The sequence below is a fragment of the Microbacterium sp. 70-16 genome (genome assembly GCF_001898315.1).
GTDB lineage: Bacteria > Actinomycetota > Actinomycetes > Actinomycetales > Microbacteriaceae > Microbacterium.
The window spans coordinates 44,508-139,112 of record NZ_MKTQ01000009.1; the positions used below are offsets into that span (position 1 = coordinate 44,508).

Sequence of the window (94,605 nt, forward strand, 5' to 3'; positions counted from 1 at the left end):
CTCACGCGGCCTCCCGCGGGTTCACGCACGTGCAGCGCTGCGGCGACCAGTCGCCGCGCGCGAGCGCGAGGTCGCCGATCGGGTTGACGCCGGGCCCTGCGGCCAGGGCGTGACCGGCGAGGGCGTGCAGGCACTTCACGCGCGTCGGCATGCCGCCCGCCGAGATGCCCGCGATCTCTTCGACCTCGCCGTACACGGCACGGTCGGACAAATACGCTTGGTGGGCGGCACGATAGGCATCCGCCACGTCGTCGTCCTCGCCGAGCAGGTCGCTGAACTCGCGCATGACCTGCGTGGCCTCCAGCGCCGACATAGCTGCGGTCGCGCCCGGGTGGGTCAGGTAGTAGAACGTCGGAAACGGCGTGCCGTCGGGCAGGCGCGGCTCGGTCGCGACGACCGTCGGGTTGCCGCACACGCAGCGTGCCGCGATGCCGACGACACCGCGCATGGGCCGGCCGAGCTGCTCGCGCATGACGTCGAGATCAGCTTCGGTCGCTGCGGTGAGGGTGGGGTGCGGCACCCTCACAGGCTACCGGCCGCACCTGACGGAGTGCTGGACCGCGCGCGCCTACGGCGTCGGGGTGGCCGGGTCGGTGGCATCCGTCGGACCGGTCGCCGTCTCGGCGAGACCGGCGGCGGCAACCGAGCGCACGAGCTGCGCCATCCAGTCGGAGCGAGTCTGCTCGACCTCGTCGCTCACGGGCTGCTGGTCGAGCGGGATCGACGCGGGCGGCAGGTCGTCGTCGACGAGGTAGACGACCTCACCGGGCCGCACGTAGTACAGCCGCGCCCGCGCCTGCGATGTGACGTAGGCGGGGTCAGACCACCGGTCCTTCTGCAGTTGCAGGTCGGCGACCTCGTCGGCGGTCAGTTGCACCGATGCGGTGAGCGCGGCGATCTCCTGCCGCTGCGACAGGTAGGTGCCGACCGTCGGTACAAGCACGAAGACGGCGAGGACGACGAGCCCGAGCATGATCCCGGTGAACGCCGAGAAGCGGATGCCCCCGGCCCACTCCCGCACGTCGACACGGCCGCGCGTACGAGAACGGGGAGCCGTCGTGTTGCTCACGGCTCCCCCTCTCGTCAATGCGTCAGTGCGCGTCAGCCCTTGAAACGGGGGAAGGCCGCACGGCCGGCGAAGGTCGCCGCGTCGCCCAGTTCTTCCTCGATGCGCAGAAGCTGATTGTACTTCGCGACACGCTCGCTGCGAGCGGGCGCGCCGGTCTTGATCTGGCCCGCGTTGGTCGCGACGACGAGGTCGGCGATCGTGGTGTCCTCGGTCTCACCCGAACGGTGCGACCACATCGAGCGGTAGCCGTTGGAGGTGGCCAGGGCCACGGCATCCAGCGTCTCCGACAGCGAGCCGATCTGGTTGAACTTCACCAGCAGCGCGTTGGCGACACCGAGGTCGATGCCCTGCTGCAGGCGCGACGGGTTCGTGACGAACAGGTCGTCGCCGACGAGCTGCACCTTCGAGCCGATCGCGTCGGTGAGGGCCTTCCAGGCATCCCAGTCGTCTTCGGCGAGGGCATCCTCGATCGTGACGATCGGGAACGAGTCGACCAGGTCGGTGTAGAACGCGATGAGGTCATCGGCGGTCTGCGCCTTGCCGTCGAGCGTGTAGACGCCGTCCTTGAAGAACTCGGTGGCGGCGACGTCGAGGCCGACCGCGACGTCCTTGCCGGGCGTGAAGCCGGCCTTCTCGATCGCGCGGATCAGGAACTCGAGGCCCTCGCGGTTGCTCGGCAGGTCGGGGGCGAAGCCGCCCTCGTCACCGAGGCCCGTCGCGAAGCCGGCGGCCTTCAGCTCGCCCTTGAGGACGTGGTAGACCTCGGTGCCCCAGCGCAGCGACTCGGAGTAGGTCTCGGCGCCGATCGGCGCGAGGAAGAACTCCTGGAAGTCGATGCCGTTGTCGGCGTGCTCGCCACCGTTGATGACGTTGAACAGCGGCACGGGCAGGACGTGCGCGTTCGGGCCGCCGACGTAGCGGAACAGCGGCAGGTCGGCGCTGTCCGCGGCGGCCTTGGCGACCGCGAGGCTCACGCCGAGAATCGCGTTCGCGCCCGTGCGCGACTTGTTCTCGGTGCCGTCTGTCTCGATGAGGATCTCGTCGATGACGCGCTGCTCGCTGGCATCCACACCCTCGATGGCGGGGCCGAGCTCGTCGATGACGGCGGCGACGGCCTTCAGGACGCCCTTTCCGCCGTAACGGCTCTTGTCGCCGTCGCGAAGCTCGTACGCCTCGAATGCGCCGGTCGACGCGCCGGAGGGGACGGCCGCGCGCTGGACGATCCCGTCGTCGAGCAACACCTCCACCTCGACGGTCGGGTTGCCACGCGAATCCAGGATCTCGCGTGCGCCTACAGCCTCGATCAGTGCCACAGGGGACTCCTTGCTTGTGGAGGATGAATCTCGGAGCGTCGTCGGTCCGTCTTCGAGCATAGTGAAGCGGATGCCGAGGTCACAGTGCGCCTGCCGGGTTTATGGGGTTGGGTTTCGTGTGCGTTCGTGATGTGTTCGGCTGTGGGGGTTGGTGGCGCGGGGTCAGGCGAGGACGGCGAGCGCGATGCCGTCCCACCCCTTGGCATCCAGCGTCTGCAGCGCCGTCGCGTCGAAGCGGGGGTCATCGCGCAGCATCGCCAGGCCCGCGCGGACCCCTGCGACCTGCGCGCTGTCGTCGGCCGGGTCGGCGACGCGGCCCGAGCGCACGACGTTGTCGACGATGACGAGCGCACCGGGGCGGCCCAGGCGGACCGCCCAGTCGAGGTAGATCGTGTTGGACTCCTTGTCGGCGTCGATGAAGACGAGGTCGAACGGTGGGGCGCCCTCGAGGGTCGGCAGCACGTCCGCGCCTCGGCCGACGCGGATCTCGACCTTCTCCCCCACGCCGGCCCGATCGATGCTCGCCTGCGCGACGGCGGCGTGCGCGGGCTCTGCCTCGATCGTCGTGACCGATCCCCCGTCGGGCAGTGCCCGCGCAAGCCAGATCGTCGAATACCCGCCGAGGGTGCCGATCTCGAGCACCCGGCGCGCCCCGATCGCCCGCGCAAGCAGGTGCAGCAGCTTGCCGCCGGTCGGGGCGACTTCGATGTCGGGCATCCCCGCTGCACGTTGATCCGCGACGGCAGCGGCGAGCGCCGGGTCTTCGCCGACGAGTGTCGCGACGAGGTAGCGGTCGACGGCGTGCGCGGCATCCGCACTCAGCGGCAGGGGTTCGCTCATGCCGCCAGCCAACCCGCCACGACAGCCGGCGTCAACCGTCACCTCGCCTGCGCGGTCGACTCGCGGACGACGAGGGTCGGGGTCGCGACCTCGTGCCGGGCGGGGTTACCCGCGAGCAGGTCGGTCAGCTGCCGCAACGCGAGAGCGCCCATGTCGCGGCGCGGCTGGTCGACGCTCGTGAGTGTGGGGCGCAGCTTCGACGCGAGGTCGATGTCGTCGTAACCGGCGATGCTCAACGCGTCGGGAACCCGGATGCCCGCGTCGAACGCCCGCCCGACGAGATCGACGGCGAGGCGGTCGTTCGCGCAGCACACCGCCGTCGGTGCCTCACCACCGCCGCCCGCAACAGTGGCAATGAGCACCGCCGGGTCCGCCTCCACGACGGTCGCGTCCTCGAGTCCGAGTTCGCGCATCATCGCGAGATACGAATCGCGCCGCGCGACGGCGGCTGGTCGCATCGATCCCGACAGGTGCGCGACGCGCCGGTGCCCGAGCGCGATCAGGTGGTGCATCGCGAGGCGCATCCCGGACCGGTCGTCGTTCGACACCTGACCCACGCCAAGCGGCAGATCGACCGGCCGCCCGACCACCACGAGCGGTACGCGCCGCGCGAAGTCGCCGATCGTCGCGGCATCCGCCTGCCCCGACACGATCACGATGCCGTCGACCCCGAGGGCCAGCATGCGCTCCAGGCGCGCCCGCAGCACCTCGCGATCACGCCGCCCGTCGGCGATCACGACCGCCATGCCGCCCGCTTCGGCGGCATCCTCCACACCGTGCACGACGTCGGTGTGATACCCGCTGCGCAGATCGTCCACCAGGACACCGATCGTCTGGCTGCGCCCGCGCACGAGCGAGCGCGCCCAGGGGTTCGACCGGTACCCGAGCCGGTCGGCGGCATCCAAGATGCGCGCCCGGGTCTCGGCGCGCACGCCGGCATCCCCGCGCACCGCGAGCGACACGAGCGACTTCGACACGCCCGCCGCCGCGGCGACGTCGTGGATGGTGGGCGGGCGGTCCCGCGGCTCTCTCACTCTGCTGGTCTACCAGCGGCTGGAGCGTTCCAGAAGATTCCAACTGGAGCGTTCCACGAGCGTTCACGCGCTGGTGTCTGGACGTATACGCCCGCTTCGTACGGTCGATGGCAACCACGAACGAGAAGAGCCTCTGTGTCCGATCCCCACTCCCCCCTGCATCACGCGCCCCGCGCCCTCCTGCTCGACTTCGGCGGCGTCGTCTTCCAGACGGCCAAGCGCCCGTCCGGTCGCGACGAACTCGCCGCGTCGCTCGTCGAGCGCGCCGCCCGGGCCGGACACGTGATCGATCAGGGCTCGGTGCGCGCATCACTGGATGCCGGGATCACGGCCCTCGGCCACTGGAAGCACGCCTCGAGCCGCCGCCTCGAACCGCGCGAGATGACCCACCGCGAAGTCGTCGGAGACTTCCTCGTCGCCGATCTGCCGACGCCCGTGCGCACCCTCCTGGTCGCCGAAGCCGGCGAGGTGCTCGAAGAGCTCAACACCACACTCTCCGAGCACGAGGTACGCCCGGGCATCCGCGACCTCATCGCCGAAGCGCAGCGCCGCGGCATCCCGCTCGGCATCGTCAGCAACGCGCACTCGGGTCGCAGCCACCGGCGACTGCTCGCCGCACACGGCCTCGCGGACGCCTTCGCCGTGCAGGTGTACAGCGACGAAGTCGGCATGCGCAAGCCGCACCCGCGCATGATCGAGCTCGCCGCGACGGCGCTGGGCGTCTCGCCCGCCGACGCCTGGTACGTCGGCGACACGCAGGACCGTGACGTCGTCGCGGGCCGCCGCGCGGGCGTCGGCGCGGTCGTCCTCACCGCGAGCAAGCACACCGACAACCCGCCGTTCGGCATCGCCGACAGCGCCGACGCCGTCTTCGAGACCCCCGAGGGGCTCTTCGAGGCGCTGCGGGATGCCGCGCAGCCGCGCCCCGCCGTGAACGTCACCCCGTCGTCCACGCCCGTGTCCACCCCGGCGTCCCCCTCGACCGGGGGTGCGGCGCTGCTCATCGACCACGGCGGGGTCATCTCGATCTCGGTGCCCGACGATGCCCTGCTCGACGCGTTCGGCGAGCGCCTCGCCGCACTTCTCGATGGGCCCGACGAGCGCGTCGACGCGGCACGCGCCCGCGCGCTCATCGCGGCCGGCCGCGCCCGGCACCGCGCCTTCAAGGCCGAGCAGCGCGCCGCCGTCGAGGCCGGTGGCACGCATGACATCCGCGAACTCGACGCGACGACGTTCTGGCGCGACTACGTCGGCGCGGGCCTCTCGCCGCGCGCGCAGGCCCTGCTCGAAGCCGAGGCACACGACCTGATGTACCGGTACGGGCGGGCCAAGAGCCGCCGCAGCCTCCGCAGCGGCATCCGCGACCTTCTCGAGCAGACGCGCGCCGCGGGCATCCCCGTCGTCGTCGTGTCGAACACCATCAGCGGACGCGCCGTGCGCGCCGAGTGCGCCGCGCACGGCATCGACCACCTGATCGCGGCGTACGTGTGCTCGGACGAGAACGGGTTCCGCAAGCCCGACACCCGCATCGTCACCGAAGCCCTCGTCATCGCGGCCGCCGACGGCGCCCACACGTGGTTCCTCGGCGACAAGCCGCACAACGATGCGGCCGTCGCCCTCGCCGCCGGCATCGCCCACCGCGTGCTCGTGCGCGGCGGCACGACCGACGACGTCGAACTCGACACCGCCCTGGCATCCGGCCTCGCGACCGACGTCGTCGACTCCGCGAGCGAGCTCGCCGGCCTCATGACCTCCCCTGTCCGCACATCCCGTGACGCAGCCCGCGTTCCGGCTCCGTGAATCCCGAACCGCAAGGAGAACGACCGTGACCGAGACCGACCTCACCTACCGACGCGAAGGCGCGCTGCGCGGCATCGGTGCCCCCGGGGGCGACCTCACGACCCCGCAGAAACTCATGATCTTCGTGCTGTCGATGGCCCTGTTCGGGCTGTCGAACATCATCCTCGAGGTCATCCCCGACGTCTCGATCGGCCCGATCGACGTCTCCGTCAGCTACTTCGTCTTCGTCCCGCTCACGATGGTGGCGCTGTTCAGCCCGTTCTGGGCAGCCCTGGGCGCGCCCCTCGGCGAGATCATCTTCACCGACCTGCTGATGGGCGACTTCTCGGGCCTGGCCGAGGTCGAGGGCTTCATCCAGATGTTCCTCGCCCTGTACATCGCGGGCACGCTCATCCGGAACCCCCGCTCACGCACCCAGATCTGGATCGGCGCGATCACGGTCGTGCTGATCGACAAGGCGCTGTCGGCGATCGTCGACCTGTCGAAGGTGTGGATCGGCCTCGAAGACCCCGAGTTCGTCGAAGGCCTGCCGCAGTCGATCCTCGCGATCGAGGGCATCGGCCTCGGCGTCGACATCCTCATCAGCGGCATCCTGTTCGGTGCGATCCCCGCGATGTGGCTGATCCCGGCGCTGCACGGCAAGATCGAGCCGCTGCTGGGCGTGCGCCCGCGCGTTCCCGGTGAGCCGATCCCCGGTGCGGCTCCCAAGGCCGGCTGGTTCGTCGCCGTCGCCGTACTGCTGGCGATCGCGTCGTTCTTCTTCGCCTTCCTCGAGGCGTGGGACATCTCGATCGGCGCGGTCGAGACCGAGCTGCTCGACCAGTACGGCGACGGATTCCTGTGGGTGAGCGTCGGCGCGATCGTCGTGACCCTCGGCATCGCCCTGGTGCTGTTCCGCCTCTACCGCAAGAACCAGGAGCGCTGATCGTGAGCGACCCCGTCGTCGTCATCGAGAACCTGTCCTTCCGATACCCGGGAGCGGATGCCGATGTGCTCCGCAACGTCAACCTCACGATCGAGCGCGGCGACTTCGTCGCGGTCGTCGGAGGCAACGGGGCGGCCAAGACCACGCTCTGCAAGAGCATCAACGGTCTGATCCCGCACTACTGGGCCGGAGAGTTCGCAGGTTCCGTGACGGTCGACGGGGTCGACACGTACACCTCCAGCGTCGCCGAGCTGTCGACGAAGGTCGGGTACGTCTACCAGGACTTCCAGAACCAGCTCGTGCGCCCCACCGTCCGCGACGACGTCGCGTTCGGCCCCATCAACTTCGGTCGCGACTCGCATGCCGCAGACACGGATGCCGCGCTGGATGCCCTCGGCATCGCCGGGATCGAGGGCCGCTACATCTGGCAGCTGTCGGGCGGTCAGGCGCACCTGACGGCGCTTGCCGGGGCGCTTGCGCTGAAGCCCGCCGTCATCATCGTCGACGAGCCCGTCGCCGAGCTCGACCCCGCCCGCGCCGAGGAGATCTACGAGCGCCTCGCCGAGCTCAATCGCCAGGGCGTCACGATCATCACGATCGAGCACCACGCCGAATTCGTCGCCCGCTACGCCCGCTCGGTCGTGCTGATGGCCCACGGGTCGCCGGTGTGGCACCTGCCGATCGACGAGGCGCTCGCGCGCACCGCCGAGCTCGAAGAGCACGGCATCCCCGCTCCGCAGGCCGTGCAGGCTGTGCGGGCATTGGGAGTGGATGCCGCGCCCCGCACCCCCGCAGAGGCGGCCGCGCTGCTCGGTGGGCGCGTTGCAGTGGGTCGCGAGCGGGCGGCTTTCGTGGACGACGAGGCGGACCCCTCGGCATCCCCCGGACGCATCGTCGCCGAGATGACGAACGTGACCCACGGCTACAAGGCCGTCGGCGGCTCGATCACGCGCGTGCTCGACGGGCTCGACACGACGCTGCACGCGGGCGAGCGGATCGCGCTGGTCGGCGGCAACGGTGCCGGCAAGTCGACGCTGCTGAAGCTGCTGGCCGGCATCATCGTCGCGCGCGAGGGCGAGGTCACGATCGACGGCCGCAGCACCCGGTCGGTGTCGGCGCGCGAGATGGCGACGACGGCGGCCTACCTCGCGCAGCATCCGCAGCTCATGTTCTTGAAGGGCACCGTCCGCGACGACATCGCCCTCTTCCCCCGCTCGCACCGGATGCCCGACACCGACGCGATCGTGCAGCGTGTGCTCGACCGCGTGGGGCTCGTGCCGCTCGCCGAGCGCGACGGACGCACGCTGTCGGGCGGCCAGCAGCGCCGCGCGACGCTCGCCATCGGGCTCGCGATGCGTCCGAAGCTGCTGCTGCTGGACGAGCCGACCTCGAGCCTCGACACGCAGAGTCGCGACGACGTGACGACGATGCTCGCCGAGCTCGCCGATTCGATCGAGTGCACCGTCGTCGCGACGCACGACATGCAGCTCGTCGCCGAATGGGCCAGTCGCGTGCTCGTGCTCGACGGCGGCAAGGTGCTCGCCGACGTCACGCCGCGCGAGCTGTTCGCGGACGCCGCGCTGCTCGAGCGGGTGCGCCTGCGCCCGCCGCAGATCGCCGTAGTCGGGCGGGAGTTGGGGCTCGATTCGGTGCCGCTGTCGGTGGCGGAGTTGGTGGATGCCGTGCGGTCGGCGGAGTTAGTCGGGGTGTCGGCGGAGGCGGTGGTTGGGGCGTCAGCGGCTGTGACCGGCCCGGCCCGACCGGAACTGGAGGTGGTGTGATGGCCCGCGTGCATCACGACGTGCTGTCGGTCGAGTGGATCAAGCTGGAGCTCATCCGCACGGCGTATGCGACCCGCGGCGGCCTGTTCGCGGCGATGGACCCGCGCGCGGTCGTCGTCTGGTACATCGTGCTGGCGATCGTGCCGTGGTTCACGCACAACATCACCGTGCTCGCAGGCCTGTTCGCGATCGGTGTCGTGTCGATCTTCCTCGCGCGGGTCGGGCCCCTGATCCTCGGCCTGTTCGTGCTCGGGATGGGCATGGAAGTCGTCTACATGTCGATTGCGGCATGGCTTTTCGGTGGCAACATCGATACCGTCATCGCGCTGGCCGCGCTCAACCTCAAGCTCGGCGTGGTGGCGCTTGCGAGCATGGCGGCGTTCGTGTCGCTCGACCCCGAGAAGCTCTCCGATGCGCTGCTCGCGTTCCGCGCGCCGCAGATGCTGGCGTTCGGCGTGAGCTACGGATATCGCATGCTGCCGATCCTCATCGAGGAGTTCAGCACCGTCTTCGAGGGCTACCGCCTGCGCACCGCGCCGCCGGCGAAGAAGGGCCTGCTGGGATGGCGCGTCGGCGTGCAGTGGGCGCAGCTCGCGGTGCTGTCGTTCTACCCGATCTTCCTCAACACGGCGAAGTCGGTGCGCACGACGGTCGAGGCGCTCGAGACCCGCGGATTCACGCACGGCGCCGCGAACGCCAACGGCCGCCGCATCCGCATGGCGAAGCTGCACATCCGCCCGCTCGATGTCATCGTCCTCGTCGTGACGCTCTTCGCGATCGCCGTCGCCTTCGCCGCCGGCGCCGCCTGGCCGGTCTACCGATAGCGGTCGGCGGCGCGGTCAGGCCTTCGCGCGGGCGGCGAGGACGCCGAGCAGGGCGGCGCCGGTCGCGGCATCCTCGACCGTGACGGTGATGACCTTGCCGTTCGTCCGGTGCACGCGGATGCCGGGGCCCGAGCGCAACACGATGCCGAAACCTCCGCCGGGAGCCCAGCGCATGCCCCAGCCGCCGAACTCCCCCATCGGGTTGACGTCGACTGCCTCGGCCGATGCGATGTCGCGCAGCGGCACGTGCAGACGCGGCAGACCCACGATCGAGTTGACGGTCAGACCCGCCGCGTCCACGCGCACGTGGAAGGCGAGCGTCGAGACGACAGCGGCGGCACACACGACGGTCACGACGACGAGGATCACGACCGTGCCCGCCGGCGCATCCGCGAAGGCGGTCACGAGAGTGACCACGACCAGCAGCACGAACGCCGCGACGAGCGCGATCGCGGCGCCGCGTGCAAGCTGCACGCGCTGCAGCCAGACGGCGCGTTCGTCGCCGTCGAGCTCGATGGGCGCCTCCGGCGCGAGCAGTGTCGGGCGGTAGGGTTCGTCGGGCTGAATCAGCCACCCGACCACCCCCGTGACGACCGCGACGGCGAACGCGACGACGAGCGGGACGACGACCGATGGGGCATCCTGCCACGACGCGAGATCGGCCTGCGCGACGAAGGTCCACGCGCCGAGCACGCCCATGAGCACCGAGGTCGCGAGAGCGACCGCACCGAGCAGGCGATAGGTCGCGCCGCGGTCGCCGCGCCGCAGCCCGGCGTGCGCCGAGAGTGCGATGAGCAGCGGCACGCCGAGTCCGACGACGAGCGTCAAGACGATCAGCAGCCACGCGGGGCCCGAGCCGTTCGGCCCACCGCCTGAGCCCCAGTGGATCGCAATCGGATCGGGCACGCGCGGCAACACGATCAGCTGGATCGCGACCGCGATCGCCGTCACGATGAGCGGCAGCATGAGGGCCACGAGAGTGAAACGGCGGACGGCGAGCGGGGCACGGCCGGTCATGCGGATTCCTCCAGGGTCAGAGCGGCGTGGCGGGCCAGCGCGGCGAACGCGTCGGCGGAGACACCGAGCTCACACGCCCGGCGGGCGACCTCGGTGAGGTCGGCGTGCAGCGCGGCCGACTGCGCCGCGGCGGCGGTCACGACGGCACCGCGGCCGCGGTGCATCTGCACGAGTCCTTCGTCGCGCAACTGCTGGTACGCGTGCAGCACGGTGTGCAGGTTCACCTCGAGCGCGGCGGCCAGTTCGCGCGCCGACGGCAGGCGCTCCCCCGCCCGTACCCGGCCGGCGACGACCTCGGCGCGCACGGCGTCGGCGAGCTGCGTGAACAGCGGCGTCGTCGCCTGCGGATCGATGCGGAGGAGCATGTGCCTATTCTAGTACAACTAGAACAGTTGTGAAAGGCGGACAATCGATGTGCCCGGCATCCACCCCCTCGGCACACTGGCGGAATGCGAATCACTCCCCGCCGCCTCGCGATCGGTATGAGCCTGTGGGCACCGAACCTGTTCAGCGGCATCCGCGTGAAGAAGTTCTCGGATGACTGGACGCGTGCGACCGTCGAACTGCACGTCAACGTGATCACCCGCAACTACGTCAAGACCGCGTTCGGCGGGTCGCTGTCGGCGATGACCGACCCGTACTTCTTCATGCTCGTGTTGCACCAGCTCGGCCGCGACTACGTCGTGTGGGACACCCGCGGCGAGATCGAGATGCTCAAGCCCGGGCGCGGCGTGCTGACGGCGCACTTCCATGTGCCGAGTGAGCAGGCCGCCGCTCTGCGCGAGCGTGCCAAGGGCGGCGCGAAGGTGCTCGAGTGGTTCGAGACCGACATCACGGATGCCTCGGGCGACGTCGTCGCGCACGTGCGCCGCGAGGTGTACGTCCGCGAGAAGCGGCGCGTGACCGACGCTGCGGCGGGGTGACGCCTCAGGCGCTCGGCGCGAGTGTGGGCTGTGCGGCGGCTTTCACGTCGGCCTTCGCAGATCTCGCGTCGGCCTTCGCTGCAGCTTTCGCCTCGGCGAGCGCGGCGCGCACGGCGGGCAGTAGCGCCTCGGCCGTGCGACGGTAGCCGAGGGCGCTCGGGTGGAACCGGTCGAGGCTGAACATCTCCTCGGGCTGTGTCACGAAGAACGGGCCGACCGCGCGGCGCAGCGACACCGCGCGGGCACCGCGGCGGGCGACGACCTCGGCCTGCGCGTCGGCGAGCTGACGTGACAGTCGCGCGCCGAGCGCGCGCAAGGGCTGCGGGACGGGTCGTAGCGACCCGAGATCGGGGCACGTGCCCACCACGACGGCGGCGCCGAGATCCTGCAGACGCCCGACCGCCTCGTCGAGGTGTCCGACCGAGGTCGAGACCGACACGCGGTGCGTGACGTCATTGCCGCCCACGACGATCACGGCGACATCGGGACGGTAATCGTCGGGCAGACCGTCGATCTGCGCCGCAAGCATCGACGACTCGGCGCCGACGACGGCGGCCGTCCGCAGCCGCACCCGGCGCCGCTGTGCGCGAGCGAGCCCTTTCGCGAGCCGAGCCCCGAGGGTGTCTTTGCGCCGCTCGGCGCCGAGCCCCGCCGCGATCGAGTCGCCCAGGACCACGAGCTCGAGCGGGCGCCCCTCGAAGCGCGCACCCCACACGCGGTCAGAGTCCACGGCATCGTCGCCGTCGAACGGCTTGCCGATGCGCCGCCGCGCGACGGCGGCCTGGCGCACGAGCATCGCACGCGCACCGAGGAACACGAGTCCAGCCGCCGCCACGGTGCCGACCGCCGCGACGACAGCGGGCCGCGGCGCGGCGGCGCGCGATGCAGTCATGCGCCCATGCCAGCCCATCGCGGTGAACAGATGCCATCACGCGAGTGACCGCGCGGTGACGCGCCGTGCCGGCGTGCGCCTTACTCGCGCTATGGCGGGCCGAACTACTGATCGCTGGTGCAGGAGTGCGCTCAGGGGCAGGTTTGAGTGCTCACCTGCCCCACACAGCAGGTTTTCGGCACGCCGAGCCGAGCACGCGCGCCGTCAAGAGAGCGGCTTGAGCTCCAGATCGCCGCGGGTGGCGCCGGCCGACACCGTCGCGAACGCGGTGTAGCCGTCGGCGGCCGCGCGCTCGAGCAGCGCCTTCAGGTTCTTGGTGCGCTGCTCGAGCCGCACCCGCGAGCCCTCGGCAATGAGCGCCGCCTTCAGCGCGACGAGCTCAGCGACGGGCACGTCGCGATCGTGCACGAGCACGACGGCGGATGCCGCGGCATCCGCACCTGCCTCGAGCAGGTCGACGATCCGCTCGAAGCCGATCGAGAAGCCGACGGCGGGCACGTCCTGGCCGAGGAACCGGCCGATCATGCCGTCGTAGCGGCCGCCGCCGCCCAGCGAGTAGTCGACGCTCGGGTGCGCGAGCTCGAAGATCGTGCCGGTGTAGTAGCCCATGCCGCGCACCAGGAACGGATCGAAGTGCAGCGGGACGCCGCCGGCCGCTCCCCCGCCCGTCGAGCCGCCGGGCGAGGGGCTGGTCGAGGCGCGCGCCGCGCCGACGGCCTCGCCGATCGCGACGAGGTCGGCGACGATCTCGTCGGGCACACCCTCGGGCAGCGCCTTGCGGATCTGACCCGCACCGTAAGGGCGGAACTCGAGCGTCTGCGGACGGCGCAGGAACGCCTCGAACGCGTCGACGGCGCTCGCCGATGCGCCGCGCTCGCGCAGCTCGGCGACCACACCCTGATCGCCCAGCTTGTCGAGCTTGTCGATCGTGATGAGCACGCCGGGCCGCTCGTCAGGGGTGAAGCCGAAGTGCTCGAGCATCCAGTCGAGAGCGCGGCGGTCGTTGATGCGGATCGAGCCACCCTCCAGTCCCAGTGCGTCGAGCGTGTCGAGGCTCGCGGCGAGCAGCTCGGCCTCGGCGCGCCCGGTGGCATCGCCGATGATGTCGATGTCACACTGCACGAACTGGCGGTAGCGCCCCTTCTGCGGACGCTCGGCCCGCCACACCGGCGCCATCTGGATCGACCGGAACACCGTCGGCAGTTGCGCCCGGTTCGTCGCGTAGAAGCGGGCCAGCGGCACGGTCAGGTCGTACCGCAGTCCGAGGTCGCTCAGCGCGGCGGGGTCGTCAGCGGCGGCGCGGATCGCCTCAGCATCCAGCCCCCGCTTGAGCACGTTGAACGCGAGCTTCTCGTTATCGCCGCCGATCCCGGCGTGGAGGCGGTCGTAGTCCTCGACGACGGGAGTCTCGATCTCGTCGAAGCCGTGCGCGCGATAACGCTCGCGGATGACGGCGAGCACGCGCTCGCGGCGGGCCTTGTCGGCGGGGAGGAAGTCGCGCATGCCGCGCGGCGGGTTCACGGATGCCACGGTGCCATTCTTCCAGGTCGGCGCAGTGGGCCGTGCGGACGCACCCCGGCTCAGCCGCGTTCGGCCGCGCGGATCTCGTCCTCGAGGCGCCGGATCGCCCCTCGGAGTGCCCGATCGGCATCCCATCCCTGCTGCCGCGCCCGCCCGACGAGCCCCAGCAGCGTGTCCCCCAGTTCCTCCTCCGTCGCCGGCCCCTGACCGCGGGACTGCAGTCGTGCATCGAGACGGCGGTCGGCGGGTGCTGTTTCGATGCGCCGCTGCTGGTTCGCGGGCGGCGCGGCGATTCCGAGCGGCGCGGCACGGCCGAGGAGCTTCTGTGCGAGAGCGAGCGAGGGCATGTGCGGCGACACCCCATCGAGCACCGAGCGGCGCTCGCGCTTCTCGGCGGCCTTCGCTGCGTTCCAGTGCACGAGGACTTCCTCGGGCGTCGTCGCGACAGCGTCCGCGAATACGTGCGGATGCCGCCGCACCATCTTCTCGACCAGGCCGGATGCCACGTCGTCGATGTCGAACGGATCGTCAGGGTCCTGCGCGGCGATCGCCGCGTGGAACAGCACCTGCCACAGCAGGTCGCCGAGTTCCTCGCGCAGGTCGGCGCGCGTGCCGGTCTCGACGGCGTCGACGAGTTCGGCCGACTCCTCGACGAGGTACGGTACCAGGTCGTCGTGCGTGATGCGCTGCGACCACACACACCGCTCGCGCACGGCGCGCATCGTCTCGGCCGCCTCCCGCAGCGGGTCGGCGGGAGCTTCTCCATCGCGAGACGGCGTCTGCGCGACGAGGCTGCGTGCCACGTCCGCCGTCTCGTCGCCAGAACGCAGTCTCGTAGACGGAGGACGGGTCGCGGCCGGGCCGGCAGCCGGGGCGGGCGCGGTCGCGGCCGGGCCGGTCACGCCGGCGCCGGCGCCGTCGCGCTGGGGGTCACTCGTCGGTGATGCCATGCCCGCCACGATACGAGGATCCCGGCAAGAATGAGCGAGATCACCGACCCGGCGAGCACGCCCAGCGTCGCCTCGTCTCGGATCACCGGCTGCGATTCGAACGCCAACTCGCTCAGCAGCAGCGACACCGTGAACCCGATGCCGCCCAGGGCCCCGGCCGCGACCAGGTCGCCGAAGGCGAGTCGTTCACCGGACGGATGCCGCAGCATCCGTTGCGCGGCTGCGCCCGCGAGCGATATCCCGACGATCTTTCCGACCGGCAGCGCGACCAGGACGCCCCAGAACGCGGGCGAGAGCTCGCCCACCGACACGGCGGGGATCGTCACGAGGGCGGCAGATAGCGCGAACAGCGGCAGCACGACGCCGTTCACCCACGGCTCGATCGCATGCCGCGTGCGCAGCGCAGGCTGCTGCGCCATCACGAGACCCAGCACGACACCCGCGATCGTCGCGTGCACCCCCGACTCGTGCACAGCAAACCAGGTCCCGAGGCCCGAGACGACAAGTCCCGCGATCGCGAACGGCCGACCGCGCGTGTCGAGCGCACGACTGCAGAATCCGAACACGACGACGAACCCGAGAGCGAGCAGCAGCATCGCGAAGTCGACGCCGGAGGTGAACAGCACCGCGATGAACACGATCCCGACGATGTCGTCGAGGATCGCCAGCGCCAGCAGGAACACCCGCACTCCCGACGGCAGCCCGCGCCCGAACACCGCCAATACGCCGAGCGCGAACGCGATGTCGGTCGCCGTCGGAATCGGCCAGCCCGCCGCACCATCGGCAGAGCCTGCCGTCACGGCGAGGTAGATCGCGATCGGCACAAGCACGCCGCCTGCCGCCGCGATCGCGGGCATCACCGCACGACGACGCGACGCGAGCTGCCCGGTCGTCAGCTCGTACTGCAGCTCGACCGCCGCCGCGAAGAAGAAGATCGCCAGCAGGCCGTCCTGAATCCAGTGACCGACCGACATCTCAAAGATGCCGAGGATGCCGATCGAGGCATCCTTCACCCCGAACGCGGCATCGGCCGCGGGCGAGTTGGCCAGTACGAGTCCCGCCGCGGCGGCGACCAGCAGAAGCATCGCGGGAAAGCGCTCAGATCGGAGCAGGTGCATCAGAAATCCTCCAGGGTCGGGTCTTACACCGTCGACCAGGCTTCCCGACACACCGACTCCAGCGTAACCCGTGACAAAACCGAAACACCGGCCCGTTAGCGTGGAGGGATGCCTGAGATGCCCCGCACCGATGCCATCGACCTCGTCGGCCGTGGCGAAGCCGAGCAGGAACTGCCCGAGCGCATGCGCGCCGACGTGCGCATGCTCGGCGCTCTGCTCGGCCGTGTGCTGCGCGAGAGCGGCACGCCCGGTCTCTACGAGGACGTCGAACGCCTGCGCCAGGCGACGATAGCCGCCTACACCGACGAGTCCCCCGAGGCGTTCGAGCGCGCCGCGGCGATCGCCGAGTCGTTCTCGCTCGAGCGCGCCGATGAGGTCGCCCGTGCTTTCACGGTGTACTTCCACCTCGTCAACCTCGCCGAGGAGCACCAGCGCGTGCGCGTACTGCGCGAGCGCGACGGCCGCCCCGAGAAAGAGAACGCCGCCGATTCGGTGGCCGCCGCCTTCGTGCGCCTCGCTGCCGAGGTCGGCGACGACACGGCGCTGCGCCGCCTGCAACAGCTGCGCTTCCACCCGGTGTTCACGGCCCACCCCACCGAGGCCCGGCGTCGTGCCGTCTCCACCAGCATCCGTCGCCTCGTCGCACTGCTGACCGAGTACGACGTTTCGCTGCGCGGCGGGGCCGACGAGCGCCGCACCGAGCGCCGCATGCTCGAAGAGATCGACACACTGTGGCGCACCGCTCCGCTGCGCGCCGAGAAGCCGACACCTGTCGACGAGGTGCGCGCCATCATGTCCGTCTTCGACGAGACGCTCTACACCGCCGTCCCGCACGTGTACCGCCGCGTCGACGACGCGCTGCAGGGGCCGGCTGCAGGCAGTCGCGCGCCCATCGTGCGCCCCTTCGTTCGGCTCGGAACCTGGGTCGGCGGTGACCGCGACGGCAACCCGTTCGTCACGGCATCGGTCACCAAGAAGGCGGCCGGCATCGCGGCCGAGCACATCCTGCTGGGGCTGGAGAGCTCGGCCGACCGCATTGCGAAGACCCTCACGCTGTCAGCGGGGACGACGCCGCCCAGCCCGGCCCTGACGGCGCTGTTGCAACGCCTCGGCGCCGCCGACGAAGAAGGGGCTGCGGATGCCGCGAAGCGGGCCAAGGTCGAGCCGCACAAGCGCGTGATGCTGCTGCTCGGGCGCCGCATCGCCGCGACGCGCCGTCGCGACGCCGACCTGGCGTACCGCGACCCGGCGCACCTGCTGGACGACCTGCGCGTCGTGCAGGACTCGCTCGTCGCCGCGGGCGCTCCGCGACAGGCGTACGGGCACCTGCAGCAGCTGCTGTGGCAGGTCGAGACGTTCGGATTCCACCTGGCCGAGCTCGAGGTGCGCCAGCACTCCGCCGTCCATGCGAAGGTCCTCGCCGAGTGCGATGCCGCGGCCACGGGCGGCCAGCTCACGGGCACGCTCAGCACGCAGGCTGAGGAGGTGCTCGAGGTCTTCCGCACGATCGCGCAGATCCAGCGCCGCTACGGGCCGGGCGCCGCGGGCCGCTACATCGTGTCGTTCACGCAGTCGGCGACCGACCTCGCGAACGTGCACCGCCTCGCCCGCTACGCGGTCGGCGCGGGCGGCACTCCCCCTGTGCTCGACGTGATCCCGCTGTTCGAAACCTTCGCCGATCTGCAGGCCGCGCCCGCGATCATGGCCGAGATCGTCAGCGACCCCGACTTCGCCGCGCGTCTGGACGCAACCGACCGCCACCTCGAGGTCATGCTCGGCTACTCCGACTCGTCGAAGGACGTCGGCCCGGTCGCCGCGAACCTGGCGTTGTACGAAGCGCAGGCGAAGATTGCGGCGTGGGCGCAGGATGCCGGCATCCACCTCACCCTCTTCCACGGACGCGGCGGTGCCCTCGGCCGCGGCGGCGGCCCCGCCAACTCGGCGATCTTGGCGCAGCCGCCGCACTCGGTCGACGGACGGTTCAAGCTGACCGAACAGGGCGAGGTCATCTTCGCCCGCTACGGCGACCCGAACATCGCGATGCGCCACATCGACCAGGTCGCGGCGGCGGTGCTGTTGGCATCCGCCCCCTCGAACGAGCAGCGCAACAGCGCGGCGGCCGAGCGCTACGCCGACATCGCCGCGACGATGGACCGTGCCTCGCGAGAGCGCTTCTTCGCGCTCGTGAAGGCCGACGGGTTCGCGCCGTGGTTCGCGACCGTCACGCCGATGGAAGAGATAGGGCTGCTCGCGCTCGGCTCACGCCCGGCGCGCCGCGGGCTCTCGGTCGAGTCGCTCGAAGACCTGCGGGCGATTCCGTGGGTGTTCGCGTGGTCGCAGGCTCGCATCAATCTGGCCGGCTGGTTCGGACTCGGCACGGCCCTCGAGGCCGTCGGTGACGAAGAGGCACTGCGCCGCGCGTACGCCGAGTGGCCGCTGTTGCGCACGGTGATCGACAATGTCGGCATGAGCCTGGCGAAGGCCGACGACCGCATCGCGCAGCGCTACCTCGATCTCGGCGATCAGCCCGAACTCGCCGCGCTGGTCCTGGACGAGATGCGCCTCACGCGCCGCTGGGTCATCGCGATCACCGGCGGCGACGAGCTGCTCGCCAACAAGCCCGTGCTGCAGCGCGCCGTCAAGATGCGCAGCCCGTACGTCGACGCGCTGTCGCTGCTGCAGCTGCGCGCGCTGCGCACGCTGCGGGCGGGCGACGTGTCGGATGCCGACCTGCCGGGCTGGCAGCGGCTGCTGCTACTCAGCGTCTCGGGCGTCTCGGCGGGGCTGCAGAACACGGGGTGATCCCGAGCGTCGTCGCGCCGGTCGCGCGGGGCTGACCGCAACAACTCAGGAACGCCGATGGCGACGCGCGGGGCGACCCGCGGAATCACGCGGAGACAGCCCGCGCGTGGGCGCGCGACTCCTGTGTTATTGCGGCACGCCGGATGTTGCGGCACACCGGATGTTGCGGCACGCCGGATGTTGCGGCACGCCAGCGCCTGCGGCGCGCCAGCGCCTGCGCCGATCAGTCGACGCGGCGATCGTCGCGGTGGCGGGCGAGGGCGGCGCCGTAGCGCTCGGTCAGCTGGATCATGAGGTCGGGCGTGTCGCGGTCGAGGCCGAACACGTAACCCGGGAAGTCGAGGTCCTTCTGCAACGCCCAGATCTCCTCGTGCCGGTCAGGTGACAGCACCTGGGCGGGGTCACCGACGGCGACCCACCCGATCGGCACGACCGAGTCCGGCGGCAACACCGTGCGCAAGTGCACGACGGCGCCGATGCGCACCTCGCTGCGCGTGCCGATGCGCGCGCCGTTGAACACGCGCGTCCCGGTCGCGAGGAACACCTCGTCGGCGACCGTCGCCCCAGACAGACTCGCGGTCGGGCCGACCAGCACGTGCGAGCCGATGTGCACGGGGTTGGCCGCGCTCGCGCGGATCAGCGCGTTCTCCATCACGATGACGTTCTCGGCGAGGGTGATCGCGCCGCCCTCGGCAGTAATGACGGCGCCGTGCAGCACCTGGCATCCTGCCCCGATCGTGACCTCTCCCGAGACGACGGCGGTCGGCGCGACAACGGCGTCGGGGTGGATGCGGGGCCGCGCCCCGAGGTGCTCGAACTGCATGTCTGCCACCCTGCCGCTAGTGTGGGCAGGTCGCAACATCCTCATCGGTGCGGACCCGTGCGGCATTTCCCGATCGAGAGCTCCACCATGCCCCAACCGCTGCCCGACTCTGTCCAGTCCGTCTTCGAGGAAGTCATCCGCCGCAATCCCGGCGAGACCGAGTTCCACCAGGCCGTGCGCGAAGTCCTCGAGAGCCTGGGCCCGGTCATCGCGAAGCACCCGCAGTACACCGACGGCGAGATCATTCGACGCCTGTGCGAGCCCGAGCGGCAGATCATCTTCCGGGTGCCGTGGACCGATGACGCCGGCCGCGTGCAGCTCAACCGTGGGTTCCGCGTCGAGTTCAACTCGGCTCTCGGCCCATTCAAGGGCGGGCTGCGCTTCCACCCGAGCGTCTACCTCGGCATCGTCAAGTTCCTCGGCTTCGAGCAGATCTTCAAGAACTCGCTCACGGGTCTGCCGATCGGCGGAGGCAAGGGCGGCTCGGACTTCGATCCGAAGGGCCGGTCGGATGCCGAGATCATGCGCTTCAGCCAGTCGTTCATGACCGAGCTGTACCGCCACATCGGCGAGTACACCGACGTCCCCGCCGGCGACATCGGCGTCGGCACGCGCGAGATCGGCTACATGTTCGGTCAGTACAAGCGCATCACGAACCGCTATGAGTCGGGTGTCCTCACCGGAAAGGGCCTGACCTGGGGCGGTTCCCGCGTGCGCACCGAGGCGACCGGATACGGCGCCGTCTTCTTCGTCGACGAGATGCTGCGCGCGACGGGCGACTCGTTCGAGGGCAAGCGCGTGGTCGTGTCGGGCTCGGGCAACGTCGCGATCTACGCGATCGAGAAGATCCACCAGCTGGGCGGCACGGTCGTCGCGTGCTCGGACTCGAACGGCTACATCGTCGACGAGCAGGGCATCGACCTCGACCTCCTCAAGGAGATCAAAAACGGCCACCGCGGACGCGTCGCCGACTACGCCGCCGCGCGCGGCGCTCACGTCGCCTACGTCGAGGGCGGCTCGATCTGGGACGTCCCGTGTGATGTCGCGCTACCCTGCGCGACGCAGAACGAACTGCCCGAGGATGCCGCGCGCGCGCTCGTCCGCAACGGCTGCACGATCGTCGCCGAGGGCGCCAACATGCCCACGACGCCGACCGCGATCCGGGTGCTGCGCGAGGCCGGCGTGCGCTTCGCCCCCGGCAAGGCGGCCAACGCGGGTGGTGTGGCGACGAGTGCCCTCGAGATGCAGCAGAACGCCTCGCGCGATTCGTGGAGCTTCGAGCACACCGAGGAGCGCCTGCAGACGATCATGCGCCAGATCCACGACCGGTGCCTGACGACCGCCGATGAGTACGGCGCCCCCGGAGACTACGTCGCCGGCGCCAACATCGCCGGCTTCACGCGCGTCGCCGACGCGATGCTCGCACTCGGCCTCATCTGAGGTTGCGCCCGCCCGGCGACGCGTGGTGGCGCCGGGGCGGGCGATCTTGTTGGCGCGAATGTGCCCCTGGGCATCCTTGAGATGCGCATTTGCGCCAGCCTTCTGGGTGCGCGGGGAACCAGGTGGCACGTAGGAACAGCTCAGCAGCCCCGAGCTGGTCGCCAGCGCCACCCGGTTTGGCACGCGCAGATTCGGGCGGCGCGGAGGAACAGCTCAGCAGCCCCGAGGTGGTCGCCAGCATCACCTGGTTGGGGGCGGGGAACCAGGTGGCACGTAGGAACAGCTCAGCGGCCCCGAGGTGGTCCCCAGCACCACCTGGTTTGGCATGCGCGGACTCAGGTGGCGCGGAGGAACAGCTCAGCCGCCACGAGGTGGTCGCCAGTGCCACCTGGATACGCGAGGCCGCGGGTCCCATCTGAGGGCTACGCCGCGCGGGCGCGCGAATAGTTGGCGCAGATGTGCCCCTGGGCGTCGTTGAGGTGCGCATTTGCGCCAACTCTTTGGCGGCGAGGGGTGGATGCCTGGACGCTGGATGCCCCGAGGCCCGCCGCGCCGGCCCCAGCGCCCGCGCCGAGTCAGGCCTCGGCTGCGGTGGGCAGCGGGTAGAGCTGGTCGAGCAGCTGCGCGACCCAGGCGATGAGGTCGGCGTCGGCGAGCGGCTCGCCTCCGGCTGAGGGCAGCGGGACGATCATCGCCTCTCCCCCGGCGAGCACCTTCGACTTGGGGTACAGACGCTGCAGCCGCACCCGCATCGAGTCCGCCGCGGGCGCCGGGGCGACGCGCAGGTTCGGACCCATCGCGACGACGTCGGTCAGTTGCGCCTGCGCGGCGCGGCGCCGCAGGCGCGCGACGCGGAACAGCCCGTCGACTTCGGCGGGCGCCTGGCCGTAGCGGTCCTCGAGCTCTTCGCGCACGAGGTCGATCGCGTCGGTGCTCGCACCGGAGGCATCCGCACCCGCGCCCCCGCCAGAACCAGCACCCGACCCAGCACCCGCACCCGACCCAGCACCAGAAACCGAACCCGCCGCAGCCGACAGCTTCTGGTACGCCTCGAGGCGCAGCCGCTCGCTGTCGATGTAGGACTCGGGGATGCGCGCCTCGACGGGCAGCTCGAGACGCAGCTCGGCCGGCCCCTCGACCTCGTCGCCGCGGAAGGTCGACACGGCCTCGCCGATCATCCGCAGGTACAGGTCGAAGCCGACGCCGGCGATGTGTCCGGCCTGCTCGGCTCCGAGGAGGTTGCCGGCGCCGCGGATCTCGAGGTCCTTCAGCGCGACCTGCATGCCGCTGCCGAGGTCGTTGTTGACGGCGATCGTCTCGAGCCGGTCGGCCGCCGTCTCAGACAGCGGCTTGAGCTCGTCGTACAGGAAGTACGCGTACGCCCGTTCGCGCCCACGCCCGACGCGCCCGCGCAGCTGGTGCAGCTGGGAGAGCCCGTACTTGTCGGCACGGTCGATGATGATCGTGTTCGCGTTCGAGATGTCGAGCCCGGTCTCGATGATCGTCGTCGAGACGAGCACGTCGAACCGCCGCTCCCAGAACCCGTCGACGACCTCTTCGAGCGCGTGCTCACCCATCTGCCCGTGCGCGACGGCGATGCGCGCCTCGGGAACGAGTTCGGCCAGCTGCGCCGCGACACGCTGGATCGACTGCACGCGGTTGTGCACGTAGAACACCTGGCCTTCGCGCAGCAGCTCGCGCCGGATCGCCGCGGCGATCTGCTTGTCGCTGCGGGCGCCGACGTAGGAGAGGATCGGATGCCTGTCCTCCGGTGGCGTCTGCAACGTCGACATCTCACGGATGCCCGTGACGGCCATCTCGAGCGTACGCGGGATCGGGGTCGCGCTCATCGCGAGGATGTCGACGCCGGTCTTGAGCTTCTTCAGGGCATCCTTGTGCTCGACGCCGAACCGCTGCTCCTCGTCGATGATCATGAGGCCGAGGTCTTTGAAGATCACCTTCTCGGTGAGGATGCGGTGCGTGCCGATCACCATGTCGACGGTGCCGTCGGTGAGTCCCGCGAGCGTGTCGCGCGCCTCTTTGTCGGTCTGGAACCGCGACAGCGGCCGCACCTTCACGGGGAAGCCCGCGAAGCGCTCGGTGAAGGTCTCGAGGTGCTGCTTGACGAGCAGCGTCGTGGGCACGAGCATCGCGACCTGCTTGCCGTCCTGGATCGCCTTGAACGCCGCGCGCACGGCGACCTCGGTCTTGCCGAAGCCGACGTCGCCCGACAGCAGCCGGTCCATCGGGATCGGTCGCTCCATGTCGGCCTTGATCTCGTCGATCGTCTGCAGCTGGTCGGGCGTCTCGGCGAACGGGAACGCCTCTTCGAGCTCGCGCTGCCAGGGCGTGTCGGGGCCAAACGCGTGCCCCTTGGCGGCCATGCGCGCCGAGTAGAGCTTGACGAGCTCGACCGCGATGTCGCGGACGGCCTTGCGCGCCTTGCCCTTCGCCGCGGCCCAGTCGCTGCCGCCCATCTTCGACAGCGCCGGGGCGTCGCCGCCGACGTAACGGCTCAGCAGATCGAGCTGGTCGGTGGGCACGAACAGCTTGTCACCGGGATGCCCGCGCTTGGACGGCGCGTACTCGAGCACGAGGTACTCGCGCGTCGTCTTGACCGCGTTGCGCCCGCCGCTGGAGACCTCGCGCTGCACGAGTTCGACGAACTTGCCGATGCCGTGCGTCGAGTGCACGACGACGTCGCCGGGCTTGAGCTGCAGTGGGTCGACGACGTTGCGGCGCCGCGACGCGAGCTTCTTGACGACCTGGCCGTCGGCGCCGATCGTGCGGCCGTAGAACTCCGACTCGGTGAGCACGGCGAGCTTCGCGTCGGGCAGTTCGAATCCGCTCTCCAGCGCTCCGAGCACGGCCGTCGCGACGCCGGAGTCGGGGGCATCCGCGAGGTCGTCGACGGCACGCGCCGCGATGCCGCGTTCGGCGAGCACGTCACGGGCGCGGTCGACGAGGCCGGGGCCGGATGCCGCGACGACGACCGCCCAGCCGTCGGCGACGAGCTCGCCGACGTGCGCCGTGGCACCGTCGACGTTGCCCTGGAACGAGGGCACGGGCCGGGCCGGCACGCGCACGACATCGCTGTCGCCGAGGCCTTCGTCGGCGGCATCCGCTTCGCCCGAATCGAAGCCGCTGAACGCCCACCAGGCGCCGCGGCGCTCGGCGGCGGCCCGCCGCAGATCGGGGAGGGTCAGGAAGTCGCCCGCCTCGAGGTCGACGGGGCTGTCGGCGCCGGCGGTCGCGGCACTCCACGCCGCCTCGAGGAACTCGCGGTTGGTCTCGCTGAGCGTCATGGCCCGCGCGACGGCACGCTCGGGGTCGATGAGCGCCGCGGCCGAACCGCGCGGCAGATAGTCCACGAGCGGGAGGACCGCGTCGGCGACGCTCGTCAGCAGCGACTCCATGCCTTCGACGGGGATGCCTTCGCTCATCTTCTCGAGCATCGCGCGCAGGCCGGGGAACCGGTCGTGCAGCGCAGCTGCGCGCGCCCGCACGTCGGGCGTGAGCAGCAGTTCGCGCCCGGGCAGCAGGGTGACGCCCGCGACGTCGCCCGGCAGCGACCGCTGGTCGGCCACCGAGAACGCCCGGATCTGCTCGACCTCGTCGCCGAAGAACTCGACGCGATACGGGTGGTCGGCGTTCGGCGGGAAGACATCGAGGATGCCACCGCGCACGGCGAACTCGCCGCGACGCGACACCATGTCGACGCGCACGTAGGCCAGTTCGACGAGGCGTCGCACGACCGCTTCCAGGTCGTGACCGCGCGCGCCCGCCGACAGCTCGAGCACACCGGCGTCGGTGAGTCCGGCGGCGATCGGCTGCAGTGCGGCGCGGACGGATGCCGTGACGATGAGCGGACCACTGTCGGTCTCACTCCACGCGGCGGCGTCGCGCAGCACCGACAGCCGGCGCCCGACGGTTTCGGCAGACGGGCTGAGCCGCTCGTGCGGAAGGGTCTCCCACGCCGGGAAGTGCCGCACCACCGCATCGGGCACGAGGCTCTGCAGCGCCGCCCCGATACTCTCGGCGCGCCGACCCGTGGGGGTGATCACGAGCACCGACCGCGGCGCGTCGGTGCCGCGGCGGGCGTCGAGCAGTGCCGCCAGCACGGGGGCATCCAGCCCCGGAAGCATCGAGAAGTCGGTGTCGATACGGGCCGCTTCGGCGGCTGCCTGCACGGACGGAGCCTGCGTCAGGGCGCGCGCGATCCCGGAAACTGTCACCGAACGAGTCTATTCCGCCCCGCCGACACGCAGACTGCGGCTGTCTCTAGGATGGGCGGGTGAGCGACTACCCGCAGATTCCCCCGTCCTACCCGCTCGCGCAGCCCTACCCGCCGCCCGTACGCACCGACTCGCCTGCGCTCGGTACGATCGCGCTGCTTCTGGCGATCGCCGGAGCGGTCGGTGCGACGATCATCGCCGTGTTCGCGGGCGTCGCCGCCGGTCCCGACGTCCTGCGCGCACTCGAGAGCACGACGCCCGACGGGTCGATCGACCTGAGCCTGCTCTCCCCCGTGCGCGGGTGGGTGCTCACCGGCGAGGTCGCGTTCTGGGCCGGCACGGTGCTGGGGATCTGGGCGATCGTGCAGGGTGGCATCGCCCTGGCATCCCGTCGTGGCTTCGGCGCCGGACTCGCCGCGATCATCGTCGCGGCGGTCGGCCCCGTCGTCTTCGTCGTCGCGCTCACGCTCGCACTCGGCGTCGGCGCCGGTCTCGAAGGACTCTGAGCCGCCGCGACTCGCGGTCAGGCGCGCGGCGCGTGGTGCTTCTGCTGCGCCGCGAGCAGGCCCTCGTCGATGAGCTGCTCGACGGCGTCGGCGGCGTCCCCGAGCAGCAGCGGCAGCTGCGTGCGCTGCGCCGCCGAGAACGGGTCTAGCACCCAGTCGGCCGGGTCCTGGCGCCCCGGCGGGCGGCCGATGCCGACGCGCACGCGCGGGAACTCCGCGGTGCCGAGTGCCTTGGCGACATCACGGATGCCGTTGTGTCCGCCGTGCCCGCCGCCGACCTTGAGCTTGATGGTGTCGAACGGGATGTCGAGCTCGTCGTGGATCAGCACGACACGCTCGGCCGGCACGTCGTAGAAACGCGCGAGCTGCGAGACGGGCCCGCCCGACACGTTCATGAACGAGTTCGGCGCGGCGAGCACGAGCTTCGCGGCGCCCGGTCGCAACCAGGTCTCGGCGACGCGCGCGTTCGCCTTGTGCGCGCGCAGGGTCTCGCCGCGACGCGCGGCGAGTTCACCGACGACCATCTGGCCGACGTTGTGCCGCGTCTGCTCGTACTTGGCACCCGGGTTACCCAGGCCCACCACCAGCCACGTGTCAGCCATCTGCTCCCTTTCGACGACGAAGCCCGTCCCCACCAGTATCGGTGGCGACGGGCTCCGTGCTGTGCGTGCTGATTACTCGGCGGCCTCGGGCGCGGCGGCCTCGTCCTCAGCGGCGACCTCGTCCTCGACGGCGGCCGCGGCGGCGGGCACCGAGATGGCGACGATCAGGGTCTCGGGCTCGGTGACGAGCGCGGCGCCCTTCGGGAGCTTCAGGTCGGCAGCGGTGATGTGCGTGCCGTCCTCGAGGCCCTCGACGTCGACCTCGACGTGCTCCGGGATGTGCGTGGCCTCGACCTCGAGCAGGACCGTCGTGTTGTCGAGGTTCGCGATCGTGCCGGCGAAGGGCTCGCCCACGACGAGAACGGGCACGTCGACCTGAATCTTCTCGCCCTTCTTCACGACGAGCAGGTCGATGTGCTCGATGATCTGGTGCACGGGGTCCTTCTGCACGTCCTTGACGAGCGCGAGCTGCTGCTTGCCGGCGACCTCGAGCTCGAGCACCGCGTTGGCGCGGCGGATGAGCAGCGAGACCTGGTGGCCCGGCAGCGCGACGTGCACGGGGTCGGTGCCGTGGCCGTAGATGACGGCGGGGATGCTGCCGGCGGCGCGCAGACGGCGGGCGAAGCCCTTGCCGAAGTTCTCGCGGACCTCGGCGACGACAGTGGAGTCGTTCTCGGTGGCCATGGTGTTCTCCTTGAAGTACGACCCGCCGTGCGGGTCTGGGTCTGGGTCTCGACTCGAACGCTCGCGCGTGAGGAGAGCCTGCCGGAGTACCGAGTGGCTCGCATCACCGCGTCGATCACGGATGGGTCCTTGTGGACGGCATCCCTCGCCGAAGTGCAGTGACGAGTCTACCAGCCCGGTACAGTGGGAACATCACGACCGCTTGCACGAGGAGGCACCATGGACTACGGCTGGATCACGCACGCGTTCCTCTGGCTCATCGGCCTCATGTCGGTCGTCGCCGTCATCGGCACCGCGGGCGCCCTGTGGTCGATGGGACGCTCGGGCTACCGCAAGGACTGACCCCGCCGCAGCCCCCGTCTGTGGCGCTCAGCGTGCGCCGCTGAGCAGACTCGCGATGCGGTCCACGACCGACTCGAGGTCGGCGTCGTCGGCGACGCGCACGCCCGGCTCGTCTGCCGTCAGCGGATCGACCTGTGCCGCTGGAGCAGGTACGCGCGACCTGCCGAACCAGCGGCGGCGCGCGACGGGTGCCTCGTCATTCGCGACGATCTCGGCGAAGACGATCCCCGGGATCCGCTCACGGACGCGGTCGCGCCACGCGCGCGACAGCGATCCGCTCGCCACGACGAGCGTGTTCTCGCGCGAGAACGACAGCGCGAGGGCATCCAGCCACAACTCCCTCGGATCGCCCGCCGCTTTCGCCCGCGACCCGGTCGGGTAGAGCTCGGCACCATCGACGAAGCGCACCCGCAGCCGCGCCGCGAGGGCGGCCGCGACGAGCGTCGTGCCCGATCCGGGCGGCCCGGTCACGATGATGCGGCTCATGCTCCGATGCTAACGGCGAGCAGGCGCGCGGCAGCGCAGCCGCGCCCGTCGCGGCGCGACCGTCAGACGACCGAGGTCATGCCGCCGTCGATGACGAGATTCTGCCCCGAGACGAAGCTCGACGCGTCGGAGGCGAGGAACAGCAGCGCGCCGTCGAGCTCGGCGAAGTCGCCCCAGCGCCCGGCGGGCGTGCGGGCTTCGAGCCAGGCCGTGAACTCAGGGTTGCCGGTGAGGTCGCGGTTCATCTCGGTCGCGAAGTATCCGGGCGAGAGCGTATTGACCTGGATGCCATGACGCGCGAGGTCTGCCGCCATGCCGCGGCTGAGCTGCGCGATGCCGGCCTTCGACGCCGAGTACGGGGCGATCGTCTGCCGGGCGAGAACCGACTGCACCGAGCCGATGTTGACGATCTTGCCCGAGCCGCGCGCGACGAACCCCGGCGCGAAGGCGCGGGCGACGTAGAACGGGCCGGACAGGTTCGCCGCGATCAGCTGATCCCAGTCTGAGACGGAGAACTCCTGGAACGGCGCGCGCCGCTGCACCCCCGCGTTGTTGACGAGGATGTCGGGCAGCCCGTGCTCATCGACCATCGCGGCGATCGCGGCGGCGACGGCGTCGGCATCGGTCACGTCGAACGAGACCGATGCCGCCTCGCGGCCGGACAGCTCGGTCATCTCGACGCGCGACTGCTCGAGTGCCTCGGGGTCGCGGCCGTGCACGATCAGGCGCGCACCGCCCCGGGCCAGCGCCCGCGCGAGCGAGCGCCCGAGGCCGCGGGAAGAGCCCGTGACGAAGGCGAGGCGGTCGGTCACACTGAACAGATCGGTCATGTCGGGTTCTCCTGTCGGTCGCCGTCGAGGCGGGAGCGGATGCGGGCGGCGACTTCGAGGACGCGTCCCGCGTTCAGTTCGGCGAACCCGGGCTCGTCGGGTGCGAGATGCTCGAGCGCCGCCATCTGCGAGTCGAGCAGCGCGGGCGGCATGAAGTGCTCGCGCGTGCGCATGCGCCGGTCGAGCTCGTCACGGTCGACGGTGAGCTCGACGAAGACGGCGTCGGGTGCTGTCTGCAGGATCCGGTCGCGGTAGCGGCGCGCGAGCGCCGAGCACGCGATGACGCCGCCTCCGGGCATGTCGCGCAGCGTCTGGGCGACGATGTCGAGCCACGGCCAGCGGTCATCGTCGTCGAGCGGCGTGCCCTGCGACATCTTCGCGACGTTGGCGGCGGGGTGCAGGTCGTCGGCGTCGATGAAGTCGACGGCGAGGTCGACCGCGAGCGCCGCGCCGACGGCGGTCTTGCCCGAGCCGGACGGGCCCATCACGACGATGCGGTACGGCGTGGTGGTCATGACGCCACCGCCGCAGCAGCCGCGCCAGCTGAGCCGGATGCCCCCGCAAAAGCGAGCAGGACCTTCGCCGACACCGAGGCATCCCCCGCCGTGGCGAAGGCATCCAGCGCTTCAGCGGCGGTGAACGTGTGGGTCACGACTGGGTCGACGGCGAGTGAGCCGTCGGCGAGGGCGGCGATCACGTCGGCGAACTCGGCGCCGAAGCGGAACGACCCGACGAGGGTCAGCTCTCGCGTGATCGCGGTCGCCACAGGTGCCGGAACGTCGCCCGAGCGCTGCAGCCCGACGAGCACGACGGTGCCCCCGCGCTGCGCGGCCGAGACGGCGGCGGCCAGACCCGGGACGGTGCCACTGGATTCGATCACGACATCGGCGTGCAGTGCAGCGATCGCCTCGCCCTCACGCGCGTCGAGCGTACGCGCACCCAGCTGCTCGGCGATCTCGCGCGGGCGGGAGTGCAGATCGGTCGCGATGACCTCGGCCGCGCCGTGGTGCAGCGCAACGGCCGCCGCGAGCAGGCCGATCGGCCCCGACCCGATGACGACGACCCGCAGTCCTGTGACCGATCCGGCACGCTCGACGGCGTGCCATGCGACGGCGGCGGGCTCGGCGAGCGCTCCGCGGCGCAGGTCGAGGGTCTCGGGCAGCGGGTACAGCATGCGCGCGGGCAGCGCGACGCGATCGGCGAATCCGCCCTGCGTGTGCGGCAGGTGCATCGCCGAGCCGAGATAGGTGGATGCCGGGGCGAGGTTCGGGCGGTCTTCAGGGTAGGGCGTCACCCCATCGCCGTGCGGCGTCAGCGGGTGCACCGCGACGCGCGTGCCGACAGCTGGGCCCGTCCCGTCGGCGGCTGCCACCACGACCGTGCCGGACAGCTCGTGCCCGAGCACCATCGGCTCGCGCAGGATCGATGCTCCGGCGGCGCCGTGGCGCCAGTAGTGCAGGTCCGAGCCGCAGACGCCGCCGTAGGCGACCTCGACGATGGCTTCGTCTGCGGCGGGCGCCGGCTCGCCGACGTCTTCGATGCGCAGATCGTCGGCGGCGTGCGCGACGACGGCGGTGTTGCTCATGCTCGTGTCCCCTTCTCGGTCTGCGACTACCCGTGCTGCCGCGGGCTCAGCGCGTCGGTGTGCTGAGCCGGACGGCGCCGACGGTCACGTCGATGCGCTGGCCCGGCTGTACCGGGCTCTGGCTGTGCGGCGCCCCGGTCATGATGACGTCGCCCGGTCCCAGTGTCGTCCATCGTGCGACGTACGCAAGGCACTGCGCGATCGACATCGGCAGCGCCGTGGCATCCGTCACCGCGACCTGCTCGCCGTCAAGCGACAGCGTCAGCGTGACGGTGTCGAGGGGTGCCTCGGTGTCGATCCACACAGCCAGCGGCGTGTAGCCCTCCCCCGTCTTTCCCTCGAAGTTGCGCGGGTCGAAGACCATGCGGTCGGGGCTGGACAAGTCGTTCACGGCCGTGAACCCCAGGACGTACGACGCGGCGTTCGCCTCGGTCAGCCCCGTCGTGTCGCGACCGATCACGACAGCGATCTCGCCTTCGGCGACCGTCTGCCCGGCATCCCGCCGCAGTGTGACCGTCTGTCCACTCGCGACGACCGTGCGCGGACTCTTCAGCCACGCCTGCACGGGCGACTCATGCGCAGGTCCGTTCTGGGCGATTCCGACGACGACGAGAGGGGCAGATGCCGCGAGCGGCTCACCGTCGACGGCGGATGCCACATCGACGGGCCGCCGCCCCGCCGCGAAGGCGGCGTACGGGTCTTCGATCTGGACGAGGCGTTCGCCGTCCGCACGCACGTGGACGATCTCGCCCGACGGCGTCTGCACGCGTCCGATCAGCATGTCTGCACCCTCTCGCGTCGCCGGCCGGTCACCAGCGGACCGTGCGGATCGTGACCGTCGTCGACGAGACGCCTTCGCCCGACTCTTCACGCGACACCTTGACGGCGTCATCGGTGCGGGTCAGGTCGCGGCGCAGAGTCTCGGGCACGAGGTACGTCGACGCGGTCGTGATGAGGGCGAGCGTGGCCATGTAGATGCCCAGCAGCACCCAGTTGCCGCCGCTGACGGCGATCAGGTACGCACCCAGCACACCGGCCAGGCCTCCCGCGAGCACTGCCGAGATCTCGCGCGCCATCGCGACGCCGAGGTAGCGGTGCCGGTTGCCGAACATCTCGGGCAGCATGGCGCACTGGGGGCCGAGCATGACGTTGACACCGAAGCCGATGCCGACGGCGATGACGGCGATGGCGATCGCGTGGTTCTGCAGCGTCAGCAGCCACCAGGCGGGGAACGAGTACACCAGCAGGAACACGGATCCGATGCGGTAGACCGTGCGGCGGCCGAGTCGGTCAGACAGCGCGCCCGTGAGCGGAACCGTGAAGATGCCGATGAGCGATCCGAGGGTGACACCCCACGTCAGCAGGCTCTTGTCGGCGTTCTGACCGGCGACGGCCACGAAGAACGTGAGCGCGAGCGTGTTGAACATGTACGAGCCGCCGTTCTCGGCCATGCGCAGGCCGATGCCGACGATGACGCCCGGCAGTCCGTGGCCGAAGATCTCGCGGATCGGACGGTCAGAGATCTGCTCGCTCTTCTCGAGCTCGATGAAGGTCGGCGTCTCACGCAGCCGCATGCGGATGAACACGGCGACGAGGATCAGCAGGAACGAGGCGAGGAACGGCACGCGCCAGCCCCACGACAGCAGCTGGTCTTCGGGCAGCAGCGTGATGAGGCCGAAGACGACCGCGGCCAGCAGGGTGCCTGCCTGGATGCCGATGAACGGCAGCGCCGCGAAGAAGCCACGACGGCGAACCGGGGCGTACTCGGCCATCAGCACCGTCGCGCCGGCCTGCTCGGCACCCGCACCGAAGCCCTGCAGAAGGCGCATCAGCACGAGCAGCGCGGGGGCCCACAGGCCGATCTGCTCGTAGGTGGGCAGCAGGCCGATCGCCGTCGAAGCCCCGCCCATCAGCAGGATCGTGATGACGAGCACCCACTTGCGCCCGAGCTTGTCGCCGAGCGTTCCGAAGAACAGACCGCCGAACGGGCGGGCGACGAAGCCGACGCCGAAGGTCGCGAAGGCGGCGACCGTCGCCATGGCGGGGTCATCCTGCGAGAAGAACAGGACGTTGAAGATGAGTGCCGTCGACAACCCGTACAGGGCGAAGTCGAAATACTCAAGTGCGCTGCCGACGCTCGACGCGAGCGTCGCACGGCGCAGATTGGCGGCGTACTCCGGATCTTCCGTCGGCGCCTGCGGCTTCGTAAGCGATTCGTCTGTCACTGCCATCTCCCTTGATCGGCACGGCTTCATTGCGTGTGTCAGGCCACCATACCAACCCGCTGAACAATGTTCAATATCTTGGACAGCGATTTTCGGGACGAGCTTCTCAGACCCGACGAACCGCCGCGCTGAACGGGTTGGTGAGCTCGCGTGCGGCGCTCTGCAGCGCCGCGGCGACCGTCGCGATGCGCTCGTCACTGGCATCCGCCGTCGGGATGCCGACACCGATCGCCAACTGCGGGTCACCCGGCGCCCACCCCTCGAGCGGCACGGCGACACCCACGATGCCGACGAAGGACTCCTCGGCATCCAGCGCCCAGCCGCGCGCCCGCGCGGCGGCGAGCCGCTCCAGGAGTCCGGGCAGATCGCGCGTCGAGTTCTCCGTCACGGCGGGGAAGGTCGCGTCGGCGCCCAGCAGATCGGTGATCTCGGCGTCGCTCAGCGTCGACAGCATCGCACGCCCGGTCGCGCTGAGCGCGGCGGGTAGGCGTGAGCCCAGCGGCGTGCCGATGCGCAGCGACCGCGAGCCCTCGTGGCGCGCGATGTACAGCGCGTCCGGACCGTCCAGGATCGCGACCTGCACGAGCTCGGAGGCGAGCACAGGCGACGCGTCGCACACGCCGTAGAACTCGCGCACCTGATTGAACTGCGCGGCGAAGGCACCGCCGAGCTCAGCCGTCCGCAGACCCAGCCGGTAGCCGCGCGCGCCGCGCTCGACCATCCGCGACGCTTCCAGCGCGAGACAGAGGTTGGCCGTCGACGATTTCGCGAGGCCGAGAGCTGCAGCGAGCTCGGTGAGATTCATCGGCTCGCCAGCCTCGGCCAGCAACTCAAGCAGGCGGATGCTGCGTGTGACGGCGGGTGCCGGATCGCGGCTCGTGCGGTCGTCGGCGACGTCGGTCATGGCTCTCCTCCCCGTCGCGCCTGCCACGGCGCGCGGACGTCAGTAGAACTCGACCGTATCGACAACCGCGCGCATCGGCGCGCCATCGAGCAGTCGCGTCGCGTCGTCCGCGAAGCGGCGCGCGATGCGCTCCTCCTCGCGCGAGCTCAGCGCAGCAGTGTGCGGGCTGATGAGCACCTGTGGGTGATTCCACAGCGGCGAGTCCTGCGCGAGCGGCTCGACCTCGAACACGTCGAGCGCAGCGAAGGCGACCGTCCCGTCGTCAAGCGCCTTCAGCAGCGCGACCTCGTCGATCACGGTGCCGCGTCCGACGCTCGCAACAATAAGACCTGGGCGGGCCGCCGCGAAGACGCGTTCGCCGATGAGGTGGTAGGTCTGGTCGGTGCCGGGAAGGGTCACCACGATGGCATCCACTTCGGCCACTGCCGCTTCGAGCTCGTCGAGCGGAATGAGCCGGTCGACGCCGGCGACGGCCTCGCCGGACCGCGTCGTGCCCCAGACCCGCGCTCCGAGCGCGTGGAAGCGCGCGGCGCACTCCGCGCCGATGCCGCCGAGGCCGACGACCAAGACGGTCATCTCGTCGATCTGGCGCATCTCCCAGCGATCGGGCCAGACCCGCTCGCTCTTGTCCTGGGCGAGTCGAGGCAGATTCTTCGCGCCCGCCATCACGCCGAACACGGCGAACTCGGCGAGCGGACCGCCGTGGACCCCTGCGCTCGTCGTGAAGACGATGCGGTCGAGGTCGGCGCGGTCCAGGCCCGCGGCGCGCACCTGGGCACCGCCGCCGGCCGCCGTCGTCATGACCCAGCGCAGCTTCGGGTTGGCACTGACCGTGCGGGCGAGTGCGGCCGGGTTCACATCGGGGATGCCGAACAGCGCGTCGGCGGAATCGACCATGCGGTCGAACGCCTCCTGCTGCGCCGGCGTGCGCCGGAACGCCGGATCACCGGACCAATCGGCGGGCCCACGCATCGGCGGTGTGAGATCGTGGTCACGGATGACCTGCACGCGCGGTTCGAGCGTCTCGATGAGCTGGCACAGGTCCTCACGCAGCGGCACGGCCGCGACGACGCGCAGGTCCGAAGACTTCTCCGACATCCGATTCCCTTCCTTGGGTGGATATGACGTTCTTTCACTGTAGCGTACGTCCAGCATATTGAACAGTGTTCGAATGGCTGAACTGCGCTAGGGTGTCGGCATGAGTTCACTTCTCAATGACGAGACCCTCCCCCGACTCGGCATCCTCGGCCTCGGCGCCATGGGCGAACCGATGGCCCAGCGCTTGCTCGCGGCACACGGATCGGTCGTCGTGCACGCCCGCTCACCCCGTCCTACTCTTGTCGCGGCCGGAGCAACCTGGGCCGCGACACCGCGCGAACTGGCAGCCACCAGCGACGCCGTGCTCGTGATGCTGCCCGACCTGCCCGAGCTGCGCGCGGCGCTCGACGGCCCCGATGGGCTGCTCGCCGGCGCCGGCGACCTGCTGCTGATGATCGGCTCGACCTCCTCCCCCGTCGGCGTGCGCGATCTCGCGATCGAACTGGCCCAGGCGACCGACGGACGTGTGCACGTCGTGGACTGCCCCGTCTCAGGCGGCGTCGACGGCGCGACCGACGGCACCCTGTCGATCATGCTGGGCGGCACGGATGCCGATGCCGCGCGCGCCGCCGCGCTGCTCGCGCCGTGCGGCACGCCCGTGCACCTGGGCCCCCTCGGGGCCGGTGAAGTCGCGAAGGCGTGCAACCAGCTCGTCGTGGCCGCCACCATCACCGCGCTCGGCGAGGCGACCGAGCTCGCCGCCCGCTCGGGGCTCGACCTCGAGGCGCTGTGGACGCTGCTGGCCGGCGGCTACGCCGGATCGCGCCTGCTCGAGACGCGCAAGAGCCGGCTCGTCGCGGGCGACGACTCACCCTCCGGAGCGGCGAAGTACATGGTGAAGGACCTCGGCTTCGCCGCAGACATCGCGGATGCCACGGGCATCCACGCCGCACTCTTGCCCGCCCTGCGCTGCATCTTCGACGAGATCGTCACGGCCGGCCTCGGCGACCGCGACATCTCGGTCACCCGCCGCCTCACCGCCCAGCGCTGAGGACGGCCAGCGCCGCGGCCACGCGGGCGACGATCTCGTCGACGGGAGCGGCGACGTCGGCGACGACGCCGACCTCGTCGGGGTCGAGTCGCTCGAGGGTGTCGAGTTGCGAGGTCAGCAGGCTCGCGGGCATGAAGTGGTCGGTGCGCGCCGTCGCGCGGGCGGCGAACAGCTCGCGGGTGCCGTCGAGGTGCACGAACACGACCTCGGGCGCGTGCGCGCGGATGCGGTCACGGTAGACGCGGCGCAGCGCACTGCACGCCATCACGAGCCCGTCGCCGGATGCCGCGAAGCACGCTCCGACGGCATCCAGCCACGGCCAGCGATCGTCGTCGGTCAGCGGCGTGCCGGATGCCATCTTGGTGCGGTTGGCCTGCGGATGCAGATCGTCCGCGTCGGCGAAGGGCACCTGCAGCGCCTGCGCGAGGGCGGCGCCGACCGTGGACTTGCCCGCGGCCGACACCCCCATCACGCAGACGAGCCGCGCCCGACCGGTCACCAGTCGTGCACCGTGCCGTCGGCCAGGCGGTTGTACGGCAGGTACGCCTGCTCGTAGGGGTACTTGCCCGCCTCGTCCTGGTCGAGTTCGACACCGATCCCGGGGTTGTCACCCGGGTGCAGCAGACCGTCGCGCCACGTGAACGACTGCTGGAACACCTCGTCGGTCTTGGCGCCGTGCTGCATGTACTCCTGGATGCCGAAGTTGTGGATCGCGAGACCCACGTGCATCTGCGCGGCCATACCGACCGGCGAGATGTCGGTCGGCCCGTGGAAGCCCGACTTGATCTGGTAGAGCGCCGCGTATTCCATCGTCTTCTTCAGCGGCGTGACACCGCCCATGTGCGTGACGGCACCGCGGACGTAGTCGATCAGCTGGTCGCGCACGAGGTCCTTGAAGTCCCAGACCGTGTTGAAGATCTCGCCGATTGCGAGCGGCGTCGTCGTGTGCTGGCGGACGAGCTTGAGCGCCTCCTGGTTCTCGGCCGGCGTGCAGTCCTCGAGCCAGAACAGGTCGTACGGCTCGAGCGACTTGCCGAGCTTGGCTGCCTGCAGGGGCGTCATCCGGTGGTGGCCGTCGTGCAGCAGCGGGATCTCGGCACCGAACTCGTTACGCACGGCCTCGAAGACGCCGGGCAGGTGGCGCAGGTACGCCCGCGTGTCCCAGTCCTCCTGCACGGGCTTCGCACCGCGGCGCGCCGGCTCGTGGTCGTAGCGAGCCTCGCCGCCGCCGGTGTCAGCCGACTGCGACGCGATGCCGTAGATCGCCTTCAGGCCGGGCACGCCGGTCTGCACGCGGATGGCGCGGTAGCCCTGCTCCTGGTGCGAGCGGATCGAGTCGAACAGCTCGGGAAGCTCCTTGCCCGACGCGTGGCCGTACGCGAGCAGGCCCTCGCGCGATGCCCCGCCGAGCAGTTGATAAAGCGGCATGCCAGCGGCCTTCGCCTTGATGTCCCACAGGGCCATGTCGACGGCGGCGATCGCCGCCATCGTGACGGGCCCACGGCGCCAGTAGGCGGACCGGTACAGGAACTGCCAGGTGTCCTCGATCTTCGAGGCATCCGACCCGATCAGCAGCGGCACGACGTGCTCTTGCAGGTAGGCGACGACCGCGAGCTCGCGACCGTTGAGCGTCGCGTCGCCGAGACCGGTGAGCCCGTCATCGGTGGTCAGCTTCAGCGTGACGAAGTTGCGATCGGGGCTGGTGACGATGACTTCAGCCTTGTCGATGATCATGATGATTCCTTTGTCAGAGAGGTGTGCTGATGAGCAGCGGAGTCACTCGACCCGCATGTTGCCACTACCGGCGGGCCGGTGCGACTGGAACGATGCCGTGGACAGCTCGGGGCTCATCGGTTCGGCGAGGTGGTTGATCTTGCGGCGTGCCGCGATCTCGGCGACGATCGCGCGGTGGCGCTCGTCGGTCAGCGGGTAGAAGAACATGATCAGGACCGCCACGATCGAGCAGACGAGCGGAATGAGTCCGGCACCGGCACGGATGCCGAGCTCGGCGGCCTCGGACTGCTGCGCGGCCCCCGCGACGTAGCCGCCCCACGAGAGGGCGAAGGCTGCCAGCGCGCCGCCGACCGCCTGGCCGGTCTTGCGGGTGAAGGAGAACAGGGCGTAGATGATGCCCTCCGAGCGCACGCCGGTCTTCCACTCGCCGTACTCGACGGTGTCGGCCTCGAGCGTCCACACCAGCATGTTCACCAGCACCAGCCCGAACTGGGCGATGAGCAGACCCGTGAAGCCGAGCCAGACGATGTTCGACGGCGTGAAGAACATGATCGCGCCGCCGACCGCCATGATGACACCGCCGACGATGTAGCCGGTGCGCTTGCCCCAGCGGCGGACGATCTTGGGCATGAAGGCTGCGAGGCCCAGCGAGATGACGATCTGCACGATCGAGACGACGGCGTACAGCGGCAGGGCGTGCAGCACGTCGCGCAGGTAGTACAGCTGCACCGTGCTGAGGGCGAGCATGCCGGTGAGGAACACGAACGAGCTCAGGCACAGCATGAGGAGGGGCCGGTTGCCCTTGAGCGTCGCGAAGCTCTGCTTCATCGTGACGTGCTGGACGTCGCGGGTGACGCGCTCCTTGGCGGTGAATGCGGTGAACAGGTACAGCGCCGTGCCGACGACGACGAAGCCGAGCGTCATGAAGGTGAACGTCGCCTGCAGATCGGCACCGGGGACGATCAGCGGTGCGACGAAGATGCCGAGCGCCGCACCGACGACCATCGCGCCGATCGAGCGGGCGCTGGCGAGCTTGGCACGCTCACCGGCATCCTGCGTCATCGCGCCGGCCAGTGAGCCGTACGGGATGTTGACGAGGCTGTAGGCCAGGCCGAGCGCCGCGTAGGTGAGGTAGGCGTACAGCAGCATGCCCGTCTCACCGATCTGCGGCACCGAGAAGGTCGCGACCGACAGCAGCAGCAGCGGCACCGACCCGAACATGATGAACGGGCGGAACTTGCCGAACCGCTTGGAGTACGTCTTGTCGACGATGCGACCGGCGAGGATGTCGGCGAACGCGTCGAACACGCGGACGACCAGCAGCAGGGTTCCCGCCGCTGCCGCAGAGATGCCGGCGACATCGGTGTAGTAGACGAGCAGGAACATCGTCGCCGTCGTGAAGGCGAGGTTGTTCGCGGCGTCGCCGGCTCCATACCCGATGATGCTCAGCTTGCTGAGGCGATCAGCTCCCGTCGCCGGGACGACCGTCGTGTGTGTGTGGTCCATGAGGCCTTCCTTCGCTTCTTTGCTGCGGGCTTGCACCTTTGCGCTTCTCGCTGGCCGATGCAGACAGTAAACCACTGTTCGAGACAAATGGCAAGCGATTGCCACACAAGAATCGGATGCCCGAAGGAATCTCTCAGAAACTGGCCGTCACTCTCGTGCAACCGATTGCCATATTCGGGCTGGCCTGGCACACTGGAACGAGATCACACGCACGCCCGCGGCCGATGACGGTCGCTTCCAACGAAGGAGAACACGGTGACGAAGATCGGCGTCCAGGCGATGATGCTCAGGGACAGCTTCGCCGCAGTCGGCGCATTCGAAACGCTCAAGAAGATCAGCGACATCGGCTACCACGCCGTGGAGATCTCGCAGATCCCCATGACAGAGGACAACGTCACCGAACTCGTCCGCGCGCGCGACGAGCTGGGCATGGACATCGCGTCGCTGTCGACGGGGCTGCGGTCTGCCGGCATGCCGATGGACACCCTGACCGAGAACTACGACAAGCTCGTGGCAGACAGTCGGCGCTTGGATGCCTCCATGGTGCGCATCGGCATGCTCCCCTTCGACGCGATGTCGTCGCTGGAGAACATCCTGGCCTTCTGCGATGAGACCAACGAGTACGCGAAGCGTCTCGCCGACAATGGCATCCGGTTGTACTACCACAACCACCACATCGAGTTCGCGAAGTACGACGGCAAGCTGCTGCTGGACATCATCGCCGACCGCGCACCGCAGGTCGGCCTCGAACTCGACGTGCACTGGATCCAGCGCGGCGGCAAAGACCCGGTCGCGACGATCCGCAAGTACCGCGACCGCGTCGCGATGATCCACCTCAAGGACTACCGCATCGGGCAGCTACCCGCCGAGGCGTTCGACTCGCTGGCGAAGGGCGACTTCGCGGCGTTCATGACCGCCTTCACCGGCGTCGTGCAGTTCGCCGAGGTCGGCGAGGGCAACCTCGAGTTCGGCGACATCATCACCGAGGCCGTCGACAGCTCGGCCGAGTACCTGCTCGTCGAGCAGGACGATCTGTACGGCCGCGATGTGTTCGACTGCCTGCAGACCTCGTACGACAACCTCGTCGCGCTGGGGCGCGCCGACCTGTTCTGACCCGATCCAGCAACGACGAAGGGCCGGTGGCGATCGCCACCGGCCCTTCGTCGTCAGGTCACTCCGTGCGGGCGGGCCCGGTCGACCCGCGGATGATGAGCTCGGTCTCGAGGGCCGCACCCTCGACGGCCGAGTCGCTGCGCCTGGCATCCCCGCCGATCAGTTCGAGGGCGCGCATCACGGCGAGCTCCCCCGCTTCGGCCAGCGGCGAGCGCACGGTCGTCAGCGGCGGCGAGGTGAAGTTAGAGCCGAAGCTGTCGTCGAATCCGACGATGCTGATGCGTCCCGGCACGGCGACGCCGTGCTCGGTAGCGGCCAGCAGCAGACCGATCGCCATCAGGTCGTTGTAGGCGATGATCGCCGTCGCGTCGGAGGCGATGACACGCGAGAGCGTCGCATGCCCGCCCTCGAGCATCGGCTGGTTGGGTCCCGTCGAGGTGATGGTCATCCCGCGCTGTGCGGCACCTCGCTGCAGGGCCTCCCACCGGCGCGTGCTGATCCACGAGCCGGCGGGCCCGGCCAGGAACAGCAGCGAGGTGTGACCCAGCATCTGCAGGTGCGCGAGCGCCTGATCAACACCCGGTTCGAGGTCGGGCACGACGCACGCGACACCGTCGATGAGACGGTTCATCGCGACAAGCGGCTTCACTTCGGCAAGGGCGACGATCTGCGAATCGGCCAGGCGCGTCGTGCCGAGGATCAGCGCATCGACGGCGGGTTGGATGCGCTCAGCCGAGGTCGCCTCGACCTCGCCGGACTCCTGCGACTCGGTCACGACCAGGGTGTAGCCGTTGGCCGTCGCCGCCTTCTCTGCGCCACGCACGATGCCGAAGATCACGGGGTTCGTGATGTCGGCGATCAGCAGGCCGAGCGTGTTCGTCCGCCCGGTCGGCAGCGCTCGCGCCATCGGGTTGAGCCGGTACTTTAGCTCTTTCGCGGCCGCGTGGATCTTCGCCTCGGTGTTGGCGTTGATGCGCCCGGGCTGGCTGAGCGCCCGCGATACCGTCGACGGGTTGACGCCCGCGAGCTTCGCGACGTCGTAGATCGTCGGCGCGGACCCTGCCCGTCGCCGGCGCACCGGCGCGGTGTCTGCACTGTCAGCTGACACGCTGGTGCTCCTTCCTGACCCCGTCGAGGGAGCCCCCGTCCGAGACCTCGAACTACCGTAATACACTGCGGACGGTGCCCGTCGGCGCCTCCGTCGGGCGATAACCACTCTGCCCGGCTGTCTCGGCGGCAAGGCGGCGGCGCTCGGCGCGCCGCTGTCGTTGCCGGTCGGGGTCGGGGACGGGTGCTGCGAGCAGTAGCTTCTGCGTGTACGGATGCTGCGGATCGCGGGTCACCTGCTCGGCCTCGCCCTGCTCGACGATCTCGCCGCGGTACATGACCGCGACGCGGTGGCTGATGTGGCGGACGACGTCGAGGTCGTGCGAGATGAACAGGTACGAGACCCCCGTGTCGCGCTGGATCTGCAGGAACAGATCGAGCACCGTGGCCTGCGTCGTCAGGTCGAGCGCCGAGACCGGCTCGTCGCACACGATGAGCTTCGGCGACAGCGCGAGGGCACGCGCGATCGCGACGCGCTGGCGCTGCCCGCCGGAGAACTCGCGCGGTTGCCGGTGCAATGCATCACTGGGCAGATTCACCTGGTCGAGCAGTTCCTTGACGCGCGCCCGCGACTCGGTCTTGCCGATGCCCTGGATGCCGAGGGGCTCGGCCAAGATGTCACCGACCTCCATCGCGGGGTTCAGCGACGTGTATGGGTCCTGGAACACGACCTGCAGGTCGCGGCTCAGCCGCTGCCGCTGCTTGCGCGAGGCGTGACTGATGTCTTCACCGGCGAAGGTGATCGTGCCGGCGGTGACGGGCGCGAGGCCCAGCACGGCGCGGCCGAGCGTCGTCTTGCCCGACCCCGACTCGCCGACCAGGCCCAGGGTCTCGCCCTGACCGATTGAGATGGCGATGTCGGTCAGCGCCCGGAACGGACGTGCCCGGAAGCCCTTGCCGGGGTACTCGACGATGAGGCTGTCGACGTCGAGCAGCGCGTTCGTCGTGGTGGCCCGGTCTGTGATGGTGGCCGTATCGGTCATGACTGCGACGCTCCTTCGGGGGTCACCAGCATCTTCATCGGCTCCTTGCCCTCGAGCATCGAGGACAGCAGCTTGATCGTGTAGGGGTCTTGCGGGTCGCGCAGCACGTCGCGCACATTCCCGCTCTCGACGAGGCGGCCGTTCTGCATCACGACGACGCGGTCGCACAGGTCGGCGACAACACCGAAGTTGTGCGTCACGAGGATGACACTGACCCCGAGTCGCAGCTGCAGATCGCGGATGAGGTCGAGCACCTCGGCCTGCACCGTGACGTCGAGCGCCGTCGTCGGCTCGTCGGCGATGATGAGGTCGGGCTCGCAGCTGATCGCACCGGCGATCAGGACGCGCTGCGCCATGCCGCCCGACACTTCGTGCGGGTACGCCGCGAAGGTGCGCGCGGGGTTGACGATCCCGACGTCGGCGAGCAGCCGCAGCGCGCGCTTGCGTGCTTCGGCCTTCGAGATCTGCAGCACCCGCACCATCGGACCGACCAGCTGCGAGCCGATCGTGTACGCCGGGTCGAGGTTCGACATCGGCTCCTGCGGGATGTACGAGATGCGCGTGCCGCGCAGCTTCGACATCCGGTCCTGATCCACGACCGTGTCGCCGGGGGCGACGGTGTACTCGCCGTCGAAGCGGATCGCACCGGAGACGATACGGGCTTCCGGGGGCAGCAGTCCCAGAATCGAGAACGCCGTCTGCGACTTGCCCGAGCCGGACTCGCCGACGATGCCGAGCACTTCGCCGCGGTCGACCGTGAAGGACACGTCCCGCACGACCTCCTTGATGGCGCCGCCTGCCTGCGGATAGCCGACCGCGAGGTTCGACACGGCGACCAGGTGGTCGCCGATCGGCTCGACGATCGCGACGCGGCGCGCGGCGGCCGTGGAGGCATCCCTCTTCGCGGATGCCCGGGTGACACGCACCTTCTCGCGGTCCTCGAGCGCGTCGCGCACAGCGTTGCCGAGGAGCACCAGCGCACCGATCGCGAGGCCGATCGCGACGGCCGGCCACACGAGCAGCAGCGGATTGAGGTAGACGTTCTTGAAGCCCTCGGCGAGCATGACGCCCCACGTGGCGACGGCGGGGTCACCGAGACCGAGGAACTCGAGGCCCGACTGGATCGTGATCGCGACACCGCAGACGATCGCGGTCTGGATGATGATCGGAGCGCGGACGACCGAGAAGATGTGGCGGGCGATGATGCGGTTGTCACTGAGGCCCGAGACCCGGGCCGCGTCGAAATACAGTTCGTTTCGTACCGACTGCACCGCCGTGCGCGTCAGTCGGAAGTATCCGGGGCTGATGAGCACGCCGAAGGCGATCATCGAGATCCACACCGATGGCCCGAAGGCCGCGCGGATCGTCAGCAGCAGGATGATGCCGGGGATCGCCATCAGGACGGTGACGACCCAGTTCGACACCGAGTCGAACATTCCCGCGTAGTACCCGGCGACCAGGCCCGACGGCAGGCCGATCGCGATCGCGACGACCGCGCACAGCAGGGCAGACAGCAGCGTCGTCTGCGCGCCGAGCACGAGCCGGCTGAACGTGTCGCGTCCGGCACTGTCGGTGCCGAGCAAGTTCTCGGCGTCCGGTGCAGCCAGCGTCTTGCCGATGTTGGCGAAGTTCGCGTCGAACGGCGCGATCCACTGCGCGAAGACCGCGACGAGCACGAGGATGCCGAGCACGATGAGTGCCGTGAGCCCCATGGGGTTGCGCACGAGTCGCACGAAGATGTGCGTGCGGGCGATGGTCGCCGGGGACGCGTGCACCTCGGCGGCGGTTTCTGCGAGGGCTGAGTCGCTCATGAGACACGCACCTTAGGGTTGAGCCAGCCGTTCGCGAGGTCCACGAGCAGGTTGACGATGATGACGATGATGACGGTGTAGAGCACGACGCCCATGACCAGGGGCGTGTCTCCCAGCGTGGTCGACTGCACGGCGAGGGCGCCCATGCCCGGGAGGGCGAAGATCTGCTCGATGATGACGACACCGCCGAGCATTCCGATGAAGCGCAGGCTCAGGACGGTGAGTCCGGCCGGAGCCGCACTGCGCAGGACGTGCTTGAAGAGGATGACCCCCTCGGGGATTCCACGACTGCGGAGCGTGCGGACGTAGTCCTTCTCGAGCTGGGCGATCACGGCGCTGCGGATCTGCTGCGCCGAACTCGTCAGGCCGTTGATGACGATCGCGATGACCGGCAGCGTGAGCGAGGCGATCCAGGCCGCGTCGAGGATACCGGGCTGGATGCTGCTGGTCGCGGGGAACCAGCCGAGTTGGATCGCGAAGACCGTCACGAGCACGATCGCGAGGACGAACTCGGGGATCGCCTCGCCGACGACGGCGCCGATCTGCACGCCACGGTCGATCCAGCCGCGCTTGACTGCCGCTGCGACGCCGATGAGGGTCGCGATGATCGCGATGCCGATGATCGAGACGATCACGAGCGTCAGCGTGACCGGCAGACGCAGCGCGAGGGACTGCGCGACCGGCTGGCTCGTGATCCACGACGTGCCGAGGTCGCCCGTCAGCGCGTGCCCGGCCCAGTCGAAGAAGCGCACGAACAGCGGCTGGTCCAGGCCCAGCTCGTGCTCTTTCGCGACGATCTGGTCTTCGGTCGCGAACTCACCGAGGATGTTGCGCGCGATGTTGGTGCTGGAGAAGTAGAGGAGGAAGAAGGTCGCCACCGAGATGGCGATCAACACGGTAACGCCTGCGATCAGGCGCTTGACGATGAAGCTCAGCATGGTGTCATTCGATCCGCTCATGGACCCGGCGAACAGCGGGGGAAGGAGGATCCTCCCCCCGCTCGTCCGTCAGGATGCCGGCGAGTAGTTGTACAGGTTCGGGACCGCCTGCTGGACCTGGGGCACCAGCGTGATCTTGTCGTTGCTGTAGTACAGCTGGTTCACGCGGTAGAACGGGGCGAACCACGCCTCGTCGGTCACGTACTGGTTGACCTTCTGCGCGAGCACGCCGCTCTGGTCGCCACCGGTCTGCACGGCGTCGATGTCGGCCTGCAGCTCGGCGCTCGTCGTCTGGAACGGGTTGTAGGCGGCATCCGTCGCGATCATCTGACGGATCGCGACCCACGGCTCACCCTGGAAGATGCTGAACCACGCCACGGGGAACTTGGCCGCGATGATGTCAGCGACATAGGTGTCGAACGGCGCGGTCGCCAGGTTCACCGTGATGCCGATATCGGCGAGCTGTTGCTTGACCATCGCCATGATCGACTCGGTGTCGGCGATCAGCGGGATCGTGATGCTGAACCCGTCGGCGTAGCCCGCCTCGGCGAGCAGCTCCTTGGCCTTCTCAGGGTCGTACGCGTACGCGTCGTCGAGCTCGGGGATGTAGGCGTCGGTCGTCTTGCCGAAGACCTGCGCGGTGACCTCGCCCTCGTCGAACTGCAGCTCCTTGAGCATCGTGGCCCGGTCGAACGCGTAGTTGATGGCCTGACGCACCCGCACATCGGCGAGCTCAGGCGCGATGGCGCCATCACGATCGAAGAGCAGCAGCCCCTGCCAGTCGACGGGGTAGGTCGTCTTCGTCAGACCCGCGTTGTCCGCCTGAGCGGCCGTCGTCGGGTCGAGCAGGACACCGTCGACCTGCCCCGAGACGATGGCGTTCACGCGCGCGGTCGTGTCCGACAGGACCTTGAAGACGACCTTGCCGAACTTCTGCGCGTCCTTGTTCCAGTAGTCGTCGTTGACCGTGAAGGTGAACTGCGAGCCGTTGACGGTGCCCGAGGCATCCAGCACATACGGGCCCGAGCCGACCGGCATCGTCTTGATCTCTTCGGTGCCGAGCGCCTCGGGGCTGCCCATGAAGCCGGCCGCTTGGCTGAGGTAGTACGTCATCGCCGGATCGGCGGCGGTCAGGGTGATGTCGATCGTGTCGTCGTCGACCACGGCGACGGACTCGATGGACTTCGCCTGGTTGGCATCCGGCCCGTTCGCCTCCATGAAGTGGTCGAGGTTGGCCTTGGCCGCTGCCGCGTCGAAGACGGCGCCGTCGGTGAAGGTGACGTCGGTGCGCAGGTCGAGCGTGAGAACGGTGTTGTCGTCGTTGTAGGTCCAGTCCGTCGCGAGCATCGGCGCGAGGGTGCCGTCGGGCTCGCGCAGGATCAGCGTGTCGTACACCGCCTGGTAGATCGGCATCTGGTGCCCGAGATGCGCCTGTGCCGGGTCGAACGAGGTGACGTTGACGACGGATCCCAGGGTCAGGGTGCCGCCGGCGGATGCACCGTCGGTGGCGTCGGCGCCACCGGCCGAGCCGGACGCACAGCCGGTGAGCACGAGGGCTCCGGCGACGACGACGGCCGACAGGGCCGTCAGGGGACGAAACGACATTGTTCTCTCCTTGAAAGAGTTCTCGACAGTGAGCTGCAACCGGTTGCGATTACGGGACAGCCCGCCGGTCACTGAGAGCAACCATAGAGCGGATTTGATCTGGTCGCAACCGATTGCCACATCGTGATCTTTCCGAGATCTGAACCGCGGATCCACGCCGAATACCCCCTGCGTTCGGCAGAACGCAGGGGGTCGGGGCTCGCGCACTCAGCTGCGCTCGGCGAAGGCCCCCTCGGCGCGGATCCGCGCGTTGAGCTCGTCCAGGTAGCGGGCTTCATCGAAGTCGACCATGTCGACCTCCTCACCCGTCCACGCCGACAGGTGCATCGCGTTCGCGAGGCGGACGCCGTTGATGCCGTCGGGCCCAGGAGCGATCAGCGGAGTGCCGTCGAGCACGTTCGCGGCGAAGTTCTCGAGGACCGTCGCGTGCTGCAGACCCCATACCGACTCGTACTCCTTCACCTCCGTCGAGTAGTACTTGTCGGCGTCGAGCTGGCCCATGAACAGCTTCATGACGTCGTCCATCGTCATGTCCTTCGACAGCACCTGCTCGGCCTCGCGCAGACGCGTGATGGTGACGGTCTTCGAGTTGTCGACGACGATCTTGCCCTTATCGAACAGGATCTCCAGGCGGTCGGTGCCGACGAGGTCGTGCGTCGCCGTCATGAAGTGGCCGGTCGCGCCGTCGCCGAAGTCGACGATCGCGTTGACCTCGTCTTCGACGGCGATGTTCCGGCGGAAGCCGAAACCGAGCTTCGCGAACGCCGCGCGCGGCACACCGCACAGCCACTGCCACAGGTCGAGCTGGTGCGGCGCCTGGTTCACCAGCACGCCGCCGCCTTCGCCGCCCCACGTGGCACGCCAGTCGGACTGCTCGTAGTAGCCCTGCGGACGCCACCAGTTCGTGATGATCCACGACGTGTGCCGCAGCGCGCCGAGCTCACCCGAGTCGATGAGCTGCTTCAGGTCGATGTAGAGCGGGTTCGTGCGCTGGTTGAAGAAGACCCCGAACGTGAGCTCGGGCTTCGAGGCGGCATAGTCGATGACCTCGCGCGCCTGCGCCGTGTACACACCGACCGGCTTCTCGAGCAGCGCGTGCACGCCGCGGCTGAGGGCGGCGATGCCCATCTCGGGGTGCAGGTAGTGCGGGACGCACGTCACGATGGCATCCACGTCGCCCGACTCGATCATCGCGATGTAGTCCTCGTAGAACGGGACACTGAACTCGTCGGCCTTCGCCTTCTTGGACGCGTCGATATCGGCGATCGCACCGATCTGCATGTTCGGCACCTTGCCCTCTGTGAGCAGGCCCGCGTACATGCCGCCTTCGGCGCCGAGGCCGATGATGCCCAGGCGCACCTTCTTGTCCGTCATTGGAGTTCTCCGTTTCGTTTCAGCTGTGCGGTCTGCTCCGGGTAGGAGCGCTCGTAGACCTCGTGGATGATGTCGACCACGCGCGCACCGTCGGCCGGGGTGATCCAGAAGGGATCCACCTCGCCCAGGCGCGCGTAGAAGTCGGTGATGAGCCGCTCGTGCGAGACGCCCCAGTAGGCGCGTTCGCCGGTGGCGACGCTGTCGTCGGCGACCGTCTCGGTACGACCGTCGGCGTAGCTGACGACGAGGTTCTCGCGCAGGCTCAACTGGCCGTTCTCGGCGACGATGTCGACCGTGATGGGCGCGTTGGTCGCGTGCGTGTTGGTCGCGTAGAAGCCCGAGCGGATGCCCCCGTCGTGCGTCAGCGTCAGCTCGGCAGTGTCTTCGACCTCGATCGGGAGTACACGGGTGGACGCGGTGCCGGTGACCGAGACGACGGGGCCGACGAGCCAGCGCAGCAGGTCGAGGGTGTGGATGGCCTGGTTCATGAGCAGCCCTCCTCCCCCGCCCGCCCACGTGCCGCGCCACGGCGCAGCCTCGTAGTATGCCGCCGTGCGATGCCAGATCACGGTCGCCGCAGCACCCGTGATCGCACCGAGCGCGCCGGAATCGAGCAGCTGCTTGGCCGCCCTCACCGGGGTGTTGTACCGGTTCTGGAAGCAGACCGCGATCTTCGCACTGCTACGCGCGGCGGCCGCCTCGACCGCCGCCGCCTGCCGTGGGTCGCGCGCGACGGGCTTTTCGACGATGACGTGGATGCCGGCATCCAACGCGTCGATCGCGGCGGCCGCGTGCTCGGAGTGCGGGGTCGTGATGTGCACGACGTCGGGCTGGGCGCCCGCGAACAGTGCCTGGTGCGACGCATAGGCGGGAACGCCGAGGCGTTCGGATGCCGCGGCGGCGCGGTCGGGGTCGGTGTCGCACACGGCGACGAGTTCGACGTCGTCGAGCGCATCGATCGCCGCCAGGTGCAGGCTCGAGATGTCGCCGAGCCCGATGATCGCCGCGCGCACGCTCATCGCGTCGTCACTCCGGCCTGCGCGAGCAGGCCCGCGAACGCGCGGGCAGCGTGCCCGAACGCGACGGGTCCGGAGAATCCGCCGAGGGCGTGAGCCTCATCGAGATGGGGCTCGAGCGACGCGTAACCGGCATAGCCGTCAGCGGCGAGCGCCTGGATCGTCTTGAGGACCTGACCGTCGCCCTGGCCGGCGGGGACGACCGTGCCGGTGGCCGCGACGGCATCCTTCACCTGCAGGTAGTCGAGATACGGGCGCAGCTTCGCGAACCCGTCGTCGTGGGGGTGCGCGACGCCGACCTGCACGAAGTTCGCGCTGTCCCAGGCGAGGCGCAGCGCCGGCGAGCCGACCGTCTCGACGAGGTCGAGCACACGCTCGGGCGTGTCACCGTAGATGTCCTTCTCGTTCTCGTGCAGCAGTGTGACCTGCTCGCGCTCGGCCTCGTCGGCGAGGGCGCGCATGCGCACCATCACGTCGTCGCGGGTGCTCTCCACCGGTACGCCTTCGCCGCGGAAGAACGAGAAGATGCGGATGCTGGGGGTCTGCAGCGCGTGCGCGACGCGGATGATGCGGCGCAGCCGCGCGACCTCGAGGTCGGCATCGAGCGACACGTCCACCTTGCCGATCGGCGAGGCGACTGCCGAGACGCCCATGCCGGCATCGGTCAGGAGCTTTGCGAGCTCGGCGAGCTGCTCGTCGTCGAGGTCGACGACGTTCACTCCCCACGCACTTCGCACCTCGATGTGCTGCGCGCCGAGCGCCTTCAGCACCGCGATCTGCACCCGAGGGTCAGGATCGATCTCATCGCCGAACCCGGAGAGGGTCCAGGTCACCGTCGTGTCAGCCATTGACTTCCGCCTTTGCTTGTTCGCAGCCTTGGGAACCTTGCACCGGCAAGGGAACACGGCCAGTGTAGGCAGGTTTCCCCCGTCTTGCAACCGGTTGCCGCCAACTCGATATCGAAGCATCGCATCCTCCGACGCGACCGCACACCACGCGTCGATGACATTTTGGCAACCGATTGACAAACGGACGAGCATCCCGCAGAATGGCTCTATCGATCCCGCTGACGAAATCGAGGGCAACATCATGGTCGATCTGTCACAAGCCCCCTTCCACCTGGACGCCGAGGCCATCGCCTGGGTCGAGCGCACGATCGACTCGCTGACACCCGAAGAGAAGATCGGGCAGCTGTTCATCAACCTCAACGTCTCGTTCGACGAGGGCTACCTCGACTCGGTGATCTCCCGCGGCGTCGGCGGTATCCGGTTCATGGGCGCAGACTCCGCCACCGTGCAGCAGCACATCCGCTACGCGCAGTCGAACTCGAAGGTTCCGCTGCTGGTCGCCTCCAACCCCGAGATGGGCGGCGCGGGCAGCATCAACGACGGCACGCTCGTCACGACCCACCTCGGCGCGGGCTCGAGCCCCGACCCCGACGACGCGTACCGGCTCGGACTCGTCGGCGGGCGTGAGACCGCCGCGATCGGCTGCAACTGGGCGTTCGCGCCGATCGTCGACATCCACCGCAACTGGCGCAACACCGTCATCAGCACGCGTTCGTTCGGCGACAACGCCGACATCGTCATCGAGCGCGCGAAGCGCTACTTCGACGGCCTGAGCGAGACCGGCTCGGCCGCCGCCATGAAGCACTTCCCCGGTGACGGCATCGACGAGCGCGACCAGCACGTCGTCACGACGTACAACACACTCGGCTACGACGAGTGGAACGAGACCTACGGCCGCGTCTATCGCGAGCTGATCGCGCACGGCGTGCAGTCGATCATGATCGGCCACATCGGCGCCCCGGCCCTCTCGAAGCACTTCCGGCCGGAGATGACGGATGCCGAGGTGCTGCCCGCGACCCTCGCACCCGAGCTGCTGCAAGACCTGCTCCGCGGCGAGCTCGGCTTCAACGGCCTCATCCTCACCGACGCGTCGTCGATGATCGGCATGACGCAGGCCATGAAACGCAGCGACGCGGTACCGGCCGCGATCGCCGCCGGCTGCGACATGTTCCTGTTCTTCCGCAACCCCGACGAAGACCTCGAGTACCTCCGCCGCGGCATCGAGTCGGGCGTCGTCACGCAGGAGCGCCTGCACGAGGCCCTCACCCGGATCCTCGGTTTGAAGGCATCCCTCGGCCTGCACACGACACCGCGCGACCAGCTCGTGCCCCCTGTCGAAGCACTCTCGGTGATCGGCAGCGACGAGCACCACGCGATCGCGGCGGAGGTCTCCGACCGCGTCGTGACCCTCATCAAGGACACCGAGGGCAACCTGCCCCTGCGCCCCGAGACGCACCGCCGCATCCGGCTGTACGGCATCACGGGTCATTCTGACTTCACCGGCACCGACCCGAGCGGCTACCTCGACGTCGCCCGCGAAGAACTCGAGCGCGCCGGCTTCGAGGTGCATGTGTTCAAGAACGCCCTGCAGCGTCAGGCCGAGGGCGAAGAGGGCGTGTACTTCCACACCGTCATGCTTGACGAGGCATCCGCCGCCTATCCCGAGAAGTACGACGCCGCGATCGTGTTCGCCAACGTCGCCGGCTTCGCCCAGGAGGCGACCGTCCGCATCCGCTGGTCGACGCCGATGGCCGCCGAGATCCCCTGGTACGTCACCGAGGTGCCCACCGTGTTCGTCTCGCTGCAGCAGCCGAACCACCTCGTCGACGTGCCGATGGTCAAGACGATGATCCACGCGCACTCCCCCTCGCGCGAGGCCATCCACGCCGCCGTCGACAAGATCACGGGGGCATCCGCCTTCACCGGCACCTTCAACGACAACGTGTGGTGCGGCGAGATCTGGGGTACCCGACTGTGACCCTCACCTCGCCGACCACCTCCTCCCGCAAGGAAGCATCCATGGAACTGCACTCCGACCCCGACCGCCTGCTGCCGGTCGACCCGCGCACGCGTGACATCGCCCGCGGACTCTACGAGTCCGTCGCGAAGCTGCCGATCATCTCGCCGCACGGGCACGTCGACCCGCACCTCCTGCTCGATGACGAGGCGTTCCCGAACCCGACAGAACTGCTGCTGCGCTACGACCACTACGTCACCCGCCTGCTGCACGCCCAGGGCATCGCGCTGAACGACCTCACCGTGCCCGACCGCAGCGGCATCGCCCCCACGGCTGACCCCCGCGCGGCGTGGCGCCGGTTCTGCGAGAACTGGCACCTGTTCGCCGGCACGGCATCGGGCTATTGGCTGCGCCACGAGTTCACCGAGCTGTTCGGCCTCACCGAGCAGCCGAGCGCCGACAACGCGGATGCCCTGTACGACCGCATCGCCGACGTGCTCGCCCGCCCCGACTTCCGCCCCCGCGCGCTGTTCGACCAGTTCAGCATTGAGTTCCTCGCGACGACCGACGACCCGCTCGACGACCTCGCCCCGCACCGGGCACTCGCCGCCGACGCATCCTTCACAGGCCGGGTCGCACCGACGTTCCGCCCCGACGCGTACCTGAACCCCGCGAACCCCGCCTTCATCGGCAACGTCGAGCGCCTCGCCGCGTGGAGCGGTTCGGCCGTCGACGACTACGCCGGCTACATCGACGCCCTCGAAGCGCGCCGCGCGCACTTCGTCGCGAACGGCGCCGTCTCGGCCGACCACGGCGTGCTGCAGCCGCTCACGTTCGAGCTCGACCCCGCAGAGGCCGCATCGCTGTACAAGCGCGCCGCGCGCGGTGACCTGACCGATGCCGAGAGCACGGTCTTCCAGGGCCACATGCTGCTCGAGTCGGCCCGGATGTCGGTCGCCGACGGCCTCGTCATGACGGTGCACCCTGGCGTGTCCCGCAACCACAACGACGAGACGTTCGAGCGGTTCGGCCCCGACACCGGCCACGACATCCCCGTCGCGACGACGTACGTCGAGGCCCTCCGGCCGCTGCTGCAGCGCTACGGCAACATCCCCGACTTCCACCTCGTGCTGTTCAGCGTCGACGAGACGTCGTACTCGCGTGAGATCGCACCGCTGGCCGGCTTTTACCAGAGCCTGTACATCGGGGCACCGTGGTGGTTCCTGGATGCCCCGGACGCCGTGCTGCGCTTCCGTGCCGCCGTGACCGAGACCGCCGGCTTCTACCGCAGCTCGGGCTTCATCGACGACACCCGCGCGTTCCTGTCGATCCCGGCTCGCCACGACATGGCCCGCCGCCTCGACTCGGCATTCCTCGCGCGCCTGGTCGCCGAGGGACGCGTCGACGAGCCGATGGCCCGTCGCATCGCCGTCGACCTCGTCGACGCCCTGCCCCGAAAGGTGTTCAAGCTGTGACCGTCACGACCGCTCCCGCCCTCAGCCGCAGCGCCGTCTTCGGCGACACCGCCACCGTCGCGCCGCGAATCGTCCACCTCGGCCTCGGCGCCTTCCACCGGGCCCACCAGGCCTGGTTCACGGCGCACGCCGCCGACGGCGCGGACTGGACGATCGCGGCTTTCACCGGCCGCGGACCGCGTGCCGCCGAAGAGCTCACCGCGCAGGACGGCCTGTACACGCTCATCGAGCGCTCCGTCGACGGTGACCGCGCCGAGATCATGTCGGTGATCGTCGAGGCGAACCGCGCCGACGACGTCGCACGGCTCAAGGAACTGCTGTCGTCGCCCGAGACGGCGCTGGTGACCCTCACCATCACCGAGCCCGCGTACCGACTGACACCCGACGGGACCCCCGATCTCACCGACGCGGCAGTGCTCGCCGACATCCGCGCGCTGCGCGACGGGCGCGACCCCGAGACCGCGCTCGGTCGCCTGCTCGCGGGTCTCGCCGCGCGCCGCGCCGCCGGCGCCGGCCGCATCGCCGTCGTGCCGTGCGACAACATCCCCGACAACGGGCCGCTCGTGCGCACCGGCGTGCGGGGCCTGGCCGAAGCCGTCGACGCCGAGCTCGCCGACTGGATCCGCGCCGAGGTGTCGTTCGTGTCGACGTCGGTCGACCGCATCACACCGCGCACGACGGATGCCGACCGTGAGACCGCCGAGGCCCTGACCGGAATGCATGATCTCTCCCCCGTGGTCACCGAGCCGTTCGCCGACTGGGTGCTCTCGGGCGACTTCCCGGCCGGCCGGCCGCAGTGGGAGACGGCGGGAGCGCGCATCGTCGACGACATCGAGCCGTACGAGCGCCGCAAGCTGTGGCTGCTCAACGGCGCACACAGTCTGCTCGCGTACACGGGCATCCTGCGCGGACACACGACTGTCGCAGAAGCCATGGCCGACCCCGACCTGCGCGCGTGGGTCGACGAGCTGTGGGATGAAGCGGCGGCGCACCTGCCGGCATCCCTCGGTCTTGCCGACTATCGGGTCGCCCTCGCCGCCCGCTTCGACAACGCGCAGATCGCTCACCAGCTGTCACAAATCGCAATGGAGGGCGCGACCAAGCTCGCCGTCCGCGCCGCCCCGGTTCTGCGGGCTGAACTCGCTGCCGGGCGACCCGGAACGGCGTCGCTGCGGCCCATCGCGGCGTGGATCCGGCTGGTAGAGTCGGGAACTGAGATCACCGACGCCAAGGGCGCCGAGATCGCGGCAGCGCTGCAGACCACCGATTCGACTCGGGCGCTTCTTGCGCTGGTCGATCCGGGGTTGGCGACGGACGATATTGTCGCTGCCGTGCGCACGTTCCCAGCCCAGGAGGAAAAATGACCGCCACCGCCAATATCGGAGTCGTCGGCCTTGCCGTCATGGGCTCGAATCTCGCCCGCAACCTCGCGTCGCGCGAAGGGAACACGGTCGCCGTGTTCAACCGGTCGCGCTCCAAGACCGACGAGCTGCTCGCCGAGCACCCCGAGGCCGAGTTCGTCCCCGCGTTCTCGTACGAGGAGTTCGCCGCGAACCTGCAGAAGCCGCGCACCGCGATCATCATGGTCAAGGCCGGTGGCCCGACCGACGCCGTCATCGAATCGCTGATGGACGTCTTCGAGCCCGGCGACATCATCATCGACGGCGGCAACAGCCTGTTCACCGACACGATCCGCCGCGAGAAGGCCGTCCGCGAGGCGGGCTTCAACTTCGTCGGCATGGGTGTCTCGGGCGGTGAGGAGGGCGCCCTCCTCGGCCCCTCGCTCATGCCCGGCGGCCCCGACGAGGCGTGGGTCACGCTCGGCCCGATCCTGCGTTCGATCGCGGCGGTCGCCGAGGGCGAGCCGTGCGTCACGCACGTCGGCCACGACGGCGCCGGTCACTTCGTGAAGATGGTGCACAACGGCATCGAGTACGCCGACATGCAGCTGATCGCCGAGGCGTACGACCTCATCCGTCGCGGCACGGGCAAGACGCCCGCCGAGATCGCCGACATCTTCGCCGAGTGGAACAAGGGCGAGCTCGAGAGCTACCTCATCGAGATCACCGCCGAGGTGCTGCGGCAGACGGATGCCTCGACGGGCAAGCCGCTCGTCGACGTCATCGTCGACGCCGCCGGCGCGAAGGGCACGGGCGCCTGGACGGTGCAGACGGCCCTCGACCTGGGCGTGCCCGTGTCGGGCATCGCCGAGGCGACGTTCGCCCGGTCGCTGTCGAGCCACCGCGAGCAGCGCGACGTCTCAGGTGGCCTGCCCGGACCCTCGAGCGAGGACTTCACCGTCGCCGACGCCGACGCGTTCGTCGAGCAGGTGCGCCTGGCCCTCTACGCCTCGAAGATCGTCGCGTACTCGCAGGGCTTCGACGAGATCCGCGCCGGTGCCGCGCAGTACGGCTGGACGATCGACCTCGGTGCGATCAGCCGCATCTGGCGCGGTGGCTGCATCATCCGCGCGCAGTTCCTCAACCGCATCGCCGACGCGTACGCCGCGGAGCCCGAGCTGCCGGTGCTGCTGAGCGCGCCGTACTTCGTCGAGGCCCTCGGCCGCGCGCAGGACGCGTGGCGTCAGATCGTCGCGACCTCTGCCGCATCGGGCATCCCCGCCCCGGCGTTCTCGTCGTCGCTCGCGTACTACGACGGCCTGCGCGCCGACCGCCTGCCGGCGGCGCTCATCCAAGGCCAGCGCGACTTCTTCGGCGCGCACACCTACAAGCGCATCGACAAGGACGGCACCTTCCACACGCTGTGGTCGGGCGACCGCACCGAGATCGAGGCCGAAGACACCCACTGACGCCAGGGTCTGCGTTCGAGGAGCGCAAGTGGCTCGGCTTTCTGCCGAATGACAGCCATTTGCGCTCCTCGAACGTCTACAGCCAGTCGTTGCGCTTGAAGATGAGGTAGAGCCCCGCGCTGACGGCGACCATAAGGCCGATCGCGAACGGGTAGCCCCACGTCCAGCTGAGCTCGGGCATGTTGTGGAAGTTCATGCCGTACACGCCCGCGACGAGCGTCGGCGCGAACCCGATCGCGGCCCACGATGAGATCTTCTTGACCTGATCGTTCTGCTGGATGCTCTGCTGGGTCATGCGCTCCATGGCCTCGTTGCGCCGCTGGTCGAGGAGCGTCGCGTGCACCGTCAGGGCGGCATCCAACGTCTGCCGGAACGCCGCGACGCGGGCGTCGACATACTGCGCGCGGTCGGTGATCTCGTGGAACGCGGGCACCGCGACACCGTGCGGTCGAGCCTGCACGAGATGCTCCAGCCGCTCGAGCATCGACTCCAGCGGCGCCGTCGCGTGGCGCAGGTCGATGACCTCGCGCTGCAGGGCGAAGATGCGGTGCGAGACGCCCTCGTCGTCACCGAAGAGCTGTTCCTCGATCTCGTCGATGTCGTGCTCGACGCCGTCCAGCACGTCGCGGTAGCCGCGCGTGACGAACTCGAACATCGCCCACAGCACACCGTACGGTCCCTTGCGGATGACCTCGGGATGCTCGTCGAGCTTGCCCCGCAGCTGCTCGAGGTCGACTGCGCCGTCCGGCGAGATGACGATCAGCACGTCGTCGCCGACGACGATGTCGACCTCGTGGCATTCGACGGTCTCGGCCGCGTCGTCGTACTGCGCCGGCTGCAGCGCGAGGTACAAATGGTCGCCGAAGTGGTCGAGCTTGGAGCGCTGGTTGGTGCGGACCATGGATGCCACACCGAGTGGCGCGAGCCCGAACGTATCGGCGAGGGTCTTCAGGTCGTCGCCGCCCGGCCGCGTCAGCGACACCATGAGCATGCCACCCACCGCCCGCGTCGCCGCGAGCGCCTCGGGCAGGTTCTGGACGACGGGCCGCGCGAGCCCGTCCAGGTAGAGAACACAGTGCGGCACGGCCATGGGCTCACCCTATGACCGTGCCGCACCGGCGGCGATCCGCCGCGCCCGCTCAGCGCGTGATGTCGCGGATCGTGCCCTTGTCCAGGCGCAGACGGCGCCGCGCCCGCTTCGCGACGGCGGAGTCGTGCGTCACCATGACGAGGGTCAGGCCCTCGGCGTTCAGCCGCTCGAGCACCGCGAGGATCTCATCGCGCATCGACTCATCGAGGTTTCCCGTCGGCTCGTCGGCGAGCAGCACGCGCGGGCGCTTCGCGATCGCCCGCGCGATCGCGACGCGCTGCTGCTGACCGCCCGAGAGCTCGCCCGGGCGGTGGTCGCCGCGGTCGGACAGTCCGACGTGCTCGAGCGCCTCGCGCACCCGGGTCTCACGCTCGGCGGCATCCAGCCCGAGGGGCTCCAGGCCCATCGAGACGTTCTCGGCCGCCGTGAGCGTCGGGATCAGGTTGAAAGCCTGGAAGACGAACCCGATCTCGCGCGCCCGCACCTGCTCGAGCACCTTCGCGGAGGCCTTGGCAAGGTCGGTGTCGCCGATCATCACGTGGCCGCTCGTGGGCACGTCGAGCGCGCCGAGCAGCTGCAGCAGCGTCGACTTGCCGCCGCCGGTCGGCCCCTGGATCGTGACGAAGTCACCCGTCGCGATCTCGACGTCGACGCCCTTGAGCGCCTGCACGACACGGCCCTTCTGCTGGTAGGTCTTCGTCACCCCGGCCAGGCGGTACGCCGGCACGGTCGGGGCGCTCGTGGCATCCGCCACGGACTCGTCGATCATGGTCATCTCTGTCTCCTTGAGGGTGTCGTTGTCGGATGTCGCGCTCACGCGACCGCTCGCAGTGCTTCAGCGGGGCTCAGCTTCGCGGCGCGCCAGCCGCCGAACGCTCCGGCGACGAGGCCGCCGGCGACAGCCAGCAGCAGGGCCGCCACGATGATCCACACCGACAGCGGCGCGTTGAGCACGATGTCGGTCGCGGTCTGCGCCGTGGTGCCGAAGCCGCCACCGCCCACCGCGCCGCCCATGCCGCCGCCCTGGCCGGGACCACCGGTCGTCGCCGCGGGCGCCGACGAGATCGTCGGCGAGACGAGGTTGATCACGACGATGCCGATGAGGCCCAGGACGACACCGGCGATGCCGCCGATGAAGGCCTGCACGACCGACTCCCCCGCGACCTGTCCGACGACGCGCGAGTTCGACCAGCCGATCGCCTTCAAGGTGCCGAGCTCACGCGTGCGGCGCGTGATGCCCGAGATCGTCAGCAGCACCGCGAGGGCGACCGCGACGACGAGCACGATGATCGACAGCCACGTGCCGAGGTTCGTGATGAGCGAGCTGGCGCTGGAGAGCGAACCTGAGACGGTCGAGGCGAGGTCAGACTGCGAGCTCACCGTGGCATCCGGCAGCGCCGCTTCGAGCGCGGTCTGCACCGACGAGATCGCATCGCTCGAGGATGCCTGCACGTAGACGGTCGAGACGACGTCGCCCGCGCCGGAGAGGTCCTGGGCGACATCCAGCGGGATGTACACGTTCGACGCGGTGTCAGCGTCGGAGGATGCCGAGGCGACGATGCCGACGATCTCGAAGTCGGTGCCGCCGACGTTGATGGTGTCACCGACGGCGAGGTCGACGCTGGTCGCGTAGGTCGCGTCGAGCACGGCGACGTAGCTGCCGGCGTCGTCGGTGGTGAGCGCACGGCCGTCGCTGACGCTCACGGCCGACATCGGGCCGACCGAGTCGTCGGCCGCGTCGATGCCGAGCACCGTGAACGAGTCGACACCGAACGAGCCGCCGCCGAAGCCGCCGCCCTGGCCGCCCTGGCCGCCGTCCTGCGGCATCTGGCCGGCCGAACCGTCGGTCGAGCCGTCCGTCGTGCCGCTGTCGGACGGCGCCTGCGGCAGCTCACCCGAGAACGTCATGTTGGTCAGGCTCAGGGCGCCCGAGACGGCCGAGACGCCGTCGATGCCGCTGACGGTGTCGAGCGTCGAGGCATCCAGCGTGCTGCGCCCCATCTCGGTCGTCAGCCGCGACTGGCTGAGGGTCGTCGTGCCGTCGTCCGACGTGGTGCCACCGTCTTCACCGAAGTCGAATTGGCCGCGGTCCTGGCCCGAGCCGGGTTCGGCCTGCGCGCCGGTGACGGTGAGGTCGGTGCCGACGCCGTAGACGGATTCGAGGGCCTTCGCCTGCGCGGCGCTGACGCCGGCCGACAGGGCGTTGACGATGATCACGAGCGCGATGGCGATCGCGAGGCCGATCGCGACGATCGCGGTCTGCTTCTTGCGCCCCGAGAGTTCACGGCGCAGGTAAGTCCAATACATGGTTCTCCTTCTGGCGCACCTGCGCCGACGAATCGACGGTATGGATGGCGTTGATGGAGGACCTCGGCTGCGGTTATGCGCAGGCTATGTCTGCGGCATCCGGATTCATAGGCTGTGCATAGCCCCAGCCATAGATTCTTCACAGGCGGCGCACCACAATGGCCTCATGACCTCACCCGCTGCCACCGCCGCCCTGCGCCGTCCCGACGGCTCCGCCCTTCGCGTCCTCGTCGTCGATGACGAGCAGATGCTGACCGACCTGCTCTCGATGGCACTGCGCATGGAGGGATGGGAGGTGCGCACGGCCGGCTCGGGCTTCGACGCCCTCAACGTCGCCCGCGAGTTCGACCCCGACGCCCTCGTGCTCGACATCATGATGCCCGACCTCGACGGCATGGCCGTGCTGCAGCGTCTGCGCCACTCGGGCAACGATGTGCCGGTGCTGTTCCTCACGGCGAAGGACTCCGTCGCCGACCGCGTCGCGGGCCTGACCGCCGGCGGCGACGACTACGTCACCAAGCCGTTCAGCCTCGAGGAGGTCGTCGCTCGCCTGCGCGGACTCATGCGACGCGCCGGGAGTGCGACGGCGGGCGGCGAGGACCCGATCCTGCGGGTCGGCGAGCTGACCCTCAACGAGGACTCGCACGAAGTCGAGCGCGCCGGCACCGAGATCGAGCTGACGGCGACCGAGTTCGAGCTGCTGCGCTTCCTCATGCGCAACCAGCGCCGCGTCGTCTCGAAGGCGCAGATCCTCGACCGCGTCTGGAACTACGACTTCGGCGGACGCTCGTCGGTCGTGGAGCTGTACATCTCGTACCTGCGCAAGAAGATCGACGCGGGGCGCGAGCCGCTCATCCACACCGTGCGTGGCGTCGGCTACATGATCAAAGCACCGCAGTGAGTGCGGTGACGGATGCCGCGGGGGTTGGTACTGTGTCTCCCTCGGCACGGCGCGGGCGGCGGCGCTGGAGCCTGCAGACCCGGCTGATCGTCACGGTCGTGTCGTTCGTCGCGCTGATCCTCATCGCGGTGGGCTTCGCGACGGGCACGATCCTGCGCTCGATCATGGTCGAGAACTTGGACAACCAGGTCAAGACGACGCCGATCCGGATCTTCCCCGGCGACACCGCCGAGCAGGTGCTCTCGGACGGTCGGCAAGAGCCGGGCACACTGCTGATCCTGAACACCTCGGGTGAGACGACGGGCGCCTATGTGAGTGCCGACTCGACCGTGGTCGCCCTCACCGAGGAGGAGATGGCGAACGTCATCGCCGAGACCACGCACCCCGGCCTCTCGACGATCTCCGTACCCGACCACGGCGAGTTCCGCGTGCTGTACGAGAGCTGGCCGAGCGGCGTGTTCGCGATCGTCGGGCTACCGACCTCTGAGCTCACCTCCACCGTCACCCAGATCCTCACGACGGTGGCGCTCCTCACCGTCGGTGGCCTCCTGCTGCTGTCGGCCGTCGTCGCCTGGGTCATCCGACGGGCCCTGCGCCCTCTGCGGACCGTCGCCGACACGGCGACGCGTGTCTCGGCGCAACCGCTCTCGTCGGGCGAGGTGACGATCAGTGAGCGCGTCCCGGCATCCGCTTCGGATGCCTCGGACGAGATCGGCGCCGTCGGTGCGGCGCTGAACACCCTGCTCGACCACGTCGACGAGTCGCTGACTGCGCGCCAGCGCAACGAAGAGCGCATGCGCGCGTTCGTCGCGGATGCCTCGCACGAGCTGCGCACGCCGCTCGCGGCGATCCGCGGGTACTCCGAACTGTCGCTGCGGGCGATCGGCCAGGCGCAGGCGGCGGGCACCCGCGTCACGAAGACGCAGCTCGCGGTCAGTGCCGAGCAGTCGCAGCAGGGGCTGGAGCGCATCCAGTCCGCGTCACTGCGGATGACGACCCTCGTCGAGGATCTGCTGCTGCTCGCGCGCCTCGATGAGGGCAAGGAGCTCGTGTACGGCGCCGTCGACCTGTCGCGCGTCGTGGTCGATGCCGTGACGGATGCCCAGGTCGCCGGCCCCGACCACGAGTGGATCATCGACGCGCCCGAAGACGCCGTCGTCGTCGCGGGCGATGCGACGCGCCTGCACCAGGTCGTCGCCAACCTGCTGACCAACGCGCGCGTGCACACCCCCGCGGGCACGCACGTGACCGCGAGTGTCGCGGTCGAAGACGGCCACGCGATCGTGCGCGTCGCCGATGACGGCCCCGGAATCGACCCTGCCGTCGCCGACGAGATCTTCGAGCGGTTCTCGCGGGCGGATGCCTCGCGCGCCCGTCAGACCGGCGGCACGGGCCTCGGCCTGTCGATCGCGAAGGCGATCGTGACGGCCCACCACGGCACCATCACGGTCGACAGCGAACCCGGCGCGACGGTGTTCGAGATCCGCATCCCCGCCCGCCCCGCCGACCCGGAGGTCGCGGAGGCGTGAGGGTGGCGCTGGGGTGGGGCATCCCACCTCGCTCTGGGAGTCGCGTGGTGCGGTCACCACTCGCGCGCTGCGATTCGGGTGGCGCCGCGGACCAGCTCAACACCCGTAAGCTGGTCCAGCGCGACACCTGGAATGGCGCGCTGAAATCGAGGTGGCGCCACGGACCAGCTCAGCCGCGTTGATCTAGTCGGGAACGCCACCCAAATGGCTTTTCATCCCCTCCTCCACAATGGGCCCCGCGGCGAAACTCTCCACATTTGGCCCACCTGCCGCCCCATGGACCGCCCGCCCGCGCCAGAGTGACGGGATGCCCACGTCACCGAGACCCCTCAACGCCGGACTCGGCGAGAGCTTCAGTGCCGCCGCGGCGCGGTCTGCGGGGCATCCGAAGAGTCGGCTCCGCGCGCGCGATCTCGAGAGTCCCTACCGGGGCGTCCACCGTCGCGTTTCACAGCCGGAGTCGCACGACGACGAACCATTCGCGCGGGATCGCGCCGAGCGCACCCGCATCCTGCGCGACGCGGATGCCTATTTTCAGGTGGCACCTGAGCACGCATTCCTCGCCGGTCGCTCGGCCGCCGCGGTGTGGCGCCTGTTCTGCGCCGTCGGTGAGGAACTGTGCATCGGAGTCTTTGCCCCGCACCGGGCGCCGAGACGCCCTGGCATCCGCGGTGTGAAGGTCGCACCACACCTCGCGAGCATCCGTGTCGTCGACGGACTGCGAGTGACGAGCCCCGCGACGACGTGGGCGATGCTCGGCGGCGAGCTGTCGCACCGGGATCTCGTCGCCGCGGGCGACGCGATCGTGCGCATCCCGCGCGGGGCGGGTGGGCGCAGGCATCCGGAAGAGCAGCTTGCGACGGTGGAACAGCTCGAAGCTGCGGCGGTCGCTCGGGGAAGGAAGCATCGTCCGGCACTTCTGCGTGCGCTCGCCGACATACGGATCGGGAGCATGTCACCCGGCGAGACCGACTATCGGCTGGCCGCCGCGGCGGCGGGGCTCCCGGAGCCTGCGCTCGATCAGGAGATTCGCGACGCCGCAGGGCGCCTTCTCGGAGTATCGGAGATCGTCTACCCCGACTACAAGACCGTCGTCGAGATCGAGGGCGACCACCACCGCACGAGCCGCGCCCAGTGGTTGCGCGACCTTCGCAAGTACGCGGACTACGCGCGCGAGGGCTACGAAGTGGTCCGCCTCACGGCGCGCCAGGGTGCCGGCGCCGAAGGGGCGACGCTCGTGCGCGAAGCGCTCACGCGGCGCGGGTGGCAAGGGTAGTGCCCGCGCGCAGCCCAAGTGGCGCGCGCGACCAGTCTCTGTGTGGCGCGCCCGACGAGCTCGATGCCCTTGAGCTAGTCCGCGGCGCCACCTCCATGTAGGCCAGCAAATCTGGGTGGCACGCGGGACCAGCTCAGCACCCCTGAACTGGTCCCCAGCGCCACCTCGATCGGCGCAAGTTGCCATACCCCGGGCGCAGCACCCAGCATGCCCGCGCACACCATCGAGGTGGCGCGCCGGACCATGTCAGCCGCCCGGAACTGGTCCGCCGCGCCACCTCGATGGGAGACGACAAATCCAGGTGGCGCGTGCGACCAGCTCGACGACCCTGAGATAGTCCGCGGCGCCACCCCGATCGGCGCAAGATGCATGTCCAAGGCGCAGTACGCACAGGATGCCACGCGCAGTGCGCGAGCGCGCAGCACGCGCAGCGCGCGCTCAGTACCCCGAGAACGCGTCCGTGGTGAGGCCGTGGGCCTTCTCGAGGGCCGGGGCGAGGTCGGCGATCAGGCCGGGCGGGCCCGAGATGAAGGCGTGCCGCGAGGCGAGGTCGGGCACGACGCGGTGCAGGCCCTCGGCATCCAGCCGCACGCCCTGCGCCCACGTCCAGTGCGCCGGCAGCGCGGCGGGCTCGTTGCGCGTGAAGACGATCACGGGGATGCCGGCATCTTCGAGGTCGTCGCGGAACGCGAGCTCCTCGGCATCCGACGCCACGTAGACGAACACGACGTCGCGATGCGCGCCGGACAGGCGCAGGTGCCGCAGCTGCGACACGAACGGCGTCACGCCGATGCCCGCCGCCACCAGCAGCACGGGCGTCTCCGTGTTGTGTGGCAGCACGAAGTCGCCCCAGATGCCCGTGACCGACAGCTCCTTGCCCGGCTCGACGAGCGCGAGCGCCTTCTTGTAGGTCGACTGCGATCCGCGCCGCATCGCGAGCTTGACGACCGGCAGCTCTTCGGGCGCCGACACGATGCTGAACTCACGGCGCGTGCCGCGCGCGTCGGGGTGCGGGTGCGGAACCTCGAGCTCGAGATACTGCCCCGCCTCGAACCGCAGCATGCGGCTCGCGCGGAACGACAGCTCCTCGACGCTCGGCGTCAGCCGCTCGCGCCCGAGGAAGGTCAGCTGCAGCCGCGCCCGCGTGGCATACGCGAAGCCGAACGCGACGACGTTGCCGACGACGATCGCGGCTTCCGGCCCGAGCGTGAGACTGCCGATCGTGGGCGGCCAGCCCGCGAGCACACCCACGACGGCCGCGACGATGTACTGCTGCCAGCGGCGCGGCGGCTGCGTCAGCGGCTCGGAGAACATGAACGCCGCGAGGAAGAAGAACGGCGACTGCCACAGCACCGTCGTGATGAGCGTGCCCACGTCGATCGCGACACCGGCGCCGGCGTAGGCGACAGCGATGCGCGCGGCGTTCACCGGCAGCGCGATCACGAGGAACAGCAGCACGGGCCGCAGCTTGTCGGCGCGCGCGACGACGAGCAGGCCCAGCACGATGACGGGCGCCGCGAGCGCCGGTGTGCCGACCCACCATCCGGCCGCCCCCAGCGCGTACGCGCCGCTGAGGATCGTGATGATCGACAGCACAGTCGCGCCGAGCGCCGCCGGGTTGAGGATGTGCCGCCCGCGCCAGGCGATGAGGTACTTGGATGCCGAGGCCACAGCACCCGCGATCGCGATGCCGACCAGGCCTGTGACATCGACGGTCGGGTACAGGACGAACAACAGGATGCCTGCGGTGATGAGCGAGGATTCGATCCGCCACGTTCGACCGGTGATGCGCTGCCCGACGAGGTCGACGACGAGGCACGCCACGACGAGCACGGCGCCGGTCGCGAGCAGCGTGAGTGGCGCCGGCGTCACGAGGCCGAACAGCGACAGCACAAGCGAGATCGCCGCGAGCAACCCCAGCGAGAGCAGCACCAGACGGTACATCGAGTAGCGGCCGACGACGGCGAGGAGGCGGTTCCAGACGGCGGTGAGTCTGCTCATGATTCTTCCAACTTATCGGCGCACGAACAGGTCGGCGCGGCATCCGGCCGACCATTCCAGACGCCCGTCGGTCGACATGCGCACCCACTGCGCGCCCCAGCGCGCGGCGAGCTCGGGCCCGCCGTCGAAGAAGAGCGCCGTTGCGAGGGCATCGGCGCTCATCGCGGTCGGGGCGACCGCCCACGTCGCGGCGTAGGTGCGCACGGGCTCGCCCGTGCGGGCGTCGAGCACGTGATGCAGCCCGCCAGATCCGACCGGGGCACCGAGCGGGTCGCCGAGCGCTGCCCCGAGCACGAGCCCCAGCCCCCACACCCGCCGGTTCACGGCCGACGCGCACAGCGCGCCATCGGTGACCTCCCACACCCCGATGGCCTTCGACGGGTCGAACGGGTGCTCGAGCGCGATGCGCTCGGCCCCGCCGCGCACGGCGATGTCGCCGCTCGCGTCGACGACGAGCGGTGTGCCCGACCGCTCGACCAGGAGATCGGCGACGAGGTCGACGAGGCGGCCCTTGCCGAGCGCGCCGACGTCGATGATGCCGGGCGCCGCCAGCCGCAGCGTCGCGTCCGTCCAGGTCAGTAGGTCGTGCCAGCGCTCCGGTGCCGGCAGTGCGCCGCGATCGACGAATGAGTAGTCGGCGTCGTACCCGCGGTGCGCGAGCGATGCCCCGACGAGCGGGTTCACCGCGCCGGAGGTCGCCTCCGACAGCGCGACGAAGGCGCCCAACATGTCCGCGGCATCCGCCGGCGCGTCGACCTCACCGCCGGCCGACAGCGCCGTCACGAGCGAGTCGCTGCGAAAGCGCGACCATTCCCGGTCGAACCGGTCGATGAGCGCATCGACCTCGGCGCGGACGCCTGTGCCCAGCGGCGCGGCCGTGTCGATCTGCCAGCGTGTGCCGATCGCGTCGAACGACCACGTGGCCGCGAGGCTCATGCGAGGGCTTCGGACTTGATCGTCTCGAGCGCGTTGTTGAAGCCGCCGCTGGTCAGCGACGAGCCGGCGACGCGGCTGACCGAGAGCGTGTCGATGTCCTGCCCGACGACTACGTCGGCGATGCCGCCGATGAAGGCCGTCTGGTACTGCTGCGACTGCGGGCTCGCGGCGTCGCCGGTCACCTCGACGGCCGTGACGATGTCGTCTTCGAGCGTGATCGTGACGCTGATCGTCTCTGAGGTGCCGCCGCCGTCGATGTAGGTGCCGTCGGCGGTGTAGGTGCCGTCGGTGTAGGTGCTCGTGGAGGTCGTGTCGGTCGACGAATCCGTCGACGAGTCGGTCGCCGAAGCCGACGCAGACGTCGACGTGTCGGTCGCACTCGACGAGGACGAGGTTGAGGCCGAGGTCGAGGTGTCGGTCGTCTCGGCGCTCGCGTCTGCGGCGCATCCCGCGAGTGCGACGATGCCGACGACGGATGCCGCGGCGACGCCGGCGCGGACGGGACGGGGAACGGCGGTGGTACGGATCATGGTGGGTCCTCCTGCTGTCGTGCTCCGCTGGTCGCGGTGGCGTGTGACCACGTTAACGCCGCAGATCTGGCACCGGCTCTGCGTCACCTATGCGTTTGCATTGAGCCGACGCGCGCCGGCGCGCGCCCGCCGGATCGCCTTGAGGATCTCGACGGCGATGAAGATCGCGATCGAGAAGGCGATCGGCAGCAGCCACCCCTGGAGATCCAGCGGTGACGACCCGAACAGCGAGTGCATGAACGGAACGTATGTGTAGACCAGCTGCAGCGCGACGAGGGCGATCGCCGACCACCACACGACCGGGTTGCCGCGCAGCACGTCGAGCGTGAAGCTCGAGCGGTTCAGGAACCGGCAGTTCAGCAGGTAGGCGAGCTGGCCGAGCGCGAGCATCGTCACGGCCTCGGTGCGGGCGACGTCCAGATCCGCCCCCGAGGCGAGCGAGATGCCGAATACGGCGAGGGTCGCCCCGCCGATCAGCAGCGACACGACCAGGACGAAGCCGAGCTCGCGCCCCGAGATGATCGAGCCGCCGGGGCCGCGCGGCGGCCGCGTCATGATGCCGCGTTCGGCCGGCTCGTAGGCGAGTGCGAGCGAGAGGGTGACGGCGGTCACCATGTTGACCCACAGCACCTGTACCGGCGTCAGCGGCAGCGTCATTCCGAACACCACCGCGACGAGCACGACGAGCGACTGCGCGCCGTTGGTCGGCAGCAGGAACACGACCGACTTGCGCAGGTTGTCGTAGATGCGCCGCCCTTCGGCGATGGCACTGCGGATCGTCGCGAAGTTGTCGTCGGCCAAGACGATCTCGGCCGCCTCCTTCGTCGCCTCGGTGCCTTTGATGCCCATCGCGATGCCGACGTCGGCACGCGTGAGCGCGGGGGCGTCGTTGACGCCGTCACCGGTCATCGCGACGACCTCGTCGTGCGACTGCAGGGCGCGCACGATGCGGATCTTGTGCTCGGGGCTCGTCCGCGCGAACACGTCGACGTCCTGCACGACCTTCGCGAGTTCGGCTTGCGACATGGCTTCAAGCTCGGCGCCGGTCAGCACGGCGGTCTCGGTATGAGCCGCGTCGACGAGCCCCATCTCACGGCTGATGGCGAGAGCCGTGCCCGCGTGGTCACCGGTGATCATCTTCACGCGGATGCCGGCGGCATGGCAGTCCGCGATCGCCGTGATCGCCTCGGGGCGCGGCGGATCGAGGATGCCCCACAGGCCCAGGAACTCGAGGTCGATGAGGTCGTCGAGGTCCACGGCATCCGCACGGGTGGGCTTGCGCGCCGCCGCGAGCACGCGCAGGCCCTGCGCGCTGAGCTCATCGATCGCCGCCTCCCAGAGCACGATGTCGAGCGGCTCCGAGCCGTGGGCGCCGCGCTGCGTGAGGGCACGCTCGAGAAGCCGATCGGGCGCTCCCTTCACGAGGATCGCGCGTGACCCGTCGCGGGCTTCGTCGAGCGTCGCCATGAACTTGTTGGCGGAGTCGAACGGCACGACGCCGAGGCGACGGGTGTCGGCGCGGCCCGCGCCGCCCTTCATCGCGACGACCTTGAGGGCACCCTCGGTCGGCTCGCCGACGAGCGTCCACGCGTCTGCCCCACTGGCGGAGACGCGGTCGAGGTGCGCGTCGTTGCACAGGTCAGCGACCGCCAGGAGCGCCGCGAGGTCACCGCCGCCGGCCGGCGTGATCTGCCCGATCGGGTCGTAGCCGAGCCCCGACACTTCGTAGCGCGCGAGCGGGGTCACCATGCTGCGCACGGTCATCTCGTTCTTCGTGAGGGTGCCGGTCTTGTCCGAGCACACGGTCGTGACCGATCCGAGGGCCTCGACGGCGGGCAGCTTGCGGGTGATCGCGTTCCGGCGGGCCATCTGCTGCACGCCGATCGCGAGCGTGATCGTCACGAGCGCGGGCAGTCCCTCGGGGATCGCCGCGACGGCGAATCCGATCGTCGCCGAGACGAGCTCCGGCATCGGCATCTGGTGCAGGTATCGCCCGATCAGCATCATGATCGCGGCCATTCCGAGGATGACCAGCGTCAGCACCTTGCCGAACGCGTCGAGCTGCTTCGTCAGCGGCGTGGCGAGCGACCCGGCCTCGCCGACGAGCTCCTGGATCTTGCCGATCTCGGTGCGCGCTCCTGTGCTGGTGACGATGCCCGTGCCCTGCCCGGCCGACACGATCGTGCCCGAGAACGCCATCGACGAACGGTCCCCGACGCCGGCGTCGGATGCCACGGCATCCGTCTGCTTCGATGCCGGCACCGACTCGCCCGTCAGCGCGGCCTCCTCGATGCGCAGCTGCGTCGCCGAGAGCAGTCGCACGTCGGCGGGCACCTTGTCGCCCGGCATGAGCCGCACGATGTCACCGGGAACGAGGTCGCGCGCGGCGATCGTCGTCCACGCGTCGCCGCGGCGGACCGTCGCATCGGCAGAGAGCATGCCGCGGATGCCGGCGAGCGCCTTCTCGGCGCGCCCCTCCTGCACGTAGCCGATCACGGCGTTGATGATCGCGACGGCCATGATGACCCAGAAGTCGAGCCAGTCCCCCATGACCGCCTTGATCGCGGCGGCACCCAGCAGGATGTAGATGAGCGTGTCGTTGAAATGACTGAGGAAGCGCAGCCAGGCGGGCGTGCGCTTCGGCTCGGGCAGCTCGTTCGGGCCGACCGCGCTCAGCCGCGCGGCGGCTTCGGCGGGGTCGAGGCCGGTGGGCGCGGTGTCCAGCGTCTGGGCGACCACGTCCGCGTCGAGCGCGTATGGACGGTCGACGGACAGCGGGGCAAGCGACGAGGGTGCGGCCATGGCGCGATCCTATTGCGCCGAGGCGTCACCCCAGAGAACTCCGCGCCGAAACGGTCAGGCAGCCCCGTCGAACATGCTCGTGACGGAGCCGTCTTCGAAGACCTCCTTGATCGCGCGCGCGAGCAGTGGCGCGATCGGCAGGATCGTCAGCGCGGGGAAGCGCTTCTCGGGCGGCAGCGGGACGGTGTCGGTGACGACGACCTCGTCGATCGCGGGGTCCTGCAGACGCTGCGTCGCGGGGTCGCTGAAGATCGCGTGCGTCGCTGCGACGATGACCCGCTCGGCACCGTTGGCCTTGAGGGCCTGCGCGGCCTTGACGATCGTGCCGCCCGTGTCGATCATGTCGTCGACGAGCAGGCAGACGCGTCCGGCGACGTGGCCGACGATCTCGTTGACGGTGATCTGGTTGGCCACGTTCGGGTCACGACGCTTGTGGATGATCGCGAGCGGGGCATCCAGCGAATCCGACCACTGGTCGGCGACGCGCACGCGGCCGGTGTCGGGCGAGACGACCGTGAGCTTGGCGCGGTCTTCGGCCGACAGGGTGTCTTCGAAGTACTGCAGCAGCACCGGCTTGGCGAACAGGTGGTCGACGGGGCCGTCGAAGAAGCCCTGGATCTGCGCCGCGTGCAGGTCGACGCTCATGACGCGGTCGGCACCGGCGGTCTTCAGCAGGTCGGCGACCAGGCGTGCGCTGATCGGCTCGCGACCGCGGCCCTTCTTGTCCTGCCGCGAGTACGGGTAGTACGGGGCGACGACGGTGATGCGCTTGGCGGATGCCCGCTTCGCGGCATCCAGCATGATCAGCAGCTCCATGAGCCACTCGTTGACCGGCGGCCCGAAGGACTGGATGAGGAACGCGTCGCAGCCGCGGATCGAGACCTCGAAACGGGTCAGGATCTCGCCGGAGGCGAAGGTGCGGTGCTCGGTGGGCACGAGCTCGGTGCCGAGCGCCAGGGCGACCTCTTCAGCGAGCGCGGGGTGCGAGCAGCCACTCGCGACGACCAGACGCTTCTTCGTCTTGGCGACGAGTCCCGGGGCGATGCCCCGCTCGACGTCCAGGTCAACCGTGTGCTTCTTGCGCGCCATCGTCCGCTTCCTGTGCGGACCGGGCACGCGCCGCGGCATCCGCCGCCGCCGTTCCCGGTCGGTGATTCTCGACCCACCCCTCGACGTTGCGCTGAGGGGCGACGCTCAGGGCGAGCGCACCGGCGGGGACGTCCTTGCGGATCACCGCGCCGGCGCCCGTCTTGGCGCCATCTCCGATCCTAACGGGCGCGACGAAGACGTTGTGCGAGCCCGAGTGCACCTCGTCACCGATCTCGGTGCGGTGCTTGGTGATGTCGTCGTAGTTGGCGGTGATCGCCCCCGCGCCGAGGTTGACGCCGCGGCCGATCGTCGTGTCGCCGATGTACGAGAGGTGCGGCACCTTGCTGCCCTCGCCGATCGTGGAGTTCTTCGTCTCGACGAACGTGCCGATCTTGCCCTTCGGCGCGAGGTTCGTGCCGGGGCGCAGGTACGCGAACGGACCGACCGTCGCCCCCGCGCCGATGACGGCGAGGGTCGCATCGGCGCGGCGCACGACGGCGTTCTCACCCACTTCGCAGTCTTCGAGTGTCGTGTCGGGGCCGATCACGGCGCCCGAGGCGACCGCCGTCGCGCGCAGGATGTGTGTGTTCGGCAGCACTGTCACGTCGGGAGCGAGGGTCGCCGTGACGTCGATCCACGTCGTCGCGGGGTCTTGGATCGTCGCACCCTCCAGCTGCCAGCGACGCACCGTGCGGGCGTTCAGCAGGCGGCCCGCTTCGGCGAGCTGGGCACGGTCGTTGACGCCGAGGGTCAGCGTGACGTCGGCGACGATGGATGCCGTCACCGCAAGCCCCTCGCCGCGGGCGAGACCGATCACGTCGGTGAGGTACTTCTCGCCCTGCGCGTTGTCGGTGCCCACGCGGGCGAGCTGCGCACGCACTACGGGCGCCTGGAAGACATAGACCCCGGCGTTGATCTCGGTGACGGCGGCCTCGACGGCCGTGGCATCCTTCTGCTCGACGATGCGCGCGACCGAGCCGTCGGCGGCGCGGATGACGCGTCCGTAACCGGTGGCATCCGGCAGCACGGCCGACAGCAGCGTCACCGCGGCGCGCGAGGCGCGATGGTCGGCGACGAGGCGCTCGAGCGTCGCGGCATCCAGCAGCGGCACGTCGCCGGAAAGCACGAGCACGTCGCCGGCGAAGTCGGGCACGGCGGCGAGCGCGACCTCGACGGCACGGCCCGTTCCGGGGATCTCGTCCTGATCGACGACGACGACCTCGTCGGCGATGCCGGTGACCGCCTCGGCGACCTGGTCGCGCTCGTGCCGCACGACGACGAGCACGTGCCCGGGGGCCAGGTCGCGCGCCGTGTCGAGCACGTGCCCGACGAGCGGGCGCCCACCGATGCGGTGCAGGACCTTCGGCAGGGCCGAGCGCATCCGCGTGCCTTGCCCCGCCGCGAGGATCACGACGGCCAGCGATGAGTCGAGCGTGGTGTTCGTCATGCTCCGCCGCCAGGATTCGAACCTAGACCTAACAGCTCCAAAGGCTGTCGTGCTGCCGTTACACCACGGCGGAACGCGCCGTGAAGACGTGCCACGGTCGCCCGTACAGTCTGCCATGCGCGACGGTTGCGCCCCGCTATTTCACCTTGACCGTGAGCGGTGCGGATGCCGTGACACCGGCCGCATTCACGAACTCGACGCGGTAGGTGTGCGCGCCCTTCGTCGCGCCGGTGACGGCGAGCTTCGCGAACTGCGGCCCGGGCGTGTGGGCGGTGAGATCTCCCTCGCCGGCGAGCACGCCGTCGGCGTAGAACCGGTAGGAGGTCGCGTTCGTGCCCCACCACAGGTTCGCCGTCACGGTGAAGTTCCCGTCGCCGTCGTAGTTGTCGTGGCTGAGCACCGGCTTGCCGGGGTTCGCCGCCGTCACCGTGACCGTCATCGGGGACAGCGTCGTCGTGCCCTGCGTGTTGGCGAGCACGGCCGTGTAGCGGTACGTGCCGTTCGTGCGGCCGGTGAGGTGCACGGCTGCCTCCTGCGCCGCAGTGCCGTTCGCCGCGAGCGGCATGGTCGCGATGAGCGTGCCGTTCTCGTACAGCCGCAGCGACGACGCGTTCTGACCCCACAACAGGTTCATCTTCACGGTGTAGTCGCCGTCGGCCAGGCCCGTGTCCCAGCCGTTGTCGTTGCTCAGCACGCCCTTTGCGGGAACGGCGGTGGCGGTATCGGCGTCGGTGCGGACGAGGCCGGCGGATGCCTCTGCGACGCCACGCGTCGCCGCCTGCACCTGCTCGGCCGTCGGCCAGTCGGCGGCGATGACGATGCGGGCACGCTGCACCGCGAGCGCGACCGGCTCATACGACCACGCGGTGTAGTCGGCGGCAACCAGCGCGTCGAGGGCGTCGGTGGCATCCTGCAGTGCGGCCGTGTCGACGCGGTCGCCCGCGCGGACGAGCCGCACCTCGTCGACCGTGCCCCACGCGCCCGCGGCGAGCGAGCCCACGACGGCGACCGTGAGGGCGCCGTCGGTGCCGACCGTGAACACGGGCGTCGTGCCGGTGCGCCACACCTGCCAGCCGTCGAGGCCGAGAGCTGCGTCGACCATGCCCGTGCTCGCCGTCGCGCGGACCACGAGCGTGTCGCCGGCGGCTTCGCCGTCACCCTGAGCCGTGGCCGACAGGGTGTACGTGCCGGGGGCGACGCCCGTGAGCTGCTGCGTCACGGCGAAGGTGTACGCGGCATCGGCCCAGAACGCGACAGCCCGATCGCCCTCGGCGGCATCCGCCGACGCGCCGATCGAGGCGCCCGTTCCGGTGACCTCCCACATCGACGTGTCGGAACCCTCGAACCCGGCGTTACGCACCCATTCGCGCGCGGTGATCGTCACCGTCGCGGTGGCGGCCAGGCCGGATGCCGTGACACCTGTCACCGTGTAGGTGCCGCTCGAGGCGATCAGGTCGGTGACGGATGCCCAGGTGACCTGCTGCGCGTCGGTGACGCCGTTCCAGCGGCGCACGTCGACGGTCGCCGGCAGGGTGACGGTGTCACCCTCGACGGCCGTCACCGTGGCGGGCACGACGGTCGGCGCGGGCTCGGCCCCGACGAGCTCGAGCGCTGCCCACGCGCCGGCGAGGCGCGCCGTGGCGGCCTCGACCTTGTCGGCGGCCGGCGCCGCCGACGCGAGCACGACCTCGGCGATCGCGAGCGCGGCATCCAGATCCACTAGGGACGCCGCTGTGACGACCTCGCGGTCGAGCGCCTTCGCCTGAGCGACGGCGGCCGCAAGCTCGGTCGTGTCGGCGCCGGCGACGGCGCGCGTCAGCACGACGTCGTCGATCGTGCCCCACGCGCCGGCGGGCAGGCTGAGCGTGATCGTGACCGTGGCGGTGCCGTTCGCGGCGACCGTGATGGCATCCGTCACCGGCGTCGACCAGGCCTTCCAGCCGTTCAGCTCGAACGGCGCGTCGGCGGTCTGCGTCCCGCTCTGCAGCGTGATCTTTGCGATGCTCGAGTCGTTCTCACCGTCGCCCTGCAGGGCGGCGGATGCTGTGTACGAGCCGGCCGCGAGCCCCGTCACCTGCTGCGACAGCGTGGCCGTGTAGGCGGCGCCCGAGTAGAAGTGCGCCGACCGGGTGCCCGTGCGCGGGTCATCCGTCGCACGCAGCGTCAGACCTGAGCCGGTCACCTTCCACATCGACGTGTCGGCGTCTTCGAAGCCGGGGTTGCGCAGCACGTTCACCGACAGCACCGTGACGGTCGCTGTCGTGGTGCGCCCAGATGCCGTGACGCCGGCGATCGAGTACGTGCCGGGGCCGGAGATGTACTGCGCCGTCTCGGCCCACGTCACGGCCTCCTGCTCGGTCGAGCCGTCGTTGTAGGTGATCGTGACGGTCGCCGGCAGCGTGATGTCGGCACCGTTATCCAGCGTCACGGTCGGGTTCTCGACGCTCGTGACCTCGCGCGGCGCGATGGCGCCCGTGCGTGCGTAGGCGAAGACGTTGAGCGACTCGAGGGGCGTGCCGTCGAAGGCGAACAGCGCCTGGTTATCCCACGCCGAGCCGCCGTACCACTCGCCGGCGTCATCGGGGTCGTACTCGCCGGCGTAGCTCGACGCCCAGCCCGACCCGTCGCGCTCCCACAGGACCTTGTTCTGCTCGAGCTGGTCGGGCGTGCCCACCGGCAGCCACGCGGGCTCCCAGTAGAAGACGCCGATCCCCGCGGCACCCACGTTCGCGACCGCCTGGATCACGTCGCGCACGGCGGATGCCTGGCCCTGCACGCTCACCGGGTACTGGGTCGCCTCGCTCGGCAGGTCGATCGTGTTGCCGTGGCCGTCACCGTCTTCGAGCGTGTACGCCCAGCTGGTCTCGGCGACCATGACCTTCTTGCCGTACGTGTCGGCGACGTTCTTCAGCACGCTCGTGAGGTTCGTGAGCGACCCGTGCCAGTAGGGGTAGTACGACGAGGCGAACACGTCGTAGTCGACGCCCGCGGAGGCAAGGTTCGCGGCGTAGCCCGCGTATCGGCCGGCCGTCTCGGGGTTCGTGAAGTGCAGGGCGACGAGAGCGTCCGGGAAGACATCGCGGACGGCGGCCGAGCCCGCCGAGAAGATCTGCGCCATGTTGGCCCAGCCCGTCACCCCCGCGATGCCGTTGTTGGTCTCGTTGCCGACCTGGACCATCTCGACGTCGACGCCGGCGCCGGCGAACTGCTCGAGGGCATCCGTCGTGTAGTCCTCGACAGCGGCGGCCTTGTCGGCGACCGACAGGCTCTGCCACGCCTTGGGCGCCTTCTGCTTGCCCGGGTCGGCCCAGAAGTCGGAGTAGTGGAAGTCGACGAGCACGCCGAGGCCCGCCGCCGTCGCACGCTCGCCGATCTCGACGGCGCGGGCGACGTCGACGTCACCGCCGCCGTAACCGTGTCCGTCGGCGTCGTACGGGTCGTTCCACACGCGCACGCGCACGTCGGTGATGCCGTGCTCCTTCAGCACGTCGAAGAGGTCGGCGGGCTCGCCATCGTCGTCGCGGAAGACCACGCCGGACTCCTCGAGCGAGAGCACAGACGACACGTCGACGCCGTTGATGAAGTCATCGGGCAGGTTCTCGACCTTGGGGACGGTGATCCCGGCCTCGACGGGGCCGTCGGCGGCGGATGCTGCGGGAGCGACGAGACCGACCAGGGCGAGGGTCGTGATGGCGGCGCCGGCCGTGATCCGGGTGAGGGTGCGCATGCTGAAGCGATCTCCTTCGATCTCCGTCGCGGCTGCGCGACGTGACTGTTACCGGTCACAGTGTGGCGCTGGTGCGGGTCGGTGAGATAGATGATCGCGGCATCCGTTATCGAAGTGTTATCGATATCACGCGTCGCCTCGACGACTGTCGCGACCTGGGATGATGGGGAGATGGCCACCGAGCACGACGAAGTCGACCGCATCGTCGACGCGTGGGGCACGCAGCGCCCCGACCTCGACTTCTCTCCCCTCGAGGTCCTGTCGCGCGTCGATCGCCTGTCGCGTCATCTCGACCGGGCCCGCCGCGAGGCCTTTCGCCGCAGCGATCTCGAGCCGTGGGAATGGGACGTGCTGTCGGCGCTGCGCCGCGCGGGCGAGCCGTATCAGCTGAGCCCCAAGCAACTGCTGCAGCAGACGCTCGTCTCGAGCGGCACGATGACCAACCGGATCGATCGACTCGTCGGCCGCCGACTCGTCCGCCGCGAGGCCGATCCGGCCGACGGCCGCAGCGTGCTGGTGACGATCACCGACGACGGCAAGACGCGCGTGGATGCCGCGATCACGCGCCTCGTCGACGCCGAGGCCGTGCTGCTGGGCGTCCTCTCACGCGGCGACCGCGAGCGCCTCGCCGGCCTGCTGCGCAAGCTCAGCCTGAGCTTCGACGCCTGACCCGCGTCGCTCGTCGGCTCAGCCGAGCTGCTCGGTGAGGACGAACCAGCGCTCTTCGAGGGCGGCGATCTCGGCGTCGAGCTCGCCGATCTGCTTCATCTTCTCGCCCAGGCCGGCGTAGTCGGACTGATCGTGGTCGGCGAGCGCTGTGCGCGCGGCATCCGCTTGCGCCGTCAGCTTCTCGATGCGGCGCTCGGCGGCGGTGAGCTCCTTCTCGGCGGCGCGACGCTCCGCACCCGCGAGGGCGGGCGCGGCCGAGGCTGCGGGGGCGGATGCCGAGGCATCCCCCTTGCTCGTCGTGCCCGACGAGCGCTCACGGTCGCGCAGCCGCAGGTACTCGTCGATGCCGCCGGGCAGGTGCCGCAGGTGTCCGCCGAGCACGGCGTACTGCTGGTCGGTGACGCGCTCGAGGAAGTACCGGTCGTGGCTGACGACGAGCAGCGTGCCGGCCCACGAGTCGAGGAGGTCTTCGATCGCGGCGAGCATGTCGGTGTCGAGGTCGTTCGTCGGCTCGTCGAGGATCAGCACGTTGGGCTGATCGAGCAGGATCAGCAGCAGCTGCAGGCGCCGCTGCTGCCCGCCGGAGAGGTCCTTCACGGGCGTCGACAGCTGCGCCGAGCTGAAGCCCATGCGCTCCAGCAGCTGGCCGGGTGTCAGCTCGGTCGCCTTCGAGCCGGCACCGATCGTGTAGCTCGTGCGCAGCCCCGAGATGACGACGCGGACGGGGTCGTTCAGGTGCTCGTCGAGCTCGTCCATGCGCTGTGTGAGGGTCGCGACCTTGACGGTCTTGCCGCGCTTGACGCGTCCGCTGGTCGGTTCGACGGTGCCTGCCACGAGCCCCAGCAGCGTCGACTTTCCGGCGCCGTTGACACCGAGGATGCCGGTGCGCTCCCCCGGCGCGATGCGCCACTCGACGTCACGCAGGATCTCTCGGCCGTCGTACGCGACGCCCGCATCGAGCAGGTCGACGACGTCTTTGCCGAGGCGCGAGACGGCGAGCGACTGCAACGACACCTTGTCGCGGATCTCGGGCACATCCTCGATGAGCTCGTTCGCGGCGTCGATGCGGAACTTCGGCTTCGAGGTGCGGGCGGGCGCGCCGCGGCGCAGCCACGCGAGCTCCTTGCGGGCGAGGTTCTGCCGGCGCTGCTCGATGACGGCGGCCTGGCGGTCGCGCTCGACGCGCTGCAGGATGTACGCCGCGTAGCCGCCCTCGAACGGCTCGACGATGCGGTCGTGGACCTCCCACGTCGTCGTGCACACCTCGTCGAGGAACCACCGGTCGTGCGTGACGACCAGCAGGGCACCCGCGTTCTTCGACCACCGGGTCTTCAGGTGCGCGGCGAGCCAGGCGATCGCCTCGACGTCGAGGTGGTTGGTCGGCTCGTCGAGCGCCAGCACATCCCAGTCGCCGACGAGAAGCCGCGCGAGCGCGACGCGGCGGCGCTGCCCGCCCGAGAGGGTGCCGAGCGGGGCATCCCACGGCAGATCTGTGACCAGCCCCGCGATGACATCGCGGATGCGCGCTGAGCCCGCCCACTCGTGCTCGGGGACCTCGCCGACGACGGCGTGGCCGACGGTGTCGTCGTCGTCCAGGACGTCGGCCTGGTCGAGCACGCCCATCGTGACCCCGCCGCGGACGGTGACCCGCCCGGCATCCGGCTCGAGCCGCCCCGAGAGCATCGCGAGCAGCGACGACTTGCCGTCGCCGTTGCGCCCGACGATGCCGATGCGGTCGCCCTCGTCGAGGCCGAGTGAGACGGCGTCGAAGACGACTCTGGTGGGGAACTCAAGATGGAGGCTCTCGCCGCCGAGCAGATGGGCCATGTCTCATCCAGGGTACGCGAGCGGATGCCAGGCACCCGCCGCGTCAGTACCAGAAGCTGAGCCGCGGGGCGGCGGGCGTCGCGAACAGCCGCGCGATGCGCGCGGGGTCGTCAGTCTCGATGCGGCCCGCGCGGGCGAGCGTGACCGCCGAGACGCCGCCCAGCAGCATCGACGACAGCTCCGCGACGCCCAGGCGCACGACGGGCAGTCCGATCGGCGGGTCATCGACGAGGTCGACGGATGCCGCACCCGTGGCATCCGTCGACAACAGGAACGTGCCGCCCGCGATCTCGAGCGGGTCGGCCACCTCGAAGACGACACTGTCGGCGACGTCGTACGTGCGCGCGGCGAGCGCGGCCGGCACATCGAGGATGCGCACGTACTGGTGGTCGCGGATGGTGATCGTCGCGGCGCGCTGGTCGGCGATCATCCACCACAGCGGCTCGTCGACGGCGAGTTCGGATGCCCGGATCGTGCCGATGAGGTCCATCTCGAGGAAGAACCGCCACAGCCCGGCGTAGGCCTCGTCGGTCGCCGCGAGCAGGAACGATATGTCGACCGTGGATGCCGTGAAGTCGTCGTGGTTCTCGGTCACACGGTACAGCGCGATGCCGTCGACCTCGCCGTCCTCGCCGCGATACTGCACGACGCGCAGCTGTTCGGCCTTCTCGGCATCCGCTCGTGTACCGAAGAAGCGGTCCCAGTGGCCGGTCGGCATGTCGATCTCGCCGGGCGAGGCCAGCCGCACCCGCTCGTGCAGTGCGGCGGCGGCATCGCGCCCCTGCTCGCGCGTGACGAAGTCGATGCGCCCCGGCGCGACGGGACCGATCCAGCGGGCGCGCCGGACGTTGAGCTCCCACTGCGCGGCGGCGGCCGCGGGCGCGAACCCGAACCGGCCGTAGATCGTCGACTCGCTCACGGTCAGCACCGCGACCGGCATGCCGCGATCAACGGCCGTGCGCAGCTCGCCGGCCATGACGGCGCGCAGGATGCCCCGGCGCCGGTGCGTCGGCGCGACCGTGACCGAGCTGATGGCGCACGCGGGAACGGCACCACCCGGCAGCGTCAGCTCGGCCGCCCACGACGCGAACGTCGCGACGGGCGTCTGCGCCAGCGGCGCGGTGGTGTCGTACACGCCGAGCTTGCGACGCGCTTCGGTGCGCTCGAAGAACGCTGCGCGCTGCGCCTCGTTGCGTTCGCCGTCGAGGAAACCGCGCGACACGGCATCCAGCCATGCGTCGTTCTCGGCACGCGACGTGTCGTCGACGCGCGCGACGGTGAGGCCGTGCGCGGCGAGCGCCGCGCTGGTCTGGGCGTCGATGTCGGCCGTGTGAAAAGCCGCGGCGAGGTCGGTCATGGGTCTCCTTGGAGTCTGTGAAGTCGTCGGCGAGGCCTTCTTCGAGGTCTTCACTTGAGGTCACGGCACGACGCGCGCGCCCGGGACGGGCCCGTGCGCGACGAACGCGCGCAGGCCCCGTGCCGCGAGCGCGTCGGCGAGGTCGTCACGGGCGTGCTCGTCGGCGGCGAGGAACGCGACCGTCGGGCCCGAACCCGACACGATGCCCGCGAGTGCTCCCGCCTGGTCGCCCGCGCGCAGCACCTGCGCGAGATCGGGCCGCAGCGACAGCGCCGCCTGCTGCAGATCATTGCGGACGGCGTCGGCGAGCTGCTCGGGATTGCCCGCGCGCAGCGCCTGCAACACGGCCGGGTCGACCCGCGGCACGCCGTGCGGCGGGGCGATGTCGGGCAGCGCCCGCAGCCGGTCGAGCTCGCGGTACACCTCGGGGGTCGACAGGCCCTCGCCGCTCGTGGCCAGCACCCAGTCGAACCGGCCGCGCACGAGGGCGGGCGCGAGTTCGTCGCCGCGGCCGGTGCCGATCGCCGTCCCGCCGAGCACCGCGAACGGCACGTCGGCGCCGAGCTGCGCGCCGAGCTCTTGCAGCTCGAGCGACGTCAACCCGGCATCCAACAGCTCGTTCACGGCGACGAGGGCGGCCGCGGCATCCGCCGAGCCGCCGCCCATGCCTCCGGCGACGGGCACGCCCTTGTGGATCTGCAGGCGGATGCCCCCGTCGAACCCCACGTGATCGGCGACGAGCCGCGCCGCGCGCAGCGCGAGGTTCGACCCGTCCAGCGGCACGCCGGACACGTCGACGTCACCGGTCACGTCGATCTCGTCGACGCGCGCGGTGGATGCCCAGAGGTCTTCGTACAGGGCGACGGCCTGGTAGACCGACGCGACGTCGTGGTAGCCGTCGGGCTGCACGTCGCCGACGTCGAAGGCGATGTTGATCTTGCCGGGCGCCCGCACGTGCACCCGACGCGAGATCTCGCCGGCGAGGCTCACGCGTTCGCCGATTCCGCCCACAGGTCGACGTCGATCGAGTCCGCGACGGCGTCGACCTGCTCGAGTTCCTCGGTCGTGAACGCCGGGCCGTTCAGCGCGGCGATGTTCTCGTCGAGCTGCGCGGCCCGCGAGGCGCCGATCAGCGCCGAGGTGACGACCTCATCGCGCAGCACCCACTGGATCGCGAACTGCGCGAGCGTCTGGCCGCGCTCCTTCGCGATGACGTCGAGGCTGCGCAGGGCCGAGAGGGCCTTCGCGCTGAGCTGACGGCCCGGCAGCGACGAGCGCTGTTGCGACCGGTCGGCGGTGCCGTCACCGAGGTACTTGTCGGTCAGCAGGCCCTGCGCGAGCGGCGTGAAGGCGATCGCGCCCATGCCCTCTTGGCGGAGGACGCCGGTGAGACCGTCCTCGACCCAGCGGTTCAGGATCGAGTACGCCGGCTGGTGGATCACGAGCGGCGTGCCGAGCGAGCGGGCGATCGCCTTCGCCTCGGCGGTGCGCTCGGCGGAGTACGACGAGATGCCGACGTAGAGCGCCTTGCCCTGGCGCACGAGGGTGTCGAGCGCGCCGATGGTCTCCTCGAGCGGGGTGACCGGATCGTAGCGGTGCGAGTAGAAGATGTCGACGTACTCGACGCTCATGCGGGTGAGCGACTGCTCGGCGCTCGCGAGCAGGTACTTGCGCGAGCCCCACTGGCCGTAGGGACCTGCCCACATGTCGTAGCCGGCCTTCGACGAGATGATGAGCTCATCGCGGTAGGGAGCGAAATCCTCGCGCATCATGCGGCCGAAGTTCGTCTCGGCGCTGCCATACGGCGGGCCGTAGTTGTTGGCCAGGTCGAAGTGCGTGATGCCCCGGTCGAAGGCGTGGCGCAGCAGCGCGCGCTGGTTGTCGAACGGGATGTTGTCGCCGAAGTTCCACCACAGGCCGAGCGACAGGGGCGGCAGGAACAGGCCGCTCGTGCCGACCTGGCGGTAGCCGGTGCCGACGTAGCGGTCTTCGGCTGCGTTGTACGGGCGGTGCAGGTCGCCGCCGCGCGTCGGAGGGAAGCGGTCTTCGAAGTCGGTCATCGCTCCAGGCTACCGACGCGAGCGCCGAAAGGGTGGCGCGAATGCGCCCCTCGCGGCTGCTGAGGCAGGCATCCGCGCCATCAACTTTCTGGGCGGGGTGTTCTGTTGGCGCGAATGCGCACCTCGAGGGATGCCAGGGGCACATTCGCGCCATCAAAACCAGCCGGGGCAATCGAGGTGGCGCGGCCGACCAACTCAAGCGGCTCGAGGTGGTCGGGGGCGCCACCTGCTTCCAGCGCGCGCGATCGGGGTGGCGCTGCGGACCAGCTCAAGCACCCCGAGGTGGTCGGGGGCGCCACCCACCTGTGCGGGGCCACAAATGGTTGGCGCGAATGCACCCCTCGAGGGATGCCAGGGGCGCATTCGCGCCACCAAAACGATCGGGGTGGCGCCGCCGACCAGCTCAAGCGGCCCGAGGTGGTCCGTCGCGCCACCAAAACCAGCCGCAGGTCAGACCGCGGCGGCGCGGGCGATGCGGACGAAGTCGTCGATCGTGAGCTGCTCGCCGCGCGCGGTCGGGTCGACCCCGGCGGCCTCGAGCACGGCAGAGGCGGATGCCGCGGAACCGCCGAGCACCGGGGCGACCGCCTGGCGCAGCATCTTGCGGCGCTGACCGAACGCGGCATCCACGATCTGGAACGTCGCGCGGCGCAGGGCCTCGTCGCCGCGCGGCGCAGCGTCCCGCGAGAAGCCGACGAGCACGCTGTCGACGTTGGGCACGGGCCAGAACACCTGGCGCGAGACGGTGCCGGCCAGCCGCCACGGGCCGTACCATGCGGCCTTGACGCTCGGCGACCCGTACACCTTCGATCCGGGCGGGGCGGCGAGCCGCTCGCCCACCTCGGCCTGCACCATGACGACGCCGCGCTCGATGCCGGCGAAGGTCTCCATGAAGTGCAGCAGCACCGGCACGCTCACGTTGTACGGCAGGTTCGCGACGAGCACGTTCGGCGAGCCCGGCAGCTCGGTCACCCGCAGCGCGTCGGCGTCGACGACCGTCAGCGCCCCGCCTGGCACCCCGTGCGCGGCGGCCGTTGCGGGCAGTTTCTCGGCGAGCCGATGATCGATCTCGACGGCCGTCACGGTCGCACCGGTCTCGAGGATCGCGAGGGTGAGCGACCCGAGTCCCGGCCCCACTTCGACGACACGGTCGGATGCCACGACGCTCGCCGCGTGCACGATCTTGCGCACCGTGTTGGCATCGACGACGAAGTTCTGCCCCAGCTTCTTGGTGGGCGTCACGTCGAGTTCGGCGGCGAGGGCGCGGATCTCGGTGGCGCCGAGGAGGGTCACGGGCATGCATCGAGCGTACCGACCGACACACAGCAGTTCGTCACATGATGTTCACCGGACTGGAACCACAGTGACCGCGCGGTCGCGCACCCTGGTTATGAGCGCCGACGTCGCCGCCCGCATACATGCCATCAACCGGGGGGTAGACATGGCACGAGCGACAGAGCTGAGGGCTGTCCATCCGACGAGACCATCACGGGGTCCGAGTCCCGTCATGGTGCTGTTGGTGCTGATCGGGACGATCGGCATCCTGGCCTACGCGGGGTTCCTGCTGGATCCCTCGCACCGGGGCGACCTGCTGCCCTACGCGATGGTCATCACCGCCGAGACGATCCTCGTCGCACAGGCGCTGCTGGCGATGTGGACGATCCTGTCCGGATCGAGCGACCCGCGCGACTACGTCTTCCACGACGCGGCCGCGCGGCTCATGCCGGGCGCGGGCGACGGCGATGACACGGTGCACCTGGCGGGCGCACCTGTCATCGTCGACGTCTTCATCACGGTGTACGGCGAGGACGTCGAGACCATCCGCCAGACGGTGCGCGCCGCCGTCGCGATGCGCGGTGCGCACCGCACGTGGGTGCTCGACGACGGCCGGTCAGACGAGGTGCGCATCCTCGCCGCCGAAGAGGGTGCGAGCTACGTCCGCCGGCTCAGCTCCAACGGAGCGAAGGCCGGCAACATCAACCACGCGCTCTCGATCGTGAAGGGCGAGTTCTTCGTCATCCTCGACGCCGACTTCGTCCCGAAGGAGAACCTCATCGTCGAGATGCTGCCGTTCTTCGCGCACGACGACGTCGCGTTCGTGCAGTCACCACAGGCCTACGGCAACCTCACGACGGTCGTCGCGCGCGGCGCCGCCTACATGCAGACGGTCTTCTACCGGTTCATCCAGCCGGGACGCAACCGGTTCAACGCCGCGTTCTGCGTCGGAACGAACGTCATGTTCCGTCGTCGCGCGATCGACGACGTCGGCGGCGTGTGCACGGACTCGAAGTCGGAGGATGTCTGGACCTCGCTGCGCCTGCACGAGCGGGGCTGGCGGTCGGTGTACCTCTCCGATGTCCTCGCGATCGGCGAGGCGCCCGAGACGATCGAGGCGTACAGCAAGCAGCAGCTGCGCTGGGCGACGGGCGGGTTCGAGATCCTGCTGCAGCACAACCCGCTCTCGCCGCGTCGGCGCCTGACACCCGATCAGCGCATCCAGTACCTCGTGACGGCGACGTTCTACCTCACCGGGATCTGCCCACTTCTGCTCCTCCTCGTGCCGCCACTGGAGATCTACTTCGACCTGCGGCCCATGACGCTCGAGATCACGGTGTTCACGTGGGCCCTGTACTACGCGGGCTTCTACGTCATGCAGATCCTGCTGGCGTGGTTCGCGGTGGGCTCGTTCCGGTGGGAGACGCTGACCCTCGCGACGGTGTCGTTCCCGATCTACACGAAAGCCCTGTGGAACGTGGTGACGGGGAAGGATGTCGGCTGGCACGTCACCGGCAGCGCGTCGCGCCGATCGCCGTTCGAGTTCATCATCCCGCAGGTGCTGTTCTTCGTCTTCCTCGCGCTCACGACCGCCGTCGGCGTGTGGCGCGACATCGGGATCGGCGAGATGACCCTCGCGACGGCGTGGAACGCGACGAACACGATCATCCTCGGGTCGTTCGTCGTCACGGCGGCCCGCGAGGCACACGCGATCGCGCACCCGGCCGCCGCCGTCGCCGCGCCCGAACCCGTCGTCGACAGCACGCCGATCACGGTGATCGCGCGGCCCGTGCCGCTCGTGACCGTCAAGGACGAGGCACCGCCGCCCCCGCCCCGGCGCAGAGCCCGCAGACAACCCGTCGGAGTGGGGGCCCGGTCATGACGTGGCGCGCGCGGGGCAAGCTCGCACTGGGCCTGGTCATCACCCTCGTCATCGTCGCAGCGTGCACCGTTCTCTTCACGCAGCGGCAGAACTCCGTGCGCAGCGTCAGCGCGACGATCGTGGCGCAGGAGTACCCCGTCGGCACCGACTACGGTGGCCTCGTCACCGCCCAGTTCGCGCACGCCGGCGACCACGTGACGGCCGGTGAAGCACTGTTCGAGGTGAGCAGCCCGCAGCTCCAGCGCGACATCGCGATGGGCGTCGTCTCCGACAGCGCGGGCGACGCCGACGGCACGACGACGATCACGGCCACCGTCGACGGCATCCTGTCCGACATCCGCGTTCCGCAGGGCGGGTTCGCGCAGTCCGGCGGCGTGCTCGGGACGGTCTCGCGCGACGCCTCACTGACCGTCGAGGGCGAGTTCCTGTTGACGCCGCGCGACTACGCCCGCATCGCGGTCGGCACCACCGCCGAAGTCGAGCTGCCGAACCGGTCGACGCTCACGGCGGATGTCTCCTCCGTCGACGTCGCGACGACGGACGGGCGGGCGGCCGCGACCGTGACGCTGACCAGTGACGAACTGACGGATGCCACGGCGGACGGCCTCTTCCAGCCCGGTACGCCCGTCGTCGTGACCCTCCGGCTCCGCGACGACGGCCCGCTCGCAGGGCTGCACGATGCGCTTGCGGACTTCATCGCGAAGGTGGGCCTGTGAGCGGCATCCGCCGCATGTTCGTCCTGCTCACCGCTGCCGCGCTCGCGCTCAGCGGGTGCACCGCTGCGGGTGGGACCGCCTCGCCTGCCGTCACCCCGCCGAGCCTCGACCTCGGCACCCTGCCGGTCGAGCGCGTCGCCGAGCCCGGGACGGTCGCCGTCGCCGCCGATGTCGCGCCGCCGACCAACCGCTGGTACTCGAGCCTCGCGTTCTCGACCGACGACCTGCCGGTGTACCCGTTCCCGCTCGCGTTCGCGCCGACAGGCACGGGCTTCTCGGTGGAGGTCCCGGCCGTGACGGTCGACGAGGCGACGATCGGGGCGTCGTTCACCGGCGGCCTCGAGATCACGCTCGGCGATGGGCAGGACCTCACCCGCACCGTCGTGCGCACCGACCCCGTTTCGGTCACGATCGCGTACGCCGACGAGGCCGGCGCGCTCGCACTGGTCACGCTCGCGGAGGGCTCGCCGATCGTCACGATCCGCGCGATGCGCGACACGACGCTCACCCTCCCCGCCCCGCCCGAGGCGCTGGGCGACGGGTGGCAGCTCGCGCACGGCGAGCGCACCTTCGTGCTGTCCGCACCGAACACCGTGGCAGCCGGGTCCACTGTGACGCTGTACGAGGGGGATGCCGCCCAGCTCGCCCCGATCCCGGAGGACGCCGCCGCGGCGGATTGGCTCGATGCGATGGGCGACCCCGTCGCGGGCGTCGAGGCGACCTCTGCGGAGCAGGAAGGCGCGAGCATCACGACGCTGCAGTACACCGGCACGGCCGACACCGTCGTCGTCCCGTTCCCCGGCATGACCACGGCGGGCACCTGCGACCTCGGCATGTTCGAGACCCCGTACGGCACCGTGAGCGCGTGCCGCGGCGCCGAGTTGACGCGCAGCGTGCCCGTCGTCGCCCCCGCATCGCGCTACGACTTCGACGGCCTCGACGACGCCACCCGCACCCGCATCCGGACCCAGCTCGAGGCAGACGTGACCGCAACCGGCCCCCTCCCGGCCGACACCTACTTCGCCGGCAAGGCGCTCGCCCGACTGGCGTCGATGTACGAGCTCGCCGTCGCGCTCGGTGCAACCGACCTCGCCGAGCAGATCATCGACCGCCTCGACGACGAGCTGACGCCCTGGCTCGACCCCGCCGGCTGCAAGACGCGCGCCGAGCGGTGCTTCGTCTACGACGACCGGCTGCGCCTCGTCGTCGGGAAGGTCGTGGGGTTCGGCTCGGAGGAGGGCAACGACCACCACTTCCACTACGGATACTTCCTCGAGGCGGCGGGCATCCTCGCGCAGGCGCGCCCCGAGCGCATCGACGACCTCCGCCCCGTCATGACGCTGCTCGCCGCCGACATCGTGACGGGGGCGGCGGGCACGGCGGGCGCACAGCTGCCGGCGCTGCGCACCTTCGACCCGTATCGCGGACACTCGTGGGCATCCGGGCTGTCGCCGTTCGCGGACGGTAACAATCAGGAGTCGAGCTCGGAGGCCGTCGCCGCCTGGAACGGCGCGGCGCTGTGGGCGCAGTCGGCGGGCGACGCCGAGCTGCTTCAGCAGGCGACGTGGCTGCTGTCCACCGAAGCGGATGCCGCGCGCACGCTGTGGCTCGAGCCGGAGACCCTGCCGGCCGGCTACGCCCACACGATCGTGTCGATGAACTGGAGCTCGAAGCGCGACTACGCGACGTGGTTCAGCGCCGAGTCATCGGCGATCCTCGGCATACAGCTGCTGCCGCTCGGCCCCGTGTCGCTCGAGTACCTGGGCGCCGATCCCGACCGCGTCGCGAAGAACGTCGCGGATGCCGGGGCCACGGCCTTCACGGGCGCGCTGGGCGACTACGTGCAGGGCTACTCCGCGCTCGCGGGCGCCGAGGCGGCGAGCGCCGCGGCAGAGGCGCTCGCCGACCGCACCGAGTTCGACGACGGGTGGTCGAAGGCCCTCGCGGAGGCGTGGGTCGCGGCCGTGCAGTTACGGGGCTGGTGATCAGCCCGCTGCGGCACGCGCCGCGCCCGGCAGCGCCTCGACGATGCGGTCGATGACCTCGTCGTCGTGCGCGGCCGTGACGAACCAGGCCTCGAACGCCGACGGGGGCAGGGAGATTCCGGAATCCAGCATCGCGTGGAAGAACCGGCCGTAGGCGGCGGAATCCTGCCGCTGCACCGTCGCGTAGTCGGGCACGCCGCCGGAGACCTCCGCCCCGAAGAAGACGCTGAACAGCGTCCCCGCGCGTTGGACGACGTGCGGCACGCCCGCGGCGTCGAGTGCGTCGCCCACGGCCGAAGACAGGGCATCGGATGCCTGCGCCAGTCGCGCGTACACGGCGTCATCGGCGATGCGCAGCGTCGCGAGGCCTGCGGCAACCGCGACCGGGTTCCCGCTGAGCGTCCCGGCCTGGTACACCGGCCCGGTCGGCGCGAGGAGGTCGAGGACGTCGGCACGACCGCCGACGGCCGCGACGGGCAGTCCGCCGCCGATGACCTTGCCGAAGGTGACGAGGTCGGGAGTGACCTGCTCCCCCGCGTCGGCGAGAACCTGCGCGTAGCCACCCGCGGCGGCGCGGAAGCCGGTGAGGACTTCGTCGCTGATCAGCAGCGCCCCCTCGCGGTGGCACAGGTCGGCGAGGAACGTCGTGAAGCCCGGCGCGGGTGCGACGACGCCCATGTTCGCGGCGGCCGCCTCCGTGATGACGGCGGCGATGCGCCCGGGGTGGGCCGAGAAGACGGCCTCGAGCGCAGCACGGTCGTTGTACGGCACGACGAGGGTCTGCGCCGCGATCGCCTCGGGGACGCCCGCCGATCCCGGCAGGGCGAAGGTCGCCAGGCCCGATCCGGCGGCCGCCAGCAGTCCGTCGGAGTGGCCGTGGTAGTGCCCCGCGAACTTGACGAGCAGGTCGCGCCCCGTCGCGCCGCGCGCCAGGCGAATCGCCGTCATCGTCGCCTCGGTGCCCGTCGAGACGAGCCGCGCCTTCTGCACGGCCGGCACGCGCCGCACGATCTCCTCGACAAGCTCGGCTTCGGCAGGGGTCGGCGCCCCGAACGACAGGCCCCGCCCCGCCGCCTCGACGACAGCCGCGACGACCTCGGGATGCGCGTGCCCGAGCAGCGCCGGACCCCAGCTGGCCACGAGGTCGATGTAGCGGCGCCCGTCGGCATCCGTCACATATGCGCCGGATGCCTCGACGAGGAACCGCGGCGTCCCGCCGACCGAGCCGTACGCCCGCACGGGCGAGTCGACGCCGCCGGGGATGACGGCGCGCGCCCGGGCGAACAGCTCGTCGTTGGCGCTCATGCGAGGCTCCGCCCCGCGCGCAGCCAGCCGGCGACCTCGATCGCCCAGTACGTCAGGATCGCCTCGGCGCCGGCCCGGCGGATGCCGATGAGGCTCTCGCCGATCGCGCGCTCGCGGTCGATGACGCCCGCCGCGGCGGCATGCTCGATCATGGCGTACTCCCCCGACACCTGGTACGCCCAGACGGGCACGCTCGAGACGTCGGCGACGCGCGCGAGCACGTCGAGGTAGGGCCCGGCGGGCTTGACCATGACGATGTCGGCGCCCTCGTCGATGTCGATGAGGGCCTCCTGCACACCCTCGCGGCCGTTCGCCGCGTCGAGTTGGTACGTGCGCCGGTCGCCCGTGAGGGTCGACTCGACGGCGTCGCGGAACGGGCCGTAGAACGCCGAGGCGTACTTCGCCGAGTAGGCGAGGATGACGACGTCGGTCCGGCCCGCGGCATCCAGCGCCGCGCGGCACGCCGCGACCTGGCCGTCCATCATGCCCGACAGGCCGAGGATGTCGGCGCCGGCTTCCGCCTGTGCGAGCGCCATCTGCGCATAGATCTCGAGCGTCGCGTCGTTGTCGACCGCCCCGTCGGCGGCGAGCACTCCGCAGTGGCCGTGGTCGGTGAACTCGTCGAGGCACAGATCGGCCTGCAACGTGATCCGCCCCGCGGCGGCGTCGGCCACGACTCGGATCGCCCGGTTCAGGATGCCCTCCGGGTCGACCGCTCCCGTCCCGGTCGCGTCGCGCGCCGACGGCACACCGAACAGCATGATGCCGCCGATGCCCGCCGCGACGGCCTCTTCGACGACGGCTGCGAGCCCGGAGAGCGGATGCTGGCTCACCCCGGGCATGCTCGCGATCGGCAGCGGCGCGTCGATGCCCTCCTTGACGAAGACGGGCAGCACGAGCCGGCTCGGGCTCAGCTCGGTCTCGGCGACGAGGCGCCGCAGCGCAGGAGTCTGCCGCAGCCGGCGCAGTCGGCGGTCGGGGAATGCGGTCATCGGGACTCCTCCGGAAGGTCTGGGGATGCGTCGAGTTCCGCCAGGAGGGCGTCGACGCTCTGCGTCCGCGCCGTGTGCGCGACGGCGAAGCCGAGGCGTTCGGCATCGCGGGTCGTGCCCGGCCCGATCGAGGCTACCCGCACAGCCGGGTGCAGCGCGCCGACCTGTCGGCGCAGTTCGCGCGCGACGCTGAGCGAGGTCAGCAGGACGATGTCGACCGTGCCGTCTCGCAGCCCGGCGGCGACCTCGTCGGGCAGGTCGACGCCGACGGTGCGGTAGCCGATGCAGACGTCGACATCGAAGCCGCGCAGGGCGAGCTCGTCGCTGAGGTAGGCGGTGGCAAGATCCGAGCGGATGATGAGGGCACGCCCGGTCTGCTCCGGCGTGCGCGCGGCGCACCACTGCGCGGCCATCGCTGCCGCCGACGACTCACCAAGCGGGACAAACGCGACCTCGGCGCCGGTCGCGGCGACGGCGCGTGCCGTGGCGGGCCCGACAGCGGCGACCTGTGTCGTCGCGGGGATCGTGATGCCGCGCGCGGTCAATTGCTCGACGCTCGCGGCGCTCGTCACGAACAGCCAGTCGTACTCGCCCACGGCGAGCGCCGCGAAGGCGGCGTCACGCGCGTGCTCGTCGCGCGGCGGCGCCGAGGTGATCAGCGGCGCGACGAGGGGGATGCCCCCGCGGCGCGCGATCTCGTCGGCGACGCGCGCGCCCCACTCCCCGCCGCGCGGGATCAGCACGCGGGCGCCAGCCAAGCCACCGGCCAGACCGCCCGCCAGGCCTCCCGGCAGACCGCCCGTCACCGGCTGCTCCCGGCAAGGTCTGCGAGCGAGGCCGCCCCGCCATCGAGCAGCGCCGTGACGACCTGCGCCGCGGCATCCTGCCTGCCGGTGTCGTCGGCGACGGTGCCGCGGGCGAACGTCTGCTCGACGCGCACGGCGTCGGTGCCGTCGAGGGCATAGACCTCGGCGAGCAGCGCGACGACATCACCGGAGACGCGGGCGGTGATGCCCACCGGCGCCGCGCACCCCGCCTCGAGCCCGCGCAGCACGGCGCGCTCGAGCAGGGCGGTGATCTCGGCGTCGGCGTCGCTGAGCACCGCAAGTTCGTCGGCGAAGGGGTCGTCTGTGCGCACTTCGACGGCGAGCGCGCCCTGACCGGCCGAGGTCGGCCAGGCCTCGCTGTCGAAGGTCTCGACGATGCGGTCGACGCGTCCGATGCGGGTCAGCCCCGCTGCGGCGAGGACGATCGCGTCGTACTCCCCGTCGTCGACCTTGCGCAGGCGCGTGTCGACGTTGCCGCGGATGCCCCGCACATCGAGGTCGGGCCGTGCGCGCAGCAGCTGGGCGACGCGACGCGGCGATCCGCTGCCGACGACGGCGCCGTGCGGCATCTGCGCGAGGGTCTGCCCGTCGCGCGAGCACAGCACGTCACCGATGGGTGCGCGCGGCGGTACGGCGCCGATCTTCAGGCCCTCGACCGCCCCGGTGGGCAGGTCTTTCATGGAGTGCACGACGAGGTCGCACTCGCCGCGCAGCAGCGCTTCACGCAGGGCCGCGACGAAGACGCCCGTCCCGCCGAGCTGCGCGAGCGGGCCGGTGAGCACGTCGCCCGCCGTCGTGATCGGCACGAGTTCGACCTCGCGGCCGGTCGCGGCGCGCACGGCATCGGCGACGAGTCCCGATTGCGTCGTCGCGAGCAGGCTCGCGCGCGTGCCGAGACGGGTGGGCGCGGCCGTCACGGCGCGACCCCCGCGAGCGCCGGGCGGAAGCCACGGCGCGTGTTCTCGCAGCAGCTGGCGCGGCACACGTCGTATCCGGGGCCGAGCGCCGTCACGTGCGGGCGCTCGTCGGCCGGCGTCGCGTGGAGGCGCTCTTCGACGAGGTCAGCCAGGCCCGCGACGAACGCCGGGTGGGTGCCCGGGCTCGCGGTGCGCACCGCAACGATGCCGTGCTCGGCGGCAGTCTCCATGGCTTCAGTATCGAGGTCCCACAGCACTTCCATGTGGTCGCTGACGAAACCGAGCGGCACGATGAGCGCAGCCTTGCGCCCGCGCGCGGGCAGTTCGGCGATGACATCGTTGATGTCGGGCTCGAGCCACGGCACCTGCGGCGGACCGGAACGGCTCTGGAACACGAGCTGCCACGGGGCGACCCCGCCCAGCTCGCCGACGATGTACTCGGCGAGCGCGAGGTGTTGCGCGAGGTAGGCGCCGCCGGGGCCGAACCCGTCTTCGGGGGCGCCGGAGCGATCGGCATCCACGTTCGGAATCGAGTGCGTTGAGAACAGGATCTCGACCTCGTCCGCCAGGTTCGTGATGCCCTGTTCGGCAAGGGTCTGGATGCCGGCACGGATGCCCTCGATGAAGGGCGTCACGAATCCGGGGTGGTCGAAGAAGTCGCGCACCTTGTCGATCTCGACCTTGCCGGAAAGGCCGGTCGCCTCGACGGCGTCGGCGAGGTCTTCGCGATACTGCCGGCACGACGAGTACGAGCTGTACGCGCTCGTCGCGATCGTGAGGATGCGGCGGTGCCCGTCGTCGTACGCCTGTTGCAGCGCCTCGTCGAGGTAGGGCATCCAGTTGCGGTTGCCCCAGTAGACGGGCAGGTCGTGGCCGCGGCCGGTGAGCTCCGCCGCAAGCGCCGCGCGCAGCACGCGGTTCTGCTCGTTGATCGGCGACATGCCGCCGAAGTGCCGGTAGTGGTGCGCGACCTCTTCGAGGCGCTCGTCGGGGATGCCCCGGCCGGCTGTCACGTTCCGCAGGAACGGCAGCACGTGCTCCTGTCCCTCGGGCCCGCCGAAGCCGAGCAGCAGGATCGCGTCGTAGTCGACCGGCACGGTCGCGTAGGGCTCACCGTCGCGGGTCGCCGCCGTGCCGGCCGGCACGAGGGCGCCGTCGGCGATGTGCGCGGGACGGCTCGCGGGGGCGACCTTGCTGCGGTACTCGCTGGTCTGCACGGTCATCAGGCGAGCACCTCGGTGAGCTCGGCGAGCTCGATGCGGCGGCCCGTGTAGAACGGCACCTCCTCGCGCACGTGGCGGCGCGCATCGGTCGCGCGCAGCGCCCGCATGAGGTCGACGAGGCTCACGAGGTTGTCGCTCTCCAGAGGCAGCAACCACTCGTAGTCGCTCAGCGCGAAGGTCGACACCGTGTTGGCGAGCACGTCGCGGAACGCCGCGCCCTTGCGGCCGTGGTCGGCGAGCATCTGCGCGCGCTGCACGTCGGGCAGCAGGTACCACTCGTAGCTGCGCACGAACGGGTACAGGCACAGCCAGCCGCGGGGGTCTTCCCCGCGCAGGAATCCGGGGATGTGGCGCTTGTTGAACTCGGCTTCGCGGTGGACGCCCATCGCGCTCCACTCGCTCGTGAAGTCGGCGAACACGCGCGTGCGGCGGAGGGCGCGCAGCGCCTTCTGCAGGGCCTGCGGACGTTCCTCGCCCGCGGCACGCCCGGGGGTCTCATGTAGCCACACGAGGATGTCGGCGTCGCCGCGCATGCCCGTCACGTCGTACAAACCGCGCAGCACGACGCCCTCCGCCTCGAACCCCGCGATGACGGCGGCCAGTTCGTCGAGCGCCGCGGCATCGGGCGCGGCGCGGCGCGGCCGGGGACCTGCGAGGACGGCGAACAGGGTGAAGCCGACGGGGTTGATCTCGGACTCTGCGGTCATGCTCTGCTCCTTGTGGGGGTGGGGGAAAGCTCTTCGGCCAGTCGCGCGGCGAGCGCGCGGGCGTGCGGGATGACAGATGCCAGCCCGGTACCTGCCGCGGCGGCGCCGGCATGGTGGATGCCACGGACGCGTGCGGCCTCGACGGCCGCGGCCCGGCCGGGGGTGGCGTCGGCGACGGCATCCGTCCAGTCCTGTGCGACGACGTCGACAACATCCTCCGGGGTGATGGTGACACCGGTCAGCAGCGTGACGTCTCGGGCGATGTCGGCGGGCGTGCGCAGGGTGTCCGCTGCGGCGTCGCGTGCGGACAGGCGGATGAGGTGGCGGCCGGGTGGTGTCGTGGCATCCGCCCACGCCCACTTCGCGGTGATGTGCGTGAGTGCCTTCGCCGCCGTCGGCAGCGCCGGGTCGACGATGACGCCCGACCCGACCGGGTGTGCGTCCAGCGCGGGAGCGTCGACGGCCGCGGCGACGACGCGCACGCGCTGCGCCGGGGCCACGTCGGGCACGCCCAGCAGGCGGTCGGCGGCGGCGGGACCCGTGGCGACGACGACGCGCGCGGCCGCGATGTCGCCCTGCGATGTGTGCAGGATGGGGCCGTCCGGCCCGTCGGAGATCGCCTCGACCGTGGCCCGCGTGCGGATGTCGGCGCCGTGTGCTGCGGCGGCGAGCGCCGCGGGCAGCCGCCACATGCCGCCCGCGATGCCGCCGACAGCCGCGCCGGCACGCGCCGTCTGCGCGATCTCGGCGGCGGCCCGCGTCAACGATCCGTGCTCGAGGAAGGCGCGCCACATGCCGGGGTGCAGCGCCGACAGCCGCACCTCGGATGCCGGCCGCGAGTAGACGCTACGGCACAGTGTGTCGACGAGCCGCTCGGCCACGACGGTGCCGCAGCGCTGCGCGACGAGCGCGAACAGCGACGGCTCCGCGTCGGCGTCCGTGTAGGGCGTCAGGTCTTGCTCGCCCGCGGCGCGCGCCGCGGCATCCGCGCCGATCAGGGCCACGACGTCGGGCGCCGTCGGATCGGCGGGGATGCCCAGCACCGTGCGCCGCGGCAGCGGTGCGCGCACGGGCCCGTCGCCCGTCGCGACGGCGAGGAAGGCGCCGCCCGGTCGCGGCGCGACGAGCTCGAGGTCGAGCCCCGCGTCGGCGACGAGGGTCGCGACGGCATCCGTGCGGGTCGCGTACGACTCGGCACCGAGGTCGACGTCGAGGCCCGCGACCGTGCCGCGGCGCAGCAGCCCGCCGACGGCGTCGGATGCCTCGAGCACGCGCACGCGGTGCCCCGCACGCGCGAGGTCGTGCGCGACGACGAGCCCGGCGATGCCGGCCCCGATGACGACGGTGTCGACCTTCTCGGCGGGTGACCTCGCGGCGCCCGCGGCGGGTAAA

Annotated in this window: 78 protein-coding genes and 1 tRNA gene; 22 read left to right on the forward strand and 57 right to left on the reverse strand. The window is 70.3% G+C overall.

Annotated features, from left to right (window positions below; all coding sequences use genetic code 11):
* Position 1 precedes the first annotated feature (1 nt).
* The 5 genes from BGO46_RS01835 to BGO46_RS01855 form a co-directional block, all read right to left on the reverse strand.
* On the reverse strand, positions 2–472 hold the full coding sequence (locus BGO46_RS01835) for a DUF501 domain-containing protein (protein ID WP_292677897.1): 471 nt from the start codon (positions 470–472) through the stop codon (positions 2–4).
* A gap of 96 nt (positions 473–568) precedes the next feature.
* The gene (locus tag BGO46_RS01840) at positions 569–1,069 is read right to left on the reverse strand and encodes a septum formation initiator family protein (RefSeq protein ID WP_292677794.1); all 501 of its coding nucleotides are present in this window, start codon (positions 1,067–1,069) and stop codon (positions 569–571) included.
* 32 nt (positions 1,070–1,101) lie between these two features.
* Positions 1,102–2,382: a phosphopyruvate hydratase gene (eno, locus tag BGO46_RS01845; RefSeq protein WP_292897060.1), complete on the reverse strand. Its 1,281-nt coding sequence runs from the start codon at positions 2,380–2,382 to the stop codon at positions 1,102–1,104.
* A 162-nt stretch (positions 2,383–2,544) separates the two neighbouring features.
* Positions 2,545–3,222, reverse strand: a complete 678-nt coding sequence (locus tag BGO46_RS01850; protein WP_292677792.1) for an O-methyltransferase — start codon at positions 3,220–3,222, stop codon at positions 2,545–2,547.
* Between the two features lie 38 nt (positions 3,223–3,260).
* On the reverse strand, positions 3,261–4,256 hold the full coding sequence (locus BGO46_RS01855) for a LacI family DNA-binding transcriptional regulator (RefSeq protein ID WP_292677790.1): 996 nt from the start codon (positions 4,254–4,256) through the stop codon (positions 3,261–3,263).
* A 135-nt stretch (positions 4,257–4,391) separates the two neighbouring features.
* On the opposite strand from BGO46_RS01855, the gene BGO46_RS01860 reads away from it, so the two are divergent.
* The 4 genes from BGO46_RS01860 to BGO46_RS01875 are packed head-to-tail and all read left to right on the forward strand — an operon-like array spanning position 4,392 to position 9,586.
* Entirely contained in the window at positions 4,392–6,056 is a 1,665-nt protein-coding gene (locus BGO46_RS01860) for an HAD-IIIA family hydrolase (protein ID WP_292677788.1), read from the forward strand.
* A gap of 25 nt (positions 6,057–6,081) precedes the next feature.
* Positions 6,082–6,981, forward strand: a complete 900-nt coding sequence (locus BGO46_RS01865) for a cell division protein FtsQ (protein ID WP_366246774.1) — start codon at positions 6,082–6,084, stop codon at positions 6,979–6,981.
* Between the two features lie 2 nt (positions 6,982–6,983).
* Entirely contained in the window at positions 6,984–8,762 is a 1,779-nt protein-coding gene (locus BGO46_RS01870) for an ABC transporter ATP-binding protein (RefSeq protein WP_292677786.1), read from the forward strand.
* The gene (locus BGO46_RS01875) at positions 8,762–9,586 is read left to right on the forward strand and encodes an energy-coupling factor transporter transmembrane component T (protein ID WP_292677784.1); all 825 of its coding nucleotides are present in this window, start codon (positions 8,762–8,764) and stop codon (positions 9,584–9,586) included. Before BGO46_RS01870 ends, BGO46_RS01875 begins: the two co-directional genes overlap by 1 nt.
* 15 nt (positions 9,587–9,601) lie before the next feature.
* On the opposite strand, the gene BGO46_RS01880 is transcribed toward BGO46_RS01875, so the two are convergent.
* The gene (locus tag BGO46_RS01880; RefSeq protein ID WP_292677782.1) at positions 9,602–10,603 is read right to left on the reverse strand and encodes a DUF1648 domain-containing protein; all 1,002 of its coding nucleotides are present in this window, start codon (positions 10,601–10,603) and stop codon (positions 9,602–9,604) included.
* A complete protein-coding gene (locus BGO46_RS01885) occupies positions 10,600–10,968 on the reverse strand; it encodes a GntR family transcriptional regulator (protein WP_292677780.1) in 369 nt (122 codons plus the stop codon). The genes BGO46_RS01880 and BGO46_RS01885 overlap by 4 nt, the downstream gene beginning before the upstream one ends.
* 84 nt (positions 10,969–11,052) lie before the next feature.
* Here BGO46_RS01885 and BGO46_RS01890 point away from each other — a divergent pair, with 84 nt between their 5' ends.
* Positions 11,053–11,526: a DUF4442 domain-containing protein gene (locus BGO46_RS01890; RefSeq protein ID WP_292677778.1), complete on the forward strand. Its 474-nt coding sequence runs from the start codon at positions 11,053–11,055 to the stop codon at positions 11,524–11,526.
* Positions 11,527–11,530: 4 nt separating this feature from the next.
* Here BGO46_RS01890 and BGO46_RS01895 read toward each other — a convergent pair whose 3' ends face one another.
* The 4 genes from BGO46_RS01895 to BGO46_RS01910 form a co-directional block, all read right to left on the reverse strand.
* Positions 11,531–12,418 (reverse strand): SGNH/GDSL hydrolase family protein, encoded by an 888-nt coding sequence (locus BGO46_RS01895; protein ID WP_292677776.1) that lies wholly within the window; start codon positions 12,416–12,418, stop codon positions 11,531–11,533.
* Between the two features lie 204 nt (positions 12,419–12,622).
* The gene (locus tag BGO46_RS01900) at positions 12,623–13,921 is read right to left on the reverse strand and encodes an ATP phosphoribosyltransferase regulatory subunit (protein WP_292677893.1); all 1,299 of its coding nucleotides are present in this window, start codon (positions 13,919–13,921) and stop codon (positions 12,623–12,625) included.
* A gap of 77 nt (positions 13,922–13,998) precedes the next feature.
* A complete protein-coding gene (locus tag BGO46_RS01905; protein ID WP_292677891.1) occupies positions 13,999–14,661 on the reverse strand; it encodes a MazG family protein in 663 nt (220 codons plus the stop codon).
* A 176-nt stretch (positions 14,662–14,837) separates the two neighbouring features.
* Positions 14,838–16,007 (reverse strand): Na+/H+ antiporter NhaA, encoded by a 1,170-nt coding sequence (locus BGO46_RS01910; RefSeq protein WP_292677774.1) that lies wholly within the window; start codon positions 16,005–16,007, stop codon positions 14,838–14,840.
* A 108-nt stretch (positions 16,008–16,115) separates the two neighbouring features.
* Between BGO46_RS01910 and BGO46_RS01915 the strand changes: the two genes are divergently transcribed.
* On the forward strand, positions 16,116–18,809 hold the full coding sequence (locus BGO46_RS01915) for a phosphoenolpyruvate carboxylase (protein ID WP_292677772.1): 2,694 nt from the start codon (positions 16,116–16,118) through the stop codon (positions 18,807–18,809).
* 223 nt (positions 18,810–19,032) lie between these two features.
* Here the strand turns inward: BGO46_RS01915 and BGO46_RS01920 are convergent, their stop codons facing one another.
* On the reverse strand, positions 19,033–19,632 hold the full coding sequence (locus BGO46_RS01920; RefSeq protein ID WP_292677889.1) for a gamma carbonic anhydrase family protein: 600 nt from the start codon (positions 19,630–19,632) through the stop codon (positions 19,033–19,035).
* An 87-nt stretch (positions 19,633–19,719) separates the two neighbouring features.
* Between BGO46_RS01920 and gdhA the strand changes: the two genes are divergently transcribed.
* Positions 19,720–21,072, forward strand: coding sequence for an NADP-specific glutamate dehydrogenase (gene gdhA, locus BGO46_RS01925; protein WP_292677770.1), 1,353 nt, complete (start codon positions 19,720–19,722; stop codon positions 21,070–21,072).
* Between the two features lie 575 nt (positions 21,073–21,647).
* Here gdhA and mfd read toward each other — a convergent pair.
* Positions 21,648–25,307: a transcription-repair coupling factor gene (gene mfd, locus BGO46_RS01930; RefSeq protein WP_292677768.1), complete on the reverse strand. Its 3,660-nt coding sequence runs from the start codon at positions 25,305–25,307 to the stop codon at positions 21,648–21,650.
* Between the two features lie 59 nt (positions 25,308–25,366).
* Here mfd and BGO46_RS01935 point away from each other — a divergent pair, with 59 nt between their 5' ends.
* Positions 25,367–25,813, forward strand: coding sequence for a hypothetical protein (locus tag BGO46_RS01935; protein ID WP_292677766.1), 447 nt, complete (start codon positions 25,367–25,369; stop codon positions 25,811–25,813).
* Between the two features lie 17 nt (positions 25,814–25,830).
* On the opposite strand, the gene pth is transcribed toward BGO46_RS01935, so the two are convergent.
* Entirely contained in the window at positions 25,831–26,415 is a 585-nt protein-coding gene (pth, locus tag BGO46_RS01940) for an aminoacyl-tRNA hydrolase (protein ID WP_292677764.1), read from the reverse strand.
* A gap of 72 nt (positions 26,416–26,487) precedes the next feature.
* The gene (locus BGO46_RS01945) at positions 26,488–27,099 is read right to left on the reverse strand and encodes a 50S ribosomal protein L25/general stress protein Ctc (protein ID WP_292677762.1); all 612 of its coding nucleotides are present in this window, start codon (positions 27,097–27,099) and stop codon (positions 26,488–26,490) included.
* Positions 27,100–27,318: 219 nt separating this feature from the next.
* Here BGO46_RS01945 and BGO46_RS01950 point away from each other — a divergent pair, with 219 nt between their 5' ends.
* Complete coding sequence (locus BGO46_RS01950; protein WP_292677760.1) at positions 27,319–27,441, forward strand: hypothetical protein; 123 nt, start codon at positions 27,319–27,321, stop codon at positions 27,439–27,441.
* Positions 27,442–27,468: 27 nt separating this feature from the next.
* Here BGO46_RS01950 and BGO46_RS01955 read toward each other — a convergent pair whose 3' ends face one another.
* The 8 genes from BGO46_RS01955 to BGO46_RS01990 form a co-directional block, all read right to left on the reverse strand.
* Positions 27,469–27,927: a shikimate kinase gene (locus BGO46_RS01955; protein ID WP_292677759.1), complete on the reverse strand. Its 459-nt coding sequence runs from the start codon at positions 27,925–27,927 to the stop codon at positions 27,469–27,471.
* Positions 27,928–27,989: 62 nt separating this feature from the next.
* Positions 27,990–28,757 carry an SDR family oxidoreductase gene (locus BGO46_RS01960; RefSeq protein ID WP_292677757.1) on the reverse strand — a complete coding sequence of 256 codons (768 nt, stop codon included), beginning with the start codon at positions 28,755–28,757 and terminating at the stop codon, positions 27,990–27,992.
* Positions 28,754–29,272: a gluconokinase, GntK/IdnK-type gene (locus BGO46_RS01965; protein ID WP_292677754.1), complete on the reverse strand. Its 519-nt coding sequence runs from the start codon at positions 29,270–29,272 to the stop codon at positions 28,754–28,756. Before BGO46_RS01965 ends, BGO46_RS01960 begins: the two co-directional genes overlap by 4 nt.
* Entirely contained in the window at positions 29,269–30,342 is a 1,074-nt protein-coding gene (locus BGO46_RS01970) for an L-idonate 5-dehydrogenase (protein WP_292677752.1), read from the reverse strand. The genes BGO46_RS01965 and BGO46_RS01970 overlap by 4 nt, the downstream gene beginning before the upstream one ends.
* 46 nt (positions 30,343–30,388) lie before the next feature.
* Positions 30,389–31,123: a fumarylacetoacetate hydrolase family protein gene (locus BGO46_RS01975; RefSeq protein ID WP_292677750.1), complete on the reverse strand. Its 735-nt coding sequence runs from the start codon at positions 31,121–31,123 to the stop codon at positions 30,389–30,391.
* Positions 31,124–31,151: 28 nt separating this feature from the next.
* Complete coding sequence (locus BGO46_RS01980) at positions 31,152–32,573, reverse strand: MFS transporter (RefSeq protein ID WP_292677748.1); 1,422 nt, start codon at positions 32,571–32,573, stop codon at positions 31,152–31,154.
* A gap of 100 nt (positions 32,574–32,673) precedes the next feature.
* Positions 32,674–33,471 carry an IclR family transcriptional regulator gene (locus BGO46_RS01985; protein WP_292677746.1) on the reverse strand — a complete coding sequence of 266 codons (798 nt, stop codon included), beginning with the start codon at positions 33,469–33,471 and terminating at the stop codon, positions 32,674–32,676.
* Positions 33,472–33,510: 39 nt separating this feature from the next.
* The gene (locus BGO46_RS01990) at positions 33,511–34,569 is read right to left on the reverse strand and encodes a D-2-hydroxyacid dehydrogenase (protein WP_292677744.1); all 1,059 of its coding nucleotides are present in this window, start codon (positions 34,567–34,569) and stop codon (positions 33,511–33,513) included.
* 100 nt (positions 34,570–34,669) lie between these two features.
* Between BGO46_RS01990 and BGO46_RS01995 the strand changes: the two genes are divergently transcribed.
* A complete protein-coding gene (locus BGO46_RS01995) occupies positions 34,670–35,560 on the forward strand; it encodes an NAD(P)-dependent oxidoreductase (RefSeq protein WP_292677742.1) in 891 nt (296 codons plus the stop codon).
* On the opposite strand, the gene BGO46_RS02000 is transcribed toward BGO46_RS01995, so the two are convergent.
* Genes BGO46_RS02000 through uidB form a run of 3 tightly spaced genes read right to left on the reverse strand, consistent with a single transcriptional unit; the run spans position 35,544 to position 38,800 of the window.
* The gene (locus tag BGO46_RS02000; protein WP_292677740.1) at positions 35,544–36,059 is read right to left on the reverse strand and encodes a gluconokinase; all 516 of its coding nucleotides are present in this window, start codon (positions 36,057–36,059) and stop codon (positions 35,544–35,546) included. The two genes, BGO46_RS01995 and BGO46_RS02000, sit on opposite strands and share 17 nt — an antisense overlap.
* Entirely contained in the window at positions 36,056–37,294 is a 1,239-nt protein-coding gene (gene manD, locus BGO46_RS02005) for a D-mannonate dehydratase ManD (RefSeq protein ID WP_292677738.1), read from the reverse strand. The genes BGO46_RS02000 and manD overlap by 4 nt, the downstream gene beginning before the upstream one ends.
* Positions 37,295–37,336: 42 nt before the next feature.
* Positions 37,337–38,800 carry a glucuronide transporter gene (gene uidB, locus BGO46_RS02010; RefSeq protein ID WP_292677736.1) on the reverse strand — a complete coding sequence of 488 codons (1,464 nt, stop codon included), beginning with the start codon at positions 38,798–38,800 and terminating at the stop codon, positions 37,337–37,339.
* A 255-nt stretch (positions 38,801–39,055) separates the two neighbouring features.
* On the opposite strand from uidB, the gene BGO46_RS02015 reads away from it, so the two are divergent.
* Positions 39,056–39,913: a sugar phosphate isomerase/epimerase gene (locus tag BGO46_RS02015; RefSeq protein ID WP_292677734.1), complete on the forward strand. Its 858-nt coding sequence runs from the start codon at positions 39,056–39,058 to the stop codon at positions 39,911–39,913.
* A 58-nt stretch (positions 39,914–39,971) separates the two neighbouring features.
* Here the strand turns inward: BGO46_RS02015 and BGO46_RS02020 are convergent, their stop codons facing one another.
* The 8 genes from BGO46_RS02020 to BGO46_RS02055 form a co-directional block, all read right to left on the reverse strand.
* On the reverse strand, positions 39,972–41,021 hold the full coding sequence (locus BGO46_RS02020; RefSeq protein WP_292677732.1) for a LacI family DNA-binding transcriptional regulator: 1,050 nt from the start codon (positions 41,019–41,021) through the stop codon (positions 39,972–39,974).
* 52 nt (positions 41,022–41,073) lie between these two features.
* A complete protein-coding gene (locus tag BGO46_RS02025) occupies positions 41,074–42,003 on the reverse strand; it encodes an ATP-binding cassette domain-containing protein (protein ID WP_292677730.1) in 930 nt (309 codons plus the stop codon).
* A complete protein-coding gene (locus BGO46_RS02030) occupies positions 42,000–43,814 on the reverse strand; it encodes a dipeptide/oligopeptide/nickel ABC transporter permease/ATP-binding protein (RefSeq protein WP_292677728.1) in 1,815 nt (604 codons plus the stop codon). Before BGO46_RS02030 ends, BGO46_RS02025 begins: the two co-directional genes overlap by 4 nt.
* The gene (locus BGO46_RS02035) at positions 43,811–44,752 is read right to left on the reverse strand and encodes an ABC transporter permease (RefSeq protein WP_292677726.1); all 942 of its coding nucleotides are present in this window, start codon (positions 44,750–44,752) and stop codon (positions 43,811–43,813) included. Before BGO46_RS02035 ends, BGO46_RS02030 begins: the two co-directional genes overlap by 4 nt.
* A gap of 69 nt (positions 44,753–44,821) precedes the next feature.
* A complete protein-coding gene (locus BGO46_RS02040; RefSeq protein WP_292677724.1) occupies positions 44,822–46,357 on the reverse strand; it encodes an ABC transporter substrate-binding protein in 1,536 nt (511 codons plus the stop codon).
* A gap of 207 nt (positions 46,358–46,564) precedes the next feature.
* Positions 46,565–47,731: a Gfo/Idh/MocA family oxidoreductase gene (locus BGO46_RS02045; RefSeq protein WP_292677722.1), complete on the reverse strand. Its 1,167-nt coding sequence runs from the start codon at positions 47,729–47,731 to the stop codon at positions 46,565–46,567.
* Complete coding sequence (locus BGO46_RS02050; RefSeq protein ID WP_292677720.1) at positions 47,728–48,750, reverse strand: Gfo/Idh/MocA family oxidoreductase; 1,023 nt, start codon at positions 48,748–48,750, stop codon at positions 47,728–47,730. Before BGO46_RS02050 ends, BGO46_RS02045 begins: the two co-directional genes overlap by 4 nt.
* On the reverse strand, positions 48,747–49,595 hold the full coding sequence (locus BGO46_RS02055) for a sugar phosphate isomerase/epimerase family protein (protein WP_292677718.1): 849 nt from the start codon (positions 49,593–49,595) through the stop codon (positions 48,747–48,749). The genes BGO46_RS02050 and BGO46_RS02055 overlap by 4 nt, the downstream gene beginning before the upstream one ends.
* Before the next feature lie 241 nt (positions 49,596–49,836).
* Between BGO46_RS02055 and BGO46_RS02060 the strand changes: the two genes are divergently transcribed.
* From BGO46_RS02060 to gndA, 4 genes are read left to right on the forward strand one after another with little or no spacing between them, the layout of a single operon-like run.
* On the forward strand, positions 49,837–51,573 hold the full coding sequence (locus tag BGO46_RS02060) for a glycoside hydrolase family 3 N-terminal domain-containing protein (RefSeq protein ID WP_292677716.1): 1,737 nt from the start codon (positions 49,837–49,839) through the stop codon (positions 51,571–51,573).
* Positions 51,574–51,614: 41 nt separating this feature from the next.
* Positions 51,615–53,027 (forward strand): glucuronate isomerase, encoded by a 1,413-nt coding sequence (uxaC, locus tag BGO46_RS02065; RefSeq protein WP_292677714.1) that lies wholly within the window; start codon positions 51,615–51,617, stop codon positions 53,025–53,027.
* Positions 53,024–54,391, forward strand: coding sequence for a mannitol dehydrogenase family protein (locus BGO46_RS02070; protein ID WP_292677712.1), 1,368 nt, complete (start codon positions 53,024–53,026; stop codon positions 54,389–54,391). Before uxaC ends, BGO46_RS02070 begins: the two co-directional genes overlap by 4 nt.
* The gene (gene gndA / locus BGO46_RS02075; RefSeq protein WP_292677710.1) at positions 54,388–55,836 is read left to right on the forward strand and encodes an NADP-dependent phosphogluconate dehydrogenase; all 1,449 of its coding nucleotides are present in this window, start codon (positions 54,388–54,390) and stop codon (positions 55,834–55,836) included. Before BGO46_RS02070 ends, gndA begins: the two co-directional genes overlap by 4 nt.
* Positions 55,837–55,912: 76 nt before the next feature.
* Here the strand turns inward: gndA and BGO46_RS02080 are convergent, their stop codons facing one another.
* The 3 genes from BGO46_RS02080 to BGO46_RS02090 are packed head-to-tail and all read right to left on the reverse strand — an operon-like array spanning position 55,913 to position 59,233.
* Positions 55,913–56,926 carry a magnesium and cobalt transport protein CorA gene (locus BGO46_RS02080; protein WP_292677708.1) on the reverse strand — a complete coding sequence of 338 codons (1,014 nt, stop codon included), beginning with the start codon at positions 56,924–56,926 and terminating at the stop codon, positions 55,913–55,915.
* A gap of 49 nt (positions 56,927–56,975) precedes the next feature.
* Complete coding sequence (locus tag BGO46_RS02085; protein ID WP_292677706.1) at positions 56,976–57,701, reverse strand: ABC transporter ATP-binding protein; 726 nt, start codon at positions 57,699–57,701, stop codon at positions 56,976–56,978.
* A gap of 38 nt (positions 57,702–57,739) precedes the next feature.
* Positions 57,740–59,233 (reverse strand): ABC transporter permease, encoded by a 1,494-nt coding sequence (locus BGO46_RS02090; RefSeq protein WP_292677704.1) that lies wholly within the window; start codon positions 59,231–59,233, stop codon positions 57,740–57,742.
* 166 nt (positions 59,234–59,399) lie between these two features.
* Between BGO46_RS02090 and BGO46_RS02095 the strand changes: the two genes are divergently transcribed.
* The 3 genes from BGO46_RS02095 (at position 59,400) to BGO46_RS02105 (ending at position 62,939) form a co-directional block, all read left to right on the forward strand.
* Positions 59,400–60,134, forward strand: coding sequence for a response regulator transcription factor (locus tag BGO46_RS02095; RefSeq protein ID WP_292677702.1), 735 nt, complete (start codon positions 59,400–59,402; stop codon positions 60,132–60,134).
* Positions 60,135–60,166: 32 nt separating this feature from the next.
* Entirely contained in the window at positions 60,167–61,663 is a 1,497-nt protein-coding gene (locus tag BGO46_RS02100) for a HAMP domain-containing sensor histidine kinase (protein ID WP_292677700.1), read from the forward strand.
* A 307-nt stretch (positions 61,664–61,970) separates the two neighbouring features.
* Positions 61,971–62,939, forward strand: coding sequence for a hypothetical protein (locus BGO46_RS02105; RefSeq protein WP_292677698.1), 969 nt, complete (start codon positions 61,971–61,973; stop codon positions 62,937–62,939).
* 438 nt (positions 62,940–63,377) lie between these two features.
* Here the strand turns inward: BGO46_RS02105 and BGO46_RS02110 are convergent, their stop codons facing one another.
* The 8 genes from BGO46_RS02110 to BGO46_RS02145 all read right to left on the reverse strand — a co-directional run bounded on the left by BGO46_RS02110 (position 63,378) and on the right by BGO46_RS02145 (position 75,471).
* Entirely contained in the window at positions 63,378–64,940 is a 1,563-nt protein-coding gene (locus BGO46_RS02110) for an FAD-dependent oxidoreductase (RefSeq protein WP_292677697.1), read from the reverse strand.
* 12 nt (positions 64,941–64,952) lie between these two features.
* The gene (locus tag BGO46_RS02115; RefSeq protein WP_292677695.1) at positions 64,953–65,876 is read right to left on the reverse strand and encodes an FAD:protein FMN transferase; all 924 of its coding nucleotides are present in this window, start codon (positions 65,874–65,876) and stop codon (positions 64,953–64,955) included.
* A complete protein-coding gene (locus BGO46_RS02120) occupies positions 65,873–66,406 on the reverse strand; it encodes a hypothetical protein (protein WP_292677693.1) in 534 nt (177 codons plus the stop codon). Before BGO46_RS02120 ends, BGO46_RS02115 begins: the two co-directional genes overlap by 4 nt.
* A gap of 87 nt (positions 66,407–66,493) precedes the next feature.
* On the reverse strand, positions 66,494–69,208 hold the full coding sequence (locus tag BGO46_RS02125) for an HAD-IC family P-type ATPase (RefSeq protein ID WP_292677691.1): 2,715 nt from the start codon (positions 69,206–69,208) through the stop codon (positions 66,494–66,496).
* Positions 69,209–69,262: 54 nt separating this feature from the next.
* A complete protein-coding gene (locus tag BGO46_RS02130) occupies positions 69,263–70,297 on the reverse strand; it encodes a ribose-phosphate diphosphokinase (protein WP_292897063.1) in 1,035 nt (344 codons plus the stop codon).
* Complete coding sequence (gene glmU / locus BGO46_RS02135; protein ID WP_292897065.1) at positions 70,272–71,744, reverse strand: bifunctional UDP-N-acetylglucosamine diphosphorylase/glucosamine-1-phosphate N-acetyltransferase GlmU; 1,473 nt, start codon at positions 71,742–71,744, stop codon at positions 70,272–70,274. Before glmU ends, BGO46_RS02130 begins: the two co-directional genes overlap by 26 nt.
* A 1-nt stretch (position 71,745) precedes the next feature.
* Positions 71,746–71,817, reverse strand: a tRNA-Gln gene (locus BGO46_RS02140).
* A 63-nt stretch (positions 71,818–71,880) separates the two neighbouring features.
* Positions 71,881–75,471: a glycosyl hydrolase 53 family protein gene (locus BGO46_RS02145; protein WP_292677686.1), complete on the reverse strand. Its 3,591-nt coding sequence runs from the start codon at positions 75,469–75,471 to the stop codon at positions 71,881–71,883.
* Positions 75,472–75,642: 171 nt separating this feature from the next.
* Between BGO46_RS02145 and BGO46_RS02150 the strand changes: the two genes are divergently transcribed.
* Positions 75,643–76,140: a MarR family winged helix-turn-helix transcriptional regulator gene (locus tag BGO46_RS02150; RefSeq protein ID WP_292677684.1), complete on the forward strand. Its 498-nt coding sequence runs from the start codon at positions 75,643–75,645 to the stop codon at positions 76,138–76,140.
* Positions 76,141–76,158: 18 nt separating this feature from the next.
* Here BGO46_RS02150 and BGO46_RS02155 read toward each other — a convergent pair whose 3' ends face one another.
* The 5 genes from BGO46_RS02155 to rsmA form a co-directional block, all read right to left on the reverse strand.
* Positions 76,159–77,967 carry an ABC-F family ATP-binding cassette domain-containing protein gene (locus tag BGO46_RS02155; RefSeq protein ID WP_292677682.1) on the reverse strand — a complete coding sequence of 603 codons (1,809 nt, stop codon included), beginning with the start codon at positions 77,965–77,967 and terminating at the stop codon, positions 76,159–76,161.
* 43 nt (positions 77,968–78,010) lie between these two features.
* Positions 78,011–79,324, reverse strand: a complete 1,314-nt coding sequence (locus tag BGO46_RS02160) for a GNAT family N-acetyltransferase (RefSeq protein WP_292677680.1) — start codon at positions 79,322–79,324, stop codon at positions 78,011–78,013.
* Between the two features lie 60 nt (positions 79,325–79,384).
* Positions 79,385–80,314: a 4-(cytidine 5'-diphospho)-2-C-methyl-D-erythritol kinase gene (locus BGO46_RS02165; RefSeq protein WP_292677678.1), complete on the reverse strand. Its 930-nt coding sequence runs from the start codon at positions 80,312–80,314 to the stop codon at positions 79,385–79,387.
* Entirely contained in the window at positions 80,311–81,384 is a 1,074-nt protein-coding gene (locus tag BGO46_RS02170) for an aldo/keto reductase (protein ID WP_292677676.1), read from the reverse strand. Before BGO46_RS02170 ends, BGO46_RS02165 begins: the two co-directional genes overlap by 4 nt.
* A gap of 450 nt (positions 81,385–81,834) precedes the next feature.
* A complete protein-coding gene (gene rsmA / locus BGO46_RS02175; RefSeq protein ID WP_292677674.1) occupies positions 81,835–82,683 on the reverse strand; it encodes a 16S rRNA (adenine(1518)-N(6)/adenine(1519)-N(6))-dimethyltransferase RsmA in 849 nt (282 codons plus the stop codon).
* Positions 82,684–82,891: 208 nt separating this feature from the next.
* Here rsmA and BGO46_RS02180 point away from each other — a divergent pair, with 208 nt between their 5' ends.
* Genes BGO46_RS02180 through BGO46_RS02190 form a run of 3 tightly spaced genes read left to right on the forward strand, consistent with a single transcriptional unit; the run spans position 82,892 to position 87,242 of the window.
* A complete protein-coding gene (locus BGO46_RS02180; protein ID WP_292677672.1) occupies positions 82,892–84,541 on the forward strand; it encodes a cellulose synthase catalytic subunit in 1,650 nt (549 codons plus the stop codon).
* A complete protein-coding gene (locus BGO46_RS02185; RefSeq protein WP_292677670.1) occupies positions 84,538–85,257 on the forward strand; it encodes an HlyD family efflux transporter periplasmic adaptor subunit in 720 nt (239 codons plus the stop codon). Before BGO46_RS02180 ends, BGO46_RS02185 begins: the two co-directional genes overlap by 4 nt.
* Positions 85,254–87,242 carry a glycosyl hydrolase gene (locus BGO46_RS02190; protein ID WP_292677668.1) on the forward strand — a complete coding sequence of 663 codons (1,989 nt, stop codon included), beginning with the start codon at positions 85,254–85,256 and terminating at the stop codon, positions 87,240–87,242. The genes BGO46_RS02185 and BGO46_RS02190 overlap by 4 nt, the downstream gene beginning before the upstream one ends.
* Here the strand turns inward: BGO46_RS02190 and hemL are convergent, their stop codons facing one another.
* Genes hemL through BGO46_RS02225 form a run of 7 tightly spaced genes read right to left on the reverse strand, consistent with a single transcriptional unit; the run spans position 87,243 to position 94,550 of the window.
* Positions 87,243–88,547: a glutamate-1-semialdehyde 2,1-aminomutase gene (gene hemL, locus BGO46_RS02195; RefSeq protein ID WP_292677666.1), complete on the reverse strand. Its 1,305-nt coding sequence runs from the start codon at positions 88,545–88,547 to the stop codon at positions 87,243–87,245.
* Positions 88,544–89,539 carry a porphobilinogen synthase gene (hemB, locus tag BGO46_RS02200; protein ID WP_292677664.1) on the reverse strand — a complete coding sequence of 332 codons (996 nt, stop codon included), beginning with the start codon at positions 89,537–89,539 and terminating at the stop codon, positions 88,544–88,546. The genes hemL and hemB overlap by 4 nt, the downstream gene beginning before the upstream one ends.
* The gene (locus tag BGO46_RS02205; protein WP_292677662.1) at positions 89,536–90,345 is read right to left on the reverse strand and encodes a uroporphyrinogen-III synthase; all 810 of its coding nucleotides are present in this window, start codon (positions 90,343–90,345) and stop codon (positions 89,536–89,538) included. The genes hemB and BGO46_RS02205 overlap by 4 nt, the downstream gene beginning before the upstream one ends.
* A complete protein-coding gene (gene hemC / locus BGO46_RS02210; RefSeq protein ID WP_292677660.1) occupies positions 90,342–91,283 on the reverse strand; it encodes a hydroxymethylbilane synthase in 942 nt (313 codons plus the stop codon). Before hemC ends, BGO46_RS02205 begins: the two co-directional genes overlap by 4 nt.
* Positions 91,280–92,506, reverse strand: a complete 1,227-nt coding sequence (locus tag BGO46_RS02215) for a ferrochelatase (RefSeq protein WP_292677658.1) — start codon at positions 92,504–92,506, stop codon at positions 91,280–91,282. The genes hemC and BGO46_RS02215 overlap by 4 nt, the downstream gene beginning before the upstream one ends.
* Complete coding sequence (hemQ, locus tag BGO46_RS02220; RefSeq protein WP_292677656.1) at positions 92,506–93,213, reverse strand: hydrogen peroxide-dependent heme synthase; 708 nt, start codon at positions 93,211–93,213, stop codon at positions 92,506–92,508. The genes BGO46_RS02215 and hemQ overlap by 1 nt, the downstream gene beginning before the upstream one ends.
* A complete protein-coding gene (locus BGO46_RS02225) occupies positions 93,210–94,550 on the reverse strand; it encodes an FAD-dependent oxidoreductase (protein WP_299985225.1) in 1,341 nt (446 codons plus the stop codon). Before BGO46_RS02225 ends, hemQ begins: the two co-directional genes overlap by 4 nt.
* Positions 94,551–94,605: the final 55 nt, after the last annotated feature.

What these genes read in the sequence shown, in the direction of transcription:
- BGO46_RS01835 (WP_292677897.1), bottom strand. Translation starts at nt 472, where the DNA reads ATGCGCGAGCAGCTCGGCCGGCCCATGCGCGGTGTCGTCGGCATCGCG.
- BGO46_RS01850 (WP_292677792.1), bottom strand. Translation starts at nt 3,222, where the DNA reads ATGAGCGAACCCCTGCCGCTGAGTGCGGATGCCGCGCACGCCGTCGAC.
- BGO46_RS01875 (WP_292677784.1), top strand. Translation starts at nt 8,762, where the DNA reads ATGGCCCGCGTGCATCACGACGTGCTGTCGGTCGAGTGGATCAAGCTG.
- BGO46_RS01880 (WP_292677782.1), bottom strand. Translation starts at nt 10,603, where the DNA reads ATGACCGGCCGTGCCCCGCTCGCCGTCCGCCGTTTCACTCTCGTGGCC.
- BGO46_RS01885 (WP_292677780.1), bottom strand. Translation starts at nt 10,968, where the DNA reads ATGCTCCTCCGCATCGATCCGCAGGCGACGACGCCGCTGTTCACGCAG.
- BGO46_RS01890 (WP_292677778.1), top strand. Translation starts at nt 11,053, where the DNA reads ATGCGAATCACTCCCCGCCGCCTCGCGATCGGTATGAGCCTGTGGGCA.
- BGO46_RS01895 (WP_292677776.1), bottom strand. Translation starts at nt 12,418, where the DNA reads ATGACTGCATCGCGCGCCGCCGCGCCGCGGCCCGCTGTCGTCGCGGCG.
- BGO46_RS01900 (WP_292677893.1), bottom strand. Translation starts at nt 13,921, where the DNA reads ATGCGCGACTTCCTCCCCGCCGACAAGGCCCGCCGCGAGCGCGTGCTC.
- BGO46_RS01905 (WP_292677891.1), bottom strand. Translation starts at nt 14,661, where the DNA reads ATGCGCGCCGTGCGCGAGCGGTGTGTGTGGTCGCAGCGCATCACGCAC.
- BGO46_RS01910 (WP_292677774.1), bottom strand. Translation starts at nt 16,007, where the DNA reads ATGCACCTGCTCCGATCTGAGCGCTTTCCCGCGATGCTTCTGCTGGTC.
- BGO46_RS01915 (WP_292677772.1), top strand. Translation starts at nt 16,116, where the DNA reads ATGCCTGAGATGCCCCGCACCGATGCCATCGACCTCGTCGGCCGTGGC.
- BGO46_RS01920 (WP_292677889.1), bottom strand. Translation starts at nt 19,632, where the DNA reads ATGCAGTTCGAGCACCTCGGGGCGCGGCCCCGCATCCACCCCGACGCC.
- gdhA (WP_292677770.1), top strand. Translation starts at nt 19,720, where the DNA reads ATGCCCCAACCGCTGCCCGACTCTGTCCAGTCCGTCTTCGAGGAAGTC.
- pth (WP_292677764.1), bottom strand. Translation starts at nt 26,415, where the DNA reads ATGGCTGACACGTGGCTGGTGGTGGGCCTGGGTAACCCGGGTGCCAAG.
- BGO46_RS01945 (WP_292677762.1), bottom strand. Translation starts at nt 27,099, where the DNA reads ATGGCCACCGAGAACGACTCCACTGTCGTCGCCGAGGTCCGCGAGAAC.
- BGO46_RS01950 (WP_292677760.1), top strand. Translation starts at nt 27,319, where the DNA reads ATGGACTACGGCTGGATCACGCACGCGTTCCTCTGGCTCATCGGCCTC.
- BGO46_RS01955 (WP_292677759.1), bottom strand. Translation starts at nt 27,927, where the DNA reads ATGAGCCGCATCATCGTGACCGGGCCGCCCGGATCGGGCACGACGCTC.
- BGO46_RS01960 (WP_292677757.1), bottom strand. Translation starts at nt 28,757, where the DNA reads ATGACCGATCTGTTCAGTGTGACCGACCGCCTCGCCTTCGTCACGGGC.
- BGO46_RS01965 (WP_292677754.1), bottom strand. Translation starts at nt 29,272, where the DNA reads ATGACCACCACGCCGTACCGCATCGTCGTGATGGGCCCGTCCGGCTCG.
- BGO46_RS01970 (WP_292677752.1), bottom strand. Translation starts at nt 30,342, where the DNA reads ATGAGCAACACCGCCGTCGTCGCGCACGCCGCCGACGATCTGCGCATC.
- BGO46_RS01975 (WP_292677750.1), bottom strand. Translation starts at nt 31,123, where the DNA reads ATGCTGATCGGACGCGTGCAGACGCCGTCGGGCGAGATCGTCCACGTG.
- BGO46_RS01980 (WP_292677748.1), bottom strand. Translation starts at nt 32,573, where the DNA reads ATGGCAGTGACAGACGAATCGCTTACGAAGCCGCAGGCGCCGACGGAA.
- BGO46_RS01985 (WP_292677746.1), bottom strand. Translation starts at nt 33,471, where the DNA reads ATGACCGACGTCGCCGACGACCGCACGAGCCGCGATCCGGCACCCGCC.
- BGO46_RS01990 (WP_292677744.1), bottom strand. Translation starts at nt 34,569, where the DNA reads ATGTCGGAGAAGTCTTCGGACCTGCGCGTCGTCGCGGCCGTGCCGCTG.
- BGO46_RS01995 (WP_292677742.1), top strand. Translation starts at nt 34,670, where the DNA reads ATGAGTTCACTTCTCAATGACGAGACCCTCCCCCGACTCGGCATCCTC.
- manD (WP_292677738.1), bottom strand. Translation starts at nt 37,294, where the DNA reads ATGATCATCGACAAGGCTGAAGTCATCGTCACCAGCCCCGATCGCAAC.
- uidB (WP_292677736.1), bottom strand. Translation starts at nt 38,800, where the DNA reads ATGGACCACACACACACGACGGTCGTCCCGGCGACGGGAGCTGATCGC.
- BGO46_RS02025 (WP_292677730.1), bottom strand. Translation starts at nt 42,003, where the DNA reads ATGACCGATACGGCCACCATCACAGACCGGGCCACCACGACGAACGCG.
- BGO46_RS02030 (WP_292677728.1), bottom strand. Translation starts at nt 43,814, where the DNA reads ATGAGCGACTCAGCCCTCGCAGAAACCGCCGCCGAGGTGCACGCGTCC.
- BGO46_RS02035 (WP_292677726.1), bottom strand. Translation starts at nt 44,752, where the DNA reads ATGCTGAGCTTCATCGTCAAGCGCCTGATCGCAGGCGTTACCGTGTTG.
- BGO46_RS02040 (WP_292677724.1), bottom strand. Translation starts at nt 46,357, where the DNA reads ATGTCGTTTCGTCCCCTGACGGCCCTGTCGGCCGTCGTCGTCGCCGGA.
- BGO46_RS02045 (WP_292677722.1), bottom strand. Translation starts at nt 47,731, where the DNA reads ATGACGGACAAGAAGGTGCGCCTGGGCATCATCGGCCTCGGCGCCGAA.
- BGO46_RS02050 (WP_292677720.1), bottom strand. Translation starts at nt 48,750, where the DNA reads ATGAGCGTGCGCGCGGCGATCATCGGGCTCGGCGACATCTCGAGCCTG.
- BGO46_RS02055 (WP_292677718.1), bottom strand. Translation starts at nt 49,595, where the DNA reads ATGGCTGACACGACGGTGACCTGGACCCTCTCCGGGTTCGGCGATGAG.
- BGO46_RS02060 (WP_292677716.1), top strand. Translation starts at nt 49,837, where the DNA reads ATGGTCGATCTGTCACAAGCCCCCTTCCACCTGGACGCCGAGGCCATC.
- uxaC (WP_292677714.1), top strand. Translation starts at nt 51,615, where the DNA reads ATGGAACTGCACTCCGACCCCGACCGCCTGCTGCCGGTCGACCCGCGC.
- gndA (WP_292677710.1), top strand. Translation starts at nt 54,388, where the DNA reads ATGACCGCCACCGCCAATATCGGAGTCGTCGGCCTTGCCGTCATGGGC.
- BGO46_RS02080 (WP_292677708.1), bottom strand. Translation starts at nt 56,926, where the DNA reads ATGGCCGTGCCGCACTGTGTTCTCTACCTGGACGGGCTCGCGCGGCCC.
- BGO46_RS02085 (WP_292677706.1), bottom strand. Translation starts at nt 57,701, where the DNA reads ATGACCATGATCGACGAGTCCGTGGCGGATGCCACGAGCGCCCCGACC.
- BGO46_RS02090 (WP_292677704.1), bottom strand. Translation starts at nt 59,233, where the DNA reads ATGTATTGGACTTACCTGCGCCGTGAACTCTCGGGGCGCAAGAAGCAG.
- BGO46_RS02095 (WP_292677702.1), top strand. Translation starts at nt 59,400, where the DNA reads ATGACCTCACCCGCTGCCACCGCCGCCCTGCGCCGTCCCGACGGCTCC.
- BGO46_RS02105 (WP_292677698.1), top strand. Translation starts at nt 61,971, where the DNA reads ATGCCCACGTCACCGAGACCCCTCAACGCCGGACTCGGCGAGAGCTTC.
- BGO46_RS02110 (WP_292677697.1), bottom strand. Translation starts at nt 64,940, where the DNA reads ATGAGCAGACTCACCGCCGTCTGGAACCGCCTCCTCGCCGTCGTCGGC.
- BGO46_RS02115 (WP_292677695.1), bottom strand. Translation starts at nt 65,876, where the DNA reads ATGAGCCTCGCGGCCACGTGGTCGTTCGACGCGATCGGCACACGCTGG.
- BGO46_RS02120 (WP_292677693.1), bottom strand. Translation starts at nt 66,406, where the DNA reads ATGATCCGTACCACCGCCGTTCCCCGTCCCGTCCGCGCCGGCGTCGCC.
- BGO46_RS02125 (WP_292677691.1), bottom strand. Translation starts at nt 69,208, where the DNA reads ATGGCCGCACCCTCGTCGCTTGCCCCGCTGTCCGTCGACCGTCCATAC.
- BGO46_RS02130 (WP_292897063.1), bottom strand. Translation starts at nt 70,297, where the DNA reads ATGGCGCGCAAGAAGCACACGGTTGACCTGGACGTCGAGCGGGGCATC.
- glmU (WP_292897065.1), bottom strand. Translation starts at nt 71,744, where the DNA reads ATGACGAACACCACGCTCGACTCATCGCTGGCCGTCGTGATCCTCGCG.
- BGO46_RS02145 (WP_292677686.1), bottom strand. Translation starts at nt 75,471, where the DNA reads ATGCGCACCCTCACCCGGATCACGGCCGGCGCCGCCATCACGACCCTC.
- BGO46_RS02150 (WP_292677684.1), top strand. Translation starts at nt 75,643, where the DNA reads ATGGCCACCGAGCACGACGAAGTCGACCGCATCGTCGACGCGTGGGGC.
- BGO46_RS02155 (WP_292677682.1), bottom strand. Translation starts at nt 77,967, where the DNA reads ATGGCCCATCTGCTCGGCGGCGAGAGCCTCCATCTTGAGTTCCCCACC.
- BGO46_RS02160 (WP_292677680.1), bottom strand. Translation starts at nt 79,324, where the DNA reads ATGACCGACCTCGCCGCGGCTTTTCACACGGCCGACATCGACGCCCAG.
- BGO46_RS02170 (WP_292677676.1), bottom strand. Translation starts at nt 81,384, where the DNA reads ATGACCGACTTCGAAGACCGCTTCCCTCCGACGCGCGGCGGCGACCTG.
- rsmA (WP_292677674.1), bottom strand. Translation starts at nt 82,683, where the DNA reads ATGCCCGTGACCCTCCTCGGCGCCACCGAGATCCGCGCCCTCGCCGCC.
- BGO46_RS02180 (WP_292677672.1), top strand. Translation starts at nt 82,892, where the DNA reads ATGGTGCTGTTGGTGCTGATCGGGACGATCGGCATCCTGGCCTACGCG.
- BGO46_RS02185 (WP_292677670.1), top strand. Translation starts at nt 84,538, where the DNA reads ATGACGTGGCGCGCGCGGGGCAAGCTCGCACTGGGCCTGGTCATCACC.
- hemL (WP_292677666.1), bottom strand. Translation starts at nt 88,547, where the DNA reads ATGAGCGCCAACGACGAGCTGTTCGCCCGGGCGCGCGCCGTCATCCCC.
- hemB (WP_292677664.1), bottom strand. Translation starts at nt 89,539, where the DNA reads ATGACCGCATTCCCCGACCGCCGACTGCGCCGGCTGCGGCAGACTCCT.
- BGO46_RS02215 (WP_292677658.1), bottom strand. Translation starts at nt 92,506, where the DNA reads ATGACCGTGCAGACCAGCGAGTACCGCAGCAAGGTCGCCCCCGCGAGC.
- hemQ (WP_292677656.1), bottom strand. Translation starts at nt 93,213, where the DNA reads ATGACCGCAGAGTCCGAGATCAACCCCGTCGGCTTCACCCTGTTCGCC.